Raw genomic sequence first — 112399 nt, 5'->3', positions numbered from 1 at the left:
CGCACAGCCCGGCGGCCGCCGCCGGGCGCAGGGTGGAGCCGTCCCGGACGAACTCCTGGTTGGCGCCGCCGTGGCAGTTCCAGATGATCAGCCGGGCCCCGGCCGCGTACTTCGCGCCCGGCACGTCCAGGCAGCGGTCCTGGGTGAGCTGGGTGTGGAGGGACCCGCGCGCGCTGTCGTACCACCAGCCCTGGTTGCGTCCGCCGTGGCACTCCCAGCCGATCACGGCCGTGTTGTTCGCGCTGCTCGCGCCGTTCACGTCCAGGCAGCCGCCGGTCGCCGCGTTCGTCAGCGGCCGGTAGGCGTCGTCCCAGGCGAGCGGGTAGAGGACCGGCGAGCCGGTGGAGGCCGGGTCGGCGCAGCCGGCCTCGCGCACCCCGGAGTCGTAGATCTGGGTGAGGCAGGAGGCGAAGGCGCCGTGGCCCCGGTAGTTGGGGTGGAAGGACTGGCGGACCGAGTTGGAGTCCGGCAGCCCGGGCTTGGAGAGGTCGATGTAGAGGCCGCGCGCCCAGGCGTCCTCCATGCACACCTCGTGGCCGTTGAAGAGCCGCGAGTTGTCGAGGAAGACGGCGCCGGTGTCGGCCGCCGCCCTGCGCATCCCGCGCTCGAAGGCGGGCACCGCGGTGTTGCGGCCCCAGACGGTGTCCGAGTCGTAGCCCAGGCCGCCGCAGACGAGCTTGCCGGGGAAGCCGGGGTTGTCGTGGAAGTCGGGGCCGATGGGGCTCGGGTAGCCCATCACGACGAGCTTGTAGTCGCCGTCGGCGTACCCGGCGTCGCGCATCACGGTCTTCAGGTCGGTGACCGTCTGCTCGACCTTGGGCACGAGCGCGTCGACCCGCGCCTGCCAGCCCGGCGCGTACTTGGATTCGCACGGGCCCTGGAGCAGCAGATACCGCTCCACGCAGTCGGTCATCACCGGGCCGAACTGGAGGTCGTCGTTGGCCCCGGCGACCAGCAGCACCATCTTGACGCGGGTGTTGCGGGCCTTGACGGCCAGACTGTCGCTCTGGACCAGCTCGTCGGCGTACTGCTTGGAGCCGCCTATCCGGATGTTGCCGGTGTACGCGCCGGAACAGGCCACGTTGTACGTCTCGTCGGCGGGGATTCCCGTGCGGTGGATCGCGGAGTCCGGCGCCCGGTGGCACCAGTTGTCGGGGCCGTTGGTGCCGGCCTCGTAGGTGCCGACGCCCTCGCCGGAGATCTCGCTGTCGCCGAGCGAGATCAGCGCCGTTCTGCGCCGTTCCATGGGCCGCTCGGCGGAATCCCCGTACAGCTTGAGCGCCTCGGCGGCGCGGATCTTCTCCAGCTCGGGCGGAAGGGGGGTGGACTGTACCGTCGCGGCGGGTGCCGCCGCGGCCGTGGCCGTCATGCCCCCGAACGCGGCTGCCGCGGCCACGGCGGCGGCGAACGTACAGCGGAGTCTGTGCCTGGTGCGCCTCATTGCGCCTCCCCGGTGATGAGTTACCACCGGTATTTACCGGCCAGTAGGGGCGATGGGGAATAGCTGGAACAAGACAAGTGCTCATCTTTACCAGGAGGTTCAAGCACATGAACGACAGTGAGTACCGCGTCGAGCACGACTCCATGGGCGAGGTGCGGGTCCCCGCGCACGCCAAGTGGCGGGCGCAGACCCAGCGGGCGGTGGAGAACTTCCCCGTCTCCGGCCAGCGCCTGGAGCGCGCCCACATCGAGGCGCTGGCCCGGATCAAGGCCGCCGCGGCCAAGGTCAACGCCGAACTGGGCGTCCTGGACGGGGACATCGCGGCGGCGGTCGGTGAGGCGGCCTCCGAGGTCGCGGAGGGGCGCTGGGACGAGCACTTCCCGGTCGACGTCTTCCAGACCGGCTCGGGCACCTCGTCCAACATGAACATGAACGAGGTCGTGGCCACCCTGGCGAGCGAGCGGCTGGGCCGGGACGTCCACCCCAACGACCACGTCAACGCCTCGCAGTCGTCCAACGACGTCTTCCCCTCCTCCATCCACATCGCCGCCACGGCCGCCGTCACCGGCGATCTGATCCCGGCCCTCGACCACCTCGCCGAGGCGCTGGAGCGCAAGGCCGCCGAGTTCGCGGACGTGGTCAAGTCCGGGCGTACGCATCTGATGGACGCCACCCCCGTCACCCTCGGCCAGGAGTTCGGCGGCTACGCGGCGGCCGTGCGCTACGGCGTGGAGCGGCTGCGGGCCTCGCTCCCCCGGCTCGCGGAGCTCCCCCTCGGCGGCACCGCCGTCGGCACCGGCATCAACACCCCGCCCGGCTTCTCGGCGGCCGTCATCGCGGAGGTGGCGCGGGTGACCGGGCTGCCGCTGACCGAGGCCCGCGACCACTTCGAGGCGCAGGGCGCCCGGGACGGCCTGGTGGAGACCTCCGGCCAGCTCCGCACCATCGGCGTCTCGCTCACCAAGATCTCCAACGATCTGCGCTGGATGGCTTCGGGGCCGCGTACCGGCCTGGCCGAGATCAGCCTGCCGGACCTCCAGCCGGGCTCCTCGATCATGCCCGGCAAGGTCAACCCGGTCATCCCCGAGGCCGTGCTGATGGTCGCGGCCCAGGTGACCGGCAACGACGCCACGGTGGCGGCGGCGGGCGCGGCCGGCAACTTCGAGCTGAACGTGATGCTCCCGGTCATCGCCAAGAACCTGCTGGAGTCGGTGCGGCTGCTCGCCAACGTCTCCCGGCTGCTGGCGGACCGTACCGTCGACGGGATCACCGCCCACCGCGAGCGGGCGCGGGAGTACGCGGAGTCCTCGCCCTCGGTGGTGACGCCGCTCAACAAGTACATCGGGTACGAGGAGGCCGCGAAGGTCGCGAAGAAGTCGCTGGCCGAGCGCAGGACGATCCGCGAGGTGGTCCTGGCGGGCGGTTACGTGGAGCGCGGCGACCTCACCGAGGCGCAGCTCGACGAGGCGCTGGACGTGCTGCGGATGACCCGGCCGTGAACCGGGGGCCCGGCCGGGCGCGATGACCGGGCGGTGACCGGGGCCGTGACGCGGGTCGCAGCGCGGTCTTGACCGTGCTCCTAAGATCTGCGCATGACAGGTACCTCAGGCATGCACTGGGCGCCGGGGGACCAGATCCTCTGGCGCTACCGCGGCAACGGCCCGGAGCCGGGGAGCCGTGTCCACATCTGCCGTCCGGTCACCGTCGTCCAGGACACCGACGACCTGCTCGCGGTCTGGATGGCGCCGGGCACCGAGTGCGTCAAGCCCGTGCTCGCGGACGGCACCGCCGTGCACGACGAGCCGCTCGCCACCCGCTACACCGCCCCGCGCACCACGGAGCGCGCCCGCTGGTTCGGCACCGGGGTGCTCAAGCTGGCGCGCCCCGGCGAGCCCTGGTCGGTCTGGCTGTTCTGGGAGCGGGGCTGGCGCTTCCGGAGCTGGTACGTGAACCTGGAGGAGCCGCGCACGCGGTGGTCGGGCGGGGTCGACTCCGAGGACCACTTTCTCGACATCTCCGTCTACCCGGACCGCACCTGGCAGTGGCGGGACGAGGACGAGTTCGCGCAGGCCCAGCGGGTGGGGCTGATGGACGCGGCCCGCGCCCGGCGGGTGCGGGCCGCCGGAGCGGCGGCGGTCGAGGTGATCCGCGCCTGGGGCAGCCCCTTCGCGGACGGATGGGAGGAGTGGCGGCCCGATCCGGGGTGGCCGGTTCCCGCGCTCCCGGCGGACTGGGATCGCACCCCGGCGCATATGCCGTCGTGAGACCCTTGATGCGCCCCCGGGGTTCAAACGTAGGATCGTCCTCCGCAAGGCTGCGCATCGACAACGAGGGAACCCAGGGCGCACATTGACCGTATGTCACCTAAGGGGGGTCGGGACGTGAGGGGTGTCGCGGCCACCCGTGGAGCGGGTATACCGCACGAAGCGACTGCCTCGCGCATCCCTGTCCTGCCCCCAGCACGGTGGATGTCTCACTCCGGACGGACGGAACCCGACGCGTGACGGAGCATCAGCCCACTTCGCACGAGAGCCGGCACCAGGAGCAGTTGGCCCGGCCTCCTGAGGCGGCCCGGCCGCGCCCGGACGAGCCGGGTGCGGGCGCCGCCGCGCACTCCGGCGCGCCCGCTCCCCAGGTCGCCTCCCCGGCCGCCCGGCGGGGCAAGGCCCGTGCGGTCACCGCGTCCGTGCCCGGCCAGCCCGAGCCGGGCCCGCGCGACCTCACCCGCGACCTGGGCGCGGCGGCGACCGCGAGCGCGATGGGGGTGCCGCCCGGCCGGGGTCCCGCGCAGCCGCCGGGCGCCGGCGGGCCCGGCGGTCCGTCCTCCGGCGCCCCCGGGGCCGGGAGCGGCGGCGAGGTGCCCGGCGGGGACGGCGCGGCGGTGGCCCGCCGCGAGGGCGACCGGCTGCGGTTCGTCGGCGCGGCCACCCGCCGGATCGCGCGCGGCATAGACCTCGACGAGATCGTGCTCGGGCTGTGCCGGGCCACCGTCCCCACCTTCTCGGACGCGATACTCGTGCATCTGCGCGACCCGCTGCCGGTCGGGGACGAGCGGCCCGCCAGCCCCTTCGTGCTGCGGCTGCGCCGAACCGACCGGCTGCGTTTAGTCGACGAGTCGCTGCAGGAGCCGGAGGCGGCCGACGCCCTGTCCCTGCTGAACGCCCAGACCGATCTGACCCCGGCCGCCGAGCTCTGCGAGGTCCGCACCGGCGGCGCCCTCGCCGAGGTGCTGCGCGGGGTGCGCCCGGTCTTCGGCGACTCCGTGCCCGCCCGCCTCGCCCTGGCCGAGCTGCTCGGCCCCGACCGCCCGGTCCCGGCCGGCCACCGGACCATACTCGCCCCGCTCCGGGGCCGGCGCCGGGTGATCGGCGCCGCCGTGTTCGTCCGCGGCCTGGAGCGGCCCGCCTTCGAGGCGAACGACCTGCTGGTGGCGGCCCAGCTGGCCACCCACACCGCGCTCGGCATCGACAAGGCCGTGCTCTACGGACGCGAGGCGTACATCGCGGACGAGCTCCAGCGGACCATGCTGCCGGACTCGCTGCCCCAGCCCACCGGTGTGCGGCTGGCCTCGCGCTATCTGCCCGCCGCCGAGACCGCCCGCGTCGGCGGCGACTGGTACGACGCGATCCCGCTGCCCGGCAGCCGGGTGGCGCTGGTCGTCGGCGATGTGATGGGCCATTCGATGACCTCGGCCGCGATCATGGGCCAGCTGCGCACCACCGCGCAGACCCTGGCCGGGCTCGACCTGCCGCCGCAGGAGGTGCTGCACCACCTCGACGAGCAGGCCCAGCGCCTGGGCACCGACCGGATGGCGACCTGCCTCTACGCGGTGTACGACCCGGTCGCCCACCGCATCACCATCGCCAACGCCGGGCACCCGCCGCCGGTACTGCTGCACCTGGGCGGGCGCGCCGAGGTGCTGCGGGTGCCGCCGGGCGCACCGATCGGCGTGGGCGGGGTCGACTTCGAGGCGGTCGAGCTGGACGCCCCGGCGGGCGCCACCCTGCTCCTGTACACGGACGGCCTGGTCGAGTCCCGGCTGCGGGACGTGTGGACCGGTATCGAGCAGCTGCGGGAACGCCTCGCCGCCACCGCGCAGCTCACCGGCCCGGACCATCCGCCGCCCCTGGAGGCGCTCTGCGACGACGTCCTGGACATGCTGGGCCCCGGCGACCGGGACGACGACATCGCGCTGCTCGCGGCCCGCTTCGACGGGATCGCGCCGAGCGATGTGGCGTACTGGTTCCTGGACCCGGAGGACTCCGCCCCCGGCCGGGCCCGGCGCCTGGCCCGGCGCGCCCTGGACCGCTGGGGTCTTGAGGAGCTGACGGACTCGGTGGAGCTGCTGGTCAGCGAGGTGGTCACCAACGCCGTGCGGTACGCGGAGCGCCCGGTGACCCTGCGGCTGCTCAGGACGGACGTCCTGCGCTGCGAGGTCGGCGACGACTCGCCGCAACTGCCCCGCCAGCGGCGGGCGCGCGACACCGACGAGGGCGGGCGCGGGCTGTTCCTGGTGAACCGGCTGGCCAGGCGGTGGGGAGCGACCCGGCTCTCCGGCGGCAAGGTGGTCTGGTTCGAGCTGCCGACGCGCCCCTGAGGCGGAGGCGGGCGGCCCGGCCCGCCCCGAAACGATTCGGCCCCCCACCCGTGAGCGGGTGGGGGGCCGACGCGCGTCACGGGCCGGGGCTACGGAGTGCCGCCGCCGCCCTGGATGGTGCCCTGGGCGGCCCCTCCGTCGGCCGTGCCGGTGGTGGTGCCCCCGGTGGTCTGACCGCCCGTGGTCTGACCCCCGGTGGTGGTGCCCCCGGTGGTCTGACCGCCGGTCGGCTGACCACCCGTGGTCTGGCCCCCGGTCGTCTGACCGCCGGTCGTCTGGCCCCCGGTCGTCGGGCCGCCGTTGGTCCCGCCGGTCGTCGGCGTCTTCGTCGGCTTGTGGGTCGGCGGGTGCGAGGACGGCGTCTTGGACGGGGTGTGGGACGGGGTGTGCGAAGGCGTGTTGGACGGGGTCCCGGACGGCGTGGTCACCGGCGTCACATCGGGCTCCACGGCCGCTCCCTGGTCGGTGTCCAGGTCGAACTTGGAGTCGTCGCTGCCGACGGCGTCGAAGGTGTACGCGGCCCAGATCTTCGCCGGGATGGCGCCACCGTTGATACGGCCGTTGGCGGGGCCCTCGTTGCCGGTGGCGCCCGCGATGCTCACCTGGCCGCCCTTGGGCACGGTGTGCCCGTCCACCTGGCGCGCCTCGGCCGCCTCGCCCCACAGACCCACGGAGGTCGCCAGCGAGGGCGTGTACCCGGTGAACCAGGCCGACTTGTTGTCGTCGGAGGTACCGGTCTTGCCCGCGACCGGCTGCCCGTCGCGGTTCTCGGCGTCCCGCACCGACCTCTTGGCCGTACCGTCGTCGACCACGCCCGTGAGCACCGAGGTGACGGCGTCGGCCGCGTCCCGGCTGATCACCTGGTCGCCGATGGGGTCCGGCTTGTTGTACTTGGCCACCTTGTGCTGGGCCGACTTGACGATGGACGGCGTGACCTTCTTGCCGTGGTTGTCCAGCGTGGCGTACGCACCGGCCATCTCCATCGGGCTCGCGCCGTAGGAGCCCAGGGTCATGGCGGGCTCGGCGCTGACGCCCTTCATGTGGTTGAGGCCCAGCGCGACGGCCGTGTCCCGCAGCTTGGGAAGCCCCACGTCCACGCCCATCTGCGCGAAGACGCTGTTGACGGACTTGTTCATCGCCGTCTGGACGGTGATGGGACCGTAGCTGTCGCCGTCCTCGTTGGGCGGCGCGTAGCCCTTGCCGCCCTCGCCCTTCACCGGGCGCTTGTTGTCACCGTTGTAGATGGTGTTGGCGCGGATCTCCTTGCCCTCCTGCGTCTCGGCCTTGTCGTTGAGCGCGGTGGCGAGGATCAGCGGCTTGAAGGTGGAGGCGGGCTGGTAGGTGGCCGTGGTGGCGTTGCTGATCTGGTGCTTCATGTAGTCCTGGCCGCCGTACAGCGCGACGACCGAACCGGTCTTGGGGTCCACCGAGACGGCACCCGCCTGGATGTCCTGGTCGACCTTCCTGTTCTTCTTGTCCAGCTTGCTGGTCAGCTCCTGCTTCACCGCGTCCTCAAGGAGCTTCTGCTTCTTGGGGTCGATGTTGAGGGTGATCGTCCAGCCGCCCTTGGCGAGGTCCGCGGGGCTGATGCCGTTGCGTTCCATCTCGTCCTTGGCGGCCCTGACCATGTAGCCGGTCTGGCCCTCCATGCCGGGGTCGGGCTTGGGGTCGACGGGCACCGGGAACTTCATCCCGGCCCGCTGGCCCGCGTCCAGCTCCTTCATCTTGACCATGTTGTCGAGGACGTAGTTCCAGCGGGCCGTCACCAGCTTCTTGCCGGTCGCCGAGGCCACCGCCCAGTCGTACTGGCTGGGCGCCTGGAGCAGGGCCGCCAGATAGGCGCCCTGCTCGATGGTCAGCTTGGAGGAGTCCACGCCGTAGTACGCCTGCGACGCGGCCTGGATGCCGTAGGCGTTGCGGCCGTAGAAGCTGGTGTTGATGTAGCCGGCCAGGATCTCCTTCTTGGAGTACTTCCGGTCGACCTTGAGGGAGATCACCAGCTCCTTGAGCTTGCGGGTGACCGTCTGGTCCTGGCTCAGGTAGAAGTTCTTGACGTACTGCTGGGTGATGGTGGAACCACCCTGCTTGCCCTTGCCGGAGACGGTGTTCAGCAGGCCTCGGGCGGTGCCCTTGAGGTCGACGCCGGAGTCCTTGTAGAAGGACATGTTCTCGGCGGCGACGAAGTCCAGCTGGACCTTCTCGGGGATCTTGTCGAGCCCGACGACCTCACGGTTGAGCTGACCGGTCCGGGCGATGATCTTGCCGTTGGGGAGCTTGTAGACGTTGCTCTCCATGCGCGCCTGGGCGTTCGCCTCCGGGATCGGCGTCATCGTGTAGATGATGTAGAAGCCGCCCATGCCGAGCAGGACGAGCCCGAAGAAGGTGCCGAGCATCTTCTTCCAGGTGAAGAGCCTGCGTATTCGGCCGCCCTTCGTCTGCTGGGTCCGGCGCGCACCACGCTGCCGGGCCCGCCGCTCTTCCGCTCGGCCCATAACCTCAGTCGCTCGCCTTCTTGACTCGCCAGATCAGCTAAGAAAACTAACACCGCACCTGTGGACAAAGGGGAGCCCATCACGTCTTTTCCGTACGTGACAATCAGCACCCGGCCCATGGGAACCGACTGTCAAATGGCCCGGAGGGTTGCCAGAACTCCGGATCCTGCCCTTTTTTGCCATGGAATGTCATGTTCCCCAAGGCGCTATGCACCGGGGGTATACACCCCGCGTATACCTAGTGCGTATAGTCCTCCCCATGTCACTCGGCTCGCCCCCCGGCCCGTCGCGGACCCCTGCTCGGCGCGAGGGGGCTGCGCAAGACCTTCGGCCCCACCCATCTGGCCCCCGCCCCGGCCGGTGCCCGGTGACCGGCCACCTGCGCGAGCTGGCGCTCGGCGCCAGGTTCGCCATCACCGGCGGGCGCGAGGGCTGGGTCCGTACGCTGCTGACCGCCCTCGGGGTCGGGCTCGGGGTCGCGCTGCTCTTCGCCGCCGCCTCGATCCCGCACGTCAACCGGGCGAGCACCGCGCGCGGGGACGCCCGGATGCCGGCCGCCTCCGGGAGCGAGAAGCCGCTCGCGCGCTCCGACACGTCCGTCCTCTTCGCCATGGCCGGCACCGAGTACCGGGGCGAGTCCATCGGCGGCCTCGTGCTGCGCCCCGAGGGGACGCGCCCCGCCGTGCCGCCCGGGCTCCGCGCGGTACCCCGGCCCGGCGAGATGGCCGTCTCGCCCGCCCTGCGTGACCTGCTCGGCTCCCCCGAGGGGGAACTACTGCGCCGGCGGCTCCCGTACAAGATCACCGCGGGCATCGGCGACGCCGGGCTCCTCGACCCGACCGAGCTCTTCTTCTACGCGGGCAGCGACACCCTCAGCCGGGCCACCGGAGCCACCCGCACCGACACCTTCGGCGGTGCGGTCGAGAACCTGCCGCTGAACCCGGTGCTCGTGGCGCTCACGGTCGTCTCCTGCGTCGTGCTGCTCATGCCGGTGATCATCTTCATCGCCACCGCCGTACGGTTCGGCGGCGAGCGCCGCGACCGGCGGCTCGCGGCGCTGCGGCTGGTCGGCGCGGACACCGGGATGACCCGGTGGATCGCGGCCGGGGAGGCGCTCGCCGGCTCGGCGCTCGGCCTGCTGCTCGGCGCCGTCCTCTTCCTGGCGGGCCGGGAACTCGTCGGCGGCGTCCGGTTCTGGAGCTTCGCGGCCTTCCCCGCCGACTTCACCCCGGACCCGGTGCTCGCCGTGCTCGTACTGCTCGCCGTACCGCTCGCGGCCGTGGTGGTCACCCTCGCCGCGATGCGCTCGGTGTCCGTCGAACCGCTGGGTGTCGTACGGGCCGCCAGGCCCCGGCGGCGCCGGCTGTGGTGGCGGCTGCCGCTGCCCGCCGCCGGGGTCGCCGTCCTCTCCCTGTCCCCCGAAGCGGGCGTGGACGAGGGTGTGACCGACCCCAACCTGGTCGCCCTCGGCACGATCCTCACCCTGACCGGTCTCGCCGCCCTGCTGCCGTGGCTGGTGGAGGCGGTCGTCGCCCGGCTGGGGCGCGGGCCGGTCTCCTGGCAGCTGGCCGTACGCAGGCTCCAGCTCAGCGGCGGGACCGCGAGCCGGGCCGTCGCCGGGATCACCGCGGCGGTCGCCGGTGCGATCTCGCTCCAGATGATGGCCACCGGCATCCACGCCGACTTCGTGCGCACCACCGACCACGACCCCGGCCGCGCCCAGATCGACGTCGTGGCCGACTTCCCCAGCGGCGAGCGCGCCCAGCGGATGATCCAGGACTTCCGCGCCACCCGGGGCGTCGAGGCCGTCATCGGCACGGTCGAGACCTACGCGACCCGCCCCGGCCACTACGCCCGGGGCGAGATGCGGCCCACCACCGTGCTGACCGTGGGCGACTGCGCCACCCTCACCGAGCTCGCCCGCATCCCGTCCTGCCGCGACGGGGACACCTTCGTCGTCCACCCCGAGGGCGACAGGCGGCTGAGCGCGTGGGTGGACCAGAGCGCCCGGCCCGGCCGGGCGGTCGACCTCAACACCGCGACCGACTACGCCCCGGCGGCCCGGCCGGTCCTGTGGACCCTGCCCGGGTCGGCGCGGACCGTGGTCTCCCGGCCCGACCCGATGGGCGAGGCCCGGCACGGCATCTTCGCCACGCCCGGCGCCGTCGACGTCACCCGGCTCCCGTCGGCCGAGACCAGGGCCATGATCAGGGTGGACCGCTCGGTGCCGGACGCCGCCGAGTACGTACGCAACACGGCCGCCGCCATCGACCCGGCGATGACCGTGCGCACCATCGACAACGTCGAGCGGGACAAGCAGTACGCCAGTGTCCAGGGCGGACTGCGCACCGGGGCGGTCGCCACCATGCTGCTCATCGCCCTGAGCCTGCTCGTCTCGCAGATCGAGCAGTTGCGCGAGCGCCGCAGGCTGCTGTCGGTGCTGGTCGCCTTCGGCACCCGGCGGTCCTCGCTCGCCCTGTCCGTGCTGTGGCAGACCGCCGTGCCGGTCGTCCTGGGGGTGGTGCTCGCGGTCGCCGGGGGCACCGCCCTGGGCGTGGCCCTGCTCGGCATGGTCGGCAAGGAGGTCACCGACTGGTGGCTCTTCCTGCCGCTGGCGGGCACCGGCACGGCCGCCGTCCTGGTGGTGACGCTGCTCAGCCTGCCCCCGCTGTGGCGCCTGATGCGCCCCGACGGACTCCGTACCGAATGAGAGCCCGCACCCCCCATCCGCAGACGTACCAGCAGACAGAAAGGCATATGAGCATGTCCATCGGCCATACCCTCCTCGGACTCCTCGAGTCGGGCCCACGCCATGGGTACGACCTCAAGCGCGCCTTCGACGAGAAGTTCGGGCACGACCGCCCGCTGCACTACGGGCAGGTCTACTCGACCATGTCGCGCCTGCTGAAGAACGGCCTGGTGGAGGTCGACGGCGTGGAGGCCGGTGGCGGCCCCGAGCGCAAGCGGTACGCGATCACCGAGGCCGGCATCACCGATGTCGAGGCCTGGCTCAGGCAGCCGGAGAAACCCGAGCCGTACCTCCAGTCGACGCTCTACACCAAGGTCGTCCTCGCCCTGCTCACCGGCCGCAGCGCCGGGGACCTGCTCGACACCCAGCGCGCCGAGCATCTGCGGCTGATGCGCATCCTCACCGACCGCAAGCGCCGCGGGGACCTCTCCGACCAGCTGATCTGCGACCACGCGCTCTTCCACCTGGAGGCGGACCTGCGCTGGCTGGAACTGACCGCCGCCCGCCTCGACCAACTCGCCCAGGAGGTACGCGCATGACGCCCGCCGGCTCCCTGCTCCTCGCCAAGGACCTGCGCAAGTCGTACGGGCCCACGCCCGCGCTCGACGGCGCGGAGTTCTCCATCCACGCCGGTGAGGTCGTCGCCGTCATGGGCCCCTCCGGCTCGGGCAAGTCGACGCTGCTGCACTGCCTGGCGGGGATCGTCACACCCGACTCGGGGTCGATCGTCTACGACGGCCGCGAGCTGTCGTCGATGAAGGACGCCGAGCGCAGCGCGCTGCGCCGCAGCGAGTTCGGCTTCGTCTTCCAGTTCGGCCAGCTCGTTCCCGAGCTGACCTGCGTGGAGAACGTGGCCCTGCCGCTGCGGCTGACCGGCACGCGGCGCAAGGAGGCCGAGCGCGCGGCGCTGCACTGGATGGAGCGCCTGGAGGTCGACGACCTGGCCCGCAAGCGGCCGGGCGAGGTCTCCGGCGGCCAGGGCCAGCGCGTCGCGGTGGCCCGCTCGCTGGTCACCTCGCCGCGGGTGGTCTTCGCGGACGAGCCGACCGGCGCGCTCGACTCGCTCAACGGTGAGCGCGTGATGCAACTGCTCACCGAGGCCGCCCGGTCCACCAACGCGGCGGTCGTCCTGGTCACCCACGAGGCCCGGGTCGCCGCCTACTCCGACCGCGAGATCGTCGTACGCGACGGCAAGTCCCGCGACATGATGCTGGAGCACTCGGTATGACCGGGGCAAACGCGGCGAACCGGGTCCGCGAGCTCGCGCTGGGCGCCAAGTTCGCGCTCACCGGCGGCCGGGAGGGGTGGACGCGCACGCTGATGACGGCGATAGGCGTCGGGCTCGGTGTGGCGCTGCTGCTGGCCACCACCGCCCTGCCGGGCGCACTCTCCGCCCGGGACGCGCGCGACAACGCCCGCAACGACTACGGCGCCCAGCAGCGGGTGCCCGCGGGCGCCGACACCATGCTGCTCGCCCGTACCGACACGGTCTTCGGCGGGAAGGACATCCGCGGCCGGCTGCTCCAGCCCGAGGGCGACCACGCGCCGGTGCCACCGGGGCTCTCCGCGCATCCCGCGCCCGGCACCATGGTGGTCTCGCCCGATCTGCGCGAGCTGCTGGACTCGCCCGGCGGCAGACTGCTGCGCGAGCGCATCCCGTACCGGATCACCGGCACCATCAAGGACGCCGGTCTCCTGGGCCCGCACGAACTGGCCTACTACGCGGGCAGCGACACGCTCAAGGGCCACGAGACGCTCAACGGGGACGCGATCGACATCGAGCGGATCAAGTCCTTCCCCGACAAGGCACCGTCCGAGCCGATCGACCCGATCCTGGCCCTGCTCATCGTGATCATCTTCGTGGTGCTGCTGCTGCCGGTCGCGGTGTTCATCGCGGCGGCCGTGCGGTTCGGTGGCGACCGGCGCGACAAGCGGCTGGCGGCGCTGCGCCTGGTGGGCGCGGACAGCCGGATGACCCGCTGGATCGCGGCGGGCGAGGCGCTGGCGGGCTCGGTCCTCGGACTCGCCCTCGGCACGGTGTTCTTCCTGATCGCCCGCCAGTACGTGGGTGAGGTCACCGTCGCCCGGCTCAACGTCTTCCCCGCCGACCTCAACCCCAGCACGGGCCTGGCGCTCCTGGTGGGCGTGGCGGTGCCGGCGGCTGCGGTCGCGGTGACGCTGTTCGCGCTGCGCGGGGTGGTGATCGAGCCGCTGGGTGTCGTACGGACGTCGGTGCCGCGCCCGCGGCGCCTGTGGTGGCGCCTGCTGCTGCCGGTGGTCGGACTCGGCCTGCTCGTCCCGATGTTCGACAAGGGCCGCGACACCGGTTTCTACAACCAGGCCCAGGTGATCGGCGGTACGGTCCTGCTCCTCATCGGGGTCACGGCGCTGCTGCCGTGGGTGATCGAGACGGTGGTGCGGCGACTCGGCGGGGGCGGCGTCGGCTGGCAACTGGCGGTCCGGCGACTTCAGTTGAACTCCGGCGCCGCGGCCCGTCTGGTCAACGGCATCGCGGTGGCGGTGGCCGGGGCGATCGCGCTCCAGATGCTCCTCAGCGGCACCGAGGGCGACTACGTGACGTCCAGCGGCGAGGACACGACACGGGCCCAACTGGTCGTGCCGACGTCGGCGAACCTCTCCAGGGCCGAACAGGAGCGCCGCGAGGCGAACCTGAGGGCGGTACCCGGGGTGACCGGCACGACGGCGCTGGGCAACGCGGACCTGCACACCGGGTCCAAGGACCCGGAGCTGCGCAAGTACATCGAGGTGGCGGTCGGGGACTGCCGCGCCCTGCGCGAGGTGGGCGAGCTGCCCTCGTGCCGGGACGGGGACGTGTTCGTCACGACCGGGGGCGACTTCGGCGGGGAGGGCGCGGCGCCGGGCGCCAAGCTGTTCTACGAGTCGCCGTCGAAGGGCGAGGGCGACCGCCCCGGACCGGAGATCCCGTACACGGTGCCGCGTGCGGCCCGGGTCGTCCCGGCGCGGGCGGACCCCATGGGCACCAGGCGGGGCGGCCTGCTGGTGACGCCGGGGGCGCTGCGCGGGCTCACGAAGATGCACGTCTCCTACACGACGTACGTGACCACGCGCCCGGGCGACCCGCTGGCGGGCGACCGGGTCCTGAACGCGGCGTGGGCGGCGGACCCGTTCACGCAGGCGCGGGCGCTCAACGACGTCAAGACGGCGACGAAGTTCGCCGGGGTGCGGCGGGGGCTGTACATCGGCGCGGCGGCGGTCCTGCTGCTGATCGGCACGAGTCTGCTGGTGTCGATGCTGGAGCAACTGCGCGAACGCAAGCGCCTGCTCTCGTCCCTGGTGGCCTTCGGCACCCGCCGCACGACCCTGAGCTGGTCGGTCCTGTGGCAGACGGCGGTCCCGGTGGCGCTGGGACTCACCCTGGCGACGGGTGTGGGCCTGGGCCTGGGGGCGGTCCTGCTGCGGATGGTGGGGCACCCGATCCATGTCGACTGGACGTCGGTCCTGGGGATGGTGGGGATCGGGGGTGGGGTGGTGGTGCTGGTGACGGTGCTGTCGTTGCCGCCGTTGTGGAGGTTGATGCGGGCGGATGGGTTGCGGACGGAGTAGGGGGATGGGGGGTGGGGGTGTTTTTCCCCCACCCCCCATCCCCGTAAGCCCTCGGCCGGGCGGCGGGCATGCCCCCAGGGGCCGTCGTTCACCCACCGGCCGGTGGGAGTTCCCCACCGGCCCGCGGAGGCCGTCCTTCACCCTCGCGCCGATGGGGGCTGATCGCGCAGTTCCCCGCGCCCCTGAGAGGCCGTCGTCCACCCCCGCGCCGGTGGGGGCTGATCGCGCAGTTCCCCGCGCCCCTAGGGGGTGCGGCTCCTCCGGCGTACCAGGGGCCGGGCCCCTAGGGGGTGCGGCTTCTCGGGCGTACCAGGGGCCGGGCCGCCAAGGGGCGCGGGGAACTGCGCGACCAGCCCCCCACCGGCTCGCAGACACAAACACCCACCCCTTGGGGCGCAGCCCCTTTGAGGGGCGCGGGGAACTGCGCGACCGGCCCCCACCGGCCGGCTCGCAGACACAAACACACCTTGGGGCTCAGCCCCTTCGAGGGGCGCGGGGAACTGCGCGACCAGCCCCCGCCGGGCCCGCAGACACAAAACGGCCCCGGGGCCCACCCCGTACGGGCCGTGGCCGGAAGCGCGCTCCCGGGAAAGCCGACTCAGCCCGCCCCGGTGCCCGGAGGGCACAACCGCACCGGCAGCCCCGCCATCGCCCCCCGCAACGCCTCCGCGAACTCCTCGAACTCCGCCTGCCGCGCCGCCCCCGAACGGATCGCCAGCGCCACCCTCCGCGAGGGCGCGGGGTCCGCGAAGTACCCCGTCACCAACCGCTCGTTGCGGTCCGTCTCCACCCGCACGGCCGTTCGCGGCAGCAACGTCACCCCCAGCCCGCCCGCCACCAGCTGCACCAGCGTGGACAGCCCCGCCGCCGTCGTCGTCACGGCGGCCCCCTCGTCCCGGCCCGCCTCCCGGCAGATGTCCAGCGCCTGGTCCCGCAGGCAGTGGCCCTCGTCGAGGAGCAGCAGGTCCAGCTCGCGCAGGGCTTCGCGGGGTACGTCCTCCCGCCCGCCCAGCCAGTGCTCGCGCGGCATCACCAGCACGAAGTCCTCGTCGAAGAGCGGGAGTTCGCTCACCCCGGGAACGCCCAGCGGGACCGCGAGGAGCAGCACGTCGAGCCGCCCCGCCGCCAGCCCGTCCAGCAGGGACGACGTCTGTTCCTCGTGGACCTGGAGGTCCAGCTCCGGATACCGCTCGTGGACCAGCCGCAGCACCGTCGGCAGCAGATACGGCGCCACCGTCGGGATCACCCCCAGCCGCAGCACCCCGGTGAACGGCGCCCGTACCGCCTCGGCCTCCTCCAGGAGCACCCCCACCGCGTCCAGCACCGCCTTCGCCCGCACCGCGAGCCGCTCACCGGCGGGCGACAGGAGCACCCGGCGGGTGGTGCGCTCCAGGAGCTGCACCCCCAGCGCCTCCTCCAGCGCGGAGACCGACCCGGACAGCGCGGGCTGGCTCATCCCGATCGCCGCCGCCGCGTCCCGGAAGTGCAGATGCTCGGCCACCGCCGCGAACGCCCGCAGCTGCGCCAGGCTCGGCTGCTTGAGCGGCTTCCCGGGCTTTCCGGGTTTCCCGGGTTTCACCAGCTTCACCGGCTGCTGCACCCGCTTCCCCCGGCCACCCGGCGGCCCCGGCGTCGTCCCCGGCATCCCCGGCACTCCTCTATCTCCTGTCACTGATAAGCACCTCCGATCACGATGACCGAGTCTAGCTATTTCCCTGATCAATGCCTCCTGTGCCACCATCGCTAATCCGTCCAACCCCCAGGGAAGACCCCAAAAAGGACCCTTCCCGAACGCAAGGAGAGCGCGTGCTCACTGTTGGTGACAAGTTCCCCGAGTTCGACCTGACCGCCTGCGTGTCGCTGGAGAGCGGCAAGGAGTTCGAGCAGATCGACCACAAGACCTACGAGGGCAAGTGGAAGATCGTCTTCGCGTGGCCCAAGGACTTCACCTTCGTGTGCCCGACCGAGATCGCCGCCTTCGGCAAGCTGAACGAGGAGTTCGCCGACCGTGACGCCCAGGTCCTCGGCTTCTCCGGCGACTCCGAGTTCGTCCACCACGCCTGGCGCAAGGACCACCCGGACCTGACCGACCTGCCCTTCCCGATGATGGCCGACCCGAAGCACGAGCTCATGCGTGACCTCGGCATCGAGGGCGAGGACGGCTACGCCAAGCGCGCCGTCTTCATCGTCGACCAGAACAACGAGATCCAGTTCTCCATGGTGACCGCCGGCTCCGTCGGCCGTAACCCCAAGGAGGTCCTGCGGGTCCTCGACGCCCTGCAGACCGACGAGCTGTGCCCGTGCAACTGGTCCAAGGGCGATGAGACCCTGGACCCGGTCGCGCTCCTCTCGGGCGAGTGAGCGGGAGTACGACATGGCTCTCGACGAACTGAAGTCCGCCCTGCCGGACTACGCCAAGGACCTCAAGCTGAACCTCGGCTCGGTCATCGGCAACAGCGAGCTCCCGGCCCAGCAGCTGTGGGGCACGGTCCTCGCCTGCGCGATCGCCTCGCGCTCGCCGAAGGTCCTGCGTGAGCTGGAGCCCGAGGCCAAGGCCAACCTCTCCCCCGAGGCGTACACCGCCGCCAAGTCCGCCGCGGCGATCATGGCGATGAACAACGTCTTCTACCGCACCCGCCACCTGCTCTCCGACCCGGAGTACGGGACGCTGCGGGCCGGTCTGCGGATGAACGTCATCGGCAACCCGGGCGTGGAGAAGGTCGACTTCGAGCTGTGGTCGCTGGCCGTCTCCGCGGTCAACGGCTGCGGCCAGTGCCTCGACTCGCACGAGCAGGTGCTGCGCAAGGCCGGCGTCTCCCGCGAGACGATCCAGGAGGCCGTCAAGGTCGCCTCGGTGATCCAGGCGGTCGGCGTCACGCTGGACGCGGAAGCGGTCCTGGCCGAGTAGGTCCGAGCAGGCCCGAGCAGGTCTGTGCGAAGGCCCCCGCCGACATCGTCGGCGGGGGCCTTCGCGTACGTACGGCCCGGCCGCTGACCGTGGTCGAACCGTCCTCGTCACTTCTCCGCCGGTGCCGGCCCCGGCGCCAGGTCCGGTCCGGGCTCCGGCTCCTGGTCCGTCGGCGGGTCCGCCGCCTGCCGCGCGCTGCGCAGCGCGTTCTCCTTCGCGTGCGCCCGCAGATAGCCCACCACCGTGTTCGTCACCGCCACCAGCGGGACCGCGACCACCGAGCCGCCGATGCCGCCGATCAGGCCGCCCGCGGCGACCGAGAGGACCACCGCGAGCGGGTGGACCCGTACCGCCCGGCCCAGGATGAAGGGCTGGAGCACATGGCCCTCGATCTGCTGGACCAGCAGCACCACAAGCAGCACCATCACCGCCGTGAACACGCCCTCGGTGACCAGCGCGACCACCACCGCCAGCGCGCCCGAGACGACCGCGCCGACCAGCGGGACGAAGGCGAAGAGGAAGATGAAGACGGAGAGCGGCACGGCCATCGGGACGTGCAGGAAGTAGATCCCGAGGCCGATGAAGATCGCGTCGATCAGCGCCACTATCACCGTGCCCCGGACGTACGCGGTGAGCGTGCGCCAGGCGCGCGGCCCGGCTCCGGCGACGCCCGGCCGGGCCTGGGCCGGGACCAGGTGCAGCACCCACTTCCAGATGCGCGGGCCGTCGTAGAGCAGGAACAGCGTCGAGAACATCGCCAGCAGGATGCCGGTGAGCACCTCGACGAGGACGGTGACGCCCTGGAGGCCCGCCGAGGTGATCTCGTTGGTGTTGTGGCCGATGGTGTCGCTGAGGTTCTTGGCGACCTGGTTGATCTGGTCCTCGGTGACATGGAACGGGCTGTTGAGGAGCCAGCGTTTGAGCTCGTCGATGCCCGCCCGGACCTTCTCGGAGAGCGTGTCCAGGTTGTCCATGACCTGCCAGACCACGAACCAGCCGATCAAGCCCATCACGATGAAGCCCGAGATCGCGGTCACCGCGGTGGCGAGGCCCCTGGGCAGCCCCATCCGCTTGAGGCGGGAGACGGTCGGCTGGAGCAGCGCGGTGATGAACAGCGCGGCCACGAACGCGAGGACCACCAGCCGTACGGCGCTGATGACCCGCATCAGCACCCACAGCGTGCCCGCGAGGATCAGCAGCCGCCAGCCGATCTCGGCGGCCACCCGCATCCCCCACGGCACGGCGTCCACGGGGTCGGGCCGCGCGGCGACCGCGGGGGCGTAGGCGGGCGGCGCGGGGACGTGTTCGGGCGCGGCCGGTTCCTCGGCCGGGGCCGCTGAATCGTCACTGCCGAGCGTCTCGGAGCCGTTCAGGCCCGCGTCCGCGTCCGCCCGCGCCTCGGTCTCCGCCCGGCGTTCGTCCAGCCGTTCTCCCATACGGGTCAGACCGGCGCCCAGCGCCCCGAGCAGCCCCGGCACTTTCGACATGATGCTGCCGTTTCCCTTTCCCCCGCTGAGCGTCCCCACCACTCCCCCCACACCGGAGTCGTCGCCTCCGACCGTACACGGGCAAAGCCCCTCACCGAAGGACGGCGAGGGGCTTCGAAAGGTTGAGTTGCCCGGGGTAGAAAATGCCGGACGCCTAGTACCAGGTGTTGGCCTGCCAGAACGCCCAGGCGCCACAGGGGCTGTGGTAGCTGGAGTTCATGTAGTTCAGGCCCCACTTGATCTGGGTGGCCGGGTTGGTCCGCCAGTCGGAGCCCACCGACGACATCTTCGAGCCCGGGAGCGCCTGGACCAGGCCGTACGCGCCGGAGCCGGAGTTGACGGCCAGGTAGTTCCAGGTCGACTCGTGGTTCACGATGTTGCTGAAGCACTGGAACTGGTCCGCCGGCACGATCTGCCGGGCGATGGCCTTGACCTGCTCGACCGTGTACGAGCTCTGGACGGGGAACGACGCGGGGTCGCGGGTCGCGGAGCGGCTGGCGACCTGCTCCTTCTCACGCTCCTTCGCCTTCTCCTCGGCCGACTCCTTCTTGGACTTGGCGTCCTTGGCGGCCTGGAGGCGGGCGGCCTCCTCGGCGGACTTCTTCGCCGCGGCGCTCGCCTGGGCCGACTGGGCGTCCGCCTGCTGCGTCAGGGACGCGGTCTGCACCTGGGCCTGCTGGCCCGCGGGGATGTCCGCAAGAAGCGTCGTGTCGGCGGCGGTCGCCTCGACGTTGTCGTTCGAAGCGGACTGGGGCGCGCCCGAGGCGACGCCCACGACGGCACCGACGGTGGTGACCGCAGTGGCTGACGCCACCGCGAATCCCCGGACCGAGATCCGGCTCACACGGTTTCCTTCCAGCAGCGCCCGCACTGGTGACCTGAGCGGACGCAATCGTGCCCCTGGCTCTCTCCTCCCAACTGCTCAGGTCACGGGAGGAACTGACCCGGTGGGCAACTCCCTTGCGGGAGCGCCGCGTGGTGCTCGGGCGGCATACGGCGACGCTATGGAGTTACGAGGTACAGGTGTGCCGTATGCGGGGCCTGACGGATGCAAGACTTTGCCCGAGAGCGGCGCCGCAAGGCAATTCCCCACCGCGTGTGAAACCTCACACCCCTTCAGCCCCACGTGTTTTGCCCGATCGGGCCCACGAAAAGGCGCCGCCCGGCTAAGCTCAACGGCTTCGCGGGCGGCGCCGATCGGGGCGTTCAGGGTCAGATCTGGCCGTCCTCCAGCATTTCGGTCACCAGTGCGGCGATCTGCGACCGCTCGGAGCGGGTGAGGGTGACATGCGCGAAGAGCGGATGGCCCTTCAGCTTCTCGACGACGGCGACCACTCCGTCGTACCGGCCGACCCGCAGATTGTCCCGCTGGGCCACGTCATGGGTGAGCACCACCCGTGAGTTCGCCCCAATACGGGACAACACGGTCAGCAGAACGTTCCGTTCGAGCGACTGGGCCTCGTCCACGATCACGAACGCGTCGTGCAGCGACCGGCCCCGGATGTGGGTGAGCGGCAGGACCTCCAGCATGCCGCGCGACGTCACCTCCTCGATCACCTCGCGCGTGGTGACCGCCGAGAGCGTGTCGAAGACCGCCTGCGCCCACGGGCCCATCTTCTCGGCCTCGGAGCCGGGCAGATAGCCGAGCTCCTGACCGCCCACCGCGTACAGCGGGCGGAAGACCATCACCTTCTTGTGCTGGCGGCGCTCCAGGACCGCCTCCAGGCCCGCGCAGAGGGCCAGCGCGGACTTCCCGGTGCCGGCCCGGCCGCCCATCGACACGATGCCGATGTCCGGGTCGAGCAGCAGGTCCAGTGCGATGCGCTGCTCGGCGCTGCGACCGTGCAGGCCGAACGCCTCCCGGTCGCCCCGCACCAGCTTGACGTTGCCGTCGGCAGTGACGCGGCCGAGCGCCTTGCCGCGCTCGGACTGGAGCACCAGGCCGTTGTGGACCGGCAGGTCCGCGGCCTCCGGCACGTAGAGCGTCTCCTCCTCGTAGAGAAGGTCCACCTGCTCGCCCGAGAGCGACAGTTCGGACATCCCGGTGAAACCCGAGTCGGTGATGGCCAGTTCCGCCCGGTACTCCTCGGCGAGCAGGCCGACCGACGACGCCTTGATCCGCAGCGGCAGGTCCTTGGAGACGACGGTGACGTCGTACCCCTCGGCCTGGAGATTGCGGGCGACGGCGAGGATCCGTGAGTCGTTGTCCCCCAGCCTGTAGCCGGCGGGCAGCACGCCGGGATCGGAATGGTTGAGCTCGACGCGGAGCGTGCCGCCGAGGTCGCCCAGCGGGATGGGTGCGTCGAGGCGTCCGTACCGGACCCGGAAGTCGTCGAGCAGGCGCAGGGCCTGGCGCGCGAAGTAGCCGAGTTCCGGATGGTGCCTCTTCGCCTCCAGTTCCGTGACCACGACGATCGGGAGCACCACTTCGTGCTCGTCGAACCGGGCCATGGCGTTGGGGTCGGCCAGCAGGACGCTGGTGTCGAGGACGTAGGTGCGCCGGTCGGGCATGCGGCGCTTTGTGCTGGTCACCACGGAAGGACGTACCCCCTCGGAAGAGGTCGGGGTGCGACGGCGTCGCGGGGGTGGGGGCCGGGCTGTGGCCACGCTGCGCGGGCCGAGCACCGGCCCTCCGCTCCGTACGTGCACAGTGCACGCGCGTCCTGGTGCAAAGGGCCTCCCGGGTGAGCGGCCACTTCTGGCCGTTCAACTGGAGGGGGTATTCCCTCGAACAAGCGCGGCCATGCACAGGCATATGCGCTTGGTGGGGACCAAAGTGACTGACTTCCGGTCAGGACCCGTCGGGACGCACGTGACGGATCGTGAGGCGGTGGGGCACAAGGGGCGGGAGGGGCTACAGGGACGGCAGGGGCGGATCAGGTCCCGTAGCGCCGGTGACGCGCCGCGTAGTCGCGCAGGGCGCGCAGGAAGTCCACCTTGCGGAAGGCGGGCCAGAACACTTCGCAGAAGTAGTACTCGGAGTGCGCCGACTGCCACAGCATGAATCCGGACAGGCGCTGTTCGCCGCTGGTGCGGATGACCAGGTCCGGGTCGGGCTGGCCGCGGGTGTAGAGGTGTTCGGAGATGCTGTCGATGGAGACGGTCTCGGCCAGCTCCTCGAAGCTGGTGCCCTTGGCCGCCGCGTCGAGCAGCAGCGAGCGGACCGCGTCCGCGATCTCCTGACGGCCGCCGTACCCCACGGCGACGTTGACGAGTATGCCGCCGACGTCGTGCGTGGCCTGCTCGGCCTCCTTGAGCACCGACTGCGTACGCGCGGGCAGCAGGTCCATCTGGCCCACGTGGTGGACGCGCCAGCGCCCGTCCGCGGCCAGGTCGCGCACCACGCCCTCGATGATGCCGAGGAGCGGGACCAGCTCGTTGTCGGGCCGGTCGAGGTTGTCCGTGGAGAGCATCCACAACGTCACGACCTCGACGTCCGTCTCCGCGCACCAGCCGAGCAGTTCGTGGATCTTGCTGGCGCCCGCCTGGTGCCCCTGCTCGGGGCTGCCGCCGGAGGCCTTGGCCCAGCGCCTGTTCCCGTCCAGGATGACGCCGATGTGCTTGGGCGCCTGGTCGTGGTCGAGGCGACCTTCCACCCGGCGTGCGTAGAGCCCGTACACCAGGTCGCGCAAGTTCACCGATTCCACCCTCTCGTTGCTTCCGGGAGCCGCCGCAGCACCGCATACGGCCCTCCCCCAGTACCTGTACGGCCTGAGGGCACCCCCAAGGAAGGCACAGTACTGCGGACGGGTCACAGCGGCCCAACTCGGCCTGTCACAAGTCCGTGATAAGCAGGGAAACGTGACTGAATCCCTCCCCCTCCACCACATCGCCGCCGACGACCGCTACGACTCCATGGAGTACCGGCGGACCGGCCGCAGCGGTCTGAAGCTCCCCGCGCTCTCCCTGGGCCTGTGGCACAACTTCGGCGACGACCGCTCGCTGGACTCCCAGCGCGCGATCCTGCGCCGCGCCTTCGACCTGGGCGTCACCCACTTCGACCTGGCCAACAACTACGGCCCGCCGCCCGGCTCGGCCGAGCTCAACTTCGGGAAGATCTTCGCCCAGGACTTCCGGGCGTACCGGGACGAGCTGATCATTTCCACCAAGGCCGGCTACCAGATGCACCCGGGGCCGTACGGGGAGTGGGGCTCGCGCAAGTACCTGCTCTCCTCGCTGGACGCCTCGCTCGCCCGCATGGGCCTGGAGTACGTCGACATCTTCTACTCGCACCGCTTCGACCCGGAGACCCCGCTGGAGGAGACGATGGGCGCGCTGGCGTCCGCCGTCCAGCAGGGCAAGGCGCTGTACGTGGGGGTGTCCTCGTACACCAGCGAGCAGACCGCCGAGGCGGCACGGATCCTCAAGGAGATGGGCGTCCCGGCGCTCATCCACCAGCCGTCGTACTCGATGATCAACCGCTGGACCGAGGACGACGGCCTGCTCGACACCCTGGAGGAGGCGGGGATGGGCTGCATCTCCTTCGTGCCGCTGGCGCAGGGGCTGCTCACCGGCAAGTACCTCAAGGGCATCCCGGAGGGCTCCCGGGCCACCCAGGGCAAGTCGCTCGACCCGGGTCTGCTCAGCGACGAGGTGGTGCGCCGGCTGAACGGGCTGAACGACATCGCGGTCCGGCGCGGCCAGTCGCTCGCCCAGCTGGCGATCTCCTGGGTGCTGCGCGACCCGCGGATGACGTCGGCGCTGATCGGTGCGTCGAGTGTGAAGCAGCTGGAGGAGAACGTGGCGTCCCTCGCCGGGGCGCCGCTGACGGCCGAGGAGCTGAAGGAGATCGACACCTTCGCGGTGGACACCGCGGGCACCAACATCTGGGCCGGGCGCGGCTGATCACCCGTCCGGGGCGCCGGCTCACAGCGGATCCACAGTAACCGCCGCGGCCCGCCCGCCCCGAAAAAAACGGGCCGGTCCGTGGGGGGGATACGGACCGGCCCGAGGGGGGGTTTCCACCATAACCCTTCGTAAGTGATGGTGGGGCCCACGGCGTGCCGGAACTACGCTCCGAAACCGGCCGGGCACCGCGCGCCCACGGCCGAGGGCGCCCCCGCAAGGGGGGCGCGGCGGGGGGACACACCCTTGACCGTGCAGGTCAGCGCGGTAATGACCGGCTCAGGCCGAACCGCGCACACCCGGCCCGGGGCCCTGAATCCCCTCCGGATGTGCCACTCCCCACTCACCCGGGCGGGTGAGTGGGGAGTGGGCCGGCCGGGGCGCGTCAGCGACGGAGCAGGGTGATGCCGTCGCGCTGGGCGACGACGCGGTAGCCGTAGGCCTGTTCGGCCTTGACGAGCTCGGCCTCCTGACGCGCCCTCGGGTACGGCCAGGGGCCCGGCGGGTAGGGCCAGGACTCCGGCGGCACCCGGTCGTACACGATCCACTGGGCGCTCGGCGGCGGCACCTGCGTGCCCGTGTCGTACAGCCGCCAGTGGACCGGGTAGGTCGGGAAGAGCACCACGTCGGTACGGGAGGTGAGCTGGGGCGCCAGCCGGTTGGAGGCGGCGACGGTGGCGCCGTCGGGGATGCGGTCCAGCAGCTCGTGGACGGCGGCGATGTGCTCGGTGGAGCGCCAGGTGGAGCGGTGGACGAGCTGGGCGAGCGGGAACGACGGGATCAGGACGAGGGTGACGGCGGCGGTGGTGGCGAGCGAGGCGCGCACATGGCGGCGGCCCAGGACGTCGCCGGAGCGCCGGTAGGGGGCGAGGGCGTCGGTCACGGCGGCCAGCACCACGGGCATGAGCACGGCCGTGTAGTGGAACGAGGTGCCCCAGTGGAAGGGGTTCTGCGAGAGCATCCGCCAGCCGAGGGTGGGCACCGCGATCCAGGCGAGCGGCGAGCGCAGGGCGATCAGGGCCGTCGGGGCGAAGACGAGGACCAGGGTGGTGGCCTTCACCTCGGGGCGTACGGCGTCCAGCGGGGCGAGGGCCAGGGTGGCGAGCAGTGAGCCGTGGGCGGGCTCCAGGTTGGCGGCGTGGGCGTAGGTGCCGGCCGGGCTGAAGAACGGCATCAGCACCTTGAACTCCAGCGCGCTGCCGAGCAGCCCCGCCGCGGCGGTCGCCAGGCCCAGCCGGCGCCGCCCCTTCCAGGCGATGTACCCGCCGATCGCGGCGAGCGTGAGCCCCAGGTCCTCCTTGACGAGCAGCAGCGGCGCCGCCCACGCCACCGCGGCCCCCCAGCGCCGGAGCGCCAGCGCCTCCAGGGCGAACGAGACGAGCGGCACCGCGAAGCACACCTCGTGGAAGTCGAACGCCACGGCCGAGGCGATGCCCCAGCTCAGCCCGTACGCGAAGGCCACGACATGGGCCGCGCGCCGTCCCAGTGCCTGCCGGGCGCGGCGGGCGAGCGGCACGACCGCGAGCGCGAGCAGGGCGGCCTGGGCGAAGAGCAGGGTGTACGGGGAGGGCGCGAGGCGGTAGAGCGGCGCCAGGACGACGAGCACCGGGTGGAAGTGGTCCCCGAGCAGGTTGAACCCCTCGCCGCGCAACGGCGAGACGGGGGCGCGCAGTTGGGCGTACGCCTTCACGGCCTGCTCGAAGATGCCGAGGTCGTAGCCGGTGGTACGGATCAGCGCCTGGCGGCGGGCGCCGACGGTCGCGTACAGCGCGAAGAGCGCGGCGGCCCACCCCCACCACAGGAGGGCGGGCCGCCGCGTGTGGGTGTTCTTCCAGTCGGCGAGGGCGGCGGCGAGGGACCGGCGGGGCGCCGGGTCACGGCTGACGACCCGGATGGTGCCCGCGGATCTGTTCGCCCTTGCCGCCCTGACCGGCCACATTGTCCGTGTTGTCCGCATCCGTTCCATATGGTTGGATGCTAGGCCGCTCAGGAGGAGCGGAGCGGCTTCCTGGCCTCGATGAGGAACCGTGTCGCATGGGCGACGAAGGGCCCGTCGGTACGGATCTGCTCGTCCAGCTCCGCCAGCCGGTCCCGGTACTCCTCGACCGTGAAGCCGGGCACCATCCAGACCACCTTGCGCAGGAAGTAGACGACGGCGCCGATGTCGTGGAACTCGGCGCGCAGCTTCTCCTGGCGCAGATCGGAGACCTGCAGCCCGGCGGCCTCGGCCTCGGCGCGGGCCCTGCCCGGGTCGCGTCTGCCCCGGACGTCGGCGGACTGCGGACCCAGGAAGTACTCGACGAGCTCGAACACACTGGCGGGTCCGACCTGTTGGGAGAAGTACGCGCCGCCCGGGGTGAGGACGCGGGCGATCTCCGTCCACCAGGTCTGAACGGGGTGACGGCTGGTCACCAGGTCGAAGGCGCCGTCACCGAACGGGAGCGGCGGCTCGTCGGCGTCGGCGACGACCGCGACGCCGCGCGGGTGGAGCAGGGCGGTGGCCCGGGCGATGTTCGGCGGCCACCCCTCGGTGGCGACGGCGAGCGGCGGCAGCTGCGGGACGGCGGCCAGGACCTCGCCGCCGCCGGTCTGCACGTCGAGGGCGGCCGTGGCCCGGGCCCAGCGCGCCGCCATGGCACGGGCGTACCCCCAGGACGGGCGCTCCTCGGTGGCCCGTCCGTCCAGCCAGGAGAAGTCCCAGCCGTCCACCGGGGCGGACGCCGCCTCGTCGATCAGGTCTTCGAAGGTGCGGGTGTTGTGGTTGCGGATGGTTTGCGCCATATTCCGGACCCTACGCGTCTTGTGCGGCCGAGGGGCCGAATAACTGCGCGTCCGCTACGCGCCGAGGCCGCCGAGGAGCAGGCCGAGATAGGTCCCGCCGATCATGAAGGGGCCGAACGGGATGGCCGCGCCGCGGTCGGCGCGGCGCGCCAGGATCAGCCCGAGGCCGTACGCGCCGCCGGCCGCGAATCCCGCGAAGGCGCCGGTGAACAGGACGCCCCAGCCGTACCAGCCGAGCGCCACGCCGAGACCCACGGCGAGCTTGACGTCACCGAAGCCGAGGCCGGCCGGGTGGAGGAGGAACAGCACGAAGTACGCCCCGCCCAGGACCACTCCGCCGAGCAGGGCGTGTCGCCAGGAACCCTCCGGGTGCGGTGCGAGGGCGGCGGCACCGAGGAGCAGGGCCGCCGCGGCGGCGAGGGGGAGGGTGAGGACGTCCGGGAGCCGGTTCACCCGGGCGTCGACGGCGGCGAGGAGGGCGGCCGGGGGCAGCAGGAGCAGCCAGACGGCGAGTTCGGGGTGGGGGCCGGTGGTGGCGGCGAGCCCCGCACCGGCGGCGGCACAGAGGGCGCCCCACCCTGTGCCGCGCGTCGCGCAGACGGGCCCGCCCACCCAGCGGGCCAGGGGGTGCCCCCGGGGGCAGACGTCCCGGGGCGGCTCACCGGCCTCGACGGCGAGCCGGTAGGCGGCGCGGGGCACCAGCCGCCCGAGGGCGGCGCCCCAGAGGGTGGCGGCGGCCAGGAGGGTCAGTGGGGGCACGGGGGAACCCTAGGGCCGCGGGGGGTTCTTCCCCCACCCCGCCCCTTCCCGTGACCCTCCGGGGGTGCCCCCTGGCGGGGGGCGCGTGTCCGCCTGCGGGTGTGCACGGTGGCTGAGCGCGCAGTTCCCCGCGCCCCTCTCGGGCCCGGTGGTCGTCTGCGGGTTGTGGGGGGGTGCTCGCGCGGTTCCCCGCGCCCCTCTCAGGCCTGGTGGTCGTCTGCGGGTTGTAGGGGGTTGCTCGCGCAGTTCCCCGCGCCCCTTTTGGCCCGGTGGTCGTCTGCGGGTTGGGGTGGGTTGCTCGCGCAGTTCCCCGCGCCCCTGGGCGGTCAGGGGCGCGGGGGGTCGCGCGTACGACCGGCACGGTCCGCGGGCGGTTGGGGGTCTGTACCGTGGGGGCATGCGCGCATGGGCCGACGGGCACGGGGAGTTGGAGGTCGGGGACGGCTTCCGCGTCCCCCTCGAAATCGCCTCCTCCTACCGCGCCCGCACCCGCGGCCTCCTCGGCCGCACCCGCGTCGAGGGCGCCATCCTCCTCACCCCCGCCGCCTCCGTCCACACCTTCCGTATGCGCTTCGCGCTGGACATCGCCTACCTGGACCGCGACCTCCGCGTGATCGCCCTCCACACCGTCCCCCCGAACCGCCTCACCACCCCCCGCCTCCGCTCCCGTCACATCCTGGAGGCCGGGGCGGGCACGATGGCGGGGTGGGGGATGCGGCCCGGCTTACACGTACGGGTGCTCGCCCCTCCGGACGCGGGCCGCGCCTAGCCCGGCCCCCCTGCCGCTGCCCTCACTCCTCCGGCCGGGCCAGCGCCGCGAGCAGCGCCACCGCCTCGCCCACCGGCACGGGCCGGAAGAACTCCGCGTCCACCGCCTCCACCGCCGCGATGGCCCGGGGCGCCAGCTCCGCGCCCGCCCCGGTCACCCGCAGCCGCTTGGCCCGGGTGTCCGCCGGGTCGGTCTCGCGTACGAGCAGGCCCTTCGCCTCCAGGGTGCGCACCACCTGGGACGTCATCTTGACGTCGGTGCCGGCCTGGCGCGCGACCGCCAGCTGGTTGGGGTGCTCGCCCTGTCCGTTGAGCCACCAGGTGCAGGCCAGCAGTACGAACTGCACATGCGTCAGGTCCAGCGGGGCCAGCGCGGCGGTCACCCCGCGCTGCCAGCGCAGGGTGGCGTGCCAGAGCAGGAAGCCGGGGCTCTCCCCGGGCGCGAGCGCCATCAGCGCGTCCGCGCGAGCCGGACGAGCGCGGCCATCGTCCCGGGCCAGTCACCGGTGACGGCGGGGCCGATCTCCGGGCCCAGCTCGTCGGCCGCCGGACCGGTGATCTCCATCCGGTAGACCACGCGCGTACGGTCCGGGCCGAGCTGTTCCACCCGGTGCGTGGTCCGCAGGAGAAGACCTTCGAAGCGCGCCTCGTCCACGAACAGCTCGTTCTCCACCACTTCGGTGAGCCGCAGCTCGACCGGGTCCTGCCCCTCGGCCCCCATCGTGATGCCGGTCCCGGCCGCGAACGGGCCCCGGATCTCGATCTTCTGAATGTCCGCGTTCCAGTCGCCCCAGTTCGCCACGTCGGCCCACAGCCGCCAGACGGCCTCGGGAGCGGCGCTGGTCTCGACCCCGTGCTCGTACACCCACATGTCGACTCCTCCGCAGGGTTCTCGTGCCGCACTCGGCATGTTTTAACCTGTCCACAGATTATCTCCGCGAAGACTATCTGTCCAGACCGCGACCCCGACCCATGCCCGACGGCGCGCCTGAGCGCGCACCCGATCGCGCCAGACCGTCGATTACCGGCCGTCCCGTCCCCGCGTGCGCTTTTTTCCAAGTCCGGGGCGCCGCGCCGCTGGCAGCCTCTGTGGTGCGCGGGAGCGTCACTTCCTACGGACGTTGACGGGGGCCCGCGCGCATACGGGGCCCGGCCGACCGCACCTCCACCCGGCCGGCCGGGCCCGCCCTCCGCCCTTTGCCCGGCGCCTAGCCGGCCGCGCCGCGCGGGAACGACACCTCGACCCGGCGGTTCTTGCGGCGGCCGTCCTCGGAGGAGTTGTCCGCGATCGGGTAGTCCTCCGCGTATCCCCGGATGTCGAAGGTGACCGCGCCGCCGCCCACCGCCTGCGCGAGCGCGCCCTGAACGGCGTCCGCGCGCTGCTTGGACAGGACGACGCCGTGCTCGTGCGTTCCCAGGTTGTCGGTGAAGCCGAACACGCGGACGCTCGTGGCCTTCTGCTTCTTGATCTCGTCCGCGATGGCCTGGATACGGCCGGTGGCCTCGGCGGAGAGCGCGGCGCTGTCCTTGCCGAAGAGGACTTCGGCCTGGAGGGCGAAGGAGATGTCGGCGTTGGTGTCGGAGCGGCGCTCCTCGCCGCCCATGTCCTCGACGACCGACTTGATGTCCAGCACCCTCGGCGCGGCGAGCGTCGCCCCGTCGGAGAGCTTCAGCCCGGGCGCGTTGGCGTCGACCTTCACGGGCGGGGCGGCGGCGGGCACGGCGGTCGGATTCGGCTCATCGGCCCCGGCCGGCCCCGCCCCCGCGCCCGCCCCGACGAAGAACAGCGCGGCGACGACGAGGACGGCGGCGGACCGGGCGGGCCGGCGGGGGGCCGGGGGTGCGGGGGGCGGGGTCGCGGGTGCCTGGGGCTCGGGTGCCTGGGTGGACTGCATGGGGTGCCTCCGCCTCAGCCGGAGATCTTGATGCTGGCGGTGGGCATGGTGGGGAGCTGGAAGTCGACTTCCTGGACGGGGGTGGGGGGGGCGGGGAACTGGGCGTAGAAGGGAATCTTCTGACCGGCGGTCAGACCGGTCGGGAAGCGGGTGCACAGACACCGTCCGTCCGTGTCCCGCAGGATCAGATAGCGCTTCTTGCCCGCCCTGTCGACCAGCGAGGCACCCGCCATGGAGGCCCCGTTGTCCCGCAGCTCCTGCTCGGTCCCCTGCCAGCCCGGAGCCGTGAAGCCCTGCGAGGAGTTGTTCGCCACCACCCCCTCGACGGTGACGAAGCCCCCGGCGTCGCGCTTCGCGCTGTTGACGACGATCTCGATGCCGTCGCCGCCCCGCAGGGTCGCCAGCACCTCGGTGCTCTGCGCGCTGGGCTCGTTGCTCTGCGGGCGGGACTGTCCGCCGGACCCCGAGACGGGGGCCGAGGGCTTGTCCTCCGACTGCTTGCCGCCCCCGTCCCCACCGCAGGCGGTCAAGGTGAGAGCCAGGGCGGCGACGGTCATCACGGCCGCCCCTCTCGCCCACACTCCGGTCTTGGCCCTATCCATCAGTCAGCCCTCGCTTCTTCCCGCGCTCACTTCTTGGCCAGATGTACGGCAAACAGGTCGGCCGCGTCGGGCAGGAGGTCGAGCCTGTCGGGGTCGACGTCGAACTCCCGCTGCTTGTCGCAGACGAGCCGGTAGGCCTTCTTCTCCCCGTCCCCGGGCCGGGGGCTGCCCTCCGGACTCGGGGATTCGGTGCTGGGGGCCGGGAGGGTCGACGGGGCGGTGCTCCCCTCGATCCCGCAACGGGGCTCGATCACGGCGGTGGCCTCCGCCGTGCCCCTGCTGGTCTCCGTGGCGGCGACGACCGACTTCCCGGCCGTGGTGGTGGTCCGTACGGACACGGTGTAACCGGGCCAGTCGCCCGGCACGCACGTCTGCACCGAAGCGCCGTTGCTCGCGGCCAGGGCCTCGGCGGCCCCGCAGGACGCGTAGGCGTTGCCGCCGCGCAGGCCGTCCAGGACGTCCTTCCAGAGCACCGGGTCGAACCCGGTGAGGAGCTTGTCGTGGAGCCGGTCACGGTAGTCCTGCGCCGCCGCCAGCGCCGCCGCGTCGGCGGCCGTCTCGGCCTCGTTGCGCTTGGCCGCCGCTTGGCCCACCGCGAAGTAGGCGAACGCGAGGAAGAGCAGGCCCGCCACCGCCGTGATGTAGACCGGGAAGGCCTGCCCTCGGTCGCCCCGGGGGCGACGGGACGTCAGGGGTTGATCTTGTTGATCGCGGCGGTGATCTTCTGGGCGATGGCCGTGCCGAAATTCGTCTGCGTAAGCACCAGAATGATCGCCACCACCACGATGATGATCCCCATGTACTCGACCGCGCCCTGCCCCCGGTCCCCCCGCCGCCGCAGCGCCGTCGCCGTGGTGTTCAGCCAGCCGTGGACCCGGATCCTGGCGGCGGTCGCGGGCTTGAGGAGCTTGTCGTTCATGGTGGTCCCCTCCGGGGTCTACGGCGGTGCCGCGCTCGACAGCCGCACCGTACCCGGGCCCTCCGGTTCCGGCACAGGGCCCCTGGGCCCAATTCCGGCCGCGGGCGCGGAGGTCGGGGATCGCGCGCCTCATCCCGGCACCCCCCGCCCCGCCCGCGTGCCCAGCCAGGTCGCCACCGCCTGGGTGCGGCTGTTGCTGTGTAGCTTCGCGAAGATGCGGTTGATGTGGTTCTTCACCGTCTTCTCGCTGATGAAGCAGGCGGCGGCGATCTGCTGATTGCTCATGCCCGCCGCGATCAGCTCCATCACCTCCACCTCCCTCCTGCTCAGCCGGTGTGCCCCAAGTTCCGGGCGCCGGAGCGGAGTTCGGCCCCGGTGTCCCGCTGACGACTGTCCCACATCCGGTTGCATCCGCGAAGCCTCTTCGTTCGGATTTAATGAAATCGACCGGGCCATGACACCCGGCGAGGTGACGGGGGACACTCCGCCCCGCGCGATGTCCCGTACCGCGTCGACCAGTTGCTCCACCGTGAACTCACCGTGCACCAGATAACCGCGCGCGCCCAGCCGCAGCGCCTCGCGTACGGTCTCCGCCTCGGCGCTGTACGTCAGCATCATCACCGGCGCCACCCGCACCAGACGGGGCAGGGCCGTGAGACCGTCCACGCCCGGCATCCGCACATCGAGCAGGACCACGTCCGGCCGGTGCAGCAGTGCCGCCTCGTACGCCTCGCCGCCGTCCGCAGCCTCGGCCACCACCGCGATCCCGCCGTGGCTCTCCAGCAGCGCGGTGAGCCCGGCCCGTACGACCGGGTTGTCGTCCGCCACCACCACCCGGGTCACACCCCGCTCCTCTCCAGCGCCGTCAGCGGCAGATCGAGGCGGACCTCGGTGCCGCGCGCCGCCTCGCCCCGGCCGATCCGGATGCGCGCGCCGAGGTCCGCCGCCCGTTCGACCATGCCCACCAGCCCGAAGTGGCCCGCCCTGCGCAACCCGTCGAGGGTGGTGCCGGGGGGCAGGCCGCGCCCGTCGTCGTACACGCTGATGCGCAGCACGTCACCGACCACGCCCGCCGAGACGTCCACGCGCGCCGGGCCCGCATGGCGGTGGGCGTTCTCCAGTGCCTCCGAGGCGATCGTCAGGAGCTGACGGGCGACGGGGTACGGGACCCGGGTCGCGGGCCCGTCGAGGGAGAGGGCACGGTAGCTCACGCCGACCTCTCTGCCGCGTTCGGCGAAGTCCCGTACCCGGGCCGCCAGTTCGGCCAGTACGTCCACTCCCCCGTCCGGGCCGGGTTCGCGGCGCAGGTCGGCGAGGAGCTCGCGGGACTCGGCGGCGGCCCGGCGGGCCGAGCGCGCCACCAGCGTCGCGCCCCGGCGGACCGTCACGGGGTCGGTGCGGTCGGCCGAGGCCGCCAGGCCCTCGGCGGCGAGCGCCACCCCGTGCAGGGTCTTGGCGACGGAGTCGTGCAGCTCGCGGGCGAGGCGTGCGCGTTCCTCCTCCACCGCCAGCCTCGCCCGGACCTCGGTGAGCGCCCGCGAGGCCATCCCGAACCGCAGCAGCAGTCCCCGCAGCGCCACCCCGGCCGCGCCCGCCAGCACACAGAAGCCGGGCAGCAGCAGGGCGGGGGCGAGCGGCTGGTGGTGGCGGTGCTGGGCCATGTACGCCAGCGCCAGGACCACGCACTGGAGCCCGGCGAAGACGCCCGCGCCCCGCCACCCGTACACCAGACCGGCGAGCAGCGGGGTACAGACGACCACGTAGCCGAGCGGGGAGTCGGGGGTCGCGGTGAAGACCAGCAGCGCGCCGAACGCGGTGTCCACGCCGAGCAGCCACGGGTGGCGCAGCAGGAGCGGGCCGAAGCGCTCCCAGTCGCGGTAGAGCGCGTACGAGCCCATGAAGGTGATCAGAACGGCCCCCGACACCAGCCAGGTGGCCACCCCGCGCGCCGAGTTGGCCAGGGCGAAGGGCGTGCCGAGCCCTATCATCGCGAGCCGGAACAGGAAGACCTGGCGGCACAGCGCCTGGAGGGCGTTGAGCTGGAGGGAGACCTCGGGCTCGGGCCCGGCCTCGGACGGCGGCCCGCCCTTCACGGGCACCGGCGAATACGCCTGCGACTGTGACTGCGCCTGCGACCGCGACTGGGGCGGCTTCCGCATGAGGACCCCCTCACTTCCCCGTGAGCGAGCCGATGTCGGCCTCGGAGCCGAGCAGCATCGCGGAGGCCATCAGGATCATGGTGGCGGGCACCATGAACGTGGTGACCATCAGCGTCGCCTTGGGCACCGCCTTGGCGGCCTTGCGGCGGGCGTTCTGGGCGTCGGTGCGGCGCATGTCGGTGGCGATGGCGATCAGCGTGTCCACGATGGGCGCGCCCAGCTCCTCGCCCTGCTGGAGCGCGGTGACGAACATGGCCACCTGCTCGGAGTCGTTGCGCCGGCGCAGGTCGTCGAAGGCCTGGCGGCGGCTGACGCCCATGTCCATCTGGCGCAGCGCTATCCGCACCTCGTCCGCCCACGGGCCCTCGTACTTCTCCGCGACCCGCTCCAGCGCCTGGCGGAAGCCCAGCCCGGCGGAGACCACGACGGCGAGCACGTCGAGGAAGTCCGGCAGGGTCCGCTCGATGTCGTCGCGGCGGCGCCGCACGGCCGCCCAGATGCCGACCTCGACCCAGTAGTACGCGAACGCGACCATCAGCAGGGCCAGCAGGTAGTTGCCGCCCGAGACCATCACCACCGCGCCGACCGCGCCGAGCGCCCCGTAGACCGCGCGCCGCGCCGCGTACCGGTCGATGGTCAGGCCGCCCGGGTTGCCCGCCATGTCGATCCGGCGCCGCTTCTCGCTCACACGCCTGGGTCCCATCAGACGCAGGACCAGCGGGGCCCAGCGGATGCCGAGGCGGTCGATGGCGCCGCCGGTGCGGGTGGTGCGGGTAGCGCCGACCTCCAGGGCGAGGGCCAGGTCGCCGGGGAGCCGGGCTTCGGCGCGGTACATCCGTACGCCCTCGAAGGCGCCCAGGACGCCGAGTGCGACGATGAGCCCCAGGATCAGTTCCATGCCCGCCCCCCTTCAGACGTCGATCTTCGAGATGCGGCGGATCGCGACGAAGCCCAGCGCGTAGAGCGCGAGCGCCACGACGACCGCGGCCTGGCCCAGGAACGAGCCGGTCATCTTGGCGAGCGAGCCCGGCGCGATCTGGTTGACGAGCAGCATCGCGCCGACCCCGATCGCCGGGACCGCGTAGGCCGTGGTGTTCACCTGGGACAGCTGGGTGCGGACCTCACGGCGGGTCTCCTTGCGCTCCTCCAGGGTGGTGGTGAGGTTGCGCAGCGAGTGAACGACGGCGCCGCCCGCCCGGTTGGAGAGGATCAACGTCGATACGAGGACGACCAGTTCGCGCGAGGGCAGCCGCTTGGCCAGTTCGTCGAGCGCGTCGTCGAGGGTGCGGCCGACGGCGAGCTGGTCGGCGACCTTCTTCAGCTCGTCGCCCGCCGGGGCCTCCAGCTCGTCCGCCGCCATGGCGATCGCGGTGCGCAGGGCGAGCCCGGCCTGGGTGGCGTTGGCGATCACCCGGGAGATCTCGGGGAGCTGGTTGATGAAGGCCTCGGTGCGCCGGGTGCGCTGCCAGTTCAGGAAGGTGTTGGCGGCCCACAGTCCGGCGAGCGCGGCGAGCGGGCCGAAGAACGAGGCGAGCACCGAGGCCGCCACCACCCACAGTCCGACGACGCCGGCCAGGACGTAGACGGCGAACTCGCCGGGGCTGAGGTCGAGGCCGGTCACCGCCAGCTTGCGCGCGATGCGCCGGCCGACGGAGGTGCGGCGCAGCCGGCGGTCCACCCCGGCGAAGGGCCGCCGGCGCCCGGCGGACTCCGGCCCGCCGGCGGTGGAGAGCCGTTCGACCAGGGCCCGGCGCTGGGCGCGGCCACTGGCGTACACGTGCACACCGGCGACCGCCGCCGTGCAGGCGAGCAGGGTGACCCCGGTCGTCAGCTGGGTGAGTGCGGACATGGGCGGTGCTACCTGGCCTCTCGGGTGGCGAGCTGTTCGTCGAAGGAGGCGACGCCGAACGCCTGCGGGACGGGCTGGCCCGCCAGATAGAGGCGTTCGGCGACGCGGCGCGGGAGCGGGAAGTGGCGGAACTCGCCGTGGACACGCCCGTCGGCGGCCATCGGGCGGGGGTCGAAGCGGGCGACGGTGGCGAGCCGGTAGGGGTCGCGGCCGTGGCTGTCGAGCAGGGCGATCTCGGTGACCCGGCGGGAGCCGTCGGCGTGCCGGGTGAGCTGGACCAGGACGTCGACGGCCGAGTTGATCTGGTCGTGCAGCGCCTCGAACGGGATCTTGATCTCGGACATGGAGGCGAGCGTCTGGAGGCGCATCAGGGCGTCCTCGGCGCTGTTGGCGTGGACGGTGGCCAGCGAGCCGTCGTGGCCGGTGGACATCGCCTGGAGCATGTCGAGGGACTCCCCGCCGCGCACCTCGCCGACGACGATCCGGTCGGGCCGCATGCGCAGCGAGTTGCGGACCAGGTCGCGGATGGAGACATGGCCCTTGCCCTCGACGTTGGCGGGCCGGGCCTCCAGCCGGATCACATGGGCCTGCTGGAGCTGGAGTTCGGCGGAGTCCTCGATGGTGATGATCCGCTCGTGCTCGGGGATGAGCCCGGACAGCGCGTTGAGCAGGGTCGTCTTGCCGGTGCCGGTGGCGCCGGAGACGATGACGTTGAACTTCGCCTGGATCAGTCCGGCGAGCAGCATCAGCATCGACTGGTCGAGCGAGCCGAAGGCGATCAGCTCGGAGAGCGTGAAGGAGCGCGGGAAGCGGCGGATGGTGAGGGTGGCGCCGGTCAGCGAGAGCGGCGGGATGATCACGTTGACGCGCTCGCCGGACGGCAGCCGGGCGTCGACCATCGGGTTGGACTCGTCGACGCGGCGGTTGACCGTCGACACGATCCGCTCGATCGTCTGCATCAGCTGCTCGTGCGAGGCGAACCGCATCGGCAGCCGTTCGACCCGCCCGGCGCGCTCCACGTAGATCTGGTCGGGGCCGTTGACCATGATCTCGGTGACGGACGCGTCCTCCAGGAGCGGTTCCAGGACGCCCAGGCCCAGGGCCTCGTCGACGACCCGGCGGATCAGCTGGGCCCGCTCGCCGGTGGACAGGACCGGGCCCTCGCGGCTGAGGATGTGGCCGAGGACGCGTTCGAGCCGCGCCCGGCGCTCGGCGGCGGCGAGCGAGGACATCTCGGCGAGGTCGATCTCCTCCAGGAGCTTGCCCCGGTAGGCGGCGACGAGGTGCGCGTCTCCCTCGCCGCCCCGGTTCTCCTCGGGGGCGGTGATACGGGCCCGCAGGCTCATGGGGCGTGCCTCCTCGGTCAGTTGCTCTCGTCGCAGGGCATGGTGGCGCTTCTGTGGACCGGGCCGAAGGCATCGACGCCGGGGAAGACGGAGGGGATGGTCACGGTGACGGTGACCGTCACCACGTCCCCGGGGCAGCCGCCGGTCCCCCCGATGGTGCTGCGCTGGGCCACCCAGGCGCTGACCGCCGCCCGGCCCGCCTGTTCGGCCCCGTCCGCCCGCTCCCGCTGGGCGGCGGTACGGGCGGCGGCGCGGGCGGCCGTGCCCGCCTGCTGGGCGGCGTACGCGGCGAGCCCCAGCTGGACGCCCGCGAGCGCGACGAGCAGCAGCAGGGGCAGGAAGCCCAGGTACTCGACGGCGGCGGAGCCCCGGTCACGGGCCGCGCGCGAGGGGCGCCTCACGGCTCGTCCTCGCGGGCCGCCCCGGCGTGCCCGTGCACGGTGGTGAGCGGAACGGTGAACGCGCCGGGGAAGAGCACCGGCACCCGTACGCCGACGGTGGCCGTGAAGACGTCCTGTCCGCCGCCGCCGCACTCCTGCGCGGACACCTCCCAGCCGTCCGGCGCCGCCGCCCGCACGGCCGCCGCGCACGCCGCCGCGCCGCCGTCCCGGGCCGCGCCCGCGCGGGCGCCCTCGTCCGCCGCGTGCCCGGCGACGGTGAACGCGTATCCGGTCAGGACCAGTTGCCAGATCGCGGCGAGGGTCACCAGGATGATCGGGACCATGCCGGTGAACTCGACCACGATCTGGCCCCGGTCCCGGTCGGCCGCTGTCCGTATGCCCCTCATCCGTGCCCCCGGCGCCGCAGGACGAGGGTGCCCCGGCCGCTCTTCTCCGGCGCGGGGCCGACGCCCTTGACCAGGCCCAGTTCGCCCGCGAGCGTCCACAGGGCCTGCTTGACGGTGGACTTGGCGTCCAGGTCGTGCAGCCGGCCCGCGTCGACGACGGCCTGGAGCTCCTTGAAGGCCGCCGGGACCGAGGTGCGGGTGGCGCGGGTGCCGGTGACCTTCTGGACCAGCGGGGGCTGGATCTCGGTGGCGCGGGTGTGCCGGTTGACCACGGTGGTGGTCTCCTCGGCCTTGCGGATCTGGAGGCGGTCCCACATCCGGACGATCCGCTTGGCGGCCCGGACCGACACCACGTCCGGGGTGGTGATCAGCAGGGCGGTGTCGGCCATCTCCACGGCGGCGGCGTTGGCGGCGTTCATCTGGGTGCCGCAGTCGGCGATCACCACCTCGTAGCGGTGGCGCAGGGCGGAGAGGATCTGGCGGGCGGCGCGGTCGGTGACCTCCTCGGCGCGTTCGCCGTCGCCCGGGGCGAGCAGCAGGCCGACGCCGGTGGAGTGGCTGAACAGCGCGTCCTGGAGGACCCGGGGCGAGATGTCGGTGATGGCGGCGAGGTCGGCGACGGAGCGGCGGAACTGGACGTCGAGGTAGGAGGCCACGTCACCGGCCTGGAGGTCCATGTCGACCAGTGCGGTGGTGCGGCCCGAGGCGCGGGCCGCGAGGGCGAGGTGGATCGCGGTGACGGTGGCGCCGACGCCGCCCTTGGCGCCGGTGACCGTGACGAGCGTGCCACCGGGGCCGCCGGCGGCCTCGCCCCCGCCGCCGAGGTGGCGGCGGACGCCGATGGACCACTGGGCGGCGGCCTGGACCCGGCTGACCAGCTCCTCGTAGTGCAGCGGCAGGGTGACCAGGCCGCGCGCCCCGGAGTCCATGGCGGCGGCGAACAGGCCCGGCCCCGCGTCCGAGGTGATCAGGACGACGCCGACGGCGGGGAAGCGCAGCGCCACCTCGCGCACCAGGTCCAGGGCGGGCACCGGCCCGATGCGCTCGTGGACGAGGACGACCTCGGGCAGTTCGTCCAGGGAGTCCCCGGCGAGCCGGGCCAGGGTGTCCAGGAGCTGGGTGGAGTCCGCGACGGGCGCGGCGGGTTCGGCGTCGGGCAGCTGGCTGAGCAGGGTGGTGACGGACCGGGCGGCGTCGGCGTCCTGGACGGCCGGGAGGATCCTGGTGGTCATCCGAACCTCACTGGTCCTTTTCGAGGCGGTACGTACGGTCGCCGGGCGGCACCGTGGAGTCGCCGCCGGGCGCGACGAGCGCGAGCCGTACGTGCTGGGCGAAGGACTCCGCGTACGCGACGCGCTGGGCGTCGAGGGTGCCGAGCGCGAAGGTGATCGGGACCGCCTCGGTGGTCTTGTTGCGGTCGTCGCGGCCCGGGTCGAGGGGGGTGAGTCTGCCGACGTCGAGGACCCGGGCGCCGGAGACGATGATCTTCGACTGGGGGGTGTCGCCCTGCTTGGCGGCGGCGAAGGTGGCGAAGATGTTGACGGAGGAGCCGCGCTGGATCTTGCCCGCGACGCCGGTGGACGCGTCGATCATGATGGCGATCTCCTGCTCGCCGGGGCGCAGTGCGGGGCGCTCGGCGATCATGTCGGACTGGAGCAGCGAGCCGGACCGGAGCGCGGAGACGGCGACCTTGCCGCGGATCGCGGAGAGGTCGGTGACGGCGTTGCGGGAGAGCCACCGCTTCGGCATGGTCGTCCGGCTGAACTGATCGGCGCTCAGGGCCGTGTTGGCCGCGATGTTCTGCTTCACCCGGTACGCCGTCACCTCGGGGCCGACCTTGGAGTCGGCGTCGTGGATCACCGAGAGGACCCCGGCGAAGGCCCCGGCGGCACACAGGACCGAGACCAGCAGAAGGATGACGCCGCGGCGCTGACGGGAGTTCATTGACCGTACGACCTCGTTCGATGACGTGGGACTGGGCGGACGGGCCACCGGGCGGGCTGCGCGGCGGCTAGTGGTACGTGCCTCCCGCGGGCAGCCGGTGCTCGGGGGCGGGGACGGGGGAGGCGCAGAACCCGCAGCGGTCGCCGATCAGTTCCATGCCGCACCACCGGCACGACTCCCGTCGTACGGATGCCACGAGCTGGTAGAGCACGGACAGATCGGAGAGGTACGCGGCGAACTCGGTGAGCTTGGACGTACCCCACCACTCCGGCGAGTACCCCGGGAGCGGGGCTTCGAGCACGGAGCCGACCTGCCAGGCGGCGGCGAGATGTGCGGTGACCCACTCGGAGGGCGCCGCCGCCCCGGCCACCAGCAGCCGGCAGGCGTAGTCGGGGCCCTCCAGTTCGCCCGCGCCGATCCTGACGAGCTGCGGCTCCGGGTGGGCGACGACCGCGAACTGGCTGCCGGGGAGCCAGGACTTGGCGTGGGTCTTGAGGTCGACCGGGACGCGGTCGAGGCGGGTGACGGAGTTCAGCACGGCGCCCGCGTGCACGTAGTGCGCGAGGAGCCGGGCCGAGGAGGCGAGCACGCCGGGGCTGAAGTCGCACACCGACAGCTGGCACAGCTGGCGCGCGAGCACGGCCAGGCCGAGCGGCGGCAGCGGCGATCCGACCAGCGCGATCCGGTCGCTCTCCAGGATCGAGCGGACGGTGTGCAGCCGCCGCTCGTGGGCGGGCGCGAGCGACCGCGGGTAGAGCACGACCAGATGACCGTGCAGATCGAGCAGCCGGTGCGCGTGGGCGAGCGCGTCGTCGAGCGGCTGGATCGTGGGGGACGAGAGGACCGCGGGCGGCGGCGTGAGCGGATCCGCCGCGGGCAGCACCAGGTCCGGGCTGGTGACGGCTATCGCGGTTGGCACATCAAGTCCCCGTTCCCTCGGCCCGTGGTGGGCCCCCTCAGCCGTATGTGATCACCGCACTACCCCCCTGAAGCAGCACTGTATCCACGAGATAGCTGCGCGTGAACAGTCTTCTCGTTTCTGTGATGCCACGAGGGCCGCCAGAGGTCTTGACAACCGGATTGGTCTGGACCAGCTTGTACGCACAGCGCGCGCTCCCCTCCCCACCGCCCTCCCCACTCCCCCACCGGAGGCAGCAAGTGAAACGAGCAAGCGGCAGAGTCGGCCTGGCCGTTGCCGCCGCAGGCGCCCTGTCCATAGCCGGGCTCAGCGGCACCGCCCACGCGGCGGACGTCAACAACGCCCGCAACGCGGGCTTCGAGTCGGGGCTGACGGGCTGGAGCTGTACGGCCGGCAGCGGGTCCGTCGTCTCCTCGCCCGTGCACGGCGGAGCCGCCGCCCTCAAGGCGAGCCCGTCCGGCTCCGACACGGGCCAGTGCGTCCAGAGCGTCGCCGTGAAGCCCAACTCCACCTACACGCTGAGCTCCTGGGTGCAGGGCTCGTACGTGTACCTGGGCGCCTCCGGCACCGGCACCGGCGATGTCTCCACCTGGACGCCCGGCACCGGCGGCGGCTGGAACCAGCTGTCGACCACGTTCAGGACCGGGGCCTCCACCACCTCCGTGCAGATCTACACCCACGGCTGGTACGGCCAGAGCGCCTACTACGCCGACGACGTCTCCGTCTTCGGCCCGGACGGCGGCGGGGGCGGCGACCCGGCCCCGACGGTCCCGGCCGCCCCGGCCGGTCTGGCGGTCGGCTCGGTGAGCTCCTCCTCCGTGGACCTGTCCTGGGGCGCGGTCTCGGGCGCGACCGGCTACAACGTCTACCGCGACGGCGCCAAGGTGCAGTCGGTGAGCGGCGCCTCGGCGACCGTGACCGGGCTGAGCGCGTCGACCTCGTACCAGTTCCAGGTGACCGCGACCAACGCCGCCGGGGAGTCCGCCAAGTCGGCGGCGGTGACCGCGAAGACCTCCGCCACCGGCAACCCGGGCGGCGGGACCGTGCCCCGGCACGCGGTGACCGGGTACTGGCAGAACTTCAACAACGGCGCGACCGTGCAGAAGATCAGCGACGTGCCCGCGAACTACGACATCATCGCGGTCTCCTTCGCGGACGCCACCGGCACGCCGGGCGGGGTGACCTTCAACCTCGACACCAACGGCCTCGGCGGCTACACCGTCGACCAGTTCAAGGCGGACATCGCCGCCAAACACGCGGCCGGCAAATCGGTGATCATCTCCATCGGCGGCCAGAACGGCACGGTGTCGGTCAACGACTCGGCATCGGCGGCCAACTTCGCCGACTCCGTCTACGCGCTGATGCGGACGTACGGCTTCGACGGCGTCGACATCGACCTGGAGAACGGCCTCAACTCGACCTATATGACACAGGCGCTGCGCTCACTGGCGTCGAAGGCGGGCAGCAAGCTCGTCATCACGATGGCGCCGCAGACCATCGACATGCAGTCCACGTCGGGCGAGTACTTCAAGACGGCGCTCAACATCAAGGACATCCTCACCGTCGTCAACATGCAGTACTACAACAGCGGTTCGATGCTGGGCTGCGACGGCAAGGTCTACTCGCAGGGCACGGTCGACTTCCTGACCGCGCTCGCCTGCATCCAGCTCCAGGGCGGTCTCGACCCGTCCCAGGTCGGTCTCGGCCTGCCCGCCTCCACGAGCGGCGCGGGCAGCGGCTACGTCTCCCCGTCGGTGGTGAACGCGGCCCTGGACTGCCTGACCGCCGGCACCGGCTGCGGCTCCTTCAAGCCCCCGCGGACCTGGCCGGGCCTGCGCGGCGCGATGACCTGGTCGACCAACTGGGACGCGAAGTCGGGCAACGCCTGGTCGAACGCGGTGGGACCGCACGTCCACGCACTGCCGTAGCGGCACCTCTCCCCGCGCCCCGGAAGGGGGCGCGGGGAGACGTGTGTCACGGCTTGGGCAGGGTGCAGCCCGGGCGGCTCAGGTCGACCCTGTTGCCGGTGCCTATGCAGGGGACGATGATGTACGTCTCCTGGGCGTAGTTGATCTTGTAGTGGACGGTGACGTTGCCGTTCTGGTCCACCTCGCACGGGTTGTTCTCGGTGCAGCGCTGGCCGTCCTCGTTGCCGGTGTTGTTCACCGCGACCACCTTGCCGGTGGCGGTGTCGATGACCGGGGAGCCCGAGGTGCCGCCGATGGTCTGGCAGGCGGAGGTGTAGCGGACCGAGTCCTTCCAGGTCCAGTCGCCCTCCTTGAGGCGGTAGACGAACCCGTCGATGTTGCAGCTGTAGGTCCGCTTCCAGTAACCCGAGACCACCTTGATGGCGGTGCCCGCGACCGGGTGCTGGTCGTTGAGGGTGAGCGCGCCGATCCCGTACTGGCTCTGGATCTGCGCGTACGTCTTGCTCAGCTGGTAGACGGTGATGTCGGTGTCGGTCATCGTCGCGTAGCTGACCTTGGTGGCCCGCAGCGTGCCGACCTTGCTGCCCGAGCCGTTGAGCAGCGAGAAGCTGCGCGAGGAGGGCTGGTCGGTGATGACCTCGCCGGCGGCCGGGAAGCCGGTCTCCAGGCAGTGGCCGTTCGAGAGGATGAGAGCGGGGTCGTTCGGCTGGGAGCTCGGGGTGCGGATGAGCGACCCGGAACAGTTGCTGAGCGCGACCGTTCCGGCGAAGTCGACCGCCTTGACCGCCGCCTTGGCGCCGCTGTGGGTGTGCGGCGCCGCGACGACCGGTGCCGCGCCGGCTCCGACGAGCAGCAGCGCCAGCACCGTGCCGACGAGAGGCTTCTTCATGTGGGGGTTCCCCTCTGAAGGGTTTCAGGAGTGGGTTCCTGAAATTGTCATGAGCATTGTTGGGCGGGCCAACCCCCGGGGGCAACCGTCGGGTTCGGGCCAGTCGGACGGGCCGTAGACCCGAAGGCCCGTACGCCCGTGGCCCCGATGGCCCGTACGGCCGTACGGGCCATCGGAACCGGCCGGAGGGTTGGATCCCCGGCGCGGCCGAGCACCATGCACTCCATGGAGCCGCGCCGAAAGGACCTTGACGGGATATCGCCCACCCGGACCGGGTGAGGAACGGCGCACCTTGACGCTGACATGCCATGCCCAGAAGCTCAGGGTGCGACGCACCACCACAGCAACGTCGACATGAACACCCCCACCTCTGGATCCCCAGGAGCATTCATGCGACTTCGTACGCGTACGCGCGCCACCCGCGCGCCGCGCGGCGGTGCCAGACGTTCGGCGGGTCTCGCGGCCCTCCTGGCGATGGCGCTGGCCGCCCCGCTGACCTCCCACGCCACCGCGTCCCCGGCGCCCTCCCCGCGCGAACGCGCCGACGTGGCCGCCGACGAGGCCACCGTCCAGTACGAGATCCACGGCCCCGCCACCCCCGCCGCGCGCACCGCCATCGCGGCCACCGGGGTCTCCATCGACGAGGTGCACGAGCACACCGTCGTGGTCAGCGCCGACGCCGGGCAGGCGCGGAACCTGCGCGCGCTCGGCTACACGCTCAAGGCGCTGCCCGGACCGCCCGACCGCTCGGGCGGCCTCAAGGCGACGCCCTTCGACTTCCCGCCGGCGGACTCCAACTACCACAACTACGCCGAGATGACGGCGGAGATCGACCAGCGGCTGGCCCAGTACCCCTCGATCATGAGCAAGCGCGTGATCGGCAAGTCCTACCAGGGCCGGGACATCGTCGCGATCAAGGTGAGCGACAACGTGGCCACCGACGAGAACGAGCCCGAGGTCCTGTTCACCTTCCACCAGCACGCCCGTGAGCACCTGACGGTGGAGATGGCGCTGTATCTGCTGCGGGAGTTCGGCGCGGGGTACGGCCAGGACCCGCGGATCACCAACATGGTGAACAACCGGGAGATCTGGATCGTGCCGGACCTCAACCCGGACGGCGGGGAGTACGACATCGCCACCGGCTCGTACCGCAGCTGGCGCAAGAACCGCCAGCCCAACTCCGGTTCCTCGTCCGTCGGTACGGACCTGAACCGCAACTGGAACTACAAGTGGGGCTGCTGCGGCGGCTCCTCGGGCAGCAAGGGCTCCGAGACCTACCGCGGCTCGGCCGCCGAGTCCGCGCCCGAGGTGAAGGTCGTCGCCGACTTCGCCCGCAGCCGGGTGGTGGGCGGCAAGCAGCAGATCAAGGCCGGGATCGACTTCCACACCTACAGCGAGCTGGTGCTGTGGCCGTTCGGCTACACGTACAACGACACGGCGACGGGGCTGACGAAGGACGACCACGACGCGTACGCGGCGGTGGGCGGGAAGATGGCGGCGTCCAACGGGTACACGCCGGAGCAGTCGAGCGACCTGTACATCACCGACGGGACGATAGACGACTACCTCTGGGGCACCCAGAAGATCTTCGACTTCACCTTCGAGATGTATCCGGGGGAGTCGGGGGCGGGGGGCGGGTTCTATCCGCCGGACGAGGTGATCGAGCGGGAGACTTCTCGGAACCGGGACGCGGTGTTGCAGTTGCTGGAGAACGCGGACTGCATGTACCGGTCCATTGGGAAGGAGTCGCAGTACTGCGCGGGTTCGTGACCGGGTGATCGGCCCCCACCCCGCCCCTTCCCCAAACCCTCCGGGGGCGGGGCGGGGGCGGGGCAGGTTTTCCGGGGGCAACGCCCCCGGGCCCCCGCTGCGCCTTCACCTGCGAGCCGGCGGGGGCTGATCGCGCAGTTCCCCGCGCCCCTGAAAGGCGGGCCTACGGCCACGCCCCCGCTCCTCAAACGCCGGAGCGGCTGAACCACCCCCGCCCGAGGATCCGGGATACAGCACCCCCAACCCCCAAGGGGCGCGGGGAACTGCGCGACCAGCCCACCACGACCCGCAGACAAACACCGGGCCGACAGGGGGCGCGGGGAACTGCGCGGGCAACCCACCACGGCCCGCGGACGAGCGCCCGGCCAAATAGGGGGCGCGGGGGCTATATCGCCACGCTCAGGGCCGCCGCCACCCCGAACCCCGCCACAGACAGCACACTCTCCAGCACCGTCCACGACCGCAACGTGTCCCGCTCGCTGATCCCGAAGTACTTCGCCACCATCCAGAACCCCCCGTCGTTCACATGCGACGCGAAGATCGACCCCGCCGAGATCGCCATGATCACCAGCGCCAGGTGCGCCTGGGAGTACCCGCCGCCCTCCACCAGCGGCACCACGATCCCGGCCGTCGTCACGATCGCCACCGTCGCCGAGCCCTGGGCCACCCTCAGGGCCACCGAGATCAGCCACGCCAGGACGATCACCGGGAGGCCCACGTCGTGGAAGGTCCTGGCGAGTGCGTCCGCGATGCCGGACGCCTTCAGGACCGCGCCGAAGACCCCGCCCGCGCCCACCACCAGCAGAATGTTCCCCACCGGCTTCAGCGAGGCCGTGGAGACCCGCTCCAGGGAGGTCCGGGACCAGCCCCTCCGTATCCCCAGCAGGTAGTACGCCAGCACCAGCGCGATCGTCAGCGCCACGAACGGGTGGCCGAAGAACTCGATCACCGAGCGCGTACGGGAGGGGTCCAGCGCGATCGACGAGAACGTGGCCGCCAGGATCAGGATCAGCGGCGTGCCGATCACGGCCAGGACCGTGGACAGCGGCACCGGCTTCTCCCGCGACGCGGGCGGCAGCCCCGCCGCCGCCCGTTCCGCTTCCACCGCCGCCCGCGCCTCCCGCGCCGCCTCCACCATGTCCTGCGGCACCTCGACGAAGATCCGCTTGCCGATCCACGCGGCGTACACCCAGGCCGCCGCCACCGACGGCAGACCCACGAGCGCGCCCATCAGGATCACCCAGCCGAGCGAGACGTGGAAGAGGCCGGCCGCCGCGACCGGGCCGGGGTGCGGGGGCAGGAAGGCGTGGGTCATCGACAGGCCCGCCAGCAGCGGCATGCAGTAGAGGAGGATCGACTTCCCGGAGCGTTTCGCCGCCGCGTACACGATCGGGGCGAGGACGAAGATGCCCACGTCGAAGAAGACCGGGATGCCGAAGACCAGGCCGGTCAGACCCATGGCCAGGGGGGCGCGTTCCTCTCCGAAGAGCGCCAGCAGCCGCGCGCTCAACACCTCGGCGCCGCCGCTGACTTCGAGGATCGCGCCCAGCATCGTCCCGAGCCCGATGATGATCGCGACATGGCCGAGGATGCCGCCCATGCCCGCCTCGACCGTGGAGACGGCGGCGGACTTCTGGACCGTACCGAAGAGCTCGGTCACCGACAGGCCGGCGCCCAGGCCCACGGCTATGGAGACCGCCAGGAGCGCCACGAACGGCTGGAGTCTGATCTTGATGATGAGGTAGAGCAGCAGCGCTATGCCCAGGACCGCGACCGTCAGCAGGCCCGTGGTGCCGCCTATCAGCGGGAGGATGCCGCCGGTGTGCGGCGGGGGCGGCGGGGGTGGTGTGGTGGCGAGCGGGAACGACATACGGCGGCTCCGGGTTTCGGCAGGGCTGTTCCGGGGTGCGGGGGACCGCGGGGCGGCGCCCCGGCGGTCCGGGGCGCCGCCCCGTGCGGCCTGTTCTGCGGTCGTGCCAAGCGCATACGGCGGTCAGTCGTCCAGGACCGCCAGCGCGTCGATCTCGATGAGCAGCCCGGGGGGCAGGCCCACGTACACCGTCGTACGGGCCGAGGCGGGAGCCTTCAGGCCCTGCTCCTCGAAGTACGCGTTGTAGATCTCGTTCATCTCGGCGAAGTGGCCGACATCCGTGAGGTAGACGCGCATCATCATCACGTCGTCCCAGGTGGCGCCGCCCTCCTCCAGGACCGACTTGACGTTGGCGAAGGTCTGGAGGGTCTGCTCGCGCAGGGTGGGACCGGCGACGACGGGTGCCCGGCCGTCGGCCGCCGGCAGGAATCCGACCTGTCCGGCGACCTGGAGGATGTTGCCCTTGCGCACTCCGTGCGAGAACTTCGCGGGCGGGGCGGCGTGGGTGGCGGGGATCAGGGCGACCTTCTCGGGCCCGTTGCTCTTCCCGGTCATGAACTGCCTTCCTTCTCGGGGACGGTGCCGGAGTACTCCCGGCTGACGGCGTCCGCGGTGCGGCGCACCAGCGGGAGCAGGCCGAGGAGTTCCTCGGCGGTGACGACGACGTTCGGCGCGGAGACGGACATCGCGGCCACCACGCGGCCGTCCGTGCCGGTCACGGGCGCGGCCACGCAGTTGATGGACTCCTCGTGGCCGCCGAGGTCGGTGGCCCACCCCTGTTCGCGTACGGCCGCGAGCTCCTTCAGGAACGCGTGGGCGTTGGGTGTCGAACGGGAGGTGTACAGGGGGTAGTCGAGCCGGTCGGCCACCGTCCGGCGTTCGGCCTCGGGCAGGTCGGCGAGGAGCAGCTTGGCGACGGCGGCGACGGTGATGGCGACGGGCTTGCCGATGCGCGAGTACATACGGACGGGGTAGCGGCTCTCCACCTTGTCGATGTAGAGCACCTCGCCGTCCTCGTACACCGCGAGGTGGACGGTGTGCCCGATGCGCTCGTTGAGCGCGACGAGATGGGGGTGGGCGATCTCCCGTACGTCGAGGTTCTCGACGGCCTCCTGGGCGAGCGCGAACAGGCGGGCGCCGAGGCGGTAGCGCTGGTCCTCCTGGCGGTAGACGAGGCCGTGCTCGTGCAGGGTGCGCAGCAGCCGCAGGGCGGTCGACTTGTGCACCCCGAGCCGCTCGGCGACCTGGCCGAGGTCGGCGGGGCCCCGTGCCAGCAGCGGCAGGATGCTCAGCGCCCGGTCGACGGTCTGGCTCATGGCGTCCGTACCTCCCTTTCCTCCCCCGTCCAGCCGGGGCCGAGTCGAAGTCTCCCCCAGGCGTCGTCGTCCAGGGCGGCGAGCCGGTCGGCGTGGGCGCGGGCGGGCGGGGCCGTGTGGTCGCCGGGCACGGTGAGCACGGCGGCGGCCATGAGGTGCCCGTGCCGCGCCCGCTCCCGTACGGGCAGGCCGCGCAGGGTGCCGTGGAGGAACCCGGCGGCGAAGGCGTCCCCGGCGCCGGTGGGGGCGACTACGTCCACGCGGGGTGCGGGGACGACTGTGCCGTCGGGCTGCGGACCGTGCTGGGCTGAGCGCGCAGTTCCCCGCGCCCCCAGGCTGCCAGGGGCGCGCGGAACTGCGCGAGCGGCCCCGGACGGCCCGCGCCCGACCGACAACCGCCGGAGGCTTTCGGGAAGGGGCGGGGCGGGGGATTCGAACACAGTCACCCCCAGGGCGCCCCGCTTGACCACCACCACCCCCACCTCCGGCAGAGCCGCCCGTACCGCCGACGCCCCCCGCACCCCCCACGCCTCCTCCGCCTCGTCCTCCCCCACGAACACCACGTCCGCCCCGCGCGCCAGCTCCAGCGACACCCGCGGGTCGGTCCCGCGCCGCCACAGCCCGGCCCGGTGGTTGACGTCGAACGACACGAGCGGACGCCCGGGGCGGCGCGCCAGCAACGTCCGCATCAGCTCCAGGCAGTCGTCCGACAGCGCGGCGGTGATGCCGGACAGATGCAGCACCCGCCCGGACCACACCGGACCCCACGGCACGTTCGCCACGGACATCGCGGAGGCGGCCGACCCGGCCCGGTAGTACACGACCTCGTGCGCGCCGTGCGAGCGGTCGTCGGCGGTGCGGAAGTACACACCGGTCGGCCGTCCGGGGTCCCGGCGCACCCCGGACGTGTCCACCCCGTACGCGCCGACCGCCGAGACGAGGTGGTCCCCGAAACCGTCCGCGCCCACCCGGCTGACCCACTTCACCGTGTGCCCGGCGCCCGCGAGCGCGCAGGCGACATTGGACTCGGCGCCTCCGACACCCCGTTCGAAGGAGGGGACGTCGGCGAGGCGCCCCGGCCGGCCGGGCAGGAACGCGACCATGGACTCCCCGAGACAGACGGCATCCACGTCCACTCGTCGGCGCTCCCTTCACCATTGACCCGGCGTTGGCCCGGATGTTAGACAGCGGTAAGCGAGATACGCAACGGACGTTGCACATGATGCAACGACTATCGCGGCAGCGAACACGGAGGCTTCCATGGGGTTCCTGGCAGGACTGGCCGAAGAGCGCGTCGACCACCGCTTCAAGGGGCTGCCCCCGGACGCCGAGGGGCTGACCGTCGGTGAGCTGGCGGCCCAGCGCCGGAACCTGTTCACGGACGGCTTCACCACCCCCGTCCTCGCCCTCTCCGCCGAGCGCCTGGAGCACAACCTGGCGCTGATGGAGACGTACGCGACCCGGCACGGCCTCGCCTTCGCCCCGCACGGCAAGACCTCCATGGCCCCCGAGCTCTTCGCCCGCCAGCTCGACCACGGGGCCTGGGGCATCACCCTGGCCGTGCCCCACCAGGTGCGTGTGGCACGCGCGTTCGGCGTCGAGCGGATCTTCCTCGGCAACGAGCTGGTGGACGCGGCGGCCCTGAAGTGGATCGCCGCCGAGCTGGCGCGGGACGCCGCCTTCCGGTTCATCTGCTACGTGGACTCGGTGCGCGGGGTCGAGCTGATGGACGCGGCGCTCACCGGGACGGCCCGGCCGGTGGACGTGGTGGTCGAGCTGGGCGCGGGCGAGGGCGCCCGCACCGGCGCCCGTACCGAGGCCGACTGCACGGCCGTCGCCGACGCCGTGGCCGCCACCCGCACCCTGCGCCTGGTGGGTGTGGCGGGGTACGAGGCCGAGGTACCGGGCGCCACCCCGGAGCGTGTCACGGCCTGGCTGCGCAGACTGACCGCGCTGGCCGCGGAGTTCGACAAGGCGGGCCGTTTCTCGGGGACGGGGCTCGACGAGATCGTCATCAGCGCGGGCGGCAGCGCCTGGTTCGACGCGGTGGCGGAGGTCTTCGCGGAAATCCCCGAACTCTCCCTTCCCGTACTGAAGTTGCTGCGCTCGGGGGCGTACGTCAGCCACGACGACGGCCAGTACCGCCGCGTCACGCCCTTCAACCGCGTCCCCGAGGAGGGCGCCCTGCACCCCGCCTTCCGCCTGTGGGCCCAGGTCGTCTCACGGCCCGGCCCCGGCCAGGCGTTCGTGAACGCGGGCAAGCGGGACGCGGCGCACGACCTCGACCTGCCCGAGGCGCAGGTGGTGCGCGGGGCGGACGGGACCGAGCGCCCGGCGACCGGTATCGAGGTCACCGCCCTGTCCGACCAGCACGCCTGGCTGCGCACCGACCCGGGCGTGGAGCTGGAGGTCGGCGACTGGGTGGGCCTCGGCCTCTCCCACCCGTGCACCAGCTTCGACAAATGGCCGCTGATCCCGCTGGTGGAGGCGGACGGGACGGTCGTCGACTACATCCGCACCTACTTCTGAGGCCCTGATGGACCTCGTCATTCGGGATGCCCGGGTGGTCGACGGCAGCGGCGGGCCCTCGTTCCGCGCCGACGTCGGCCTCCGGGACGGACGGATCGCGGCGCTGCGCCGCGGCGGCGGCGGCCCCCGGCTCTCCGGAACCCGCGTCCTGGACGCCGAAGGGCTGGCCCTGGCCCCCGGCTTCATCGACATGCACGCCCACTCCGACCTGGCCCTGCTGCGCGACCCGGACCACAGCGCCAAGGCCGCGCAGGGCGTCACGCTCGAAGTCCTCGGCCAGGACGGACTCTCGTACGCACCTGTCGACGACCGCACCCTCGCCGAGGTCCGTACGGCCATCGCGGGCTGGAACGGCGGCGCGCCCGGGGACACGGACCTCGCCTTCGACTGGCGCACGGTCGGTGAGTACCTGGACCGCCTCGACCACGGCTTCGACGGCGAGGGCATCGCCGTCAACGCCGCCTACCTGGTCCCGCAGGGCACGGTCCGGATGTACGCGATGGGGTGGGAGGACCGGGCGGCCACGCCCCGCGAGCTGGAGCGGATGCGGCGGCTGGTGGCCGAGGGCCTGGAGCAGGGCGCGGTCGGCCTGTCCTCCGGCCTCACCTACACACCCGGCATGTACGCGCCGGACGCCGAACTGACCGCGCTGTGCGAGGTGGTGGCCCGGTACGGCGGCTACTACTGCCCCCACCACCGCTCCTACGGCGCGGGCGCCCTGCGCGCGTACGAGGAGATGGTGGAGCTGACCCGGGCGGCGGGCTGCGCGCTCCATCTGGCGCACGCCACGATGAACTTCGGCGTGAACGAGGGCCGCGCCCCCGAGCTCCTGGCCCTGCTCGACCGGGCGCTCGCCACCGGCTCCGACATCACGCTGGACACCTATCCGTACACCCCGGGCTGTACGACGCTCGCCGCGATGCTGCCGAGCTGGGCGGGCGCGGGCGGGCCCGAGGCGGTGCTCGCGCGGCTGCGGGACGGGGCGACGGCCGAGCGGATCCGCCACGACCTGGAGGTGGTCGGGGCGGACGGCTGCCACGGGGTGCCCATCGACTGGGAGACGATCGAGATCTCGGGCGTGGGCGACCCGGCCCTCGCGCCGTTCGTGGGCAGGACGGTCGCCCGGTCCGCGCGCGAGCGCGGCGAGACACCGTGGACGACCGCCCGCCGGCTGCTGATCGACGACCGCCTCGGCCCGACGATCCTCCAGCACGTGGGCCACGAGGAGAACGTCCGGGCGATCATGCGCCACCGCGTCCACACCGGCGGCAGCGACGGCATCCTCCAGGGCGCGAAGCCGCATCCGCGCGCCTACGGCACCTTCCCGCACTACCTGGGCCACTACGCCCGTGACCTGGGCATCCTCTCGCTGGAGGAGATGGTCGCCCATCTGACCTCGCGCCCGGCGGCCCGGCTGCGGCTCACCGACCGGGGCCTGGTCCGGGAGGGCTACCGCGCCGACCTCGTCCTGTTCGACCCGGACACGGTCGCGGCGGGCGCCACCTTCGAGCGGCCCAGGACGCTGCCCACCGGCATTCCGTACGTCCTGATCGACGGACGGTTCGTCATCGAGGACGGGCGGCGCACGGACGTACTGGCGGGGCGCGCGATCCGCAGGACGCCGGTCACAGCCCCCTCTCGATGACAGCTCGAACCAGCTGGTCTCACCGATCCCGCACAGCCGGGAGCAGGTAGCCGAAGACGGTGTCCGCCGGGCCGCGGTCGTCGATCTGGGCGCGGCCCGCGCGTACCGCTTCGTCGAAGTTCGCGGCGAAGTCCGGGCCGGACGCCAGGAGCCGGTCCAGGGTGTCGCGGGTCAGCACGATCGTGGCGTGCGGCTTGTCCACGCCCGGCGGCATCGTGTCGCCGCGGGTGTCGGTGTAGACGAGGACGCCGTCGCGCAGGACCGTGACGCCCGACTGGCCGGTGTTGGTGAAGGTCCACAGCAGGACGACCGGATCGCGCAGCTCGGCCGCGCTCGGACCGTCCAGCCGGGCGGCGAGGGCCGCGAAGTACTGGGCGGGGTTGGCGTGGTGCACCAGGTCGCCGACGACGGGACGGGCGCCGGGCGGGCGCGGGCCGGGGCGGAGGTCCTGGGCGGCCGTGAGATAGGCGTTGCGCAGCGGGCCGTACTCGGCGAGGTAACCCAGTTGGGTCAGCGCCAGCGCCTGGAGTGAGGTGGCGGCGTCCAGGACTGCGGGTGGGGCCGTCGTCGGGTCGCAGGCGGCGGCCACCACGTGGTCGAGGAGCTCGACGACCCGTTCGTAGCGGGGCGTCGGCGCGTCGTACTCCTCGCGGGCGGTGGCCAGCACCGCTTCGGCGCCGCCCAGGGCCACCACGTACCGCTTGGCGGTCGCGGCGGAGGCGGGGGTCGCGGCGACCGCGTCGGTGGCGGCGACGAACTCGTGGCCGAGCAGGCGCAGCCAGGTCTGGCGGGCGGCCTGGGTGGCGGTGCCGACGTATCCGGCGGCGTAGAACGGCTGGTTCGAGGGCTGGGTCTGTCGCCTGACCCAGGCGTCGCGGCGGGCGGCGAGCCGGGCGGTGACGGCCTTCCCGCCCCAGCCGGGCCACTCGTACGCCCCGGCCACGATCTCCGCGACGCCGCCGAAGGCCTTGAGGGTCTCGTCGAGGTGGCGGGCGCGTACGTCCCCGAGGCCGCCGAGCAGGCCGGGGGCGGTGAGGTAGAGGACCTTGTGGTCGGGGAGGTAGACGTTCATCTCGGCCGGGGACTGGAGACCGGCGGCGGGCTGGAGGACCATCCGTACGCCGTCGGCCTCGACCTCGCCGGAGAGCTGATGGGTGGGCGGTACGAGGGTGGGCTCGCCGGCCGAGACGGTGAGGCCCGGGCCGCTGTCGATCAGGCCGTACGGTCCGGCCTCCAGCCGGGTGCCGTAGGTGTGGTCGACCAGGCAGGCGGTGGCGAGGCCCTCCACGACGTGGCGGCGGACCGCGTCGTCGAGGAAGCCGTCGGGCGCGTACACGGCGAGGTCCTCGGGGACGGTGTCGCCGCGCTCGGCGAAGAGACCGCGGGAGCCGCCGAAGTGGTCGACGCAGCTGGCGGTGTAGACGAGGGCCTTCACCGGGCGGCGGTCTTCGGTGGTCTCGCGGTAGAGGCGGAGGGCGTACCGGGCGGTCTCGTAGGAGCCGAGGGGGTCGATGACGACGAGTCCGGTACGGCCCTCGACGATCGTCATGTTGGCGAGGTCGTAGCCGCGGATCTGGTGGACGCCGCCGCGGCCGTGGTCCGGGCGGGTGACCAGGTAGAGGCCGGCCATGGCGTTCATGCGGCCCTGGCGCCATACGCGCGCGTTGACGGAGGGCGGTATGTCGGTGTCCTCGTCGCGCAGGAAGTCGAACCGGGCGAAGTCCCAGGCGGTTCCCCCGTCCCGGGCCGGGATCGCGGCCACGTCCGGGCGGGCGATGAGCCCCTGCGAGGCGTTGCGGAAGTCGGAGACGTCGGAGGGGACGCCGTGCGCCCCCGCGGGGCGGTTGCTCCGGACGACGTACGGGGTCGGTTCGACGGGCCGGCGCTGCGCGGCGGGGTGGGGCCGGGCGCCGGGGTGGTGCTGCGCGCCGTTGCTGCCGTTGGTCATGGGCTGCCTCCTCGGGGCGTCGCGGGGCGGGAACGTAACGCTGCGGGGAGGGGGGCTGAAAGGGGGCGAGGGGGTGGGTGGCTGAGAAGTGGGCCGGCCCGGTGGTCGTCTGCGGGCCGGTGGCGGGTTGCTCGCGCCGTTCCCCGCGCCCCTTCAGGGCCCGGACTTCGGCTGCGGCCGATGGGGCGCTTCAAGGGGCGCGGGAAACGGGGGCCGCGGGCGGCAGCTCGCCGTGGTGCATCTCACCCGCCGTGCCCGCGGCGGCGCAATCCAAGCCGGTACCCCGTCCCCGACCGGCGATCCCACGGCCAGGTACCCGGGACCGCATTCCGATGGAAGCCGGGCATCCGCCCGGGCACCCCCGTCCGGCCCACCCCACGGGCAAACCCCGCGCGTCCCCCGAAACGCCCCCGTAAGGTGACCGTCATGCAGGTGATCCAGTCGACCAAGCTCGCCAATGTCTGTTACGAGATCCGCGGCCCGGTTCTCGAAGAAGCCATGCGGCTGGAAGCGGCAGGTCACCGCATTCTCAAGCTCAACACCGGCAACCCCGCCGCGTTCGGCTTCGAGTGCCCGCCGGAGATCCTGGAGGACATGCTCCGCAACCTCTCCGGTGCGCACGGCTACGGGGACGCGAAGGGCCTGCTCTCGGCGCGCCGCGCGGTGATGCAGCACTACCAGACCAAGGGCATCGACCTCGACGTCGAGGACATCTACCTCGGCAACGGCGTCTCCGAGCTGATCCAGATGTCGATGCAGGCGCTGCTCGACGACGGCGACGAGGTGCTGGTCCCGGCCCCGGACTACCCGCTGTGGACCGCTTCGGTCTCGCTCGCCGGCGGCACCGCCGTGCACTACCGCTGCGACGAGCAGGCCGACTGGATGCCGGACCTCGCCGACATCGAGCGGAAGATCACCGACCGTACCAAGGCGCTGGTGATCATCAACCCGAACAACCCGACCGGCGCGGTCTACGACGACGAGATGCTGCGGGGCCTCACGGAGATCGCCCGCCGCCACAACCTGATCGTCTGCTCGGACGAGATCTACGACCGGATCCTCTACGACGGCGCCACGCACACGCCGACCGCCGTCATCGCCCCGGACCTGATGGTGCTGACCTTCAACGGTCTGTCCAAGAACTACCGGGTGGCCGGTTACCGCTCCGGCTGGATGGCGGTCTGCGGCCCGAAGGCCCACGCCTCCTCCTACATCGAGGGCCTCACGATCCTCGCCAATATGCGGCTGTGCGCGAACATGCCGTCGCAGTACGCGGTGGCCACGGCGCTGGGCGGGCGCCAGTCGATCGAGGACCTGGTGCTGCCGGGCGGGCGGCTGCTGGAGCAGCGCGACACGGCGTACGACCTGCTCACGCGGATTCCCGGCGTGACGTGTGTGAAGCCGAAGGGCGCGCTGTACCTGTTCCCCCGGCTCGACCCGGCGGTCTACAAGGTCAAGGACGACCGCCAGATGGTCCTGGATCTGCTGCGGGCCGAGAAGATCATGGTCGTGCACGGCACCGGCTTCAACTGGCCCGAGCCCGACCACTTCCGCATCGTGACGCTTCCCTCGGCGCAGGACCTGGCGAGTGCGGTGACCCGGATCGGCAGCTTCCTGGACGGCTACAGCCAGATGTAGCCAGGTTCTGGCCCGTACTCAACTTTAGACAGAATCTAAGATAGGATGGCCTCCTGCGTCAGAAGGAGGTCATCTCATGTACGAGCCGATCCGCACGAAGTCGGTGCACAGCACGATGGCCGCCGACGCGCGCATCCCGGCCCGCTCCCGTGAGGAGGAGCTGGACATCCAGCTCGCCGGGCACCTCGCGGCGCTGCTCGCGGTCACGGACGAACTGGGACTGACCGAGGCCGGGGACGCGATCGCGTCGCAGGTCGCGCGGCTGCGGGGCGGGCATCCGCCGGTGCGGCACGCGGGTCTGAGCCGTGCGGCGGCGCCGGCCCTGCACGGGCGCGCGCACGCGCTCGCGGGGCGCGCCCTGGTGGTCGCCGCCTCGCGCGCGGACACGGCGGCGGCGATCCTGGCGGCGGAGCGTATGGACGCCCACTCGGCGGCGACCGCCGCCCTCTGATCGGCCCCGGTCCGCGCGCCGCGGAGGTCCGCGGACCGGGTGCCATGTTCCGCGTACGCGGGGTGCGGGTGAGACCCGGGCCGTCTGCGGCTGCTCGCGCCATTCCCCGCGCCCCTATAGGGCGCCCCGGAGGGGCGCATTCGAGGGGCGCGGGGAACTGCGCGACCAGCCCACCACCGAGCCGCGCAAAACGAAGCACCGTAAGTCCCCCAAGGGGCGCGGGGAACTGCGCGAGCAACCCACCGCCGGGCCGCAGACAAACCCCGGGCCCCGCAGACTCACCCCCTCGTCACCACCACCAAAATCACCAGCACCAGCACCACCAAGCCGATCAGCAGCGCCGGACTCAGGCCGGACGGGGGTGGGGGCGGAGGCGGGGGCGGGGCCCCGGGGTTGAACACGTCGTGGCCCGTCAGTGCTGCCCGGCCGCACCACGGGCACCCCGTCAGGTGCGACCCGTACGTATGGCCCGGGCGGTCCGGGCACACCCGTACCCGCCCCCGCTCCCGGTCCAGCGCCCGCAACCAGTCCTCCGCCGACGGCCGCGCCCCGGGATCGAGCACCCCGGACCCGAACGCCGCCCGGGCCAGCCCCAGCAGCTCGGGCGGCAGCACGGACGGGTCCACGGTCCCGCGCGGCACCACGACCCGCTCGGGCCGCACCACGTAACTGATGCTCGCCGCGATGTTGTCCTGGACCGTCGACTCCGGCGCGCTGTCGCGCGGCACACCCCCGAAGGGGTGGTTGCCGGCCGTGAGCAGCTGGTAGACGAGGACCGCCAGCGCGAAGTCGTCGCTGGCCCGGGTGGCGGGGCCGCCCGCCTGGCGTTCGGGCGCCGAGTAGTCGGTGGTGTGCATCAGACAGGGGAACAGCTCCCCGGTGACCGCGTCGGTGAAGGCGATGGAGTCGCAGTCCAGGAAGGTGACGAAGCCGTTCGCGTCGACCACCACGTTGCTGCTGGAGAAGTCCCCGATCACCAGCCCCTCGTGGTGCATCCGCGCCGTCATGAACGCCAGGTTCCACGCGACGCCGAGCAGGAAGCGCCAGTCGGCCCGCCCGTGGAAGAGCCGGACCCGCTGGGCGCGGGTGAACAGGCCCACCAGCTGGACGTGTTCGGGCTCCCCGAACCGCTGCATCGCGTATCCGAGGAACGCGCCCCCCGGCGCCCGCGCGGGCGCCGTCGGCCAGGCGAGCTCGGGCCGCTGGGAGCGGTCGGTGGGGCGCCCACCGAGCGGGGACATCGTGAGCATCCGGGTCAGCCGGCGCTCCTGCTCGGGTCCGGGCGGGTCCCGGTAGAGCTTCACGACGGTCCGGTCGTCGCCCTCCACGGGGTAGACGGCCGCCTGACCGCCCCCCTTCAGCGGTTCGGCGGCGAGCACCACCCGCACCCCGCCGAGCAGCACGGTCCGCCCGCCCGGACCGGCGGGCCCCCCGTCGACACTCATCCGCCCCCTCCCTCCCGCACCGCGCGCACCGCCCGCAGCAGCGTCTTGTCGTCACCGTTGAGCGCGGTCAGCCGGTCGGAGCGGAGCAGCGAGGCGAGGCGGTCGTCCTCGTCGTCCGCCACGCCCCCGTCGGTGTCGAGCGCGCGCAGCACCGACGCGGCGAAGGACTCGTTGGGCGTCGGCGGGGCGCCCCCGGACCAGGAGAGCGCGGCCTGCGCCAGACCGTCGGTGGAGAGCAGGACGCCGTCGACGCCGTCGTCCCGTACGCAGTCGGTCCACACCCGGCGGACCGCGTCCGGGGTGGTGACGAAGACCGTCTCGTTGCTGTATTCGCTCACCGCGGCGGGCTGCGGCAGCAGATGGAACTGCCGGTCGCCGCCCTCGGTCCCGGCCCGCAGCACCACGAACCCGTCCCCCACACTGCAGTGCCCCAGCCACCCGTCCGCGAGGACCACCACGGTCAGGGTGGTCGCGTGGTCCCCGGCCGCCTCGCCCGTACGGTCGAGGAAGTCGTCCACGACCCGCTGGAAGGCCTGGCGCAGCAGCCGGTGGGCGGTGGGGCCGTCCGCCACCGAGGCGGGCAGCCGGCCGAAGTGCTCCACCGCGAGGCGGACCGCGAGCCGGGAGCCCTCGCCGGAGCGCGGCCGGCTGCCCGCGCCGTCCGCGACGGCGAGGACCGTGACGGCCCCGTCCGTCGAGCACCGCCAGGCGTCCTGGCAGGGCACACCGTCCCGGCCGTGCCGGTAGCCCTCGACGCTCAGCCCGTGCACCCGCCAACTCCCGTGCGCGCGCGTCCCCATGGCCCGCTCAGGCTTCCCAGGCCGGGCGCTGCGTCTTGAACTGGCTGAAGATCTTCTCGAAGACCTCGTCGCCCGCGCCCTTGGTCTCGGCGCTGGCGCTCGCCGACATCATCTGGAGCAACTGGCGGAAGGGGAAGCCCTGGAGACGGGCGTTGAACTTCGGCGCGTACGCCTGGAGCACCTGCTCGGCGAGGTCGGTGAGGCCGCCGACGCCGATCGCGTACAGCCGGAAGCGGCGCGCCGCCTGCTCCTCGGCGAGGACCGGGACGAGCCGCTGCCAGGTGCGGCTGATGTGGCCGGTGCCGTCGGTGGGGAGGCCGTCGGTGACCAGGCAGATCTGCGGCCGGTAGTACTGGAAGCCCTGTGAGCGCAGCTCGGTCTTGCGGGCGGCGACCACGTGCATGGCCAGCTCCAGGGCCTCGGTCATCAGGGTGACCCCGGAGGCGGCGAGCCGCGGCGGCTCGAACATGTGGGCGGCGACGAACGGGCCGATCGGGGAGCCGGGTTCGAGCGCCTGGCCGCCCCGCCAGGCGGTGACGCCCCGGCCGCCGAAGGTGATGACGGCGACCTCGACGCTGTAGCTGAGGCTGACGTCGTCGTGGAGCTCGCGGGTCCACTCGCTCAGGGCCTGGTTGAGCGCCTCGATGGGCGGGCCCGCCATCGAGCTGGAGGTGTCCAGGCACAGCACCAGCGGCAGCCGCTGGGCGTTGTTCTCGAACTCGATGTCGGCGTACTCCGCCGGAAGCGTCCTCGGTGGCTGCTGCCTGCGCATCTGGCCTCTCCCCGTCCTTCGGTGTCCTCGCCGCGCCTCACCGTCCGTGCGGCGCCCTGCTGGTGACGTTGTGACCGTCGTCGGCGTACGCGTGGGCGTACAGGATCCCGGCGTCCTCGCCCCGGCCCTCGCTCACCTCGACGCGGGCGCCGGGGGCGGGCGCGGGCGCGGCGGGCTCGGCCCAGACCGCCCGGCGCAGGCACTGGTCGAGCTCGACGTACCCCTGCGGGTGCAGCGCGGTACGGACGACGGCGGTACGGCCCGGTCCGCCCGGGCCGCCGATGTCGCGGCCGGGCGCGCGATGTCTGCCCGCCGCACCGGCGGGGCCCGTACGGGCGCCAGGCACGGCTGCCGGGCGCCCGGCAGCGGGCACCGCGTACGCGAGGCGCGGGGCCCGCGAGCGGCGTACGGCGAAGGCCAGCGCGGTCACCAGGAGCAGCAACAGGGCGGCCACGCCGAGCGCCGGGACGAGCAGTGGGGAGCCGGAGCCGCCGCCGGAGCCGCCGACGCTGTCGAAGTTGTCGCCGAGCTCGGCGGCCAGGCCCTTGTCCAGGAGGTCTTGGCCGCGCAGGCGCTTGTCCTTCTTGCCGGTGGCGGCGAAGGTCCTGCACAACTCGCCCGGGCAGGCGCCCGCTTTCGCCAGGGCGTCCAGGGCCTCGGGGCCGAGCCGGGTGATCTCCGCGTCCGGGTCGACCAGCCGGTCGCCGGCGAGGACGAGCAGCAGGGTGCCGCCCTCACCGGTGGGGTGCCCGGCGGGGGCCATGACGATCAGCGGGCCGCGGTCGAGGACCGGCTTGTGCTGGGCGAGGTTCCAGTCGGCGGGCTTCCCGTCGAGCTCCAGCGGCTCGCGCAGGGTGACGAGGACGGCCGCGTTCCGGGTCACGGGGCCGACGCGGTCGGCCCAGCAGCCCAGCCGCTTGCCCAGGTTCCCCGGGCAGGACTCGTCGGCGGCGGCGGTCGGAGCGGCCATCGCGAGCAGGGTCAGCACCAGCAGGCCGGTCAACGGCCACAGTCGCCGCGCACCGCGCGAACCACACAGCAGCCCCATGGGCGAAACCTCCCCGTCCCCCGGAAAAGCACATCGCAAATATGGCGCCACCAGCCGCCGCACGTAAGGGTTTTGGCCATTCCGGGGCCATTCCGGAGCCATTTCGGGGCTGTTCCGGGGCCGTTCCCGGGTTTTGTCGCGGGCTTTCCGGGACCGCCCCCGGGCGGTATCCGAACACCTCTCCTAAAGCTGGAACACTTGATGGCACCGGAGGAACATCTGTCTCGCCTGTTCCACCCAGTCGCCCGCCAGGGAATCGAATTCGGCGCGGTTCATCCGGCAGTTGAGCGGCAGGGTGCAGACTCCCGCGATACAGGGCCTGGGCCCGCGTACGTCCCACACCGACAGCATCGGGACCAGCTGTTCGGTGTTCCACGCGTTCGCCGCGGCGGCGGCCGTCGCCAGCTGGTCGCCGCGCAGGAACCGGCCGTCGGTCATGAACGCGACCAGCAGCTTGGTGGTGGTCATGAACCGGACGGTGACGGCCCGTCCCGCGTCGGCGAGGTCGAAGCGCAGCGAGACGGAGACGGTGTCCTCCTCGCAGTGCAAGTGGCGTCCGGACGCCCAGGCACGGACCAGCGGGCGCCACTGGGCGCCCAGTTCGGCCCCGGCGCCCGCAGGCGTCCCCTCAGAGTGCCGCACGGCCCACCGCCTCGATCACCATGGCGTCGCTGAGGCCCGCGTCCAGGAGCGTCTGCGCGTGCAGCAGCAGACAGGACGGCAGGGAGGCCCGGTCCCCGGCGGCGCGCCGGCCGTCCAGCTCGCCGGTGCGGACCCGGATGCGGCGGGCCACGGTGGGCGGCGGCCAGGTCAGCGCCCGCGCGCTGCCCGCGTCCGGGCCGAGCAGGCCGCTCAGCAGCGCGTCCAGGCCGGGCCGGTCCTCGGGCCGCTTGGCGAGGCACTCCTCGACCAGGGGCCGCAGCTCGGCGGGTACGTCGTCGAGTTCGGGCTCGGCGTGCACCACCCGGTAGGCCACTCCGGCGCCGTGCCGGAACGGCGCGCTCCCCGTGACGGCGTAGACGAGGACCCCGCCGAGCGAGAAGACGTCGCTGGCGGGCCCGACCCGGGCACCGGTCATCTGCTCGGGCGACATGTAGGGCGGGGTGCCCATCAGCGTCCCGGCCCGGGTCAGCCCGGTCGCGCCGGCCACCATGGAGATGCCGAAGTCGATGACGCGCGGCCCGTCGGCGGCGAGCAGGACGTTCGAGGGCTTGAGGTCGCGGTGGACGACCCCGGCGCCGTGGATGGCCTGGAGCGCCTCCACCAGACCGGCCCCGAGCCGGCGGGCCTGGCCGCCGGTGAGCGGGCCGTCCGAGCCGACCGCCTCCGACAGGGCGGGCCCCGGCACGTACGCCGTGGCCAGCCAGGGCAGTTCGGCCTCCGGGTCGGCGTCGACGACCGCCGCCGTGAAGGCCCCGCCGACCAGCCGCGCGGCGGCCACCTCGCGCGCGAAGCGGCGCCGGAACTCCTCGTCGGCGGCGAGTTCGGGACGTACGACCTTGACGGCGACGGCCCGGCCCGCGGGCGACCGTCCCAGATACACCCAGCCCATCCCGCCGGACCCCAGCCGCCCCACGATACGGTACGGCCCCACCCGCAGCGGATCACTCACCGGTGTGCGCACCCTCGCGCCCCCCTCACTCGGCCCAACGCGCTCCGGGACCGAGTGTCCCGCCAACACCCGTCCGATGCAGCCACCCCGGCGAAAAACCACCACCCGGCGAGGACACCGGGCGCCACCGGCCGGAAAAGCGGCCGGCCCCCGGAGCCGTGAGGGGGCTCCGGGGGCCGGGCGCGAACGTGGCGGACCGTCGTGACCCCACTGGTCAGGGCGGTGTTCGGGGCAGCCCGCCACGAGTCTCGGGCGGGCGGGTCAGCCCAGGCGGGCGACCAGCGCGCGGTACTCGTCCCACAGCTCCTTGGGCGTGTGGTCGCCGAAGGTGTTGAGGTGCTCGGGGATCAGCGCCGCCTCCTCGCGCCAGACCGCGGTGTCGACCTTGAGGAGGAACTCCAGGTCGTCCTCGGCCAGGTCCAGGCCCGCGGTGTCCAGGGACTCCTTCGTCGGCAGGACGCCGATCGGGGTCTCGACACCCTCGGCCCTGCCTTCGAGGCGCTCCACGATCCACTTCAGGACGCGGCTGTTCTCGCCGAAGCCGGGCCACACGAACTTGCCGGCGTCGTTCTTGCGGAACCAGTTCACGTAGTAGATCTTGGGGAGCTTGGCGGCGTCCCCCTTCGCCGCGGCGTCCGCGCCGACCTTGACCCAGTGGGCCATGTAGTCGCCCATGTTGTAGCCGCAGAACGGCAGCATCGCGAACGGGTCGCGGCGCAGCTCACCGACCTTGCCCTCGGCGGCGGCGGTCTTCTCGGAGGCGACGTTGGCGCCGAGGAAGACGCCGTGGTTCCAGTCGAAGGACTCGGTCACCAGCGGGACGGCGGAGGCGCGACGGCCGCCGAAGAGGATCGCGGAGATCGGGACGCCCTTGGGGTCCTCCCACTCGGGGGCGATCGTCGGGCACTGGCCGGCCGGGACGGTGAAGCGGGCGTTCGGGTGGGCGGCCGGGGTCTCGGAGTCCGGCGTCCAGGCGTTGCCCTTCCAGTCCGTCAGACGCGCGGGGGCCTCCTCGGTCATGCCCTCCCACCACACGTCGCCGTCCTCGGTGAGCGCGACGTTGGTGAAGACGGAGTTGCCCCACAGGGTCTTCATCGCGTTGGCGTTGGTGTGCTCACCGGTGCCGGGGGCGACGCCGAAGAACCCGGCCTCGGGGTTGATCGCGTACAGCCGGCCGTCCTCGCCGAACCGCATCCACGCGATGTCGTCGCCGATGGTCTCGACGGTCCAGCCGGAGATCGTGGGCTCCAGCATGGCGAGGTTGGTCTTGCCGCAGGCGGACGGGAAGGCGGCGGCGACGTACTTGGACTCGCCCTGCGGCGGGGTCAGCTTGAGGATGAGCATGTGCTCGGCGAGCCAGCCCTCGTCGCGCGCCATGACGGAGGCGATGCGCAGCGCGTAGCACTTCTTGCCGAGGAGCGCGTTGCCGCCGTAGCCCGAGCCGTAGGACCAGATCTCGCGGGTCTCGGGGAAGTGCGAGATGTACTTGGTGGAGTTGCAGGGCCACGGCACGTCGGCCTCGCCCTCGGCCAGCGGCGCGCCGAGCGTGTGGACGGCCCGGACGAAGAAGCCGTCGGTGCCGAGCTCGTCGAGGACCGGCTGTCCCATGCGGGTCATGGTGCGCATGGAGACGGCGACGTACGCGGAGTCGGTGATCTCGACGCCGATGGCGGAGAGGTCCGAGCCGAGCGGGCCCATGCAGAAGGGCACGACGTACATCGTGCGACCGCGCATCGAGCCCCGGAAGATCCCCTTCTCGCCCGCGAAGATCTCCTTCATCTCCGCCGGAGCCTTCCAGTGGTTGGTCGGCCCCGCGTCCTCCTCCTTCTCGGAGCAGATGAAGGTGCGGTCCTCGACCCGGGCGACATCGGTCGGGTCGGACGCGGCGTAGTAGGAGTTCGGGCGCTTGATCGGGTCGAGCTTCTTGAACGTCCCCCTGGCGACGAGCTCCTCGCACAGCCGCTCGTACTCGGCCTCGGAGCCGTCGCACCAGACCACCCGGTCCGGCTGGGTGATGGCCGCGATCTCGTCTACCCAGGAGATCAGTTCCTGGTGGTTGGTCGGGACGGAAAGGGGAGCCGCGATGTCGCGCGCCACGATCGCTCCTTGTAGAGGGTTCGGTGATTCCCTTGTGAGGGTCTCTTCGTTCGTTGCCCCGTGGGGGCTGCGACCCGGACGCTTCGGTGTTACCTGGCGCTCATCCGGTGCCGACCGCACTCATCTGATCATCCGTGCCGCTCGCCCATATGTCCAGAGGCACTCTCACGTGAGCATCGCCACTCGACACCAGATGTTCACCTCCCGGCACGGGGCGGGCATACGGTTACCGGCCGCCCCCATCCGTAACTTACGGAGGCGTAGGTAGCATGCGGGACATGACTGATCAGGTGACGGCGCTCTCGCCGACCGGGCCCCTGAAGCCCCAACTGCGCGGCTGGCTGCACGCCGGAATGTTCCCGGCGGCGGTGGTCTCCGGCCTCGCGCTCACCGCGCTCGCCCACTCCACCCGCGGGCGTGTCGCCTGCGGGATCTACGCCCTGACCGCCTGTCTGCTCTTCGGCGTCAGCGCCCTGTACCACCGGGGCGAATGGGGGCCGCGCGGCGAGGCGGTGCTGCGCCGGCTGGACCACGCCAACATCTTCCTGATCATCGCGGGCACCTACACCCCGCTCACCCTGCTGCTCCTGCCGGACTCCACCGGGCGCGTCCTGCTCTGGGCGGTGTGGGCGGCGGCGCTCGCCGGCATAGCCTTCCGCGTCTTCTGGGTCGGCGCCCCGCGCTGGCTCTACACGCCCTGTTACATAGCGATGGGCTGGGCCGCGGTCTTCTTCCTCCCCGACTTCCTGCACACCGGCGGTGTCGCGGTGCTCGTCCTGGTCGTCGTCGGCGGACTGCTCTACAGCGCGGGCGGGGTGATCTACGGCCTCAAGCGCCCCAACCCCTCACCGCGCTGGTTCGGCTTCCACGAGGTCTTCCACTCCCTGACGCTGGCCGCCTTCGTCGTCCACTACATCGGTATCTCGCTGGTCGCCTACCGGCACGCTTGACCGCGACCACCTTTTGAGAGTTACTGTCACTTGACAGTAACTCTTACGGAGGTGTGCCATGACTGCCATGACACCGGGGCCCGGTCCCGATCCACGGCGCTGGTGGGCGCTGGCGGCGATGGTCGCGAGCATGCTCGTGCTCGGTTTCGACATGACGATCCTCAACGTGGCGCTGCCGACCATGGCCCAGCAGCTCGGCGCCACCACCGGCCAGCAGCAGTGGATGGCCGACGCCTACGTCGTCGTCTTCGCGGCGCTGATGCTCCCGGCCGGCCTGCTCGGCGACCGCTTCGGGCGCCGCCGGATGCTGATCGCCGGACTCGGTGTCTTCCTCGCCGGTTCCCTCGTCGGCGCGCTGACCGGCAGCGTCGGCGCGGTCATCGCGGCCCGCGCGGTCATGGGGATAGGCGCGGCCCTCGTCATGCCGCTCGCCCTGGCCGTACTGCCCTCGCTCTTCCCCGCCGAGGAGCGCACCAAGGCCGTCTCCATCGTCACCGCCTCCTCCGCCCTCGGTCTGCCGCTCGGCCCGATCATCGGCGGCTTCCTGCTCAACCACTTCTGGTGGGGCTCGGTCTTCCTGATCAACGTGCCGATGGTCGCGATCGGCATCGCCGCCTGCGCCTTCCTGCTCCCCGAGACCAGCGACCCGGCCGCGCCGCGCGTCGACGCCCTCTCCACCGCGCTCACCGCCGCGGGCCTGGGCTCGTTGATCTACGGCATCATCGAGGCGCCGACCCGCGGCTGGGGCGACCCGCTGGTCCTCGCCGCGCTCGCCGCGGGCGCGGTGCTGCTCGCGGCCCTGGTCGTACGGGAGCGGCGGGTGCCGCGGCCGATGCTCGACATGGCGCTCCTCGCCCACCGGCCGTTCCTGCTGAACACGCTGGCCGCGACGCTGGTGATGTTCATCCTCGCGGGGCTGATGTTCGTCCTGCCCCAGTACCTCCAAGCGGTGCTCGGCAACGACGCCTTCGGCACCGGGCTGCGGATGCTGCCGCTGATGGGCGGTCTGATGGTCGCGGCCAAGGCCGGCGAGCCGCTGGTACGGCGGTGCGGGGCGCGCGGCACGATCGGCGCGGGCCTGGTGGTGCTCGCCCTGGCGGCCTTCCTCGGCAGCCGCACCACGGTGGAGAGCGGCTACGGCTTCACCGCGCTGTGGCTCACCCTCACCGGGCTCGGCTTCGGCTTCGCCATGGTCCCCGCGATGACGGCGGCGCTGGCGACCCTGCCGCCCGACCGCGCGGGCAGCGGCTCCGGACTGCTGATGACCGTACGCCAGGTGGGCAGCGCCATCGGGATCGCGCTCCTCGGCTCGCTGCTCGCGGGCGTGTTCACCGACCGGCTCGACACGGCCGGGGTGCCGGGGCCCCTCGCGGACCGGGCGGGCGACTCGGTGGTCGCCGCGCACCTGGTGGCGGCGCGTCTGGGCGACGCCCGGCTCGCCGCGTCGGCCGACTCCGCGTACGTCCACGGGATGTCCACGGTGCTGCTGGTGTGCGGGGTCGCGGCCCTGGTCACCGCGCTGCTCGCGGTGGCGCTGCTGCCGGGGCGCGAGCCGCCGCGCCCGGAGGTGCCGGAGCCGGCGAAGGCGCCGGTGGGGGCCTCGGACGCGGGGGACGCCGTGGATGCCTGAGAATGTCGACATGGCCGCCACCCCTCGCACCCGTTCCCTCGACTCCGTCGCCGAGGACATGCAGCCGCAGCTCGGGCTGCGCGAACGCAAGAAGCTCAAGACCCGCGTCGCGATCCGGCGCGCCACCTACCGGCTGATCGCCGAGCAGGGGTACGACGCGACGACGGTCGAGCAGATCGCCGAGGCGGCCGAGGTCTCGCCGTCCACGGTGTTCCGCTACTTCCCCACCAAGGAGGACATCGTCCTCACGGACGAGTACGACCCGGTCATGGTCGCCGAGCTGCGGGCCCGCCCCGCGGACGAACCGCCCCTGGACTCGCTGCGCCACGTCGTCGTCAAGGCGACCCGCCTCGCCCTGGAGACCGACCGCGAGGAGATGATCCAGCGCACCGCCCTGCTGGTCCGGGTACCCGCGGTGCGGGCCCGCCTGATGCAGTCCTTCGCGCTCACCAGCAGACTGCTGAACGAGGTGCTGGCGGAGCGGACCGGCCGCGCGGAGGACGACCTGGAGGTGCGGGCGTTCTCGACGGCGGTACTGGGGGCGATCTACGAGGCGACCGTGTACTGGGCCGAACGCGACCACCGGGACGACCTGGTGGAGCTGGTGGAGCGCTCCCTGAACACGATCCGGGACGGGCTGCGGGGCTGAGCGTCCCCCGAGGGACGGGGCCGCGCCCGCCCGGCGCGACCGGCCACCCGTCGCCCGCGGGCGGAGAGCCGGAAGGGGCCCGGGGCGGAGCCCCGGACCCCCGACGGTCAGCGCCGGCGCGCGGCCAGGGCCTTCGCCGCCTTCAGACGCCCCGGCGCGAGGGCGTCGATGGCGCCCGCGCCCTCGCCGGGCTTCAGCTCCCAGCCCCGCAGCTTCGCGGCCACCCGGCGCAGCCCCGAGTCACCGGGGCGGACGTCGATCTGGAAGTGCGACTCCTTGGGGACCGGCTCGTCGCCGCCCCACTTCACCACGCCCTCCAGGTCCGCCAGGATGTCGCGGACGATCACCAGTTCGTGCGGGAAGAAGCCGTCGCGCGAGCGCACCGGATACAGCAGCGGACGGATCGCGACCGCCGTTGCGGAGAGATGGTTGCTCTCGTACGGCGCCGCCCCCGCCCGGGCGGTGGTGTGGCCGACGACCTCGCCCGCGCCCAGCGTGTGCAGCTCGTAGTGGTAGCGGCGCACCACATGGGTGAGCACGGTCGCCACATCGCCGTCCAGCGCCGTGAAGCAGAGCCCGCCCGCGCCCTCGACCCGGTGCGACGGCGCCGAGACGACGACGGGCCAGCCGTTGGCGGAGGTTCGGCCCCGCCACTCCGTCGCGGCCGGGACCGCCGGGACCGCCGGGACCGCCGGGACCGCCGGGGGCGTGGCCGCGAGGGCCGTCCCCGCGGTCCCGCCCGCGACCAGCGCCACGCCACCGGCGACTCCCGCGCCGGCCACCAGGAAGCGGCGGCGGTCGATGCGCGCCGACTGCGTCATGGCATCACTCATGGTTCGGTTCCTCATCACTCTCGTCACTCTCGTCCCGGACCTAGCGGCCCTTGGCGTTGGCTTCCTGGAGGGCGCGGTCGCGGAGCCCGTCCGCGAAGCCCCGGCAGAAGTCGGTGAGGGCGGAGTCGGCGAGGTCGCCCGGCATCGCGGCGCTCCCGCCGGCGATGTCCTTGATGAGCTTCTCGCGCCCGGCGGCGAGGACCGGGTCGATCTCCTTCAGCAGGATCGAGCGGGCCATGGTCACGGCGTAGTCGGTGCTGCCGCCGAACCGCTGCGCGAAGTAGTCCCGGAAGCGGCTCAGGACACCGGCGTCGCGTTCCCCCATGCCGTAGTGCTCACGGACGACACCGAGCAGATTTCCGCCCTGCTCCACCCGGCGGGCGATCAGATAGCCGTCGGCGTCCTCGATCAGGTCGGTGAAGCCGAAGGTGGAGATCACACCGACCTTCGCGAACTTCGCCTTGCAGTAGTCGTATCCGGACGGATACGCCTTGACGTCGCGCCGCCACTCGCCGTAGAGCGTGACCAGGTCACCGCCCCATCCCGCGAAGTCGCCGGCGCCGACCGTCCTGACGTCGCCGTCCTTCTGCGGCCTGACGTAGTGGCCGTTGGCCGCCGCCAGCAGGTGCTCGGCCCCGATCATGGCCCCGGTGACCGGGTCCTTGAACTCCTGGAGCAGCGACGCGCCCTTGCCGTTCGCGAACTTGATGAAGTCGGGGTTGGGCCCGCCTATGAGCGCCCACCACTGGGGGCCGCCGTACGTCTTCTGGCGCCCGTACTCCATCACGAGCTGGTTCGGGTCGCCCTTCTCGAACTGGAGCGCGAGCGGATAGAGCTTGGTGATGTAGTCGACGAACGTGGAGGCCGGCTCCACGGTCGCGTGCACGGTGTTCTGGCCGGTGTCGCTGCCGCTGCGGTGCGCGTCGTTGTCCAGGTCGAACGAGTCACCGCCGGAGCCGAACCTGAACTCCTTGATCTGGTTGAACGCCCAGTTCGGCGGCAGCGGGAAGCCCAGGTTCCCGGAGAAGCCCCAGGACATGCCGGAGACGAAGGAGTAGCGGGCGTCGGTCTCCTTGCCGACCTGCGTGCACACGTTCCGCGAGCCGTAGACGCCGTGGACGTACCGCGCGCCGCGGTTGGCGAGCCCGGCCTGGACCCCCTTGAAGTAGGGCACGATGTTCGACGCGATCTCGTCCGCGGTGGCGTCGTAGTCGACCGCGAAGTAGATGACCGTACCGCGGTTGAAGCCGTAGGCCTCGGCGCACGAGTGGGCGTTCAGCGCGTGCGCGAAGCCCTGCGAGTAGGTGAAGTCCTGGAGTCGGCGGGCGTTGTCCTGGTAGATCGGGAAGACGCTCAGACCGGCGGCGAAGATGTCGGCCAGCTCGCCGTCCTTGATGTTCTTGTCGAGCGTGCTGCCCGGCGGGTCGAACAGGTAGCGGCCGACGTGGGTGTAGCCCGCCTTGAACAGGGCGTCGGCACGCGGCCGGGTGATCCGGAAGCGGGTGTCGCAGGCGCTGGTGGAGCGGTCCGGGTCACCGGTGGAGACCAGCAGCTGGGCCCAGGTGCGGTAGTCGCCCCGGCCGTCGCGGGTGTCCAGCTCGGAGAACCGCTGGAAGATCCTCACCCACTCGGTGAGCTTCGCGTCGAACGTGTCCCGGAACGTGGTGGCGACGTCCTCGTCGCCCTTGGCGCTGGGGATCGGCGAGTTGAACACGCACGCCGCCGAGAAGAGCTGCGCCCAGATCCCCGAGTCGCCCTCCTTGACGGTGTGGTTCTTCAGCCCCGCCTGGGTGCCGGGCCCGAACGCACCGGTGGCCTGCTCGTCGGGGATGCCCAGCTCGTACTGGATCGCCTTCATCAGCGACTTCTGCACATCGCGGGAGTACACGCCGTCGGCGGGCCCGACGAAGAACGACGAGCGGGTGAAGTAGCGCCCGTTGAGCCAGCGCTGGACCGCGCGGACCCGGTCGGTGCCGCCCAGGGGGGACGAGACGTAGGCGTCCATGCTGAGCAGCGCCTTGAAGACCTTGGGCGACACCAGGCCGTTGGAGGCGTCGATGCCCGCGTCGTCCTTCAGCGCCCGGACCGACCTCTCGGTGACGGCGGCGTACGCGCCCGTGCCGTCGCCGCCCCAGTACCCCTTGCAGAACAGCGCGTGCTCGACGATCTTCTTGATGTTGACGTTCTGCTCGTTCGGGCCGATGTCGTCGCGTTTGGCCAGCGTCGCCAGCGTCCCCGGTCCGAAGCTCGCGACCAACGGGGCCATACCCAGCTCGGCCTGGAGCGCCATCGTCAACGAGAACATCGTCGACCAGCCGGTGCGCCCGTCCTCGGGGCACCTCGCGTAGCCGGGAACCGTGGCATAGGTGGCGTTGACCCACCTCTGGGCAGCAAGGACCTTCTCGTCCGCCATGTCTCTCTCTCCGGTGAGCGGGGCTCGGGACTCGGGGGTGCGTGAATCCTGCGAGCGGAGAAGGGCGTTCCGGCATGGCGGCACCGCCGCCGACGCCCCTGCGGGCATGGCGGATCGACCGGAACTCCAGAGCTGTTTTCCCCCGCGTCACCTCGGCGCCGGTGTCCCCCGTCGACTGCCGATGATGCGGTGATCATATCGGACTGATCGCCCGGTCACGGCTGCGTACGGGTACGGCCCGACGTGCCGTACGATCTCCCCCGCACGTGATCATTTGTGTTCGAACGGGCTTGACCGAGCTCGTTCAGGCTTCACCAGGGGGATCAACTCATGGGTATCGGCAGGAAGTTCACCATGGCCGCCGCCACCGGCGCGCTGGCGTTCGCGGGCGTCGCCGCCACCGGTGGGACCGCGTTCGCGGGCACCAACGGACAGCAGATCGTCATCCGCGACGAGACGCACCAGGTCGCGTCCATCAAGATCGACGGCCTGGACCAGCAGGGCCGGCCCGCCCACGCGTGTCTGGCCACGCCCGGCTACGAGACCCGCTTCGGCGGCTGGTGGTGGCGCGACTCCATGCACTTCAGCAAGTGGACCGACAGGACCTGCGGCCAGAGCGGCGGCCGGTGGCTCGGCTCGCAGGACGAGTGGGTCCCCGCCTGGATGGCGCCGGACCGGGGCGACTGGTACTACATCGGCATCTTCAAGAACGACAGCTGACCGGACGGCAGTCGCTCGCCACGGTTCCCCGCGCCCCGACCGGGCGCGGGGAACCCGCGCATCCGCTCAGGACAACGCCCTCGCCAGGTCGTCCGCGCTGGTCACCGGGGCCTCACAGGTGAAGTGGCGGCACACGTACGCCGCCGGGCCCCCGTCGACCGGCGGGCGGTCCACCAGCAGCGGGAACTCCGCGCCGCCCGACTCGCCCACCGCCACGACCGCGCCCGGCGCCCGGCCGAGCAGTGCGGCCCGGTGCAGCTCGCCCCCGGGCTCGCCCACCACGGCCACCTCGCGGGGCCCGTCGAGCAGCGCCTCGGCGGTCGCCAGACCCCAGCCGATGAACCTCGGGGCGCGCGGCCCCAGCGCCTTCACCACGCCCAACGCCGCCTCGGCCGCCGCCCGGTGGGGAGTGGAACCGGTGTGCGCGGCGTACGAGAGCAGCGCGCCCGCCGCCGCCGTCCAGCCCGACGGGGTGGCGCTGTCCGTGGGGTCCTGCGGGCGCCTGATCAGCTTCTCGGCGTCGTGCGCGGTGTCGTAGAGCACCCCGCCCCCGCCGGTGAACCGGTCCAGGACGAGGTCGAGCAGGAACCCGGCGAACTCCAGCCACGCCCCCTCCCCCGTCACGCCCGCGAGCGTCAGGAAGCCCTCCGCCACATCGGCGTAGTCCTCCAGCACCCCGTCGTTCGAGCCCGCCCGGCCGTCCTTGGACGTACGCGACAGCCGCGCGCGGTCGTCCATGTGGACGCGCACCAGCAGGTCCGCCGCCTCGGTCGCCCGCTCGATCAGGTCGGGCCGGTCGAAGTACGCGCCGGTCTCCGCGAGCGCGGCGATCGCCAGACCGTTCCAGGCGGCGACGACCTTGTCGTCCCGGCCCGGACGCGGTCGCCGCTCGCGCGCCTCGAAGAGCCGCTCCCGTACGTCGGCCCCCACCGGGCCGCCGTCGGAGGGGAGTTGGAGGACCGAGGCCCCCTCCTCGAAGGTGCCCTCCTCGGTGACCCCGTAGTGCCGGGCCGCCGCCTCCCCGTCCTTCTCGCCCAGCACCTCGGCGAGCTGCGCGGGCGTCCACACGTAGAACGCGCCCTCGACGTGCCGGCCGCCGCCGTCGTCGCTGTCGGCGTCCAGGGCCGAGGCGTAGCCGCCCTCGGCGGTGCGCAGCTCGCGGACCATGAAGTCGGCCGTCTCCAGCGCCACCCGGCGCGCCAGCTCCGAACCGGTGGCCCGCCACAGGTGCGCGTACACCCGGCACAGCAGCGCGTTGTCGTAGAGCATCTTCTCGAAGTGCGGCACCACCCACTCGCGGTCGACCGAGTAGCGCGCGAAGCCGCCGCCCAACTGGTCGTAGATGCCGCCGCGCGCCATCCGCTCGCAGGTGTCGGCGGCCATCTCCAGCGCACCCTCCGCGCCCGTGCGCGCGTGGTGGCGCAGCAGGAACTCCAGCGTCATCGACGGCGGGAACTTGGGCGCGCCGCCGAAGCCGCCATGCCGCTCGTCGTAGTCCCGCGTCAGCCCGAGCAGCGCACCCGCCAGCTCCTCCTCGCCGGGCACCCCGGCGCCCCCGCCGTACACGAGCTCACGCTCGGACAGGTCCCGTACGACCTTCGCGGCGACCTCGTCCACCTCCTCGCGCCGGTCCGCCCACGCGGCCCGCACCCCCTCCAGGACCTGCCGGAACGAGGGCATGCCGTGGCGCGGCTCGGGCGGGAAGTAGGTGCCGAAGTAGAACGGCTCCGCGCCGGGGGTCAGAAAGACCGTCATCGGCCAGCCGCCCCGGCCGGTCGCCGCCTGCACCGCCTCCATGTAGACGGCGTCGACGTCCGGGCGCTCCTCGCGGTCGACCTTGACGTTGACGAAGTGCTCGTTGAGGTACGCGGCGGTGGCGTCGTCCTCGAACGACTCATGGGCCATCACATGGCACCAGTGGCAGCTGCTGTACCCGACGCTGAGCAGCACCGGCACCCCGCGCTCGCGCGCCTCGGCGAACGCCTCGGGCGACCAGGGCCACCAGTCGACGGGGTTGTCGGCGTGCTGGAGCAGATACGGGGACGTCTCATGGGCCAGGCGGTTCGACATGGGCCCATCCTCCCCCACGGGCGGCGCGATCCGGCGGCTCCCTCGCGCCGACGCGCGGCACGCGGAACACTTGACACCACCGGCACACTCGACCAGGACTCATGTCGCACCGGACGCTCTCGGAGGGGGACCACATGCGGGACGGCCATCGGGCTGAGGCCGAACGGCTGTTGGCACGCGCGGTCGAGGAGGAGGTGCGCCGCTCCGGCGGACGTGCCGACGCCGACGCGCTGCTGACACGCGGCCGGGCGGCGCTGGACGCGCTGGCCGCGAGCGCCGAGGAGGAGTACACGGCGTACACCCGGGCGCTGGACGAGGCACAGGCCGGGCAGCCGACGCTCGGCGCCCGGTTCGCCCGCGAGAAGGCGGGCACGGCGTTCTGGGTGACCGCCGTGGCGGCCGTCGCCGCCGTCGTCGCGGACGCGGCGCTGGGAACCGGCACGGGACCGGCGGTCGGCGCCGGGGCGGCCGTCGCCGTCGCCGGGGCCGCGACCACCGTCGTCCGGGTCACCGCCGCGCACTGGCCCGCCGCCCACCGGCGCGCCGGCGAGCTCGGCCGCCCGGGTGGCGCCGAGCAGCTGCGGCTCCAGTGGCTGACCGCCCTGGACGTACGGGGCATCCGCCCGTTCCTGGACCAGCAGCGCATGACGGCCCCGGCGGCCCGTACCGGCAAGAAGACGAGCACCTCCGTACCGACCCAGCTGCGCGGCACGGACAAGAGCGCGGCGGCCCGGCGGCGAACGGTCCTGGAGCAGTCGTTCGGCCATCTGCCCGAGCCGCAGGGGCCGTTCTCGGGGCGGCGCGCGGAGCTGGCCCGCATCGCCCAGTGGGTGCACTCGGCGCGCGCGGCGACCGAGACCCGTCCCACGGTGGTGGTGCTGCACGGCCCGGCGGGCGTGGGCCGCACCACCCTGGCGGTACGGGCGGCCCACCAGCTGCGGGACCAGTTCCGGGGCGCCTGCCTGGTGGATCTGCGCGGCGGCGGCCAGGGCAGCCCGGCCACGCAGACACCCCTGCCGACCCGTGACGCGCTGCTGCACCTGCTCAACCGGCTCGGCGCGCCCCGCGAGCAGCTGCTGTTCCGAGACGGGGTCTCCCCTGCCGGAGCGGAGGCGAAAGCTCGGGGAAGGTCCTCGGCCGATCAGCAGGTGCGCCGGCTCGCCGAGCTCTACCACCAGCATCTGACCGGCCTCCCGGTCACCGTGGTCCTGGACGACGCCGTCGACGCCGAGCAGGTGCGCACCCTGGTGCCCGAGCGGTCCGACAGCCTGGTCCTGGTGACGGCCGCTCGGCCACTGGAGCTGCCCGAGGACTTCCCGGCGTGGGTGCACCAGCTGGCGGTGGAGCCGCTCGACGAGGCGGGCGCGGAGGAGCTGCTGCGCGAGTCGGCCCAGGAGGACGCCAAGGAGCCCTACGCTCTCAAGGACAGCGAAGCCACCGCCGCCGTACGGGAGTTGTGCGGCGGCCTGCCGCTCGCGCTGCGCGTCGCCGGCTCCTCGCTGGGCTCGCGCGACGCCCGGACGCTGGCGGCGGACCTCGGGGCGTACGGCCCGGTGGCGCCCGTCGAGCGGGCCCTGTGGCTGCGCTACACCGACCAGGGCGAGCAGTCGCGCCGGCTGCTGCGGCGCCTCGCCCTCGCCGGGCGGGCCTCGCTGGGCGCGGCAGCCGCGGCGGCGCTGCTGGCCACCGGCGAGGCGGAGGCCAGCCGGCTGCTGGCCGATCTGGCGCGGGCGGGCCTGATCGACCGGGTCCGCGCCGACCGCTACCGGCTGCACGACACCGTACGGACGTTCGCGCGGGCCCGTCTGCTCGACGAGGAGGAGGCCACCGAGCGCACCGCCGCGCAGGAGCGGCTGATCCAGAACTACGCGGACCTCGCCGACGCGGTGATCCGTATGGTCGACGGCAAACTCTCCACCCGCGCCGGGCAGTTCGGCGGCCACGGCTTCACCTCGCTGGACGCGGCCCTGCGCTGGCTGGACGACGAGTCGAGCTTCATCACGGCCGCGCTGCGCGACGCGGAGGACGTCAACCAGCAGGCGGTGCTCAACCTGCTGGGCGCGCTCTGCGACTACTGCCTGCTGCGCGGCGACCTCTACCGGCTCGGCGAGATCAGCGAGCTGTCCCAGGCCGTCGACCAGGGCCTGCTTGAACGCTCGGTACGGTGGCGCACCGGCATCGCGGCCCGTCAGCTCGGCGAGCTCGACACCGCCCGCACCACGCTGACCTCGGTGGTCGGCCTCTACCGGGAGGCGCAGAACGACGCGGGCGCGGCCCTCGCGCTCGCCTCGCTCGGTATCACCCTGCACCATCAGGGCAATCTCACCGAGGCGGCGGCCAAGCTGCGCGAGGCCATCGACCTCCAGGCCGCGCCCGAGCAGGACGAGGACCGGGCCTGGTCGCTGCACGCCCTGGCGGCCGTCGAGCGCGACCGGGCGAACCTCGCGGAAGCCCTCACCCTGCTGGACACGGCACTCGCCCTGCACCGCGAGGGCGAGTCACTGCACGGCGAGGCCTGGACCCACTTCCAGCTGGGCCAGGTGTGTCTGCGGATGGGCGACGTGGCGCGCGCGGAAGAGGCCCTGCGCACCGCGCTCGACCTGTACGGCCGCACCCGCGACGGCCGCGGCGAGGCCTGGGCGCTGACCCAGCTCGCCCGTGCCCGCCTGGTGGACGGCGACCCGTCCCCGGCCGTCGACGGGCTCCGCCAGGCCCTGTCGCGCCACCGCGAGCAGGAGGACGCGCGGGGCGAGGCGTGGACGCTGTACTACCTGGGCCAGGCCCTGGAGGAGCGCGGCGACCGCGACCAGGCGGTCCGCGAGCTGGAGCGGGCCCGGACGATGTTCTCGCGGATGCGGGACGTGTACGGGCTGGCCTGCGCCCGCCACCACTCGGGCCGGGTGACCCGCGACCAGCGCGCCGCGCAGACCGGCAACCTGCGCAACTCCGGCTTCGCCCGCCAGCTCCTGGTCGACGCCCGCGCCGACTTCCACCGCATCGGGGTGGCCCATGGCGAGGCCTGGACCTGTCTGGAGCTGGCCCTGATCGACGCGGGCAACAACCGCGCGCCCCAGGCGCTGCGGCTGTGCGACGAGGCGGTCGAGCTGTTCGACTCCTACGGGGACCGCCGGGGCGGCGACTGGGCCCGCTTCCTGCGCTGCACCCTGCTGCCGTACGCCTCGGCGGGCGGCTCGGAGATCGGGGTCGCGGTGGCCCAGGAGGAGCTGTCCCAGCTGATCCGCGCCCACCACACCACCCGCGACGGCAAACTGGAGGACTGCGCGGAGGCGTACGCGCTGATGCTGGAGCGCGGCGTGGAACTGGAGGACGGCTGGCAGGCCTGGCATCTGGGCATGGTCCCGACCCGCCACTCCCGGGAGGTCATGGGGGTACCGGTGGGGGCGGCCCGGTAGGGAACGGGCGCGGCCGGCTCCCCGGGCCCCGGGGCTGGGGCCGACCCTCGCGCCCCTAGGGGCGCGGGGAACTGCGCGACCGGCCACCCACGACCCGCGGCCGACCGCACACCCCGCCCCCTCAGACCTTCTTCGTCCCACCCTCGCCGGAGGCGGAGGCGGCGGAGGAGGCAGCGGCCGGGTCGGGGGCGTGCCCCGACTCGGCCGCCCCCTCCTCGAAGTCCACCTTCCCCATGTGCCGGTTCATCGACTTCATCAGCAGCCACACCCCCACGGCCAGCGCCGCGAAGACGACGAAGCCGAGGACGCCGGGCGTCACCTTGTCGTTGTCGATGTCCTTGGCCAGCGGGACCAAGTGCGTCAGTGCCAGGCTTGCGCTCATATCAGGCATTCTCGCGTACGCCCGCGAAGAGGTCGTCCTCGGGGAGGGAAGTGTCCACGAGCGACTTCGCGAGCTCGTACTCCTCCGTCGGCCAGACCTCCTTCTGGATGTCCATCGGGACCCGGAACCAGCCGCCGTCGGGGTCGATCTGCGTGGCGTGCGCGATCAGCGCCTTGTCGCGGATCTCGAAGAAGTCCGCGCACGGAACGTGCGTGGTCAGCGTGCGCTCGACGCGCTCGAACTCCTTCCAGCGCTCCAGCCACTCGGCGTACGGGGACTCCATGCCCCGGTCGAGCAGCGCGTGGTGCAGCGCCAGGGTGCGCGGCTTGTTGAAGCCCTGGTTGTAGTACAGCTTCCGCGGCTGGTAGGCCGGGCCGTACTCGTCCTCCGGGAACTTCTCCGTGTCGCCCGCCCCGTCGAACGCCACCATGGAGATCTTGTGGGTCATGATGTGGTCGGGGTGCGGATAGCCACCGTTCTCGTCGTACGTGGTGATCACCTGCGGACGGAAGGCGCGGATCTTGCGGACCAGCTCGCCGGCCGCCCGGTCCACGTCCTCCAGGGCGAAACAGCCCTCCGGCAGCGGCGGCAGCGGGTCGCCCTCCGGCAGCCCCGAGTCGACGAAGCCCAGCCACTCCTGCTTGACCCCGAGGATCTCGCGGGCCTCGTCCATCTCCCGCTTGCGCACCTCGTGGATGTGCTCCTCGATGTACTTGTCGCCCTGGAGCTTGGGGTTGAGGATGGAGCCGCGCTCGCCTCCCGTGCAGGTCACCACCAGCACGTCCACCCCCTCGGACACGTACTTCGCCATGGTGGCCGCGCCCTTGCTCGACTCGTCGTCGGGGTGGGCGTGCACGGCCATCAGTCGCAACTGCTCAGTCAAGACAAGATCCTCAGTGATTCGGCGCCCTGGGTGTCGCCCTCTGTGATCCGGCGCGATGGGCGGCTTCTATAGTGACCGAATCGGGGGGCGGAAAATTCCGGCACCCCCACCAGCAGGAGGACGACCATGGCCGCGGCTAGCCAGCAGCTTCCCGAGGGGCGCTACGGGCGCACCGCGGACCAGCGCGCCGACCGCAAGCTCAAGATCATCGGCTCGGTCCTGGGCGTCGCGCTGCTCGGTGTGGTCGGCTGGATCGGCTACGACTACGTGGGCGGCCAGTCCGTCTCCGCCGAGGTGATCAAGTTCAAGGTGGTCTCCGCCAAGGCCGTCGAGGTCCATCTGGAAGTGCGCAAGGACAGCGGTGAGACCGGTGTCTGCACCCTGCGCGCGCTGGAGACCGGCGGCGACGAGGTGGGCCGCAAGGACGTGCGCTTCGAGCAGAAGAAGAGCCGGATCGACGAGCTGATCACCGTGCAGACCACCGAGCGGGCGACCGCGGTCGACCTGGTCGGCTGCAAGTCGGTCTGACCCGGACGACCGCTCGGAGCCGGCCGCTCGGACCGGCCCGGCCGGTGTGCCCCGCCGGGCGACGCCGCCGTATCGTCCCCGCTGACCTGCGCCGACGGTTTCCCCACGGTTTTCGTCCTCCCCCTACGCGCCCTGAATTGTTAGGCTCGTGGTTTCGCCCGCCCGAGAAGGCACATTCTTCTGGGTAGGGCGATGCGCTTGTATTCCCAGTACCGACGAGGAGCACCTGTGACCCAGACCAGCGACAACGTCACCTGGCTGACCCAGGAGGCGTACAACCAGCTCAGGGCCGAGCTGGAGTATCTGTCTGGTCCCGCGCGCACGGAGATCGCCGTAAAGATCGCGGCGGCCCGTGAGGAGGGTGACCTCCGGGAGAACGGCGGGTACCACGCGGCCAAGGAGGAGCAGGGCAAGATGGAGCTCCGGGTCCGCCAGCTGACCCAGCTCCTCGAACACGCCAAGGTCGGTGAGGCGCCCGCGGCGGACGGCGTGGTCGCCCCCGGCATGCTCGTCACCATCGCCTTCGACGGCGACGAGGACGACACCCTGGAGTTCCTGCTCGCCTCGCGCGAGTACGCGTCGACGGAGATCGAGACGTACTCGCCGCAGTCGCCGCTCGGCTCGGGCGTCAACGGCAAGAAGGTCGGCGAGGACGCCCAGTACGAACTGCCGAACGGCCGCAAGGCCTCGGTGAAGATCCTCGCGGCCACGCCGTACACGGGCTGAGCCCCGTCCCCGCACACGCGAAGCCCCCGGCGGCCCTTCCCAGGGCCGCCGGGGGCTTCGTCGTACGCCTCAGGCGGTGGCCGAGCGGTACTTGCGCACCGCCAGGGTCCGGAACACCACGATGATCAGCAGCGACCAGAGCAGCGAGGCGATCACCGGGTGCTGCATCGGCCAGGCGCCGGACGGCACCACGCCCGGGTTGCCGAAGAGGTCGCGGCAGGCCTGGACGGTGGCGCTGAACGGGTTCCACTCGGCGACGTGCCGCAGCCACGGCGTCATCCCGGAGGTGGCGACGAAGGCGTTGGACACGAAGGTCACCGGGAAGAGCCAGATCAGCCCCCCGGAGGTGGCCGCCTCCGGCGTACGCACCGAGAGGCCGATCAGGGCGCCGATCCAGGAGAACGCGTACCCGAGCAGGAGCAGCAGCCCGAACGCGCCGAGCGCCTTGGGTACGCCGTGGTGGACGCGCCAGCCGACCAGCAGGCCGACCGCCGCGAGCACCACGACGGTCAGCGCCGTCTGCACCAGGTCGGCCAGGGTGCGGCCGGTCAGGACCGCGCCGCGGGCCATGGGCAGCGACCGGAACCGGTCGATGAGCCCCTTGTGCATGTCGTCCGCGATGCCCGCGCCGGCGCCGGCCGTGGCGAAGGTGACGGTCTGCGCGAAGATGCCCGCCATCAGGAACTCGCGGTACCCGGCGGGGTCCAGGGAGCCGCCGATGCTGACCGAGCCGCCGAACACGTAGCTGAACAGCACGACGAACATGATGGGCTGGATCAGCCCGAAAATGATCATCTCGGGTATGCGCATCATCCGTATGAGGTTGCGCTTGGCGACGACCAGCGAGTCGGTGACCGACTGGACGACCCCGCCGCGCGGCTGCGGGGCGGTGAGGCGCGGGGTTGCGGCGACGGCGGTCACTTGGCGTCCTCCTTCTCGTCCTCTTCCTTCTGTTCGGCCACGTGGCCGGTGAGGGAGATGAAGACGTCGTCGAGGGTCGGGCGGCGCAGCCCGATGTCGTCGATCTCCACTCCGCGGTTGTCGAGCTCGCGGATCACCTCGGCGAGCAGCTTGGCGCCGCCGGTGACCGGCACGGTGAGCTTGCGGGTGTGCGCGACGACGGCGACCTCGCCCTTGCCGAACCCGGCGAGCACCGCGCGGGCGGGCTCGATCTCCTCCTGCTGGTGCACCACGACCTCGACGCGCTCGCCGCCGGTGCGGGCCTTCAGCTGGTCGGCGGTGCCGCGCTCGATGACCCGGCCGTGGTCGACCACGCAGATGTCGTGCGCGAGGTGGTCGGCCTCCTCCAGGTACTGCGTGGTGAGCAGCAGGGTGGTGCCGCCGGCGACGAGTTCCTGGATGACCTCCCACAGTTCCTGGCGGTTGCGCGGGTCGAGGCCGGTGGTCGGCTCGTCCATGAACATCACGGGCGGTGAGACGACGAGGGCGGCGGCGAGGTCGAGGCGGCGGCGCATGCCGCCCGAGTACGTCTTGGCGGGGCGGTCGGCCGCGTCGGCGAGGTGGAACTTCTCCAGCAGCTCGCCCGCCCGCGCCTTCGCCTCCCTGGCTTTCATCTGGTAGAGCCGGCCGACCATCTGGAGGTTCTCGCGGCCGGTCAGGTACTCGTCGACGGCCGCGAACTGGCCGGACAGGCCGATCGCGCGGCGCACCTCGTTGGGATGCTTGAGCACGTCGATGCCCGCGACCGTGGCCCGGCCGCTGTCGGGCCGGAGCAGGGTGGTCAGGACGCGCACGGTGGTGGTCTTGCCGGCGCCGTTGGGGCCGAGCAGGCCCAGAACCGTGCCCTCGGGGACATCGAGGTCCACGCCGTCCAGAGCCTTTACGTCGCCGAACGTCTTCACCAGGCCTTCGGCATAGATGGCGCCTGGCATGTTGGGTACCCCCCAGAGTTGGGTGTCGTTTCGTACACAAATCCTAGGATTGCCGGACAACCGGTGCCCGGTGGAGCTGTGGCGCGGGACAGACACTAACGCGATGTATCGCGTTTACTCAAGGGGTGCGACGGAGGTACGCCGACGGTTCCGGCGCGAAGTCAGGAGATGACCAGGTACCCCTCCTCCCGCAGCGCCCGACGGACCTCCAGGCAGTGCTCCGGCCCCTTCGTCTCCAGGTGCAACTCCACCTCCACCTCGGTGAGTCCGAGCCGGGGATCGGTCCGTACGTGGCTCACGTCGAGGACGTTGGCGTCGGCCACCGACAGGGAGCCCAGAAGGGCTGCCAGCGCCCCCGGCCGGTCCGGCAGGCGCAGCCGCAGGCTCAGATACCGGCCGGCCGCCGCCATGCCGTGCCGCAGGATGCGCTGGAGCAGCACCGGGTCCACGTTGCCGCCCGACAGCACCGCCACCACCGGCCCCCGGAACGCCCCCGGGTCGCTCAGCAGCGCCGCCACCGGGCTCGCCCCGGCGGGCTCCACGACCAGCTTCGCGCGCTCCATGCAGAGCAGCAGGGCGCTGGACAGCTCGTCCTCGGAGACCGTGCGGATCTCGTCCACCAACTCCTGGACCAGCGCGAACGGTACGTCCCCGGGCCGCCCCACCTTGATCCCGTCGGCCATCGTGGGCGCCGGGTCGATCGCCACCGGGTGCCCGGCCGCCAGCGAGGGCGGATACGCGGCCGAGGCCGCCGCCTGCACACCGACCACCTTCACATCGGGGCGGATCGCCTTCACCGCGACCGCGATGCCCGCGGCGAGACCGCCGCCGCCGACGCCGACGACGATCGTGCGCACCTCCGGGCACTGCTCCAGGATCTCCAGGCCGACCGTGCCCTGGCCCGCGATGATGTCCGGGTGGTCGAAGGGGTGGATGAAGACCGCGCCCGTCTCGCGCGCGTAGGCCTCGGCCGCCGCCAGCGTCTCGTCGACGACCGTGCCGTGCAGGACGACCTCGGCGCCGTACTCCCGGGTCGCGGCGACCTTCGGCAGGGGCGCGCCGACCGGCATGAACACCGTGGAGCGCACGCCCAGGAGCGAGGAGGCCAGCGCCACGCCCTGGGCGTGGTTGCCCGCGCTCGCCGCCACCACGCCGGCCGCGCGCTCCTCGGGGCGCAGCCCCGCGATCCGTACGTAGGCGCCCCTGAGCTTGAAGGAGCCGGTGCGCTGGAGGTTCTCGCACTTGAGGTGCACCGGGGCGCCGACCAGCCCCGTCAGGTGCCGTGACCCCTCCATCGCGGTCATTCTGGCGACCCCGGCGAGCATCTTCTGCGCGCCCCGCACATCGTCGAGGATCAGGGGATGCGAGGGGCCGGACGTACGGAAGCTCATGACCGCAAGTCTCGCAGCTCATGGGCCCGGCGGCCGGTGCGGACCGGATCGCCGCGGCAGTTGTCCACAGCTTTGCGCAGGGCCGGTACGCGTACCCGCCCGGCCGCGTACTCTGTCCCCCACCACACCGACCGCCGCACGAGAGAGCCCCGGCCATGCCCACTACTCAGGACATGACTTCCCATCTCGACCCAGGTCTCCTCGATGCCCTCCAGCACCAGGTGGCCATCTTCGCGCGCCGCGCGGAGCAGACCCGTCTCGGCGGCGTCGGCCAGGTCCGCAACTCGATGGACCGCGCGGCGTACCTGCTGCTCAACAGGCTTGACCAGGAAGGCCCGATGGGCGTCAAGGCGCTCGCCGCCGGCATGGGCATCGACTCCTCGACGGTCACCCGCCAGGTCGCCCCGCTCGTCGACACGGGCCTGGTGAAGCGGACCTCGCACCCGGAGGACGGCCGGGCGGTCGTGCTCCAGCTGTCGCCGCGCGGCCAGGCCCGCCTCGAAGAGGTCCGCTCCTCGCGCCGCGAGCTCATGGCGCAGGTGACCGACGGCTGGTCCGAGGCGGAACGGGAGTCCTTCTGCACCCTCCTGACCCGCTTCAACTCCGCTCTGTCGGCCCGCCAGTCGGCTGCCCAGGACCCGGTGGCGCCGACCTCTTGACCTGCCGCGCGCACGGGCTTCATATGAGGCCATGCGCGAGCGGCAGACGGAACGGCAGCGCCGCGGTGCCCGCGAGTTCGAGGCGTTCGTGGCGGGCGCGGGGGGCCGGCTGCTGCATGCCGCCACCCTGCTCACCGGCGAGCCGCCCGAGCACAACGAACGGGCCCGGCGCCTGCTGACCGCCGCTCTGGCGCGGACGTACGCGCACTGGGACCCCGAGCACGGCGAGGACCCGTACGACCGCACCCGCCGGGAGCTGGCGGCCCGCTTCGCCGGCTCCGCTTGGCGCCACCACCGCCACGGCGACCGCGACCGGGCGGTCGGCGTACTGGCGCGGCTCACTCCGCGCGAGCGGATCGTCCTGGTCCTGCGCCTGTACGAGGGCGTCGCCGAGGAGCAGGTGGCCGCGCTGATGGGCCTGCCGTGCGAGCGGGTCCGGGTGCTGTGCACACGCGCGATCGCGACGATGCGCAGCGCGCCCGCGCAGCCCCGGCAGCCGCTGCCGAGGGCGACGGCGGAGGGGGTGTCGTGAGCACGGGGTTCCTGGGCGGAGGGGTGCCGATGGGCGACGGGGTGCCGCTGGGGGTGGGGCCGTCATGAGCCTGCCGGACCGCAAGGAGGCGGAGGTCCGGCGCCTCCTGGAGGGGCCGCATCCGACCGTCCCGCCCGAACTCGCCCTGCGCGCCGCCGAGTCGGGCCGCCGTCTGCTGCGCCGGCGCCGGGTGGCGCGGCGGCTGATGTGGCTGGTGATCGTGGCGGCGGCGGTCGTCTTCACGGTGTGGGCGTGGCGGGTGCATCCGTGGGTGGCGCCGCCGTCGACGGTGGCGCCACCGGTGGAGGGGTTCTGAACGGCGCCCCACGTGGGCGCGGCCGTCTACGCGCGCGGGGCGCCCCGCGCGCGTAGACGGCGCCGTCCCGACGGCGGCCCGGCGCGCGTAGGCGGACATCCCCGCGCGGGGGCGGCCCCGGAGCCGGGCTCCGGGGCCGCCTCGGGCGCGGGAGCCGTCAGCCCAGCGCCTGCTGGAGGTCGGCCAGCAGGTCGTCGATGTTCTCGATGCCGACCGAGAGGCGCACCAGGTCACCCGGCACCTCCAGGGCGGACCCGACGACGCTGGCGTGGGTCATCCGGCCCGGGTGCTCGATCAGCGACTCCACCCCGCCCAGCGACTCGCCCAGCGTGAAGACCTTGGTGCGGGCGCACAGGTCGACCGCCTCCTGCTCGCCGCCGGTAACCCGGAAGGAGATCATTCCGCCGAAGGCGCGCATCTGCTTGGCCGCGACCTCGTGGCCGGGGTGCTCGGGCAGCCCCGGGTAGAGCACCTGCGACACCTTGGGGTGGCGGTTCAGCATCTCCGCGATCTTCCCGGCGTTCTCGCTGTGCCGGTCCATGCGCACGGCCAGCGTCTTGATGCCGCGCAGCACCAGCCAGGAGTCGAACGGTCCGGCGACCGCGCCCATCGCGTTCTGGTGGTACGCCAACTCCTCGCCCAGCTCGGCCGAGTTGGTGACGAGGGCACCGCCCACGACGTCGGAGTGGCCGCCCATGTACTTCGTCAGGGAGTGCACGACGACGTCCGCGCCGAGCGCCAGCGGCTGCTGGAGGTAGGGGCTGGCGAAGGTGTTGTCGACGACCAGCTTGGCGCCGGTGTCCTTGGCGACGGCCGCGACCGCCGCGATGTCGGTGATGCCGAGCAGCGGGTTCGACGGCGTCTCGACCCAGATCGCCTTCGTACGGTCGGTGACCGCGGCCCGTACCGACGCCGGGTCGGAGGTGTCGGCGACCGACCACTCCACACCCCAGCGGGAGACCACCTTGGCGAAGAGGCGGAACGTACCGCCGTACGCGTCGTTGGGGATCACCACGTGGTCGCCGGGGGCCAGCAGCGTACGCAGCAGGCAGTCCTCGGCGGCGAGGCCGGAGGCGAAGGCGAGCCCGCGGACACCGCCCTCCAGGGCCGCCAGGTTCTCTTCGAGGGCGGTGCGCGTGGGGTTGGCGCTGCGGCTGTACTCGTAGCCGCCGCGCAGTCCGCCGACACCGTCCTGCTTGTAGGTGGAGACCTGGTAGATCGGGGGGACGACGGCGCCGGTCAGCGGATCCGCGGTGTTGCCGGCGTGGATCGCGATGGTCTCGAAGCTCTTGTCGAGGTGCTCGTGGCTCATGGTCCAGAGCGTAGTTCGCCGGTGGCGGAGACGGGGCCGGTCGCCGGTTGGTGAGACCCGGGTCGCGGTTTCGTGAGACCGGGGGCCGGCCGGGTTGTCCACAGGCCGGGGTACGGGTTGGCCAGATGTCGGTGGGGTCTGGTTCGCTTGAGGCATGGAGATTCTCTGGATCCTGATCGCCGCGTGCATGCTGACGATGGCCCTGGGCCCGTGGGCGATGCGGCGCCGCCGGGCCGGCATCCAGCTGGCCGAACCGGGCGAGCCGGACGCGGCGGACCCCGCGGCGTACGGCTTCGCGCGCCAGGAGGAGCTGGACGTGCGGCTGCCCGGCCCGGACCAGGACCTCCTGGACGTGCTGGACGTGGTGCAGGCCACCCAGGATTGGCGGGCGGCGTCGCAGCTGCTCGCGGGCACGCCGAAGGAGGGCGAGCTGCGCTGGCAGCGCGTCCAGGCCTTCGCGGGCGCGGCCTCGCTCGAACTGGCCCAGCGCCCCGGCGTGGGCGGCGCCTGGCTGCGCAAGTGGCGCTCGGAGGCGCCCAAGGACGCGGGCGCCGCGCAGGTGCACGCGGAGTTCCTGGTCCAGCAGGCGTGGCGCTCCTCGTCGGCCGGCCAGGACGACTTCCGCATCATCCTGGAGGAGGCGCGCGCGGTCTGCGCGGAGGCGGCGCTGCTGGCCCCCGGCGACCCGGTCCCGTACCTCACGGAACTGGCGGTGGCGCGCGGGCTGGCCTACCCCCAGCCCGAGTTCGAGCAGTTGTGGGCGAAGGTGATCGACCGCGCCCCGGCCCATATGGGGGCGCATCTGGCGGCCCTGCACTACTGGTGCGAGAAGTGGCACGGCTCGCGCGCGCTGGCGGACGAGTTCGCGACGTCGGCGGCGGCGCGGGCGCCGCACGGTTCACTGCTGGCCGCCCTGCCGCTCTTCGCGGTGTACGAGCACATGCCCGACATCGTCCTGGTCACGGACTTCCACCGCACCCAGGTGGTCAGCCGGGCCCTGGAGGGCGCTCTCCACGCGGTCCACTCGGCCCGCGCCGACGACCCGGTCCTGGCCCACGTCCGCCATCTGCTGGCGTTCTTCCTGGTACGAGCCGAGCGCTGGTCGGAGGCGATGGACCAGTTCGTCCACCTGGACGGCTTCGTGGGCGCCGTGCCGTGGACGCTGTCCGAGGACCCGGCGTCGGAGTACGCGGTGTACCGAGCGCTGGCGGTGGCGGGATACGAGGCGAACGGGGGGAACCCGGCGACGCTGCCGCAGTAGGGCGCGCCGGGGGCCGGGGGCCGGGGTTCACCCGCCCGGGGCTCACCCGCCTGCGGCTCGGTGCCGGGGGAATCCCTCCCCGCCTCCCGGCGTTGGAGCGGGTGGACCACCGCCCCCCGCCCGCCGAGGAGCCCAGCATGTTCCTGAACAGCCGCACCCCCGTCCTGCCCAAGCCGGAGGAGGCCCTCAAGGGCCGCCCCGAGCCGGAATTCACCGTCCCCGAGCGCCACACGGTCCTGGGCAACCCGCTGCTCGGCCCCTACCCCGAGGGCCTGGAGATCGCGGACTTCGGCCTCGGCTGCTTCTGGGGCGCCGAGCGCAAGTTCTGGCAGACCGAAGGCGTGTGGACGACCCTGGTCGGCTACCAGGGCGGCTACACGCGGAACCCGGCGTACGAGGAGGTCTGCTCGGGCCTGACGGGCCACACGGAGGCGGTCCGCGTGGTGTACGACCCGGCGGTCGTCTCCTACGCCACGCTCCTGAAGCTCTTCTGGGAGTCCCACAACCCCACGCAGGGCTTCCGCCAGGGCAACGACGTGGGCACCCAGTACCGCTCCGCGATCTACACCCACACCGCGTCCCAGGCGACGGAGGCGGCGGCGTCCCGCGAGGCCTACCAGCGGGTCCTGACGGGCGCGGGCCACGGCACGATCACCACGGAAATCCTCCCGGCGGAGGGCCGCCCGTTCTACCCGGCGGAGCCGTACCACCAGCAGTACCTGGACAAGAACCCCGGGGGGTACTGCGGGATCGGCGGGACGGGGGTCTCGTGCCCGATCGGGGTGGCGTCGGCAGACGGCTGAGCAGCGTCAGAACGGAAGCTCGGGCGTGGTGGCCCCTCGTCTGATGGTCAAGATCCGTTCGTGGAAGTCGCGCGTGGTGCTCTCGCGGGGATAGCGGGATCGGAGTTCCTTGTCGAGTTCGTCAGCGACTAGAAGGAGCGATGGAAGGGACCGCCGGTTCGCTTCGAGAGCGGCCGTCCCCATGCCTGCGGCCTCTTCGATATCACCCGTGCGTGCGGCGGCCACACCGAGCGTGAGACGTGCCTCCGCTGCACGCATGGGAGAGATCTCGGTCCCGTCCGGGCCGGTGCTGATGCGGATCACGGACCGGGCGTGGTCGGCTGCGCGCTCGTCGTCTCCAAGTAGGCGGTAGGCGTCCATCTCATAGAAGTCCCACTTGTCCGGATCGATGATGAAGTGGTGTTCGGGATGGTCCGGGCGGGGCAGTCGGTCAAGCCGGGCACGTCCGGCGTCCAAGGAGTCGCGGACCAGCCGGGCCTCTCCCATGCGGGCGGCAGCGCGTGCCTTGTGGGCGTACAACTGCACGCCGACCGAGTGAGTCTGGTCGGCGGCGTGCCCGGCCTCAACGGCATCGAGCATGTCCTGCCAACGCCCCTGCGTGAGGGCGAACCACGCCTCGATCTCCCAAGCCCATGCCTTGATCTCCCCGTGGCCTGCCTCTTCGCCGACCCGGAGTGCGGCGGCTCTGCTCAGGTTGGCGGCTTCGCGCTGGCCTCGGTCGTACTGGACACATGCGTTCAGCAGGAACAGCCATCCCGTGTCGACCAGGAGCTCCCGGTGCTGGCGCAGAGTCATGCGGCCTGTCAGCTGCTTGGTGACGTAGTGCAGACCGTTCCTGGTGCGCTGATGCAGGTAGTCGGCATCGGCGTACGGATAGGCACGCGCTAGCTGATCAATGCCCTGCTCGATCGACTCAAGCGCCGCGCTGTTGACGTCGGACATCTCCGTCCGCCGGAGCACTTCAGCGACGTCCCACAATCCTGCGCCGCCCTGCGCGATCAAGCTGCTCGGATCTTCGGCCTGTGAGCTGCCGCGTCTGTGTTCCAGCTCCCACGGGCGGGCAGCAAGCCCGGCGAGATGACCGGGGATGCGCAACCCGTCGACGACTTCGAGGATCTTGTGGTGCTGGGTGATCCGGGGGCGGACGCCCCTCCCGTCGGTTTCGGGGCGGGCCATCTTGCCAATGTGCTCGCGTTTGTAGCCGACGGCTTCGGCGACCTTGGCGTAACTGATCTTTCCGTGGAGCCTGGCCAACCGGAAGACCTCGCCGAAGTCATGGTTGGCGATCGCCGAACGTACATCGGCGCGTTCGAGCACGTGTGGAGGTAGAGCCGCCGGTGTCGGTCCCGCTTCGGCCATCTCACTACCCCGTCGTGGTTGACCTGACAACTCTTCGGGTGCGTCTCGCGAGTGTACCCACGAGGGGGGTCCCCAAGAGGGGGGAGCGACGTCCGGTACAGGGGGTGCATCCTCGGCCCACCCTGCCGGGAACGCCCCGGCAGACGTGACCGAGGGTGGTCGATCGTGCCATGGAAACCGGAAAGATCGTGCGCGGCTTACTCCCGACATCAGCGGTGGGAATTGTCGGGCAGGCCGGGGTGGCGGCAACGGACCGTTTCCGTGCGCTCATGCTTTTCGCGGATGCGGAGGACACCCCGCAGGCCGCACGGCGCATGGCAGTTGTGACGCTGGCGAACTGGGACCTCGGCGGCTTGGCGGAAGACGTGGAGCTATGCGTCTCAGAGTTGGTCAGCAACGTGGTGCTGCATGTGACCAGTGGATGTGGCCCATGAAGTCCGGACACCGTCCCTTGGTCACGCTCACCCTGCGGTCCTGGCCTCGTTGGCTGTTCGTGGAGGTCTCCGACGAAGATCCCTCTCCGCCGACGCTGCCGCTCGGCGACGGCTTCGGCCCGGATCTGGCCGCCGATCTGCCTGAAGCGCTGTTGCCCGCTCACGGGCGGGGGTTGCACATCGTGCGCACCCTGGCCGACGGCTTGTGGTGGGCTCCTGATGACGGTGGTGGTAAGAGCGTGCTCTGTCGCTTCGATCTGGACCGAGGATCCGGCGGAGCCTTGGTTGCGACCGCTGATGGGGGGCGGTCGGCATGAGGACGCGGGTGATGGCTCTACAGGTCCGGCGCGGCGACGCGATCAGCCACCGGGGCCGACGGCAGCAGGTCAAAGCGGTCCGCTCACACCGGGGCACCTCGGGATGTCCGGCGGTGGTGCTGGTCTTCGAGTCGGGACCCTCCCTGCGGATGAACGCGAAAGACATGGTGCAGGTCGAGCGCGGCGGACGCGGTTCGCGGCGGGAGCGACGACGATGACGACGCGGGCGGTCTGGTGCTACGCAAACTGGATGTTGAGCCCGGACACCTCCGGGAGCGGGCCGATCTATATGGCGGAGTGCACGACGTGCGGGGACGCCTCGGAAGGCGCTGAGGACACGGAGGCGCCGGAGATCTGGAGCCTCCAGCACGCTGGTCGGACGGGCCACACGGGCTTCCGAAACATGATCACCAGCTTCTCGCGAGCCTCCTTGGTGGAGGGGCCACGGTGATATCTCCTGCGCGTACCGCGTAGGGCCCGCTCACGTACGACAACCGCATACGAGACCGGACCACCCCCGCGCCTGGCAGCAACCGGGGTGGTCCGGAAGGGGACACAGCGGCCCCCGGTGCCAGATGGCATCCGGGGCCGCTGTGCTGCACTCCTGTCCTGGCACATAAGGAGTTGACCATGTGTCATTGAAACTGGGCAGAGGTGGACTGTCGTGAACGGCATGGAGGGTGAGGGTCTGTACGACGGCCTGGACGCAGTGGAGGCGGAGGCCGGGCTGTGGTCGCCCGGGGTGGACTACCTGTCCGGCTGGCGGGAGGCGCCGGAAGCGGCCGACCGGTTGAACCGTGCGCTGCTGGCGGCAGGTACGGGGTGTCTCCTGAGCGGACGGGTCGACGTCTCTCGGCCTCGGGCGGGCTGCGGGCGGAGCCGCTGGCCGTCCAGACGGGACCGGCGGGACCGGGATCTCGTGCTCGATCGGTGTCGCCGGGGCGCCGTCCTCGGGCGGGTAAGAAGCGGTACACCGCTTCCGCGTACAGGCGCGTCAGCGCCCTCAGGGGGATGCCGCAACCTCACAGGTGCTGGGGATCGGCGAGTCCCGCACCTTTCCCGTTGGGGAAAGATCACCCTCTTGACCCTTCCCTCACCGCCTCGGGAGCATCGAACCCGACACACCTGCGCCGACATGTGGGGGCAAGGATGCTGCGGAAGCTGTCCGGTGGCCCGGAGTGCAAGAACGGGACATGCCCGACGCTGTGGGGCACCGAGGAGGGCACGGACTACGTGGTCCAGGGGTACGTGGTCACCGACCCGGATCGACTGGCCCAACTCGATCTGCCCGAGGGGGAGAGCGCCGTCCTGGTGCCGGTCGCCGTCCTGGAGGAGTACTTCCGTGCTCAGCGGTGAGGAGTTCGGCGGGCTCTTCCAGACGTTCGAGCGGACCGCCTTCCGCCTGGAGACGCTCGCCGTCTACGACATCGAGGACGAGCACGAGGAGCTCGAACGCTTCCTCGCGGGTGGGGATATGGGCCCCGACTGGGACGACAATCCGTGGGTCCGGTCGATGACCGACAAGGGCAGGGAAGTCTCTCGTGTCCACGTCCTCCGATCACCGCTGACCGACTATCTCCGGTACGAACTGGCCGCCTACCCCGGCAACATCACGGCCGGTGAATCCATCGGCATCATCGACCTCTCCGAACTGGCCGTGACCGGACTGCCGGATCACGACTTCTGGTTGTTCGATGATCAGTCGGTGTATCGGATGCACTACACGCCAGACGGTGCGTTCATCGGCGCGGAGCTGCTCCCCGCACACAGGCTTGCCGAGTATCAGCACTACCGAGACCGTGCGGTGGCGGAAGCGGTGCCGTTCGCGGACTACTGGGAGCGGCACCACTGACCGCCGACTCGATCGGGAACGCCCTGCGGGCGCTGCGCGACGCATCCGGACTCACGGGTGACTCGGTGGCCCGAAGGGCTTCCATGTCCGCGGGGAAGCTGTCGAAGATCGAGACCGGCAAGGTACGGCCGTCGGTCCGGGACGTGGACCTGGTCCTCACCGCCATAGGCGTGAGTCAGGAGGTCAGGGAGGAGTTCCTCGCCGCAGCCCGCGCCGAAGCCACCGAGGCCGTTGCATGGCGCCTGCTACGCCGCATGGGCCCGTGGAAACACCAGAAGACCCTCCGCGCCGTAGAGGCCGGCACCACCACGCTCAGGCTCTTCCAGGGCCAACTCGTCCCCGGACTCCTCCAGACACCCGAGTACGCCTCCGCCGTGTTCTCCTTGCCTCCGGCCCTGCCGGAGGAGACCAGGGCCAAGACCGTGGCGGCGCGACTCGCACGGCAATCCGTCCTGTACGAACCGGGGCGGTCTTTCCGCTTCCTGCTCTGTGAGCACACGCTCCGGTGGCGCATCAGCGAGCCGGTGGTCATGGCACTCCAGCTGGACCGGCTCGTCTCCGTGTCCCGGCTGCCCAACGTCTCGCTGGGTGTCGTGCCGTCCGACCGCCGGATGCCCGACTTCCCCATGACCTGCTTCAGCCTCCACGACGACCGGCTCGTCATCGTCGAAACCTTCCACTCCGAGGTGACCACCCGCGAACCGAAAGACGTACAGCTCTACCTCGACACCTTCGAACGGTTCGCCTCGGTGGCGGTCTACGACGATGCCATGAGGACCCTGGTCGAAGGTGTCCGGGACGGATTCTTGCCGCAATAGGAAAGGTCCTGGAGCCGACTGCTCAGCGGGTGAAGCATCAGCGGTGCCGGCACCCGAGAGAGGAGATCCCGTGAGCAGTCCCAGCACCACGATGGACCTGCCGGGTTCAGCTCTGCCTCCCTCGAAGCACCCCGTGCTGCGGTACCTGGGCTCGATCTCCGCTGCTCACGTACACCAGGTCACCGAGGGGCTGCGCGGTGCTCGCCGAGCCACTGCGCTTCACCACGGCCGAGCTGGACGCCGCGGGCAATCGACCCGCCCGCCTCGACTCTTCCGTCTGATCCACCACACCACCTGAACCGACGGCCCCGCCCTCACACAGACGGGCGGAACCGTTCTCTTTCACTCCGTCGCCGTCGTGACGTGCTCTCCGAACCGTGCCTCTCCCGGCCTGCCCTGTCCCGCCAGGCAGGGCCATGGGTGAGACGGGACCGTAGGGTGTGCGGATGGGCATCAGTCAAAGCCTGCGGACCGATGCCGCCGAGGGTGCGGACGCCTCGCCCCCGCGTGGCAGGTGGCGGCGGCCGGTCTGGCGTGTGCCGGGGGTCGTGGCGCTCGTGGTCCTGCCGCTGTACGTCGTCTGGGCGCTGGTCCTCGCCACCGGGGGCGGGGACCTCGCCGCTCAGCTCGCCTGGGCCGGCTTCGCCTCCCGGCATCCGGGTTCGGCCTACAACCTCTCCTGGTACGGCGGCGCGCACACCGCCAACTACAGCCTGCTGACGCCGTGGTTGATGGCGGCGTTCGGGGTGCGCGCGGTGTCGGTCGCCGCGGGGCTGTGCGGTACGTGGCTGATGGCGCTGCTCTTCGTAAGGGCGGAGGGCGGGCGGTTCGGCGGGGACGGGCCGTGGCGGGGCGTGTGGCCCGCGCTGCTCGCGGCGTTGGCGCTGTGGTGCAACGTCGTGTCGGGGCGTACGACCTTCGCCACCGGGGTCGTCTTCGCGCTGGCGGGATGCGTGCTGGTGCAGGGGCTCGGGCGGGGTGCGCCGGGGCCCGCTGGGGAGCTGCGCTCTCGGGTGAGGCTGGTGCTCGCGTGTGTGAGCAGTGCTCTCGCGACCATGGCCAGTCCGGTCGCCGGGCTCTTCCTGGTCGTGGTGGCCGCCGCGTACGGGCTGGACCGGCAGTGGGGCAAGGCCGCCGTCCTGGGCGTGCCGCCGTGCGCGGTCGTCGGCGCCACCACCCTCCTCTTCCCCTTCGAGGGCGAACAGCCCATGGCGATAGGCAAGTTGTGGATGCCGCTCGCCGTCTGCGCCGCGCTGCTGCTCGCCGCGCCACCCTCGCGCACATGGCGGGTCGTGCGCCTCGGGTCGGCCGTGTACGCGGTGGGGGTCGTCCTCACGTACGCCGTGGCCTCGCCCGTCGGTACCAACGTCGAGCGGCTCCTCGGGCTCGCCGGGCCGCCCGTGCTGCTCGCCGCGGTCCTCGCGCCCGGGCTCGACAAGGTGCGGCGGGTCGTGCTCGTGGCGGTCCTGCTCGTCTCCGTCAACTGGCTGCGGGACAAGACGCTCGACGACATCCGGGTGTCCACCGCCACGCCCGCGTGGGCGGCGGAGACCGACGGGCTCGTCGATGAGCTGCGCCGGCTCGGCGCGGACCGGACGCGGGTGGAGGTGGTGCCCGCCCGCAACCACCGCGAGGCGGCGGTGCTCCCGGCGTACGTCGCCAACGCGCGCGGCTGGAACCGGCAGTTGGACGTGGAGCGGGGGCGGCTGTTCTACGACGGCTCGTTCTCGGCCGCCACGTACCGGGCGTGGCTGAACCGGTGGGCCGTCGGGTTCGTCGTGCTCCACGACGGCCTGCCGGACGGACCCGCCACGGCGGAGGCGGCGCTGGTCCGCGGGGAGCCGGAGTGGCTGGAGCGGGTGTGGGGGGACGCGCACTGGACGGTGTACCGGGTACGGGGAGCCGTGCCGCTGGTGTCGGCGCCGGGGGTGGTGGTGCGGGGGGACGACGCGTCGTTGGTGGTGCGGATGCCCCGGGCGGGGTCCGCGACCGTGCGGATCGCGTACTCGCCGTGGCTTCGGGCGGACGGGGGCGCGTGTCTCGCGCGGGACGGGGAGTTCGTGCGGATCGCCGTGCCGCGGGCGGGGGTGTACCGGTTGGATTCCGCGTACCGGTGGCCCCGGGGAGGGTGTTGACGGCCCCGGGGGGTGAGGGGGCGCGGTGGTTCGTCGGGGAGGGCGGGCCGTCCGGGGACACGCCCCTCAGTCCGCCGCCACCCCCGCTCCCGCCTCCCTGTACCGCCCCGCCGTCCTCGCCGCCTCGTAGTGCGCGGGGACGCCGTCCACGAGGATCAGGTCGCCGGGGACGTGGTTCGTGCGGAGCGGGGCCAGGGACCGGTAGGCGGGAGAGTCGTACCAGGCACGGGCCTCGGACAGGGTCGGGAACGCGATCATGACCAGGTTTCCCGGCCAGCTGCCCTCGCGTACCTCCGGAGTCGTCCCGTGGACCAGGAACCGGCCGCCGAAGGGGTCCAGGGTCTCCTGGATGCGCTCCATGTAGACGAGCACGTCCTCGTGGACGGGGCCGTCGGTGGGGCGCAGATGGGCTATCGCGTACGCGGTCATGGCGGCCTCCGGCAGGGGGAACGGGTACCGGGATCGGTACCGATGCCCTGATCCTGCCGGGGGCGGGCCGGTCGGTCGATTACCGGGGAAGTAATCGACCGGCCGACCCGCCGCCTCGCTCACATCGCCCGCACCCGGACCCAAGCCCGCGTCCGGACCCGCACCCGAGCCCGCGCCCGAGCCCGCCCGTCTCAGATCGTCGCCGTGTCGATCACGAACCGGTACCGCACATCGCTGGCCAGCACCCGCTCGTACGCCTCGTTCACCTGCTCCGCGCGGATCACCTCGATCTCCGCGCCCAGGCCGTGCTCGGCGCAGAAGTCCAGCATCTCCTGGGTCTCCGCGATGCCGCCGATCATCGAACCGGCGAGGATCTTGTTGCCGCCGATGAGGCCGAACATGTTGAGCGAGTTCGGCTCCTCGGGGGCGCCGACGTTCACCAGCGCGCCGCCGGGCTTCAGGAGCGAGAGGTAGGCGCCGAGGTCCAGCGGGGCCGAGACCGTCGAGACGATCAGGTCCAGGGAGCCCGCGAGCTTGGTGAAGGTCTCCGGGTCGCTGGTGGCGTGGAAGTGGTCCGCGCCCAGCTTCAGCCCGTCCTCCTGCTTGCGCAGCGTCTGGCTGAGCACGGTCACCTCGGCGCCGAGCGCGTGCGCGATCTTGACGCCCATGTGGCCGAGGCCGCCCAGGCCCAGGATCGCGACCTTCTTGCCGGGGCCCGCCTGCCAGCGCTTGAGCGGCGAGTACAGGGTGATCCCGGCGCAGAGCAGCGGCGCGGCCACGTCGAGCGCGAGGGCGTCGGGGATACGGACGGCGAAGCGCTCGCTGACCACGACGTGGGTGGAGTAGCCGCCGTAGGTGGGCTCGCCGTCGTGTCCGACGGCGTTGTACGTGCCCACGGCGCGGGCGCAGAACTGCTCCTGCCCGGCCGCGCACTGCTCGCACTCGCCGCAGGAGTCGACGAAGCAGCCGACGCCGACCCGGTCGCCCACGGTGTACTTGGTGACGCCGGAGCCCACCTCGGTGACCACACCGGCGATCTCGTGGCCGGGGACCATCGGGAAGATGGCCTCGCCCCAGCCCTCGCGGGCCTGGTGGATGTCGGAGTGGCAGATGCCGGCGTACTTGATCTCGATCAGGATGTCGTGCGGGCCGACGGCGCGGCGCTCGATGGTGGTGCGCTCCAGCGGCGCCTTGGCGGCGGGGACGGCGTAGGCGGCGACGGTGGTCATTGCCTTGACTCCTCGGGCTTGTCGGGTACGTCCACCAAGGTGCCCCAGCTTTCGCGTGCCACCCACCCCCCTGTCCTTCGTACGTCCGCTGTGCGTACCACTGGCAGGGTCAGGCTCACGGTCGTACGACGGCGGATACTTGGGTGTCATGGACCAGCGTGCCGAACTCAGCGAATTCCTCCGCTCCCGCCGGGCCCGGCTCAAGCCGGGCGATGTGGGCCTGCCCGACTTCGGGCGCCACCGCCGGGTGCCGGGGCTGCGCCGGGAGGAGCTGGCCCAGCTGGCCGGGGTTTCGGTGGCGTACTACACCCGCCTTGAGCAGGGGAACGGGCAGAACGTGTCGGCCGAGGTGCTCGACGCCATCGCGCGGGCGCTGCGGCTGACCGACGCCGAGCAGCAGCACCTGACGCATCTGGCCAAGCCGACCGCGGCCAAGAAGAAGAAGGCCGGGCTCTCCCGCCAGGTGCAGCTCAGGCCGCAGCTGAGGCATCTGATCGACTCCATGGACTCGGTGCCCGCGTACGTCCTGGGCCGCCGGCTGGACCTGCTGGCCTGGAACCGGATGGCCGCCGCCCTGATCGGTGACTTCGTCTCGCTCCCGGCGGAGGAGCGCAACCTCGCCCGCCACATCTTCCTCGACCCGGTCGCCCGCGAGCGGTACCTGGAGTGGGAGGACAAGGCGGCCGAGGTGGTCGGCGTGCTGCGGCTGTGCGCGGGCTGCTACCCGGACGATCCGCTGCTGACGGCGCTGGTGGGCGAGCTGTCGGTGAAGAGCGACGAGTTCCGTACGCTGTGGGCCGCCCACACCGTCCGCCAGAAGGGCCACGGCACCAAACGGCTGCACCACCCGCTGGTGGGCGAGCTGACGCTGTCGTACGAGACGCTGAAGCTGCCCGAGGAGCACGATCTGTCGCTCGTGACGTACTACGCGGAGCCGGGCTCGCCCTCGGCCGACTCGCTGCGGCTGCTGGCGAGCTGGGCCGCCGCTCCGGACCCGGACGCCTCGGCCCCCGGTGGCCGCCCGGCTCCCGTCACTCCTCCGACGCGCTCCCCGTGACCGGGGGGCTCATGCCGCCGCGTTCTCCGTGATCGTCACCTGTCCCTTGCGGATGACGGCGATGCGCGGCGCGCGGCGGGCCAGGGCGGTGTCATGGGTGACCATGACGAAGGTCAGCCCGTGCTCCTTCCACAGGCCCTCCAGGACCTCCATGATCTCGTCGCGCATGTCCTCGTCTAGGTTGCCGGTGGGCTCGTCGGCGAGCAGGACCTTGGGGCGTTTGACGACCGCGCGGGCGATGGCGACGCGCTGCTGCTGACCGCCGGACATCTCACCGGGCAGATGGGCCAGGCGTTCGCCCAGGCCCACCGAGACCAGCGCGTCGGCGGCGCGTTCGCGCCGGTCGGCGGCGGAGAGGCCGAGCGGGACGAGCGCGGTCTCGACGTTCTCCTGGGCGGTGAGCGTGGGGATGAGGTTGAAGCTCTGGAAGACGAAGCCGATGGACTCGGCCCGCACCTTGGTGAGCCGCGCCTCGGGCAGGCTCGCCAGGTCGAGGCCGTCCAGGACGACGCTGCCCCGGGTCGGCCGGTCGAGGCCGCCGAGCATCTGGAGCAGGGTGGACTTGCCGCCGCCGGTGGGGCCCTGGATGACCAGACGGCCGCCGTCCTCGATGGTCAGATCGACTCCGGTGAGCGCGTCGACGGTGTCCTTGCCCCGCTGGTACCGCTTGGTGACGCCGCTGAGTTCATACATGACCCGGGGTCACCTCCTTTCGTACGTACGTGAGTGGGCGATGCGCGGCGGTCAGGCGACTCGGCGCAGGGCGTCGGCGGGGCGCAGCCGGGAGGCGCGCCAGCCGCCGAAGCCGCCCGCGACGAGACCGCCCGCGACCGCGAGGGCCACGGCGAGGCCGACGGTGGTGAGGGAGACCGGCGCGGTCAGGGCTATGTCGACGGCCTTGGCCGCCGAGCGGCGCCCGAACCCGCCGCCGCCTCCGAAGCCCCCGTTGCCGCCCCCGCCGGCGCCGCCCAGCTTCGCGGTGAGCGTCGGGCTGATCGCGGTGACGGCGTAGGCGCCCGCCACCCCCAGGGCGATCCCGAGCACGCCGCCCATCAGCCCGTTGACCAGGGCTTCTCCGACGACCTGGCGGGTGACCCGGCCGCTCTTCCAGCCGAGCGCCTTGAGCGTGCCGAACTCCCGCACCCGGCGGCCGACCGCCGAGGAGGTGAGCAGCCCCGCCACCAGGAAGGCGGCGGCCAGCACGGCGTAGGAGAGCCATCTGCCGACGCTGGAGGCGAGGCCGGTGGCGGTGGCCAGGGAGCCCGAGACGGTGTCGGCTAGGTCGGCGGAGGTGGTCACCGTGGTGCCGGGGACGTTCTTCTGGATGGCGGACTTCACCGCGGCGATCTTCTGCGAGTCGGCGGCCTTGACGTAGACCGTGGTGACCTTGTCCTTGGCTCCGGCGAGCGTCTGCGCCCGCGCGAGCGGCAGATAGACGTTGGCGGCGGCCTCCCCGCTGTCGGCCGTGGCGAGTCCGATGACCGTGAACCTGGTGGCGGAGACGGTGATGCTGCCGCCGGGGGCGAGCTTCTTCTCCTTGGCGTACGCGCTGTCGAGCACCGCGACCGGGGCGGTGCTCTCGTCGGTACGGAAGGTACGGCCGGAGGTGATCCGGGAGGTGGTGAGCGGGCCGAGCCGCTGCTTGGTGACGTCCGTGCCGTAGACCGTGAAGGAGTTGACGTCGAAGGAGGCGCCGCCGCCCTGCACCTCGCCCTGCGGGCCGCCCCCGCCGCCGCCCCGTTCGCGCCGCTGCTGCTGGCGGAACTGCTTGAACTCGCCGCGGGTGAATTGGCCGTCGACCTTCAGCACGGTCAGGTTGAGTCCGCCGACGGCGTCCGCCACCCCGCTCTGCCCGCCGACCTGGCCGACGGTGGAGGAGGCGAGGGTCTGGAAGCCCTGGACCATCACCCGGTCGCCGGACTGGGTGCCGCTCTCCCCGCTGCCCCTGGCGTCGAACTTGAAGCGCCGGCGGTCCTCCTGCGAGGTTCCGGGCGGGGCCGCGGCCTTGGTGACCGTCATGTCGGTGCCGAGGCCGTACAGCGACTGCAGGACCTTGCCCTGCGCCCGGGTCATGCCGGCCGACACCGAGCTGACCACGATGACCAGCGCGATACCGAGGGCGAGCCCCGAGGCGACGACCAGCGCCGCCTTTCTGCGGCGGCGCAGCTCACGCCGGAGGTAGGTGAAGAACATGGCGCGAAGCTAGAGGGGCCCGGTGATGGTGGCTTGAGACCACGATGAGAGTGCCATGAGAACGCGAAGGGCCGCGCCCGGGGTCCGGGCGCGGCCATTGCCGTCGTACGCGGTCGTACAGCGTCGTAACGGTGTCGTAGCGGTGTCGTACCGGGGCCGTGCGAACCGGTACGGGACGGGATCAGGCGGCGGAGCCGGCCTGCCAGGCCGCCCAGCTCATGTTCCAGTCGCTGAAGCCGTTGTCGGGCGTGATGGTCTTGTCGCCGGTGTTCTTGACGACGACCACGTCACCGACGATGGAGTGCTCGTAGAACCAGGCGGCGGCGGTGTTCGGGTCGCCCGCGCCCTTGGTGTCGGACAGGCCGACGCAGCCGTGGCTGGTGTTGACGCTGCCGAAGATGGACTTGTCGCCCCAGTAGTTGCCGTGGATGAAGGTGCCCGAGGCCGACAGGCGCATGGCGTGCGGGACGTCCTTGATGTCGTACTCGCCCTTGCCGTCGCCGTCCGTGAAGCCGACGGTGGCGCCGTTCATCCGGGTCTCCTTGAACTTCTCGGAGATCACCATGGTGCCGTTGTACGTCTTGTGGTCGGGCGCGCCCGCCGAGATCGGGATCGTCTTGACGGTCCTGCCGTCCTGGGTGACGGTCATCTGGTGGGTCTTGGCGTCGACCGTGGAGACCTGGTTGCGGCCGATCTTGAAGGTGACCGTCTTCTCCTGGACGCCGGTGACGCCCGGCTTGGCCTCGACGCCGTCGAGGTCGAGCTTCATGGTCACGGTCGAGCCGGACTTCCAGTAGTCCTGCGGGCGGAAGTCCAGGCGCTGGGCGCCGAACCAGTGCCCGACGACCTGCTGGCCGCTGCTGGAGGTCACCGAGATGTGGGACTGCACGTCCTTCTTGTTGGTGACCGCCTTGTCGAAGGTCACCGACACCGGCATGCCCACGCCGACCGTGGAGCCGGACTCGGGCGTGAAGTTGCCGACGAAGCTGTTGGCGGGCGAGACGGTCGCGAACGCGGTGTTCTCGTGCGCCTGACGGCCCTTGGCGTCCTGCGCGGTCGCCGTGATCCGGTACTTGGCCGAGCGCTTCAGCTGCTTGTCCGGCACCCAGCTCAGCCCGTCCGCGGATATCTTCCCCGGGACCGGGGTGCCCTCGGCGGACGTCATGACCACCGAGGTGAGCTTGCCGTCGACCACCGACACCTTGGTGTCGTTGTTGATGCCGACGTTGTCGGCGCCGTTCTTGGGCGTGATGGTGATCTTCGCGTCGGAGGTGTCCTTCTCGGCCGCCTTGTCGACCTGGGACTGCGACGACTTCGAGGCGTCGGCGCTGCCCCCGCCCTTGCCGCCGTCGTTGCAGGCCGACAGCAGCAGTACACCGCCGAGCACCGCGGACGCGGCCACAAGACCCTTGCGCCGCTTACTCTCCGTTATCACACGCTTCTCCATCGTTGCCGGTCCCCCAGGCCATCGACTGAACAACATAGCCACTGAAGCTGTGGTTCCCCTTCCGCGTGAGGTGTGGGAAACACCACCCGGTCCGGACAAACCCGGCCCCCGCGCGGCCCCCCGGAGGTCAAGGGCGCGTGCCCTCGTCCTCGTCCTCCTCGTCGCTCTCATCTTCCTCGTCGAGGTCCCAGTCCTCGTCGTCGGGGTCGTACTCGACCTCCTCGCTGCTCCAGGAGGCCTGTGCGAGCTCGACCCCCGGCACCTCGGCCACCAGGTCGAAGGGGTCGACCAGATACGCCAGGGCCTCCGCCTCGTCTTCCCGTACGGCGGACCGGGCATGCGCGCGTTCCTGATCCGGAAGGAGCTCGTCCGCCGCGATGCGCTCCAGGGCCGCGCCGGTCAGCGCCTCCGGGTCGTCGATCTCCAGTACCAAATCCACCCGGAGACGGACATAGCGTGGTGTCTCTTCGGTCGTCATGCGTCGGAGCGTAGGGCTCGCGACCTCCGCGACTTTCCTGCGACCCGCTGCTTTCACTAGCATCGACGCACACCACCAATTCGCCGTACTACAAGGGGGATCGACCAGGTGTCCGTCGCTCGCCGGCCTCTGCTCACCGCCACCGCCGCGGGCTCGCTGCTCTGCGCTCTGTGGTTCGTCCCGTCCGCCAACGCCACGGACGAGAAGCCACAGCCGGCCCCGTCCCGTTCGGCGGCCGGTCCCCGGGCCGTGCCCGCCACCGCGCCGGGCACCACGCCGGGCGCCGCGCCGGGCCCGCAGACGGGGCCCGCCCTCGCCGACACGGGCACGGTGGACACGTCCCCCTACCTCTTCGGCGGTACGGCCTTCCTGGGCCTGGGGGCGGGGTTCGTCGCCTTCTCGGTGCGCAGGGCGCGCCAGCAGTACTGAATCCCTCGGAACGGGTCCGTTCGAAACAGAAGTACGCGTACACGAAGGGGCGCCCGGGAAATTCCCGGGCGCCCCTTCACATGTACCGCGCGGCTGTCAGGCCAGCGGACCGGTGACCGTCTCGACGGCCGCGACCAGCTGCCCGGAGCGTACGAACGCGTCGGCGGCGGCCAGGTCGGGGGCGAGGAAACGGTCCGGGCCGGGACCGCCGACACCGACTTCCCGGGCCGCGCGGATGGCCGCCTCCGAGGCGGGCGCGGGGGTGAGGCCGTGGCGCAGCTCGATGCCCCGGGTCGCCGCGTACAGCTCGACGGCGATGATGCGCGTCAGGTTGTCGATCGCGGTCCGCAGTTTGCGGGCGGCCGACCAGCCCATGGAGACGTGGTCCTCCTGCATGGCGGAGGACGGGATGGAGTCGGCGGAGGCCGGGACGGCCAGCCGCTTCATCTCGCTGACCAGGGCGGCCTGCGTGTACTGGGCGATCATCAGGCCGGAGTCGACACCGGCGTCGTCCGCGAGGAACGGCGGCAGGCCGTGCGAGCGGTTCTTGTCGAGCAGGCGGTCGGTGCGGCGCTCGGCGATGGAGCCGAGGTCGGCGGCGGCGATCGCGAGGAAGTCCAGGACGTAGGCGACCGGGGCGCCGTGGAAGTTGCCGTTGGACTCCACGCGGCCGTCCGGCAGGACCACGGGGTTGTCGACCGCGGAGGCGAGCTCGCGCTCGGCGACGGTGAGCGCGTACGCGATGGTGTCGCGGCCGGCGCCGGCGACCTGCGGGGCGCAGCGCACCGAGTACGCGTCCTGGACGCGCGGGGCCTCGTCCTCCTGGAAGTGCCCGGTCAGACCGGAACCCTTCAGCACGGCGAGCATGTTGGCGGCGGAGGCCCCCTGGCCCGGGTGCGGGCGGATCGCGTGCAGCTCGGGGGCGAGGACCTTGGCGGTGCCGAGCAGCGCCTCCAGGGAGAGCGCGGCGGTGATGTCGGCGGAGGTGTAGAGCTTCTTGAGGTCCGCGAGGGCCATGATCAGCATGCCGAGCATGCCGTCGGTGCCGTTGAGGAGGGCCAGGCCCTCCTTCTCGCGCAGCTCGACGGGCTCGATGCCGGCCTCGGCGAGCAGCTCCCCGGCGGGCCGGACGACTCCGTCGGGGCCCTCCGCGTCGCCCTCGCCCATCAGGGTCATGGCACAGTGCGAGAGCGGCGCGAGGTCGCCGGAGCAGCCGAGCGAGCCGTACTCGTGGACGACGGGGGTGATCCCGGCGTTCAGGATGTCCGCCATGGTCTGCGCGACGGACGGACGTACGCCGGTGTGACCGGAGGCGACGGTCTTCAGCCGCAGGAACATCAGCGCGCGGACGACCTCGCGCTCCACGCGCGGGCCCATGCCGGCGGCGTGCGAGCGCACGATGTTGCGCTGGAGCTGGGCGCGCAGGTCGGGGCTGATGTGCCGGGTGGCGAGGGCGCCGAACCCGGTGGAGACGCCGTAGACGGGCTCCGGCTTGGCGGCCAGGGCGTCCACGATCCCGCGGGCTCTGGCGAGGGCGTCGAGAGCGTCGGCCGAGAGCTCGACCCTGGCGTTGCGGCGAGCGACGGCGACGACGTCCTCCGGGGTCGTCCCGGACGTCCCCACCACGACAGTGTGCATATCCATATTCAGCAGCGTACGGATTGAATCGGTGCGTGTCACTAGGGGGGCCTCGCGGGGCGGGCCCGGGGTTCGTCTGCGGGTGCGTGGGGGCGCCGGTCGCGCAGTTCCCCGGCCCGGAGTTCGTCTGCGGGTGCGTGGGGGTTGCTCGCGCAGTTCCCCGCGCCCCTTATCGGCCCGGGGTTCGTCTGCGGGTGCGTGGGGGTTGCTCGCGCAGTTCCCCGCGCCCCTGGGTGGTCCGGGCCTCTGGCGAGGGTACGTGCAGCTCGTCCGGCGCCTGGGGGGCCGCAGGCCCCTTTCAGGGGCGCGGGGAACTGCGCGACCAGCCCCCACTGCGCCGCAGACGAACAAAGGGGCGCAGGCCCCCTCAAGGGGCGCGGGGAACTGCGCGACCAGCCCCCGCCGGGCCGCGGACGAACACGGGGCGCGGGGCCTCCCGGTCGGCAACCGAATCAGGGTCCGGGGGCAAGGGCGCGGGGGTCCCGGGGGTGCGGCCACTGGGGTCTCAGCCCGTCCCGCGGCCACGGAAGCGCCGCCGCTCCCCCCGCTCCGGCCCCGCCGTATCCGCGAGCTGCACCACGGCCCCGTCCCGCCCCGCCACCACCGGTGTCGCCGAGCGGGCCGCCTTCGCCCGGTACTGCGCCGCGTCCGCCAGACGGAACAGGCGGCGGGCCGAGCGGACCTGGCCGATGGGGTCGCCCGTGGAGGCGACCCCGCACGCCACCCCGTCCCCGAGCTCCAACTCCCCCGCCCGCAGGCACAGTTCGGACGCCACCTCGACCACCTCGTCCGCCTGCGGCCCCATCGAGAGGAGGCAGAACTCGTCGCCCCCGAGCCGCGCGGCGAGCGCGCCCGGCAGTATCGCGCCGCACAGCGACAGCACCGAGCCGAAGCGCTCCAGCAGCCGGTCCCCCACCGCGTGCCCCCGAGTGTCGTTGACCCGCTTCAGCCCGTTCAGGTCGCACACCACCAGGCTCACCACCGAGCCGTCCCGCCGGTGCGCCTCGATCGCCTCGTCGAGGCGTACATCCACCGCCCGCCGGTTGGCCAGACCCGTCAGCGGGTCGGTGAAGGCGAGGCGGCGGACCTCCTCCAGGCGTTCCGTCTGGGCGATCCCGGCCGCCGCCACGGACGCCAGCACGGTGGCGAAGTCCGCGTCGGAGGCACCGAAGACCGGCGCGCCCACCGGCCGGGCCACATACAGCTCGCCCCACGCCCGCCCGTGCAGGACGATCGGCGCCACCACACAGCAGCCGCGCCCGCGCCGGCGCAGGGCGGTGACGCGCTCATGGCAGTAGCCCGCCGAGTCGTCGGGCCCGGCCGCGGTCTCCACCCACGCGTTGGGCTCGCCCCCGCCCGCCCACCGCTCGTGCAGGAACTCGGTGATCTCCGGGAACTGGTGGACCGGATACGTCTCGTCCTCGGGGAACTCCTCCTCCCCCGCCGCCCGTTCGCCCGCGTTCACCAGCACCCGCAGCCGCCCGAGCTCCCGCTCCCACGTGGAGAGCGCGGCGAAGCTGCCGCCGAGCGCGTCCCGCGCGCCGAGCGCCGCCGCCCGCCAGGACTCGCGCGGGGTGTGGGCCGCGGCCATGGCCTGCGCCAGCGACACCACCGCCCGCAGCCGTGCGTCCTCGGTCCCGCCCACACCCTCACCCTCACCGCGCATCCCTCCAGCTTAGGGAGGTTTGCCCCGGTTTGATCAGTTAGGCTGGGCCAGATCGATCACATTCGATCAAGGTCGAGCACTCCATGTACCCGGGACGGCGCCGCTCTCACTCCCCCGGCCACTGCGGCTTCCGCTTCTCGTTGAAGGCCGCGACACCCTCCGCCCGGTCCCCGGAGAACGCCACGGACCGCCACGCCGCGTCCTCGACCTCCAGCCCGGCGCGCAGGTCGAGCCCGTGACCGAGGCGCATGGCCCGCTTGGCGGCCCGCAGCCCGACCGGCGAGTTCGCCGCGATCCGCCCGGCCAGCTCCAGCGCACTCGTACGGTCCTCACCCGCGTCCACCAGCACGTCGACGAGGTTCAGCTCGCGCGCCTCGGCGGCCTCCACCCGCCGTGCGGTGAAGACCAGTTCGGCGGCCCGCGCCGCCCCCACGCGCCGGGGCAGCAGCTGCGTACCGCCGCCGCCGGGGATGACACCGACCGAGACCTCCGGCAGGCCGACGACGGCCGTCGCGTCCGCCACGATCAGGTCGCAGGCGAGCGCCAGCTCGAACCCGCCGCCGAGCGCGAAGCCGTGCACGGCGGCCACCGTCGGCATGGGCAGCTCCAGGACGCCGGTGTAGCAGGCGCGCGCGGTGGGTCGCTGGCGCACCAGCTCGGCGTCGGTGAAGGAGTTGCGCTCCTTGAGGTCGGCGCCCACGCAGAAGGCCCGCTCGTGCGTGGAGGTCAGCACGGTCGCGCGGACGGAGGGGTCGGCCGCGAGCGCGTCGCAGGCGGCGGCGATCGAGCGGGCCATCTCCGTGGACACGGCGTTCATCGCCTTGGGCCGGTCGAGGACCAGCTCGGCGACGTGACCGTGCCGCCTGACGCCGACGAACTCCCCGTACCGCTGCTCATCCGTGCCCATGAGACCCTCCCGAACGACGTTAACGAACGTTACGTCGGGATCTTAGGCAGGGAGGCGCGCGCCCCGTAAGGGCGGCTATCCGCCCCGGCGGTGCAGCATCCACGGCTCGACCACGCCGAGCCCGCGCACCGGCCGCTGCCACATGGGCTGGAGCGCGAAGCGGTACTTGGGGGGCTCCTCGCCCTCCTTCTCGGCCCGCGCCGCCTCCTCCGCCGCCTGTGTCTCGGAGACCGGCGCGTCGCCCGTACGCGCCAGCTCCTCCGCGAAGGCGCCGTCGACCAGCACCGAGTCCTTGGGCGCTATCGAGGTGAGCCTGCTGGCCAGGTTCACGGTCGTACCGAACACATCGCCCATCCGGGTGGTGACCGTGCCGAAGGCGATGCCCACGCGCAGCGCCGGCATCGTCTCATCGTGGCCCATGGTCTCGATCAGCCGGAGCGATATCTCCGCGGCCGTCCCGGCGTCGTCGGCCGCGAACAGGACCTCGTCGCCCAGCGTCTTGATGAGCCGGCCGCCGTGCGCGGCGACCAGGTCGGCGGCGGTCGTCTCGAAGGCCTCGACGAGCTCGCCGAGCTCCTCCTCCTCCAGGCGCCGGGTCAGCCGGGTGAACCCGACGAGGTCGGCGAAGCCGACGGCCAGGCGCCGGTCCACCATCTCCTCGTCGTCGGCGGCCTGCACCACGCGCCCGGTGGCGGCGGCCAGCTGGCGCCGCCACACATAGACGAGGAACTCCTCCAGCTCCGGCAGGAGCAGCTCGACCAGCGGGTACGTGACCTCCGTACGGGTCATGCCGGGCTCGGGCGGCTCGGTCAGGCCCTCCAGGAAGGAATCGATCTGCCATTCGGCCAGCCGGGCGGTGGTCTGCCCGGTGGAGCGGGCCACCTGGACCGCCATGGGCTCGCTGAGCAGCCCCGCCTCGACCAGACCGGCCAGCCGGCGCAGGGCCAGCACGTCGGCCTCGGTGAGCGCCTTGGCCTGCCCGATGTCGGCGAAGCCCATGGCCCGCCAGAACCGCGAGGCCAGCTCCATGGAGACACCGGCGGTCCGGGCGGCCTGGAACGGCGTGTACCGCCGGTCCGCGCCCAGGATCAGCTGCTCCAGACGGATGGCGAGCGGATCGGCGGTGGGCTCGGCGGTGTGGTCCACGACGTGGTGCGGGGTCGGGTAGGCGGAGGGCGCCGGCTCCGAGTGGGGGCCGTCACCCTCGCCGGACTGCGTGTCGTCGACGGTCACCAGCCGCCTCCTGCCCGTTCCCTGCGCATTCCCTGCCGATCTGTCGCTGGATCGGGCTCCACGATACGGCAGGTGTGCCGTAGCTCACGTCGCCGCACCCGTTGCCTTGTCCCCCGAGGCGGTGCAAGGGGGTCCGGGGAGCGCGCGCGGGGCGTTGCCGGAGCGCGCTTCCTCAGCCCGCCGCCGGGCGCAGGTGGACGATGTCGCCCGCCGCCACCGGCTCGCGCACGCCCTCCTCGGTGGCCAGCACCAGACGCCCGTCCCCGTCCACCGCGACCGCCTCGCCGGTCAGGGCGCGGTCGCCCGGGAGCTCGGCGCGCACGGTACGGCCGAGCGTGGCGCAGCCCGCCGCGTAGGTCTCCTGGAGCCGGGTGGCGGCCGGGTCGCCGCCCGCCTCGCGCCAGTCCACGTACCACTGCTCCAAGGAGCGCAGCACGGCGCGCAGCAGGGTCTCGCGGTCGGTCGAGACCGCGTCGGCCAGCGCCAGCGACCCGGCGGCGGGCACCGGGAGTTCGTCGGCGCGCAGGGTGACGTTGAGGCCGATGCCGACCACCACCGCGTCCCGGCCCGCCCGCTCGGCCAGGATCCCGCCCGCCTTGCGCTCCTCGCCGCCGACCGTGACCAGCAGGTCGTTGGGCCACTTCAGCGCGGTGTCGACGCCGCCGGCGCGGGACAGGCCGGTGGCCACCGCCACCCCGGTGAGCAGCGGCAGCCAGCCCCAGCGCTCCATCGGGACGCCCGCACCGGGCCGCAGCAGCACCGAGAAGAACAGGCCCGAGCGGGGCGGCGCCGACCAGCTGCGGTCCAGCCGTCCGCGCCCGGCGGTCTGCTCCTCGGCGACCAGCACCGCGCCCTCGGGCAGCTCGTCGGCCCGTGCGGTCAGGTCGGAGTTGGTCGAGCCGGTCGCCCCGACCACCTCCAGAGAGGTCCACAGGGCGCCGGGCCGCACGAGGGCGTGGCGCAGCGCGGAGGCGTTGAGTGGCGGCCGGTCGAGGTCGGACCAGCGGCTTCGGGATGCGTCCTGGGGCGTCATACGGCCCAGGTTAGGCGCGCGGGCGCAAGCGCACCCCAGTGTGGCAAACGACGCACTGCCGAACGGTAGGCGCGCCACTACCCTACGAGTCAGTAGCCAGCCGAAAACCCGTGACCAGGCAGGGAGCCGCGTCCCGATGTCCGAGCCGGAGCAGCAAGAAGTGACTGACATCCACACGACCGCGGGCAAGCTCGCGGATCTGCAGCGCCGCATCGGGGAGGCCACGCACGCCGGCTCCGAGCGCGCTGTGGAAAAGCAGCACGCCAAGGGCAAGTTGACCGCGCGTGAGCGGGTCGACCTGCTCCTCGACGAGGGGTCCTTCGTCGAGCTCGACGAGTTCGCCCGGCACCGCTCGACCAACTTCGGCATCGAGAAGAACCGTCCGTACGGAGACGGTGTCGTCACCGGCTACGGCACGGTCGACGGACGTCCGGTGTGCGTCTACTCCCAGGACTTCACCATCTTCGGCGGCTCGCTCGGCGAGGTCTACGGCGAGAAGATCGTCAAGGTCATGGACTTCGCGCTGAAGACCGGCTGCCCGGTCATCGGCATCAACGACGGCGGCGGCGCCCGTATCCAGGAGGGTGTGGTCGCGCTCGGCCTGTTCGCCGAGATCTTCCGCCGCAACGTGCACGCCTCGGGTGTGGTCCCGCAGATCTCGCTGATCGTCGGCCCCTGCGCGGGTGGCGCGGTCTACTCGCCCGCCATCACGGACTTCACGGTGATGGTCGACCAGACCTCGCACATGTTCATCACAGGACCGGACGTCATCAAGACGGTCACCGGCGAGGACGTGGGCTTCGAGGAGCTGGGCGGCGCGCGCACCCACAACACCACCTCGGGTGTGGCGCACCACATGGCGGGCGACGAGAAGGACGCCATCGAGTACGTCAAGTCGCTGCTCTCCTACCTGCCTTCGAACAACCTGAGCGAGGCCCCGGCCTTCCCCGAGGAGGCCGACCTGGAGGTCTCGGACTCCGACCGGGAGCTGGACACGCTCATCCCGGACTCCGCGAACCAGCCGTACGACATGCACACGGCCATCGAGCACGTCCTCGACGACGGCGAGTTCCTGGAGACGCAGGCGCTGTTCGCGCCGAACATCATCACCGGGTTCGGGCGCGTGGAGGGCTATCCGGTCGGCATCGTCGCCAACCAGCCGATGCAGTTCGCGGGCTGTCTGGACATCAACGCCTCGGAGAAGGCCGCTCGTTTCGTGCGGACCTGCGACGCCTTCAACGTGCCGGTGATCACCTTCGTGGACGTGCCGGGCTTCCTGCCGGGCGTGGACCAGGAGTACGGCGGCATCATCCGGCGCGGCGCCAAGCTGATCTACGCGTACGCCGAGGCGACCGTCCCGCTGATCACGGTCATCACCCGCAAGGCGTTCGGCGGCGCGTACGACGTCATGGGCTCCAAGCACCTGGGCGCCGACCTCAACGTGGCCTGGCCGACCGCGCAGATCGCGGTGATGGGGGCGCAGGGCGCGGTCAACATCCTGCACCGGCGCACGATCGCCGCCGCCGCTGACGCCGAGGAGGCGGAGGCGACCCGCGCCCGGCTGATCTCGGAGTACGAGGACACGCTCCTCAACCCGTACGTCGCGGCCGAGCGCGGCTACGTGGACGCCGTGATCATGCCGTCCGAGACCCGTGCCCATGTCGTGCGGGGTCTGCGTCAGCTGCGGACGAAGCGGGAAACCCTTCCCCCCAAGAAGCACGGCAACATCCCCCTCTAGGCCCCCAAGGAGCGGTCATGATCAAGGTCGTACGGGGCAACCCCACTCCGGAGGAGCTGGCCGCCGCACTGGCGGTGGTCCGCGCGCGCGCCGCGGCGACAGCCTCTGTGCCGTCCGGCGCGCCGCTGCCCCCCGAGGACTGGTCCGACCCGGCGCGCATCGCCCGCCACCCGGTGCCCCGCCCGGGTCCGCGCTCCTGGGCGCGCACCTACTGGCCGGCCTAGGCCCCTTCGGAGCGGGCCGCCTCCGTACGTACGGGGGCGGCCCGCCTTGAGTACCCGTACTCAGGCGCCCGGCCGGTTCCGGCCGCAGTATCGAAGGCATGCTGTGGTCCGACCCGAAGAACGAGCCGCCTGAGGAACTGCGCGAGGCGCAGGCGAAGATGCGCCGCGCGGGCCTGGTCCTCGCGCTGCTGATGGTGCTGGCGATGTTCGTCGTCAGCATCCGCTGAGCGCTGTCTACGATGACCCGTATGACTGCCCCCGCACGCCGCCTGGTCCTCGCCTCCGCCTCCCCCGCCCGCCTCGGTCTGCTGCGCCAGGCCGGTCTCGCGCCGGAGGTCATCGTCAGCGGGGTCGACGAGGACGCCCTCACCGCCCCCACCCCCGGCGAACTCGCCCTGGTCCTCGCCGAGGCCAAGGCCGACGCGGTGGCCGCCCGCCCGGAGGCCGCCGGGGCGCTGCTCATCGGCTGCGACTCGGTCCTGGAGCTGGACGGCGAGGCGCTGGGCAAGCCCGCCGACGCCGAGGAGGCCACGGCCCGCTGGAAGTCCATGCGCGGGCGCTCCGGCGTGCTGCGGACGGGCCACTGCGTGATCGACACGGCGAACGGCCGCCGCGCCTCGGCCACCGCGTCCACCACGGTCCGCTTCGGCGAGCCCAGCGACGCGGAGGTGGCCGCGTACGTGGCGAGCGGCGAACCCCTTCACGTGGCGGGCGCGTTCACCCTGGACGGCCGCTCGGCCCCGTTCGTGAACGGCATCGACGGCGATCCGGGCAACGTCATCGGTCTCTCCCTGCCGCTGCTGCGCACGCTGCTCGCGGAGCTGGACATCGCGATCACGGACCTCTGGGCGGACCGGTAGCGGGGACTCGCGGCGACGCGCTCAGGCCGCGGCGGGCTCCGGCGGGGTCCCCTTGCCGGGCGGGGCCTCGACGGGCTCCCCGTCCTCCGGCTCCGCCGGCAGCGGGGGCGCCGCGTACATCAGCAGGGTCAGTACGACGAGCGCCAGGACCAGCATCATGAAGGCGAACGCGGCCCAGCCCATCAGACCGACCGTCAGCGCGCCCAGCACGCCGTGCACCACCGCGCAGGTGATGAGCAGGATGCGCCCGAGCCGGCCGGGCGCGCGGTCGCGTACGCCGGTGAACAGCAGGACGGCGCCGCACACGGCCAGGTAGAGGCCGAAGACCCCGCCCATGACGTACGTGGTGGTCGACATGGTGCCCGAGTCGATCCCGCCCAGGGACATGTTCTGCTGGTGCACCACGCGTCCGAGGAACCAGTTCACCAGCACGAAGCCGACGGCCTCGCCCAGAAGAACGATCGCGGCCACCACGGCCAACGCTCTGCGCGCCACGGCGCACCACCCCTCGTTCGCACCCAGCCCCTGTTACCGGTAGTACGTCTGACAACCGAACGCTACTCACCGGTAAACCCTTGGGCAAGGGTCCTGACAACGCCGGGGCCACGATCTTCCGGTGGCAAAGATTCATTCGGCCATTCGTAGGGACTCCACAAAGAATGTGAGGGGCCCCCTGGCCTTCGGGACAGAGACCTTGACCACACCAGAAGGCTAATGTGCCGGGCAGGGACCCGGCGTACCGTGGTGCGACAAGGGATTTCGCGACATGAGCGAGCCGCGCGTCACACTCCGTGTGGGCAACCTCACCACGGGGGACGGGTCGTGGGCCGGTGTACGGCTTCCCTAAACTCAGCTTGTTTTCAAGGAGGGAGCCATCGTGCGCAAGGTGCTCATCGCCAACCGTGGCGAAATCGCTGTCCGCGTTGCCCGGGCGTGTCGGGACGCCGGGATCGCCAGCGTAGCCGTCTAC

At 72.2% G+C, this 112399-nt stretch carries 105 protein-coding genes (1 of these 105 cut by a window edge); 44 read left to right on the top strand and 61 right to left on the bottom strand.

The annotated features are described in order from the left end of the window. Window positions 1–1441: the 5' portion of a ricin-type beta-trefoil lectin domain protein gene (locus ACZ5ID_RS27780; protein WP_468903180.1), read on the bottom strand. The gene continues 74 nt to the left of window position 1, outside the view; the window shows 1441 of its 1515 coding nt (coding positions 1–1441); it begins with the start codon at window positions 1439–1441; its stop codon lies beyond the left edge, outside the window. Window positions 1442–1548: 107 nt separating this feature from the next. Here ACZ5ID_RS27780 and ACZ5ID_RS27775 point away from each other — a divergent pair, with 107 nt between their 5' ends. The 3 genes from ACZ5ID_RS27775 to ACZ5ID_RS27765 all read left to right on the top strand — a co-directional run bounded on the left by ACZ5ID_RS27775 (window position 1549) and on the right by ACZ5ID_RS27765 (window position 6038). Beyond that, window positions 1549–2940: a class II fumarate hydratase gene (locus tag ACZ5ID_RS27775; RefSeq protein ID WP_468903178.1), complete on the top strand. Its 1392-nt coding sequence runs from the start codon at window positions 1549–1551 to the stop codon at window positions 2938–2940. A 93-nt stretch (window positions 2941–3033) separates the two neighbouring features. Further along, complete coding sequence (fomD, locus tag ACZ5ID_RS27770) at window positions 3034–3705, top strand: cytidylyl-2-hydroxypropylphosphonate hydrolase (RefSeq protein WP_468903176.1); 672 nt, start codon at window positions 3034–3036, stop codon at window positions 3703–3705. Window positions 3706–3941: 236 nt separating this feature from the next. Then, a complete protein-coding gene (locus ACZ5ID_RS27765) occupies window positions 3942–6038 on the top strand; it encodes a SpoIIE family protein phosphatase (protein WP_468903174.1) in 2097 nt (698 codons plus the stop codon). 89 nt (window positions 6039–6127) lie between these two features. Here the strand turns inward: ACZ5ID_RS27765 and ACZ5ID_RS27760 are convergent, their stop codons facing one another. After that, window positions 6128–8530 (bottom strand): transglycosylase domain-containing protein, encoded by a 2403-nt coding sequence (locus tag ACZ5ID_RS27760; protein WP_468903171.1) that lies wholly within the window; start codon window positions 8528–8530, stop codon window positions 6128–6130. A 259-nt stretch (window positions 8531–8789) separates the two neighbouring features. Here ACZ5ID_RS27760 and ACZ5ID_RS27755 point away from each other — a divergent pair, with 259 nt between their 5' ends. The 4 genes from ACZ5ID_RS27755 to ACZ5ID_RS27740 are packed head-to-tail and all read left to right on the top strand — an operon-like array spanning window position 8790 to window position 14864. Continuing rightward, window positions 8790–11240, top strand: coding sequence for an FtsX-like permease family protein (locus tag ACZ5ID_RS27755; RefSeq protein ID WP_468903169.1), 2451 nt, complete (start codon window positions 8790–8792; stop codon window positions 11238–11240). A gap of 53 nt (window positions 11241–11293) precedes the next feature. Then, window positions 11294–11818, top strand: coding sequence for a PadR family transcriptional regulator (locus ACZ5ID_RS27750; RefSeq protein ID WP_468903166.1), 525 nt, complete (start codon window positions 11294–11296; stop codon window positions 11816–11818). After that, complete coding sequence (locus tag ACZ5ID_RS27745) at window positions 11815–12507, top strand: ABC transporter ATP-binding protein (RefSeq protein WP_468903164.1); 693 nt, start codon at window positions 11815–11817, stop codon at window positions 12505–12507. Before ACZ5ID_RS27750 ends, ACZ5ID_RS27745 begins: the two co-directional genes overlap by 4 nt. Then, window positions 12504–14864: an ABC transporter permease gene (locus tag ACZ5ID_RS27740; protein WP_468903161.1), complete on the top strand. Its 2361-nt coding sequence runs from the start codon at window positions 12504–12506 to the stop codon at window positions 14862–14864. The genes ACZ5ID_RS27745 and ACZ5ID_RS27740 overlap by 4 nt, the downstream gene beginning before the upstream one ends. A gap of 598 nt (window positions 14865–15462) precedes the next feature. On the opposite strand, the gene ACZ5ID_RS27735 is transcribed toward ACZ5ID_RS27740, so the two are convergent. Beyond that, window positions 15463–16509 (bottom strand): LysR substrate-binding domain-containing protein, encoded by a 1047-nt coding sequence (locus tag ACZ5ID_RS27735; protein ID WP_468903159.1) that lies wholly within the window; start codon window positions 16507–16509, stop codon window positions 15463–15465. Window positions 16510–16670: 161 nt separating this feature from the next. Between ACZ5ID_RS27735 and ACZ5ID_RS27730 the strand changes: the two genes are divergently transcribed. Beyond that, a complete protein-coding gene (locus ACZ5ID_RS27730) occupies window positions 16671–17225 on the top strand; it encodes a peroxiredoxin (protein WP_468903157.1) in 555 nt (184 codons plus the stop codon). Window positions 17226–17238: 13 nt separating this feature from the next. Further along, on the top strand, window positions 17239–17772 hold the full coding sequence (locus tag ACZ5ID_RS27725; RefSeq protein ID WP_468903155.1) for an alkyl hydroperoxide reductase: 534 nt from the start codon (window positions 17239–17241) through the stop codon (window positions 17770–17772). 107 nt (window positions 17773–17879) lie between these two features. On the opposite strand, the gene ACZ5ID_RS27720 is transcribed toward ACZ5ID_RS27725, so the two are convergent. The 4 genes from ACZ5ID_RS27720 to ACZ5ID_RS27705 all read right to left on the bottom strand — a co-directional run bounded on the left by ACZ5ID_RS27720 (window position 17880) and on the right by ACZ5ID_RS27705 (window position 22897). Next, on the bottom strand, window positions 17880–19298 hold the full coding sequence (locus ACZ5ID_RS27720; protein ID WP_468903153.1) for an AI-2E family transporter: 1419 nt from the start codon (window positions 19296–19298) through the stop codon (window positions 17880–17882). A gap of 115 nt (window positions 19299–19413) precedes the next feature. Further along, window positions 19414–20103, bottom strand: coding sequence for an aggregation-promoting factor C-terminal-like domain-containing protein (locus ACZ5ID_RS27715; protein WP_406553989.1), 690 nt, complete (start codon window positions 20101–20103; stop codon window positions 19414–19416). A gap of 368 nt (window positions 20104–20471) precedes the next feature. Next, entirely contained in the window at window positions 20472–21794 is a 1323-nt protein-coding gene (locus tag ACZ5ID_RS27710; protein WP_468903150.1) for a PhoH family protein, read from the bottom strand. Window positions 21795–22135: 341 nt separating this feature from the next. After that, a complete protein-coding gene (locus tag ACZ5ID_RS27705) occupies window positions 22136–22897 on the bottom strand; it encodes an isoprenyl transferase (protein WP_358833096.1) in 762 nt (253 codons plus the stop codon). A 163-nt stretch (window positions 22898–23060) separates the two neighbouring features. Here ACZ5ID_RS27705 and mgrA point away from each other — a divergent pair, with 163 nt between their 5' ends. Beyond that, entirely contained in the window at window positions 23061–24104 is a 1044-nt protein-coding gene (gene mgrA / locus ACZ5ID_RS27700) for an L-glyceraldehyde 3-phosphate reductase (RefSeq protein ID WP_468903147.1), read from the top strand. A gap of 385 nt (window positions 24105–24489) precedes the next feature. Here mgrA and ACZ5ID_RS27695 read toward each other — a convergent pair whose 3' ends face one another. Genes ACZ5ID_RS27695 through ACZ5ID_RS27685 form a run of 3 tightly spaced genes read right to left on the bottom strand, consistent with a single transcriptional unit; the run spans window position 24490 to window position 27644 of the window. After that, on the bottom strand, window positions 24490–26043 hold the full coding sequence (locus ACZ5ID_RS27695) for a DUF2079 domain-containing protein (protein ID WP_468903145.1): 1554 nt from the start codon (window positions 26041–26043) through the stop codon (window positions 24490–24492). Window positions 26044–26090: 47 nt separating this feature from the next. After that, window positions 26091–26885, bottom strand: coding sequence for a class I SAM-dependent methyltransferase (locus tag ACZ5ID_RS27690; RefSeq protein ID WP_468903143.1), 795 nt, complete (start codon window positions 26883–26885; stop codon window positions 26091–26093). Between the two features lie 54 nt (window positions 26886–26939). Continuing rightward, window positions 26940–27644, bottom strand: coding sequence for a prepilin peptidase (locus tag ACZ5ID_RS27685; protein ID WP_468903140.1), 705 nt, complete (start codon window positions 27642–27644; stop codon window positions 26940–26942). A 397-nt stretch (window positions 27645–28041) separates the two neighbouring features. Here ACZ5ID_RS27685 and ACZ5ID_RS27680 point away from each other — a divergent pair, with 397 nt between their 5' ends. Next, on the top strand, window positions 28042–28413 hold the full coding sequence (locus tag ACZ5ID_RS27680; protein ID WP_468903138.1) for a DUF192 domain-containing protein: 372 nt from the start codon (window positions 28042–28044) through the stop codon (window positions 28411–28413). 22 nt (window positions 28414–28435) lie between these two features. On the opposite strand, the gene ACZ5ID_RS27675 is transcribed toward ACZ5ID_RS27680, so the two are convergent. From ACZ5ID_RS27675 to ACZ5ID_RS27600, 16 genes are all read right to left on the bottom strand, one after another. Beyond that, window positions 28436–28864, bottom strand: a complete 429-nt coding sequence (locus ACZ5ID_RS27675; RefSeq protein ID WP_406557262.1) for a MarR family winged helix-turn-helix transcriptional regulator — start codon at window positions 28862–28864, stop codon at window positions 28436–28438. Beyond that, on the bottom strand, window positions 28864–29283 hold the full coding sequence (locus ACZ5ID_RS27670; RefSeq protein WP_468903136.1) for an SRPBCC family protein: 420 nt from the start codon (window positions 29281–29283) through the stop codon (window positions 28864–28866). Before ACZ5ID_RS27670 ends, ACZ5ID_RS27675 begins: the two co-directional genes overlap by 1 nt. 337 nt (window positions 29284–29620) lie before the next feature. Beyond that, complete coding sequence (locus ACZ5ID_RS27665; protein ID WP_468903134.1) at window positions 29621–30307, bottom strand: OmpA family protein; 687 nt, start codon at window positions 30305–30307, stop codon at window positions 29621–29623. A gap of 14 nt (window positions 30308–30321) precedes the next feature. Beyond that, window positions 30322–30864 (bottom strand): hypothetical protein, encoded by a 543-nt coding sequence (locus tag ACZ5ID_RS27660; RefSeq protein ID WP_468903132.1) that lies wholly within the window; start codon window positions 30862–30864, stop codon window positions 30322–30324. 71 nt (window positions 30865–30935) lie between these two features. Continuing rightward, complete coding sequence (locus ACZ5ID_RS27655; protein ID WP_468903242.1) at window positions 30936–31601, bottom strand: pilus assembly protein TadG-related protein; 666 nt, start codon at window positions 31599–31601, stop codon at window positions 30936–30938. Beyond that, window positions 31598–31828, bottom strand: coding sequence for a hypothetical protein (locus ACZ5ID_RS27650; protein WP_257583829.1), 231 nt, complete (start codon window positions 31826–31828; stop codon window positions 31598–31600). The genes ACZ5ID_RS27655 and ACZ5ID_RS27650 overlap by 4 nt, the downstream gene beginning before the upstream one ends. A 129-nt stretch (window positions 31829–31957) precedes the next feature. Beyond that, window positions 31958–32671, bottom strand: a complete 714-nt coding sequence (locus tag ACZ5ID_RS27645; RefSeq protein ID WP_468903129.1) for a response regulator transcription factor — start codon at window positions 32669–32671, stop codon at window positions 31958–31960. Beyond that, entirely contained in the window at window positions 32668–33987 is a 1320-nt protein-coding gene (locus ACZ5ID_RS27640; protein WP_468903126.1) for a sensor histidine kinase, read from the bottom strand. Before ACZ5ID_RS27640 ends, ACZ5ID_RS27645 begins: the two co-directional genes overlap by 4 nt. Before the next feature lie 10 nt (window positions 33988–33997). Further along, entirely contained in the window at window positions 33998–34885 is an 888-nt protein-coding gene (locus ACZ5ID_RS27635; RefSeq protein WP_468903124.1) for a DUF5936 domain-containing protein, read from the bottom strand. Between the two features lie 12 nt (window positions 34886–34897). Beyond that, a complete protein-coding gene (locus ACZ5ID_RS27630) occupies window positions 34898–35836 on the bottom strand; it encodes a type II secretion system F family protein (RefSeq protein WP_468903122.1) in 939 nt (312 codons plus the stop codon). A gap of 8 nt (window positions 35837–35844) precedes the next feature. Beyond that, complete coding sequence (locus ACZ5ID_RS27625) at window positions 35845–37182, bottom strand: CpaF family protein (protein ID WP_468903120.1); 1338 nt, start codon at window positions 37180–37182, stop codon at window positions 35845–35847. A 17-nt stretch (window positions 37183–37199) separates the two neighbouring features. Beyond that, on the bottom strand, window positions 37200–37583 hold the full coding sequence (locus tag ACZ5ID_RS27620; protein WP_468903117.1) for a TadE/TadG family type IV pilus assembly protein: 384 nt from the start codon (window positions 37581–37583) through the stop codon (window positions 37200–37202). Then, window positions 37580–37969, bottom strand: coding sequence for a TadE/TadG family type IV pilus assembly protein (locus ACZ5ID_RS27615; RefSeq protein ID WP_468903115.1), 390 nt, complete (start codon window positions 37967–37969; stop codon window positions 37580–37582). Before ACZ5ID_RS27615 ends, ACZ5ID_RS27620 begins: the two co-directional genes overlap by 4 nt. Continuing rightward, complete coding sequence (locus tag ACZ5ID_RS27610; RefSeq protein WP_468903113.1) at window positions 37966–39201, bottom strand: AAA family ATPase; 1236 nt, start codon at window positions 39199–39201, stop codon at window positions 37966–37968. The genes ACZ5ID_RS27615 and ACZ5ID_RS27610 overlap by 4 nt, the downstream gene beginning before the upstream one ends. Before the next feature lie 7 nt (window positions 39202–39208). Next, on the bottom strand, window positions 39209–39913 hold the full coding sequence (cpaB, locus tag ACZ5ID_RS27605) for a Flp pilus assembly protein CpaB (protein ID WP_406554522.1): 705 nt from the start codon (window positions 39911–39913) through the stop codon (window positions 39209–39211). 67 nt (window positions 39914–39980) lie between these two features. Then, the gene (locus ACZ5ID_RS27600; RefSeq protein WP_468903110.1) at window positions 39981–40832 is read right to left on the bottom strand and encodes a hypothetical protein; all 852 of its coding nucleotides are present in this window, start codon (window positions 40830–40832) and stop codon (window positions 39981–39983) included. 125 nt (window positions 40833–40957) lie between these two features. Here ACZ5ID_RS27600 and ACZ5ID_RS27595 point away from each other — a divergent pair, with 125 nt between their 5' ends. Next, on the top strand, window positions 40958–42760 hold the full coding sequence (locus tag ACZ5ID_RS27595) for a chitinase (protein WP_468903108.1): 1803 nt from the start codon (window positions 40958–40960) through the stop codon (window positions 42758–42760). A gap of 46 nt (window positions 42761–42806) precedes the next feature. Here the strand turns inward: ACZ5ID_RS27595 and ACZ5ID_RS27590 are convergent, their stop codons facing one another. After that, the gene (locus ACZ5ID_RS27590; RefSeq protein WP_468903106.1) at window positions 42807–43649 is read right to left on the bottom strand and encodes a S1 family peptidase; all 843 of its coding nucleotides are present in this window, start codon (window positions 43647–43649) and stop codon (window positions 42807–42809) included. A 390-nt stretch (window positions 43650–44039) separates the two neighbouring features. Here ACZ5ID_RS27590 and ACZ5ID_RS27585 point away from each other — a divergent pair, with 390 nt between their 5' ends. Beyond that, complete coding sequence (locus ACZ5ID_RS27585) at window positions 44040–45419, top strand: M14 family metallopeptidase (RefSeq protein WP_468903104.1); 1380 nt, start codon at window positions 44040–44042, stop codon at window positions 45417–45419. Window positions 45420–45804: 385 nt separating this feature from the next. Here the strand turns inward: ACZ5ID_RS27585 and ACZ5ID_RS27580 are convergent, their stop codons facing one another. From ACZ5ID_RS27580 to ACZ5ID_RS27565, 4 genes are all read right to left on the bottom strand, one after another. Beyond that, entirely contained in the window at window positions 45805–47289 is a 1485-nt protein-coding gene (locus ACZ5ID_RS27580; RefSeq protein WP_468903102.1) for a GntP family permease, read from the bottom strand. A 123-nt stretch (window positions 47290–47412) separates the two neighbouring features. Continuing rightward, window positions 47413–47844, bottom strand: a complete 432-nt coding sequence (locus ACZ5ID_RS27575) for a RidA family protein (RefSeq protein ID WP_468903099.1) — start codon at window positions 47842–47844, stop codon at window positions 47413–47415. Then, complete coding sequence (locus ACZ5ID_RS27570; protein ID WP_468903097.1) at window positions 47841–48605, bottom strand: IclR family transcriptional regulator; 765 nt, start codon at window positions 48603–48605, stop codon at window positions 47841–47843. Before ACZ5ID_RS27570 ends, ACZ5ID_RS27575 begins: the two co-directional genes overlap by 4 nt. Then, window positions 48602–49708, bottom strand: coding sequence for a sugar kinase (locus tag ACZ5ID_RS27565; protein WP_468903240.1), 1107 nt, complete (start codon window positions 49706–49708; stop codon window positions 48602–48604). The genes ACZ5ID_RS27570 and ACZ5ID_RS27565 overlap by 4 nt, the downstream gene beginning before the upstream one ends. A gap of 157 nt (window positions 49709–49865) precedes the next feature. Here ACZ5ID_RS27565 and ACZ5ID_RS27560 point away from each other — a divergent pair, with 157 nt between their 5' ends. Both ACZ5ID_RS27560 and ACZ5ID_RS27555 read left to right on the top strand, forming a co-directional pair. Beyond that, entirely contained in the window at window positions 49866–51134 is a 1269-nt protein-coding gene (locus ACZ5ID_RS27560; RefSeq protein ID WP_468903095.1) for an amino acid deaminase, read from the top strand. Between the two features lie 7 nt (window positions 51135–51141). Beyond that, window positions 51142–52779 carry an N-acyl-D-amino-acid deacylase family protein gene (locus tag ACZ5ID_RS27555; RefSeq protein WP_468903093.1) on the top strand — a complete coding sequence of 546 codons (1638 nt, stop codon included), beginning with the start codon at window positions 51142–51144 and terminating at the stop codon, window positions 52777–52779. 19 nt (window positions 52780–52798) lie between these two features. Here the strand turns inward: ACZ5ID_RS27555 and ACZ5ID_RS27550 are convergent, their stop codons facing one another. Beyond that, window positions 52799–54727: an alkyl sulfatase dimerization domain-containing protein gene (locus ACZ5ID_RS27550; protein WP_468903091.1), complete on the bottom strand. Its 1929-nt coding sequence runs from the start codon at window positions 54725–54727 to the stop codon at window positions 52799–52801. 426 nt (window positions 54728–55153) lie between these two features. Between ACZ5ID_RS27550 and ACZ5ID_RS27545 the strand changes: the two genes are divergently transcribed. Together ACZ5ID_RS27545 and ACZ5ID_RS27540 are read left to right on the top strand one after the other, a co-directional pair. Then, complete coding sequence (locus ACZ5ID_RS27545; protein ID WP_406557238.1) at window positions 55154–56365, top strand: pyridoxal phosphate-dependent aminotransferase; 1212 nt, start codon at window positions 55154–55156, stop codon at window positions 56363–56365. Between the two features lie 76 nt (window positions 56366–56441). Beyond that, entirely contained in the window at window positions 56442–56816 is a 375-nt protein-coding gene (locus ACZ5ID_RS27540) for an SCO4983 family protein (protein ID WP_468903088.1), read from the top strand. Window positions 56817–57094: 278 nt separating this feature from the next. On the opposite strand, the gene ACZ5ID_RS27535 is transcribed toward ACZ5ID_RS27540, so the two are convergent. From ACZ5ID_RS27535 to ACZ5ID_RS27505, 7 genes are all read right to left on the bottom strand, one after another. Further along, window positions 57095–58261 (bottom strand): hypothetical protein, encoded by a 1167-nt coding sequence (locus ACZ5ID_RS27535; RefSeq protein WP_468903086.1) that lies wholly within the window; start codon window positions 58259–58261, stop codon window positions 57095–57097. Beyond that, complete coding sequence (locus ACZ5ID_RS27530) at window positions 58258–59031, bottom strand: PP2C family serine/threonine-protein phosphatase (protein WP_468903084.1); 774 nt, start codon at window positions 59029–59031, stop codon at window positions 58258–58260. Before ACZ5ID_RS27530 ends, ACZ5ID_RS27535 begins: the two co-directional genes overlap by 4 nt. A 37-nt stretch (window positions 59032–59068) precedes the next feature. Further along, window positions 59069–59833 carry a vWA domain-containing protein gene (locus tag ACZ5ID_RS27525; protein WP_468903082.1) on the bottom strand — a complete coding sequence of 255 codons (765 nt, stop codon included), beginning with the start codon at window positions 59831–59833 and terminating at the stop codon, window positions 59069–59071. A gap of 37 nt (window positions 59834–59870) precedes the next feature. Further along, window positions 59871–60881 carry a hypothetical protein gene (locus tag ACZ5ID_RS27520; protein WP_468903080.1) on the bottom strand — a complete coding sequence of 337 codons (1011 nt, stop codon included), beginning with the start codon at window positions 60879–60881 and terminating at the stop codon, window positions 59871–59873. A 183-nt stretch (window positions 60882–61064) separates the two neighbouring features. Then, on the bottom strand, window positions 61065–61523 hold the full coding sequence (locus ACZ5ID_RS27515; protein ID WP_468903078.1) for a hypothetical protein: 459 nt from the start codon (window positions 61521–61523) through the stop codon (window positions 61065–61067). Continuing rightward, window positions 61510–62493, bottom strand: coding sequence for a serine/threonine-protein kinase (locus ACZ5ID_RS27510; protein ID WP_468903075.1), 984 nt, complete (start codon window positions 62491–62493; stop codon window positions 61510–61512). The genes ACZ5ID_RS27515 and ACZ5ID_RS27510 overlap by 14 nt, the downstream gene beginning before the upstream one ends. 261 nt (window positions 62494–62754) lie before the next feature. Continuing rightward, complete coding sequence (locus ACZ5ID_RS27505; RefSeq protein WP_468903073.1) at window positions 62755–64590, bottom strand: phosphoenolpyruvate carboxykinase (GTP); 1836 nt, start codon at window positions 64588–64590, stop codon at window positions 62755–62757. A gap of 269 nt (window positions 64591–64859) precedes the next feature. On the opposite strand from ACZ5ID_RS27505, the gene trhA reads away from it, so the two are divergent. From trhA to ACZ5ID_RS27490, 3 genes are read left to right on the top strand one after another with little or no spacing between them, the layout of a single operon-like run. Further along, window positions 64860–65540: a PAQR family membrane homeostasis protein TrhA gene (gene trhA / locus ACZ5ID_RS27500; protein WP_468903071.1), complete on the top strand. Its 681-nt coding sequence runs from the start codon at window positions 64860–64862 to the stop codon at window positions 65538–65540. A gap of 58 nt (window positions 65541–65598) precedes the next feature. Beyond that, window positions 65599–67170: an MFS transporter gene (locus ACZ5ID_RS27495; RefSeq protein WP_468903069.1), complete on the top strand. Its 1572-nt coding sequence runs from the start codon at window positions 65599–65601 to the stop codon at window positions 67168–67170. 10 nt (window positions 67171–67180) lie between these two features. After that, the gene (locus ACZ5ID_RS27490; protein ID WP_468903067.1) at window positions 67181–67819 is read left to right on the top strand and encodes a TetR/AcrR family transcriptional regulator; all 639 of its coding nucleotides are present in this window, start codon (window positions 67181–67183) and stop codon (window positions 67817–67819) included. Between the two features lie 107 nt (window positions 67820–67926). On the opposite strand, the gene ACZ5ID_RS27485 is transcribed toward ACZ5ID_RS27490, so the two are convergent. After that, window positions 67927–68652 carry a hypothetical protein gene (locus ACZ5ID_RS27485; protein WP_468903065.1) on the bottom strand — a complete coding sequence of 242 codons (726 nt, stop codon included), beginning with the start codon at window positions 68650–68652 and terminating at the stop codon, window positions 67927–67929. 40 nt (window positions 68653–68692) lie between these two features. Next, the gene (locus ACZ5ID_RS27480; protein WP_468903062.1) at window positions 68693–71065 is read right to left on the bottom strand and encodes a glycoside hydrolase domain-containing protein; all 2373 of its coding nucleotides are present in this window, start codon (window positions 71063–71065) and stop codon (window positions 68693–68695) included. A 330-nt stretch (window positions 71066–71395) separates the two neighbouring features. Here ACZ5ID_RS27480 and ACZ5ID_RS27475 point away from each other — a divergent pair, with 330 nt between their 5' ends. Beyond that, window positions 71396–71785, top strand: a complete 390-nt coding sequence (locus tag ACZ5ID_RS27475) for a hypothetical protein (protein WP_468903059.1) — start codon at window positions 71396–71398, stop codon at window positions 71783–71785. Window positions 71786–71851: 66 nt separating this feature from the next. Here the strand turns inward: ACZ5ID_RS27475 and ACZ5ID_RS27470 are convergent, their stop codons facing one another. Further along, a complete protein-coding gene (locus ACZ5ID_RS27470; protein ID WP_468903056.1) occupies window positions 71852–73855 on the bottom strand; it encodes a thioredoxin domain-containing protein in 2004 nt (667 codons plus the stop codon). Between the two features lie 134 nt (window positions 73856–73989). Here ACZ5ID_RS27470 and ACZ5ID_RS27465 point away from each other — a divergent pair, with 134 nt between their 5' ends. Further along, window positions 73990–77268, top strand: a complete 3279-nt coding sequence (locus tag ACZ5ID_RS27465) for a tetratricopeptide repeat protein (RefSeq protein WP_468903054.1) — start codon at window positions 73990–73992, stop codon at window positions 77266–77268. 121 nt (window positions 77269–77389) lie between these two features. Here the strand turns inward: ACZ5ID_RS27465 and ACZ5ID_RS27460 are convergent, their stop codons facing one another. Together ACZ5ID_RS27460 and mca are read right to left on the bottom strand one after the other, a co-directional pair. After that, window positions 77390–77650, bottom strand: coding sequence for a hypothetical protein (locus tag ACZ5ID_RS27460; RefSeq protein WP_468903052.1), 261 nt, complete (start codon window positions 77648–77650; stop codon window positions 77390–77392). Between the two features lies 1 nt (window position 77651). Then, on the bottom strand, window positions 77652–78533 hold the full coding sequence (gene mca / locus ACZ5ID_RS27455) for a mycothiol conjugate amidase Mca (protein ID WP_406555337.1): 882 nt from the start codon (window positions 78531–78533) through the stop codon (window positions 77652–77654). 126 nt (window positions 78534–78659) lie between these two features. Here mca and ACZ5ID_RS27450 point away from each other — a divergent pair, with 126 nt between their 5' ends. Together ACZ5ID_RS27450 and greA are read left to right on the top strand one after the other, a co-directional pair. Next, window positions 78660–79061, top strand: a complete 402-nt coding sequence (locus ACZ5ID_RS27450) for a DUF4307 domain-containing protein (RefSeq protein WP_406555338.1) — start codon at window positions 78660–78662, stop codon at window positions 79059–79061. Between the two features lie 228 nt (window positions 79062–79289). Continuing rightward, window positions 79290–79787: a transcription elongation factor GreA gene (greA, locus tag ACZ5ID_RS27445; protein WP_406555339.1), complete on the top strand. Its 498-nt coding sequence runs from the start codon at window positions 79290–79292 to the stop codon at window positions 79785–79787. Window positions 79788–79856: 69 nt separating this feature from the next. On the opposite strand, the gene ACZ5ID_RS27440 is transcribed toward greA, so the two are convergent. From ACZ5ID_RS27440 to ilvA, 3 genes are all read right to left on the bottom strand, one after another. Continuing rightward, complete coding sequence (locus ACZ5ID_RS27440; protein WP_468903046.1) at window positions 79857–80708, bottom strand: ABC transporter permease; 852 nt, start codon at window positions 80706–80708, stop codon at window positions 79857–79859. Continuing rightward, window positions 80705–81679, bottom strand: coding sequence for an ATP-binding cassette domain-containing protein (locus ACZ5ID_RS27435; protein ID WP_468903043.1), 975 nt, complete (start codon window positions 81677–81679; stop codon window positions 80705–80707). The genes ACZ5ID_RS27440 and ACZ5ID_RS27435 overlap by 4 nt, the downstream gene beginning before the upstream one ends. A gap of 161 nt (window positions 81680–81840) precedes the next feature. Beyond that, window positions 81841–83070: a threonine ammonia-lyase gene (gene ilvA / locus ACZ5ID_RS27430; RefSeq protein ID WP_468903041.1), complete on the bottom strand. Its 1230-nt coding sequence runs from the start codon at window positions 83068–83070 to the stop codon at window positions 81841–81843. 155 nt (window positions 83071–83225) lie between these two features. Between ilvA and ACZ5ID_RS27425 the strand changes: the two genes are divergently transcribed. The 3 genes from ACZ5ID_RS27425 (at window position 83226) to ACZ5ID_RS27415 (ending at window position 84577) form a co-directional block, all read left to right on the top strand. Then, window positions 83226–83729: a MarR family winged helix-turn-helix transcriptional regulator gene (locus ACZ5ID_RS27425; RefSeq protein WP_468903039.1), complete on the top strand. Its 504-nt coding sequence runs from the start codon at window positions 83226–83228 to the stop codon at window positions 83727–83729. 31 nt (window positions 83730–83760) lie between these two features. Continuing rightward, window positions 83761–84261, top strand: coding sequence for a sigma factor-like helix-turn-helix DNA-binding protein (locus ACZ5ID_RS27420; protein ID WP_468903036.1), 501 nt, complete (start codon window positions 83761–83763; stop codon window positions 84259–84261). 64 nt (window positions 84262–84325) lie between these two features. Then, window positions 84326–84577, top strand: coding sequence for a hypothetical protein (locus ACZ5ID_RS27415; RefSeq protein ID WP_468903034.1), 252 nt, complete (start codon window positions 84326–84328; stop codon window positions 84575–84577). Between the two features lie 157 nt (window positions 84578–84734). Here the strand turns inward: ACZ5ID_RS27415 and ACZ5ID_RS27410 are convergent, their stop codons facing one another. Continuing rightward, window positions 84735–85889, bottom strand: a complete 1155-nt coding sequence (locus ACZ5ID_RS27410; RefSeq protein ID WP_468903032.1) for a cystathionine gamma-synthase — start codon at window positions 85887–85889, stop codon at window positions 84735–84737. A gap of 154 nt (window positions 85890–86043) precedes the next feature. Here ACZ5ID_RS27410 and ACZ5ID_RS27405 point away from each other — a divergent pair, with 154 nt between their 5' ends. Beyond that, window positions 86044–87150, top strand: a complete 1107-nt coding sequence (locus ACZ5ID_RS27405) for a tetratricopeptide repeat protein (RefSeq protein ID WP_468903029.1) — start codon at window positions 86044–86046, stop codon at window positions 87148–87150. A gap of 137 nt (window positions 87151–87287) precedes the next feature. Beyond that, window positions 87288–87953, top strand: coding sequence for a peptide-methionine (S)-S-oxide reductase MsrA (msrA, locus tag ACZ5ID_RS27400; RefSeq protein ID WP_468903027.1), 666 nt, complete (start codon window positions 87288–87290; stop codon window positions 87951–87953). A gap of 6 nt (window positions 87954–87959) precedes the next feature. Here the strand turns inward: msrA and ACZ5ID_RS27395 are convergent, their stop codons facing one another. After that, window positions 87960–89270, bottom strand: coding sequence for a tetratricopeptide repeat protein (locus tag ACZ5ID_RS27395; RefSeq protein WP_468903025.1), 1311 nt, complete (start codon window positions 89268–89270; stop codon window positions 87960–87962). Between the two features lie 212 nt (window positions 89271–89482). On the opposite strand from ACZ5ID_RS27395, the gene ACZ5ID_RS27390 reads away from it, so the two are divergent. The 8 genes from ACZ5ID_RS27390 to ACZ5ID_RS27355 all read left to right on the top strand — a co-directional run bounded on the left by ACZ5ID_RS27390 (window position 89483) and on the right by ACZ5ID_RS27355 (window position 94868). Next, window positions 89483–89746 carry a hypothetical protein gene (locus ACZ5ID_RS27390; RefSeq protein ID WP_468903023.1) on the top strand — a complete coding sequence of 88 codons (264 nt, stop codon included), beginning with the start codon at window positions 89483–89485 and terminating at the stop codon, window positions 89744–89746. Then, a complete protein-coding gene (locus tag ACZ5ID_RS27385; RefSeq protein ID WP_468903021.1) occupies window positions 89743–90063 on the top strand; it encodes an ATP-binding protein in 321 nt (106 codons plus the stop codon). Before ACZ5ID_RS27390 ends, ACZ5ID_RS27385 begins: the two co-directional genes overlap by 4 nt. Window positions 90064–90074: 11 nt before the next feature. After that, window positions 90075–90281: a hypothetical protein gene (locus tag ACZ5ID_RS27380; protein WP_468903019.1), complete on the top strand. Its 207-nt coding sequence runs from the start codon at window positions 90075–90077 to the stop codon at window positions 90279–90281. Then, window positions 90278–90514, top strand: coding sequence for a DUF7848 domain-containing protein (locus ACZ5ID_RS27375; RefSeq protein ID WP_468903014.1), 237 nt, complete (start codon window positions 90278–90280; stop codon window positions 90512–90514). Before ACZ5ID_RS27380 ends, ACZ5ID_RS27375 begins: the two co-directional genes overlap by 4 nt. A gap of 698 nt (window positions 90515–91212) precedes the next feature. Continuing rightward, on the top strand, window positions 91213–91419 hold the full coding sequence (locus tag ACZ5ID_RS27370) for a hypothetical protein (protein WP_468903012.1): 207 nt from the start codon (window positions 91213–91215) through the stop codon (window positions 91417–91419). Then, window positions 91406–91915: a DUF6879 family protein gene (locus ACZ5ID_RS27365; RefSeq protein WP_468903009.1), complete on the top strand. Its 510-nt coding sequence runs from the start codon at window positions 91406–91408 to the stop codon at window positions 91913–91915. The genes ACZ5ID_RS27370 and ACZ5ID_RS27365 overlap by 14 nt, the downstream gene beginning before the upstream one ends. Then, on the top strand, window positions 91897–92733 hold the full coding sequence (locus tag ACZ5ID_RS27360; RefSeq protein ID WP_468903238.1) for a helix-turn-helix domain-containing protein: 837 nt from the start codon (window positions 91897–91899) through the stop codon (window positions 92731–92733). Before ACZ5ID_RS27365 ends, ACZ5ID_RS27360 begins: the two co-directional genes overlap by 19 nt. Before the next feature lie 446 nt (window positions 92734–93179). Then, window positions 93180–94868, top strand: a complete 1689-nt coding sequence (locus ACZ5ID_RS27355) for a hypothetical protein (protein ID WP_468903007.1) — start codon at window positions 93180–93182, stop codon at window positions 94866–94868. Between the two features lie 66 nt (window positions 94869–94934). On the opposite strand, the gene ACZ5ID_RS27350 is transcribed toward ACZ5ID_RS27355, so the two are convergent. Next, complete coding sequence (locus ACZ5ID_RS27350; protein ID WP_468903004.1) at window positions 94935–95297, bottom strand: DUF1330 domain-containing protein; 363 nt, start codon at window positions 95295–95297, stop codon at window positions 94935–94937. A gap of 191 nt (window positions 95298–95488) precedes the next feature. Next, window positions 95489–96526, bottom strand: coding sequence for an NAD(P)-dependent alcohol dehydrogenase (locus ACZ5ID_RS27345; RefSeq protein WP_406556865.1), 1038 nt, complete (start codon window positions 96524–96526; stop codon window positions 95489–95491). 148 nt (window positions 96527–96674) lie between these two features. Here ACZ5ID_RS27345 and ACZ5ID_RS27340 point away from each other — a divergent pair, with 148 nt between their 5' ends. Then, the gene (locus tag ACZ5ID_RS27340; protein ID WP_468903000.1) at window positions 96675–97583 is read left to right on the top strand and encodes a helix-turn-helix domain-containing protein; all 909 of its coding nucleotides are present in this window, start codon (window positions 96675–96677) and stop codon (window positions 97581–97583) included. A gap of 9 nt (window positions 97584–97592) precedes the next feature. Here ACZ5ID_RS27340 and ACZ5ID_RS27335 read toward each other — a convergent pair whose 3' ends face one another. The 4 genes from ACZ5ID_RS27335 to ACZ5ID_RS27320 all read right to left on the bottom strand — a co-directional run bounded on the left by ACZ5ID_RS27335 (window position 97593) and on the right by ACZ5ID_RS27320 (window position 101701). Next, on the bottom strand, window positions 97593–98276 hold the full coding sequence (locus ACZ5ID_RS27335) for an ABC transporter ATP-binding protein (RefSeq protein ID WP_468902998.1): 684 nt from the start codon (window positions 98274–98276) through the stop codon (window positions 97593–97595). A gap of 51 nt (window positions 98277–98327) precedes the next feature. Then, window positions 98328–99776, bottom strand: a complete 1449-nt coding sequence (locus ACZ5ID_RS27330) for an ABC transporter permease (RefSeq protein WP_468902996.1) — start codon at window positions 99774–99776, stop codon at window positions 98328–98330. 181 nt (window positions 99777–99957) lie between these two features. After that, window positions 99958–101223, bottom strand: coding sequence for a L,D-transpeptidase (locus ACZ5ID_RS27325; RefSeq protein ID WP_406556080.1), 1266 nt, complete (start codon window positions 101221–101223; stop codon window positions 99958–99960). Between the two features lie 127 nt (window positions 101224–101350). Further along, the gene (locus tag ACZ5ID_RS27320; protein WP_468902994.1) at window positions 101351–101701 is read right to left on the bottom strand and encodes a hypothetical protein; all 351 of its coding nucleotides are present in this window, start codon (window positions 101699–101701) and stop codon (window positions 101351–101353) included. 108 nt (window positions 101702–101809) lie between these two features. Between ACZ5ID_RS27320 and ACZ5ID_RS27315 the strand changes: the two genes are divergently transcribed. Beyond that, window positions 101810–102130: a hypothetical protein gene (locus ACZ5ID_RS27315; RefSeq protein WP_468902992.1), complete on the top strand. Its 321-nt coding sequence runs from the start codon at window positions 101810–101812 to the stop codon at window positions 102128–102130. A gap of 96 nt (window positions 102131–102226) precedes the next feature. Here ACZ5ID_RS27315 and hutH read toward each other — a convergent pair whose 3' ends face one another. The 5 genes from hutH to ACZ5ID_RS27290 all read right to left on the bottom strand — a co-directional run bounded on the left by hutH (window position 102227) and on the right by ACZ5ID_RS27290 (window position 108607). Continuing rightward, window positions 102227–103768 (bottom strand): histidine ammonia-lyase, encoded by a 1542-nt coding sequence (gene hutH / locus ACZ5ID_RS27310; RefSeq protein ID WP_468903236.1) that lies wholly within the window; start codon window positions 103766–103768, stop codon window positions 102227–102229. 505 nt (window positions 103769–104273) lie between these two features. Beyond that, entirely contained in the window at window positions 104274–105434 is a 1161-nt protein-coding gene (locus ACZ5ID_RS27305) for a GGDEF domain-containing protein (protein ID WP_468902989.1), read from the bottom strand. 106 nt (window positions 105435–105540) lie between these two features. Continuing rightward, entirely contained in the window at window positions 105541–106341 is an 801-nt protein-coding gene (locus ACZ5ID_RS27300; RefSeq protein ID WP_468902987.1) for an enoyl-CoA hydratase/isomerase family protein, read from the bottom strand. 75 nt (window positions 106342–106416) lie between these two features. Further along, window positions 106417–107574 (bottom strand): adenylate/guanylate cyclase domain-containing protein, encoded by a 1158-nt coding sequence (locus ACZ5ID_RS27295; protein ID WP_406555128.1) that lies wholly within the window; start codon window positions 107572–107574, stop codon window positions 106417–106419. Between the two features lie 172 nt (window positions 107575–107746). Then, complete coding sequence (locus ACZ5ID_RS27290) at window positions 107747–108607, bottom strand: biotin--[acetyl-CoA-carboxylase] ligase (RefSeq protein ID WP_468902985.1); 861 nt, start codon at window positions 108605–108607, stop codon at window positions 107747–107749. A 136-nt stretch (window positions 108608–108743) separates the two neighbouring features. Here ACZ5ID_RS27290 and ACZ5ID_RS27285 point away from each other — a divergent pair, with 136 nt between their 5' ends. The 4 genes from ACZ5ID_RS27285 to ACZ5ID_RS27270 all read left to right on the top strand — a co-directional run bounded on the left by ACZ5ID_RS27285 (window position 108744) and on the right by ACZ5ID_RS27270 (window position 111429). Continuing rightward, on the top strand, window positions 108744–110345 hold the full coding sequence (locus ACZ5ID_RS27285) for an acyl-CoA carboxylase subunit beta (RefSeq protein ID WP_468902983.1): 1602 nt from the start codon (window positions 108744–108746) through the stop codon (window positions 110343–110345). Window positions 110346–110362: 17 nt separating this feature from the next. After that, the gene (locus ACZ5ID_RS27280) at window positions 110363–110569 is read left to right on the top strand and encodes an acyl-CoA carboxylase epsilon subunit (RefSeq protein WP_406555131.1); all 207 of its coding nucleotides are present in this window, start codon (window positions 110363–110365) and stop codon (window positions 110567–110569) included. 98 nt (window positions 110570–110667) lie between these two features. Beyond that, window positions 110668–110796: a morphogenic membrane protein MmpB gene (mmpB, locus tag ACZ5ID_RS27275; protein WP_358837859.1), complete on the top strand. Its 129-nt coding sequence runs from the start codon at window positions 110668–110670 to the stop codon at window positions 110794–110796. Between the two features lie 12 nt (window positions 110797–110808). After that, complete coding sequence (locus tag ACZ5ID_RS27270; protein WP_468902979.1) at window positions 110809–111429, top strand: Maf family protein; 621 nt, start codon at window positions 110809–110811, stop codon at window positions 111427–111429. A 21-nt stretch (window positions 111430–111450) separates the two neighbouring features. Here the strand turns inward: ACZ5ID_RS27270 and ACZ5ID_RS27265 are convergent, their stop codons facing one another. Then, complete coding sequence (locus tag ACZ5ID_RS27265; RefSeq protein ID WP_468902977.1) at window positions 111451–111924, bottom strand: hypothetical protein; 474 nt, start codon at window positions 111922–111924, stop codon at window positions 111451–111453. A gap of 382 nt (window positions 111925–112306) precedes the next feature. Between ACZ5ID_RS27265 and ACZ5ID_RS27260 the strand changes: the two genes are divergently transcribed. Continuing rightward, window positions 112307–112399: biotin carboxylase N-terminal domain-containing protein (locus tag ACZ5ID_RS27260; protein ID WP_280842533.1), on the top strand; the 93-nt coding region annotated here is incomplete at its 3' end.

The sequence above is a fragment of the Streptomyces sp. NPDC031670 genome, from assembly GCF_055580545.1.
The sequence above is the reverse complement of the archived record's forward strand: the minus strand, read 5'-3'. Positions and strand labels throughout refer to the sequence as shown.

Coding starts and splice junctions, on each gene's coding strand:
- ACZ5ID_RS27775 (WP_468903178.1), top strand. CDS start 1,549: ATGAACGACAGTGAGTACCGCGTCGAGCACGACTCCATGGGCGAGGTG.
- fomD (WP_468903176.1), top strand. CDS start 3,034: ATGACAGGTACCTCAGGCATGCACTGGGCGCCGGGGGACCAGATCCTC.
- ACZ5ID_RS27760 (WP_468903171.1), bottom strand. CDS start 8,530: ATGGGCCGAGCGGAAGAGCGGCGGGCCCGGCAGCGTGGTGCGCGCCGG.
- ACZ5ID_RS27755 (WP_468903169.1), top strand. CDS start 8,790: ATGTCACTCGGCTCGCCCCCCGGCCCGTCGCGGACCCCTGCTCGGCGC.
- ACZ5ID_RS27750 (WP_468903166.1), top strand. CDS start 11,294: ATGTCCATCGGCCATACCCTCCTCGGACTCCTCGAGTCGGGCCCACGC.
- ACZ5ID_RS27745 (WP_468903164.1), top strand. CDS start 11,815: ATGACGCCCGCCGGCTCCCTGCTCCTCGCCAAGGACCTGCGCAAGTCG.
- ACZ5ID_RS27740 (WP_468903161.1), top strand. CDS start 12,504: ATGACCGGGGCAAACGCGGCGAACCGGGTCCGCGAGCTCGCGCTGGGC.
- ACZ5ID_RS27735 (WP_468903159.1), bottom strand. CDS start 16,509: ATGCCGGGGACGACGCCGGGGCCGCCGGGTGGCCGGGGGAAGCGGGTG.
- ACZ5ID_RS27725 (WP_468903155.1), top strand. CDS start 17,239: ATGGCTCTCGACGAACTGAAGTCCGCCCTGCCGGACTACGCCAAGGAC.
- ACZ5ID_RS27695 (WP_468903145.1), bottom strand. CDS start 26,043: ATGTGGCCGGTCAGGGCGGCAAGGGCGAACAGATCCGCGGGCACCATC.
- ACZ5ID_RS27690 (WP_468903143.1), bottom strand. CDS start 26,885: ATGGCGCAAACCATCCGCAACCACAACACCCGCACCTTCGAAGACCTG.
- ACZ5ID_RS27680 (WP_468903138.1), top strand. CDS start 28,042: ATGCGCGCATGGGCCGACGGGCACGGGGAGTTGGAGGTCGGGGACGGC.
- ACZ5ID_RS27675 (WP_406557262.1), bottom strand. CDS start 28,864: ATGGCGCTCGCGCCCGGGGAGAGCCCCGGCTTCCTGCTCTGGCACGCC.
- ACZ5ID_RS27670 (WP_468903136.1), bottom strand. CDS start 29,283: ATGTGGGTGTACGAGCACGGGGTCGAGACCAGCGCCGCTCCCGAGGCC.
- ACZ5ID_RS27665 (WP_468903134.1), bottom strand. CDS start 30,307: ATGCAGTCCACCCAGGCACCCGAGCCCCAGGCACCCGCGACCCCGCCC.
- ACZ5ID_RS27660 (WP_468903132.1), bottom strand. CDS start 30,864: ATGACCGTCGCCGCCCTGGCTCTCACCTTGACCGCCTGCGGTGGGGAC.
- ACZ5ID_RS27650 (WP_257583829.1), bottom strand. CDS start 31,828: ATGAACGACAAGCTCCTCAAGCCCGCGACCGCCGCCAGGATCCGGGTC.
- ACZ5ID_RS27640 (WP_468903126.1), bottom strand. CDS start 33,987: ATGCGGAAGCCGCCCCAGTCGCGGTCGCAGGCGCAGTCACAGTCGCAG.
- ACZ5ID_RS27635 (WP_468903124.1), bottom strand. CDS start 34,885: ATGGAACTGATCCTGGGGCTCATCGTCGCACTCGGCGTCCTGGGCGCC.
- ACZ5ID_RS27630 (WP_468903122.1), bottom strand. CDS start 35,836: ATGTCCGCACTCACCCAGCTGACGACCGGGGTCACCCTGCTCGCCTGC.
- ACZ5ID_RS27625 (WP_468903120.1), bottom strand. CDS start 37,182: ATGAGCCTGCGGGCCCGTATCACCGCCCCCGAGGAGAACCGGGGCGGC.
- ACZ5ID_RS27615 (WP_468903115.1), bottom strand. CDS start 37,969: ATGAGGGGCATACGGACAGCGGCCGACCGGGACCGGGGCCAGATCGTG.
- ACZ5ID_RS27610 (WP_468903113.1), bottom strand. CDS start 39,201: ATGACCACCAGGATCCTCCCGGCCGTCCAGGACGCCGACGCCGCCCGG.
- cpaB (WP_406554522.1), bottom strand. CDS start 39,913: ATGAACTCCCGTCAGCGCCGCGGCGTCATCCTTCTGCTGGTCTCGGTC.
- ACZ5ID_RS27595 (WP_468903108.1), top strand. CDS start 40,958: ATGCCACGAGGGCCGCCAGAGGTCTTGACAACCGGATTGGTCTGGACC.
- ACZ5ID_RS27590 (WP_468903106.1), bottom strand. CDS start 43,649: ATGAAGAAGCCTCTCGTCGGCACGGTGCTGGCGCTGCTGCTCGTCGGA.
- ACZ5ID_RS27585 (WP_468903104.1), top strand. CDS start 44,040: ATGCGACTTCGTACGCGTACGCGCGCCACCCGCGCGCCGCGCGGCGGT.
- ACZ5ID_RS27580 (WP_468903102.1), bottom strand. CDS start 47,289: ATGTCGTTCCCGCTCGCCACCACACCACCCCCGCCGCCCCCGCCGCAC.
- ACZ5ID_RS27575 (WP_468903099.1), bottom strand. CDS start 47,844: ATGACCGGGAAGAGCAACGGGCCCGAGAAGGTCGCCCTGATCCCCGCC.
- ACZ5ID_RS27570 (WP_468903097.1), bottom strand. CDS start 48,605: ATGAGCCAGACCGTCGACCGGGCGCTGAGCATCCTGCCGCTGCTGGCA.
- ACZ5ID_RS27565 (WP_468903240.1), bottom strand. CDS start 49,708: ATGGTCGCGTTCCTGCCCGGCCGGCCGGGGCGCCTCGCCGACGTCCCC.
- ACZ5ID_RS27560 (WP_468903095.1), top strand. CDS start 49,866: ATGGGGTTCCTGGCAGGACTGGCCGAAGAGCGCGTCGACCACCGCTTC.
- ACZ5ID_RS27555 (WP_468903093.1), top strand. CDS start 51,142: ATGGACCTCGTCATTCGGGATGCCCGGGTGGTCGACGGCAGCGGCGGG.
- ACZ5ID_RS27550 (WP_468903091.1), bottom strand. CDS start 54,727: ATGACCAACGGCAGCAACGGCGCGCAGCACCACCCCGGCGCCCGGCCC.
- ACZ5ID_RS27545 (WP_406557238.1), top strand. CDS start 55,154: ATGCAGGTGATCCAGTCGACCAAGCTCGCCAATGTCTGTTACGAGATC.
- ACZ5ID_RS27540 (WP_468903088.1), top strand. CDS start 56,442: ATGTACGAGCCGATCCGCACGAAGTCGGTGCACAGCACGATGGCCGCC.
- ACZ5ID_RS27535 (WP_468903086.1), bottom strand. CDS start 58,261: ATGAGTGTCGACGGGGGGCCCGCCGGTCCGGGCGGGCGGACCGTGCTG.
- ACZ5ID_RS27525 (WP_468903082.1), bottom strand. CDS start 59,833: ATGCGCAGGCAGCAGCCACCGAGGACGCTTCCGGCGGAGTACGCCGAC.
- ACZ5ID_RS27520 (WP_468903080.1), bottom strand. CDS start 60,881: ATGGGGCTGCTGTGTGGTTCGCGCGGTGCGCGGCGACTGTGGCCGTTG.
- trhA (WP_468903071.1), top strand. CDS start 64,860: ATGCGGGACATGACTGATCAGGTGACGGCGCTCTCGCCGACCGGGCCC.
- ACZ5ID_RS27495 (WP_468903069.1), top strand. CDS start 65,599: ATGACTGCCATGACACCGGGGCCCGGTCCCGATCCACGGCGCTGGTGG.
- ACZ5ID_RS27490 (WP_468903067.1), top strand. CDS start 67,181: ATGGCCGCCACCCCTCGCACCCGTTCCCTCGACTCCGTCGCCGAGGAC.
- ACZ5ID_RS27485 (WP_468903065.1), bottom strand. CDS start 68,652: ATGAGTGATGCCATGACGCAGTCGGCGCGCATCGACCGCCGCCGCTTC.
- ACZ5ID_RS27480 (WP_468903062.1), bottom strand. CDS start 71,065: ATGGCGGACGAGAAGGTCCTTGCTGCCCAGAGGTGGGTCAACGCCACC.
- ACZ5ID_RS27475 (WP_468903059.1), top strand. CDS start 71,396: ATGGGTATCGGCAGGAAGTTCACCATGGCCGCCGCCACCGGCGCGCTG.
- ACZ5ID_RS27470 (WP_468903056.1), bottom strand. CDS start 73,855: ATGTCGAACCGCCTGGCCCATGAGACGTCCCCGTATCTGCTCCAGCAC.
- ACZ5ID_RS27465 (WP_468903054.1), top strand. CDS start 73,990: ATGCGGGACGGCCATCGGGCTGAGGCCGAACGGCTGTTGGCACGCGCG.
- ACZ5ID_RS27460 (WP_468903052.1), bottom strand. CDS start 77,650: ATGAGCGCAAGCCTGGCACTGACGCACTTGGTCCCGCTGGCCAAGGAC.
- ACZ5ID_RS27450 (WP_406555338.1), top strand. CDS start 78,660: ATGGCCGCGGCTAGCCAGCAGCTTCCCGAGGGGCGCTACGGGCGCACC.
- ACZ5ID_RS27435 (WP_468903043.1), bottom strand. CDS start 81,679: ATGCCAGGCGCCATCTATGCCGAAGGCCTGGTGAAGACGTTCGGCGAC.
- ilvA (WP_468903041.1), bottom strand. CDS start 83,070: ATGAGCTTCCGTACGTCCGGCCCCTCGCATCCCCTGATCCTCGACGAT.
- ACZ5ID_RS27425 (WP_468903039.1), top strand. CDS start 83,226: ATGCCCACTACTCAGGACATGACTTCCCATCTCGACCCAGGTCTCCTC.
- ACZ5ID_RS27420 (WP_468903036.1), top strand. CDS start 83,761: ATGCGCGAGCGGCAGACGGAACGGCAGCGCCGCGGTGCCCGCGAGTTC.
- ACZ5ID_RS27415 (WP_468903034.1), top strand. CDS start 84,326: ATGAGCCTGCCGGACCGCAAGGAGGCGGAGGTCCGGCGCCTCCTGGAG.
- ACZ5ID_RS27410 (WP_468903032.1), bottom strand. CDS start 85,889: ATGAGCCACGAGCACCTCGACAAGAGCTTCGAGACCATCGCGATCCAC.
- ACZ5ID_RS27405 (WP_468903029.1), top strand. CDS start 86,044: ATGGAGATTCTCTGGATCCTGATCGCCGCGTGCATGCTGACGATGGCC.
- msrA (WP_468903027.1), top strand. CDS start 87,288: ATGTTCCTGAACAGCCGCACCCCCGTCCTGCCCAAGCCGGAGGAGGCC.
- ACZ5ID_RS27390 (WP_468903023.1), top strand. CDS start 89,483: ATGGAAACCGGAAAGATCGTGCGCGGCTTACTCCCGACATCAGCGGTG.
- ACZ5ID_RS27385 (WP_468903021.1), top strand. CDS start 89,743: ATGAAGTCCGGACACCGTCCCTTGGTCACGCTCACCCTGCGGTCCTGG.
- ACZ5ID_RS27380 (WP_468903019.1), top strand. CDS start 90,075: ATGGCTCTACAGGTCCGGCGCGGCGACGCGATCAGCCACCGGGGCCGA.
- ACZ5ID_RS27375 (WP_468903014.1), top strand. CDS start 90,278: ATGACGACGCGGGCGGTCTGGTGCTACGCAAACTGGATGTTGAGCCCG.
- ACZ5ID_RS27370 (WP_468903012.1), top strand. CDS start 91,213: ATGCTGCGGAAGCTGTCCGGTGGCCCGGAGTGCAAGAACGGGACATGC.
- ACZ5ID_RS27355 (WP_468903007.1), top strand. CDS start 93,180: ATGGGCATCAGTCAAAGCCTGCGGACCGATGCCGCCGAGGGTGCGGAC.
- ACZ5ID_RS27350 (WP_468903004.1), bottom strand. CDS start 95,297: ATGACCGCGTACGCGATAGCCCATCTGCGCCCCACCGACGGCCCCGTC.
- ACZ5ID_RS27345 (WP_406556865.1), bottom strand. CDS start 96,526: ATGACCACCGTCGCCGCCTACGCCGTCCCCGCCGCCAAGGCGCCGCTG.
- ACZ5ID_RS27340 (WP_468903000.1), top strand. CDS start 96,675: ATGGACCAGCGTGCCGAACTCAGCGAATTCCTCCGCTCCCGCCGGGCC.
- ACZ5ID_RS27335 (WP_468902998.1), bottom strand. CDS start 98,276: ATGTATGAACTCAGCGGCGTCACCAAGCGGTACCAGCGGGGCAAGGAC.
- ACZ5ID_RS27330 (WP_468902996.1), bottom strand. CDS start 99,776: ATGTTCTTCACCTACCTCCGGCGTGAGCTGCGCCGCCGCAGAAAGGCG.
- ACZ5ID_RS27325 (WP_406556080.1), bottom strand. CDS start 101,223: ATGGAGAAGCGTGTGATAACGGAGAGTAAGCGGCGCAAGGGTCTTGTG.
- ACZ5ID_RS27320 (WP_468902994.1), bottom strand. CDS start 101,701: ATGACGACCGAAGAGACACCACGCTATGTCCGTCTCCGGGTGGATTTG.
- hutH (WP_468903236.1), bottom strand. CDS start 103,768: ATGCACACTGTCGTGGTGGGGACGTCCGGGACGACCCCGGAGGACGTC.
- ACZ5ID_RS27305 (WP_468902989.1), bottom strand. CDS start 105,434: ATGCGCGGTGAGGGTGAGGGTGTGGGCGGGACCGAGGACGCACGGCTG.
- ACZ5ID_RS27300 (WP_468902987.1), bottom strand. CDS start 106,341: ATGGGCACGGATGAGCAGCGGTACGGGGAGTTCGTCGGCGTCAGGCGG.
- ACZ5ID_RS27290 (WP_468902985.1), bottom strand. CDS start 108,607: ATGACGCCCCAGGACGCATCCCGAAGCCGCTGGTCCGACCTCGACCGG.
- ACZ5ID_RS27285 (WP_468902983.1), top strand. CDS start 108,744: ATGTCCGAGCCGGAGCAGCAAGAAGTGACTGACATCCACACGACCGCG.
- ACZ5ID_RS27280 (WP_406555131.1), top strand. CDS start 110,363: ATGATCAAGGTCGTACGGGGCAACCCCACTCCGGAGGAGCTGGCCGCC.
- mmpB (WP_358837859.1), top strand. CDS start 110,668: ATGCTGTGGTCCGACCCGAAGAACGAGCCGCCTGAGGAACTGCGCGAG.
- ACZ5ID_RS27270 (WP_468902979.1), top strand. CDS start 110,809: ATGACCCGTATGACTGCCCCCGCACGCCGCCTGGTCCTCGCCTCCGCC.